The sequence below is a fragment of the Pantoea sp. PSNIH1 genome (assembly GCF_007680655.1).
Classification (GTDB): domain Bacteria; phylum Pseudomonadota; class Gammaproteobacteria; order Enterobacterales; family Enterobacteriaceae; genus Pantoea; species Pantoea eucrina.
On the sequence record NZ_VEIP01000008.1, the window covers coordinates 1 to 114,652 of the forward strand.

Here is a 114,652-nt window from a genome sequence, read left to right on the forward strand (position 1 = left end):
AGGTCGATAGCACGAACCGGATCCGGGATGTAGCTGTCCAGGTAGCCAGCCAGCTCGATGATTTTGCCTTCCCACTCTGCGTCGCCTTCCAGCGCTTTCAGCGCTGAACCGCGTACGATTGGCGTATCGTCGCCCGGGAAGTCGTACTGTGACAGCAGGTCACGTACTTCCATCTCAACCAGCTCCAGCAGCTCTTCATCATCAACCATGTCGCACTTGTTCAGGAACACGATGATGTAAGGAACGCCAACCTGACGACCCAGCAGGATGTGCTCACGGGTCTGTGGCATCGGGCCATCAGTCGCAGCAACAACCAGGATTGCACCGTCCATCTGCGCAGCACCGGTGATCATGTTTTTCACGTAGTCGGCGTGTCCCGGGCAGTCAACGTGTGCATAGTGACGGCTTGCGGTTTCGTACTCTACGTGTGCAGTGTTGATGGTGATACCACGCGCTTTTTCTTCAGGGGTGCTGTCGATCTGGTCGAATGCACGCGCCTGGCCGCCGTTGGTTTTAGCCAGAACGGTGGTGATTGCTGCAGTCAGGGTGGTTTTACCGTGGTCAACGTGACCGATGGTGCCCACGTTTACGTGCAGTTTGTTACGCTGAAATTGCTCTTTCGCCATGGCGATAATCCTTACGTTATGCCTTCATCATTGATGAAGGCATCAGTTAACAATTTTTAAACCGTAGCCTTATTTGCCACGAGCTTCAATAACGGCCTGAGCGACGTTGTTCGGCGCATCATCGTACTTCAGGAACTCCATGGAGTAAGAAGCACGGCCTTTTGTCAGTGAACGCAGCTGAGTTGCATAACCGAACATTTCGGAAAGCGGGACTTCAGCGTGAATCTGAACGCCGGTAGCGTTAGATTCCTGACCTTTAAGCATACCACGACGGCGGCTCAGGTCACCGATAACGTCACCGGTGTTCTCTTCTGGCGTTTCTACTTCAACCTTCATGATTGGCTCAAGCAGAACCGGGGTTGCTTTCTTAAAGCCGTCTTTAAACGCAAGAGAAGCAGCCAGTTTAAACGCCAGCTCTGAGGAGTCAACGTCATGGTAAGAACCGAAGTGCAGACGCACGCCCAGATCAACTACCGGGTAACCCGCCAGTGGACCAGACTTCAGCTGCTCCTGGATACCTTTATCAACGGCAGGGATGTATTCGCCAGGAATCACACCACCTTTAATGTCGTTAACAAATTCGTAGCCTTTCGGGTTTGAACCCGGCTCCAGTGGGTACATGTCGATAACAACATGACCATACTGACCACGACCACCAGACTGCTTGGCGTGTTTACCTTCAATACCGGTAACTTTAGAGCGGATCGCTTCGCGATACGCAACCTGAGGTTTACCGATGTTCGCTTCAACGTTGAATTCACGCTTCATGCGGTCAACGATGATGTCGAGGTGCAGCTCACCCATACCAGCGATGATGGTCTGGTTAGACTCTTCATCAGTCCATACGCGGAATGATGGGTCTTCTTTCGCCAGACGACCCAGAGCCAGACCCATTTTTTCCTGGTCAGCTTTGGTTTTCGGCTCAACGGCGATAGAGATTACCGGCTCCGGGAACTCCATGCGCTCAAGGATGATGACGTTATCCGGGTCACACAGGGTGTCACCGGTGGTCACATCTTTCAGGCCGATCGCAGCAGCGATGTCGCCCGCACGAACTTCTTTGATCTCTTCACGCTTGTTAGCGTGCATCTGAACGATACGGCCCAGACGCTCACGGTTTGACTTGACCGGGTTGAACACGGTATCACCGGTGTTAACCACGCCAGAGTAAACGCGGAAGAAGGTCAGGTTACCAACAAACGGGTCGGTTGCGATTTTGAACGCCAGCGCAGCAAACGGCTCGTTGTCGTCAGAGTGACGCTCAGCCGGTGTGTCTTTACCGTCGTCCAGCATACCGTTGATCGCGGTAACGTCAGTCGGTGCTGGCAGGTATTCAACTACCGCATCCAGCATCGCCTGAACACCTTTGTTCTTAAATGCAGAACCACAGGTTACCAGGATGATTTCGTTGTTCAGAACGCGCTTACGCAGAGACGTTTTGATCTCTTCTTCAGTCAGCTCTTCGCCGCCGAAGAATTTCTCCATCAGCTCGTCAGAACCTTCAGCTGCAGATTCAACCAGCTTCGCACGCCATTCATCAGCCAGATCCTGCATATCAGCCGGGATATCTTCGTAAACGAAGGTAACGCCCTGATCTTCATCGTTCCAGTTGATGGCTTTCATTTTCACCAGGTCAACAACACCGGTGAATTTCTCTTCTGCGCCGATTGCCAGCTGAAGTGGAACCGGGTTTGCACCCAGACGCACTTTCATCTGATCAACAACTTTCAGGAAGTTAGCACCCATGCGGTCCATTTTGTTAACGAACGCGATGCGTGGAACTTTATATTTGTTAGCCTGACGCCATACGGTTTCAGACTGTGGCTGAACACCACCAACCGCACAGTAAACCATAACTGCGCCATCAAGCACACGCATAGAGCGCTCTACTTCGATGGTGAAGTCAACGTGTCCCGGGGTGTCGATGATGTTGACGTGGTGTGGCTCAAACTGCTTAGCCATACCAGACCAGTAACAGGTGGTCGCAGCGGAAGTGATGGTAATACCACGTTCCTGTTCCTGCTCCATCCAGTCCATGGTTGCGGCGCCGTCATGTACTTCACCGATTTTATGGTTTACACCGGTGTAGAACAGAACACGTTCGGTAGTGGTAGTTTTACCGGCGTCGATGTGAGCACTGATACCGATGTTACGATAGCGCTCAATGGGTGTTTTACGAGCCATTTGATTCCTCTGATTCTGAGACGTTCATAGTTAAAAAAGCCCAGCAGGTAAGCCACTGGGACGCCCGCTGGGTTAATAACAACTACCTTGCTGTTACCAGCGGTAGTGTGCGAACGCCTTGTTGGCTTCAGCCATACGGTGAACGTCTTCACGTTTCTTAACTGCAGTACCTTTGTTCTCTGCAGCGTCAGAAAGTTCGTTCGCCAGGCGAAGAGCCATTGATTTATCACCGCGTTTACGAGCAGCTTCAACGATCCAACGCATTGCCAGAGCATTACGACGAACCGGACGGACTTCAACTGGAACCTGGTAAGTTGAACCACCAACGCGACGTGACTTCACTTCGACAGTCGGACGTACGTTTTCGAGTGCAACTTCGAAAGCTTCCAGACCGTCTTTACCAGCACGTTGAGCCAGGGTATCAAGTGCGGTATAGACGATTGATTCAGCAGTAGATTTTTTACCATCTACCATCAGGATATTTACAAATTTAGCCAGCAGCTCTGATCCGAACTTAGGATCCGGCAGAATTTTACGCTGACCAATGACGCGACGACGTGGCATGGAAATACTCCGTTGTTAATTCAGGATTGTCCAAAACTCTACGAGTTTATTTTGACATTAAAGTTAAAACGTTTGGCCTTACTTAACGGAGAACCATTAAGCCTTTGGCTTCTTCACGCCATACTTGGAGCGAGCCTGCTTACGGTCTTTAACACCTGAGCAGTCCAGCGCGCCACGAACGGTGTGGTAACGCACACCTGGCAGGTCTTTAACACGACCGCCACGGATCAGGATCACGGAGTGTTCCTGCAGGTTATGACCTTCACCACCGATGTAGGAGGTAACTTCAAAACCGTTAGTCAAACGCACACGGCAAACTTTACGCAGTGCTGAGTTTGGTTTTTTCGGGGTAGTGGTGTAGACACGAGTACAAACACCACGTTTTTGCGGGCAAGCTTCCAGCGCTGGCACGTTGCTTTTAGCAACCTGACGAACGCGTGGTTTGCGAACCAGCTGGTTAACTGTTGCCATTAAATAGCTCCTGGATTTAGCTTTTGCTTCGTAAACACGTAATAAATCACCTCGCATTTCTACGAGGAGGCAGAATTTTAGGGCTGTGCCTATAGGGTGTCAAGAAATAACCAGGTTTTCGCGTTTACCAGGCCACTTGCTGTTGATGCTTTATCGTCAGCGCAACGAATCCAGTATAGTCCAGACGGGCAACACTGGTCGAAATTTGAGCAGATAATCCGCGTGCGACAACATCCTCTTCCAGCACCCATAGCGTAGCCGGTGCCGCGCTGAGCCGGGCCAGCATTGTGCTGCCCTGCAGCGCGCCGGTGACCCCATCCTGCAGCAGCAGCAGGTCATCCTCCGGGCGCAGCAGCAGCAGCAGCGTTTCGATGTCGCACTGCCAGGGGGAGTTCATCAGCGTATAAAGCATGGCAGTTTCTCAAAAACAGATAATGCGATCGAAGGAGGCAAGCGTCTGGCGTAATGCGTCACTCTCCAGCACCTGGGCTGTTAACACGCGCTCTGCGCTCAGGCTCACTCCGCGCGCCAGTAGCGAATGCTGACAGATATAGCACTGCTCAATATCATAAAGCGCCAGCACACCAAAGGTGGCGATATAGTCGCGCGCCAGTATAGTTTTCGGCTGCTGCTGCTCAGTCAGCTGCAGCACACCGTCACCGATAAAAAAGAGGCCAACATCTTCGCTCAGGGCGCCGGTAGCCAGAACGGCATCCAGCCCTTCCCTGCCGGCACTGCTGCCGTGTGGCGCGCGGGTAAAGAGGAACGCAACGCGGTTCATCAGAATTGCACCAGACGATCGCAGCTGAGCGCCGCTTCAGCCAGTGCACCCAGACCGCTGAGTTCAAAACCCGGCTGCAGATTGCTGCCCGCCAGCTGCAAACGCGCGGCCTCCTGCCGATCGGTAATGCCACGCCGCAGCGCGGCAGCCACGCAGACGTTAAGCGCGACACCGCAGGCGTCGTGCAGCTGCTGCCAGCTGCGCACAATGTCAGCTTCGTCACTGGCAGGTGCGCTCAGCTCACTGGCGTTCAGCACACCTTCACGGTAAAAAAATATGCTCTCCAGCACGTGGCCTGCAGCAATCAGCGCGCGGGCAAACAGCAGCGCGCTGGTCGCGTTCTGGGTGCCGTAAGCCGGCCCGGTCACCAGCAGGGTATAGCGCATCAGCGATCCTGTCCCTGAAAATCGCCGTTCTTAAACTGACGTATGTAGAGATAGACCGTATGCCTCGAGATATTCAGACGGGCGGCAACCTGATTGATGGCATCCTTGATGTCAAAAATGCCTTTCTCATACAGATTAAGCACGATCTGCCGGTTCTTGGCGTTGTTAGAGACGTTGCGATCCGCGCTGACCTCTTCAATGGTGAACTCCAGCGTCTGCATCACCAGATCTTCTACCGAACTGGCAAAGTTTACGCTTGAGTCGACCTGCTGCATCTCTGGCGGCATAAAGGTTGACATGATTTGCGAGAACGGTACATCCAGATTCATATTGATGCAGAGCAAACCAATGACGCGCTGCTGGCGATTACGAATAGCAATGGTGACCGATTTCATCAGGACACCGCTTTTGGCGCGCGTAAAGTAGGCGCGGGAGACATTGCTGTCAGCGCCATGCATATCATGCAGCATGCGCAGCGCCAGATCGGTAATCGGCGATCCGACTTTGCGCCCCGTATGTTCGCCGTTAGCAATACGCACAGCTGAACATTTCAGATCTTCCAGCGAGTGCAGCACGATTTCGCAGTGCGAGCCAATCAGCATCGCCAGACCGTCGACCACTGCCTCGTAAGATTTGAGAATATCGTAATCTGCTTGCTCAAAAGGGCGCTGCTCCAGTAAATCGAAGTCAGTCAGTTCACCGGGATTAAATGGATTAGACATCGAAGACATTACCCTACGTGGCTGGAGCCTGTCGCGACAGCATTGGGGCAGACTCATCTTATGATCATTATGCAGGCGTTAGTCTGGCAAATGTCGTCCGCTTTAGCCAGAGCTTTGCACATATGCAGCAGGAATTGAACGTGCGGGGGAATGCAGAGGGAACTGCCGCCCGAAGGCGGCAGAACAGAGCGATTACTGTGCTTTTTTCTCAGCAGCGGCCGGAGCCTGTGCTTTTTCATCCGCTTTTGGTGCTGCTTTGATATCCAGCAGTTCAACATCAAACACCAGCGTGGAGTTAGCCGGAATACCCGGTACGCCATTTTTGCCGTAGGCGAGGTTCGGCGGGATCACCAGTTTGATCTTGCCACCTTTTTTCACGTGCTTCAGGCCTTCAGTCCAGCCCGGAATGACGCCATCCAGACGGAAAGAGAGCGGTTCGCCACGGGTGTAAGAGTTATCAAACTCGGTGCCGTCGATCAGCGTACCTTTGTAATTGACCACAACAGTGTCGCTATCTTTAGGTGCGGCGCCGCTGCCCTCTTTCTCAACCTGATAGAGCAGACCAGATTCGGTCTTCTTCACGCCCTTCTCTTTCGCGAATTTTTCAGCAAAAGCGCTGCCTTTGTCAGCATTCTCTTTTGCATCTTTTTCCAGCTTCGCCTGAGCAGCACCCTTCACGCGACCTTCAAAGGCCTGCAGAGTCTGTTCGATCTCCTGGTCAGAGAGTTTGCTTTTACCGCCAAACGCGTCCTGAACACCAGCAATCAGCTGATCTTTGTCCAGTTTGATGCCCAGTTTCTCCTGTTCCTTCAGAGAGTTGTCCATGTAGCGACCCAGCGAAGCACCCAGTGCATAGGCAGATTGCTGATCTTCGTTTTTGAAAGCAGCATTTTTTGGTGCCTGTGGCGCAGCCTGCGCCGCGTCAGCCGGAGCTGCAGCGGTTTCTGCTGCCATCGCCAGCGGTGCATTAAGTGCGACAGCCATAGTGGTAGCTAACAATGTGACTTTAAACAGTGATTTCATCCTTTCTCCAAAACCGAAGCTTCAAACCTCGGGAATCATTGCGGACAGTGGTCCACACTATAACTTTACGCGGCAGTAACGAACACTCCCGCAGTGTAATTACCCGGTTAACCTCCGACCTTTTTTGCTTCAGGAAGTTTCATCTGAGATGTAGGCGCTGCGGGTAAATTCAATGGCAGGAGATAAACGCCGGGTAAATATCAGGTGATTCTGACCGTAAAGGCCGTAGAATCACGCCGGTTCATATCAATGCGCAGTACGATGACAGGAGGAGTAACGATGCAACAGACAGACTGGGATCGGCGCCTTGAAGCGCTGGAGAGCAAGCTGGCTTTTCAGGAAGACACCATTGAGCAGCTTAATCAGACGGTGGTCGAACATGAACTGGAGATGAGCAGGCTGCGGGAACATGTTCGCTTGCTGGTCGACAAAGTTAAAGCGGCAGCGCCCTCGATGGTTGCTTCGCCGTCGGAAGAGACACCTCCGCCGCATTATTAATACCTGCCGGCAGCAGAAAACAGAAAGGCCACCCGCAGGTGGCCTTTTTGTACCGGCAACGCTTAGTGGTTGCAGCCGCAACCGCCGCCGTGACCATGGTCGTGGTCGTGGTCGTGGTCGTGGTCGTGATGATGACCATCTGCGCCATGCACGTGACCGTGCGCCAGCTCTTCTTCCGTGGCTTCGCGGATAGCAACCACTTCCACGTTGAAGTTCAGGTTCTGACCAGCCAGCATATGGTTACCATCAACCACAACGTGCTCATCTTCTACTTCAGTGATTTCAACCGGCACCGGGCCCTGGTCGGTTTCTGCCAGGAAGCGCATGCCAACCTGCAGCTCATCCACACCCATGAAGACATCTTTAGGTACGCGCTGTACCAGATTGTCATCATACTGGCCATAAGCGTCATTTGCCGGGATATGCACGTCAAACTTGTCGCCGACCGCGTGATTTTCCAGCGCTTTTTCCAGACCAGAAATCAGGGAACCATGACCGTGCAGATAGTCTAACGGTGCACTTACCGGTGACTCGTCAACCAACACGCCATCTTCGGTACGAACCTGATACGCCAGGCTCACCACCAGGTCTTTTGCTACTTTCATGATATCTCCTAACCGTTGAGAACTAAGGATCCCGTCTCATTGGTCTATTTTTGCGTGCAATAACCAACCAGAAAGGTTTAAAGCTGAACAGATTTTATCCTGCAGAATATGCAGACCATTCAGCATTAGTGGCGCCGATTGTAACGGAATTCAACACCACTGTAAGTCTAAGCGTAAAAAAAGCTGTGCCGGCACGCTACTCGGGATGAAAAATGCCGATCACCTGCTCATTACTGCGGATCTGATCGCGCGCCTGCTTATCGGCCTCGCGCATCTGATGTCCGCATTTTACGCATTCCACCACATCGACACTGTTTTCGCGCCACATGGCCAGGGTGTCTTTTTCCTGACAGTGCGGACAGACCGCACCGGCGATAAAACGTTTACGCATTTTTTCCTGCCCGCCTGTTGTTCACGGAAACCTTAAGTGTATACCCTGCACACCGCAAATTGCAGCGATGGCCCTGAATAGCCCAGGCTGCCGGCTTACTCATCATCCCAGCCATTTATCTGCCGCTTTTCATGCTGCATCTCGCGCTGGAAGATATCCTCCAGTTCGCGTCGCGCTTCACGCACGCGGGAGACCTGCACGCTGTCATCATGGCCTGGCATCAGCTCACGCAGCATGCGCATATCCAGCCGGCGGAAATGCTGCTGCGCACGCTGCGCCTGATGAGGATGCATGCCAAGAGAGATCAGCGCCTTGCGACCAAGCTCCAGCGCACTGGAGAACGTTTCACGGGAGAATAGCGTGACGCCTGCCTGCAGCAGTTCGTGCGCCTCGACGCGCCCGCGCGCCCGCGCCAGAATCTCCAGCTGCGGAAAATGGTGCTGGCAGAGGTGCACAATGGTCATGGCATCTTCGGGATCGCTGCAGGTAATAACAATAGATTGCGCATTCTCTGCGCCTGCGGCCCGCAACAGCTCCAGCTCGGTGGCGTCACCGTAGTAAACTTTATAGCCATACTTGCGCATCAGGCTGACCGCAGAGATATCCCGCTCCAGCACCGTAATGCGCTTGTTGTTAGCCATCAGCAGACGCCCTACCACCTGCCCAAAGCGGCCAAAACCCACCACAATAACCTGCGGCTGATCGTCCTCAACAAAGGGCTTCTCATCACTGTCGTCTTTGTCATTAAAGCGACGAGCCAGAATCTTATCCACGCCCTGCATCAGCAGCGGGGTTGTCATCATCGAGAGGGTCACCGTGACCAGCAGCAGCGGCAGCTGATCGCCGCTGAACAGATGGGCGGATGACGCGGCGGAGAACAGGACAAACGCAAATTCGCCGCCCTGGCTGAGCACACCGGCAAACTGCAGACGCTCTGAACTGCGCAGACCGTAAATGCGCGCCAGCACGTAGAGCACCAGCGCTTTTATCGCCACCAGCGCCAGTACGCCGATCAAAATAGCCACGATATGCGTATAGAGCACGCCAAGGTTCAGCGCCATACCAACAGAGATAAAGAACAGGCCCAGCAGCAACCCTTTGAACGGCTCGATAGCCACTTCAAGTTCGTGCCGGTACTCGCTCTCCGCCAGCAGGATCCCGGCGATAAAGGTGCCCAGCGCCATCGACAGGCCCAGCGCATCCATAAATAGCGCCGAGCCCAGTACCAGCAGCAGCGAGGCGGCGGTAAACACTTCTCTGACGCCGGAAGCGGCAATAAAGCGCAAAATAGGGCGCAGTAAATAACGGCCGCCCACCAGCATGCCGGCAAAGGCCAGCACTTTCATCGCAACTTTAAGCCAGTCAACGTGTCCGCTGTCGCCGCCGGAGAGTAACGGCACCAGCGCGAGCGCCGGGATCACCGCCAGATCCTGAAACAGCAGCACCGAAAAGCCCAGCTGTCCTGATTCGCTGCGGTTCATTCCTTTATCGCGCATCAGCTGCAGCGCCATAGCCGTAGAGGACATAGCCAGACCGATACCGCCTATCACGGCCGCCTGCCAGCTGAAGTCACTTAGCCAGAGCAGCACACCGAGGATCGCCGCAGAAAATATCACCTGCGCCGCGCCGACGCCGAAAATTGAGCGTCGCAGTGACCAAAGTTTGGCTGGATTCAGCTCCAGGCCAATGATAAACATCAGAAACACGACGCCCAGCTCGGAGAAGTGCAGGATCTCATCCACATCGCTGATAAAGCCCAGCCCCCACGGGCCGATCGCAATACCTGCGAGCAGATAACCCAGCACGGCACCAATTCCCAGCCGGGCAGCAACAGGCACCACCAGCACCGCCGCCACCAGATAGATGACGCCCGCTGTCAGTAACGTTTCACCTTGCATTACACTCCTCCCTGCGGCAGTGGTGACGCGAGCCAGTCGCCGTAGGCGCGGGCAAAATGACGCAGCGTTTCAGGCGTCTGCCGCCGCGCCCAGTGAATCACCATCGGTGTCATCCAGTGCATACGGCACATCTGCGCCGTCAGCTCAAATGGCCGCATAATATCGCTCATCGGATAGCGGTTCAGGCCGTCGTGATGGTAGGCCGCTTCAGGCTCACCGGTGGTCACTACGCTGCGCCAGTATTTCCCCTCCAGCGCGTTCCCATCCACGCCGCTGGCAAAACCACGCGACAGTACGCGATCCAGCCACTCTTTCAGCAGGGCAGGACAGCTGTAGGTATAGAGCGGATGCTGAAATACGACGATCTCATGGTCACGCAGCAGCTGCTGTTCATAGTGAATATCTATAAAAAAATCCGGATAGTGCGCATATAAATCGTGCACGGTGACGTGTTCAAGTTCCCTGGCCGACTGCAGCAAAACCCGATTGGCGATCGAATCCTGTGACTCCGGATGGGCGTAAAGCAGCAAAACTTTTGGTGGCTGCGACATCCTTCCCCTCCAAAGCGTCGTCACCGCAGCGGAATTCCGCTACCATGCTCAACGCAACTAAACATTATCGAATTATGTTGCCGATAAATTACCATATTCTGACGACACGGCGCCTATGATTGTCTTTTCCGCACTACAGATACGACGCGGCACCACTGTGCTGCTGGACAACGCAACCGCAACCATTAACCCCGGCCAGAAAGTGGGCCTGGTGGGTAAAAACGGCTGCGGCAAATCCACCCTGCTGTCGCTGCTTAAAGGTGAAATCAGCAGCGATGCCGGCAGCGTCACCTTCCCCGGCAGCTGGGCGCTGGCGTGGGTCAACCAGGAGACGCCAGCGCTGAGTAAAGCCGCGCTGGAATATGTTATCGACGGCGACCGCGAATATCGTCAGCTTGAATCTGAATTAGCGGATGCCAACGCGCGCGATGATGGCAACGCGATTGCGCTGCTGCACGGCAAGCTGGATGCGATTCAGGCGTGGAGTATACACGCGCGCGCGGCCAGTCTGCTGCACGGTCTGGGCTTTAGTCAGGAGCAGCTGATGCGGCCGGTCAGCGACTTCTCCGGCGGCTGGCGCATGCGTCTCAACCTGGCGCAGGCGCTGGTGTGCCGCTCCGATTTACTGCTGCTGGATGAGCCGACTAACCACCTCGATCTTGACGCCGTGATCTGGCTGGAGCGCTGGCTGAAAAGCTATGAAGGCACGCTGATTCTGATCTCACACGACCGCGACTTTCTCGATCCGGTGGTGGATAAAATTATTCATATTGAGCAGCAGACGCTGATTGAATATACCGGCAACTACAGCTCTTTTGAGCGGCAGCGCGTCGCTAAACTGGCGCAGCAGCAGGCGCTCTATCAAAGCCAGCAGGAAAAAGTGGCGCACCTGCAGAAGTATATTGATCGCTTCCGCGCCCAGGCGACCAAAGCCAAACAGGCGCAGAGCCGCATTAAGATGCTGGAGCGCATGGAGCTGATTGCGCCAGCGCACGTGGATAACCCGTTCAGCTTCAGCTTCCGCGCGCCGGAAAGCCTGCCCAACCCGCTGCTGAAAATGGAAAAGGTCACGGCAGGTTATGGCGATCGCATTATTCTTGACGCGATCAAGCTCAATCTGGTGCCGGGATCCCGTATTGGTCTGCTGGGCCGAAACGGTGCGGGTAAATCTACGCTAATCAAGCTGCTGGCGGGAGAAATCGATCCGCTGGAGGGCAAAGTGGGTCTGGCGAAAGGCATTAAGCTCGGCTATTTCGCGCAGCACCAGCTTGAGTATCTGCGCGCTGAGGAGTCACCGCTGCAGCATCTGGCGCGTATCGCGCCAGCCGTACTGGAGCAGCAGCTGCGCGATTACCTGGGCGGTTTTGGCTTTCAGGGCGATAAAGTCAGCGAAGCCACCGCGCGTTTTTCCGGCGGCGAAAAAGCGCGCCTGGTGCTGGCGCTCATCGTCTGGCAGCGCCCCAACCTGCTGCTGCTGGATGAGCCAACTAACCATCTCGATCTCGACATGCGTCAGGCGCTGACCGAAGCGCTTATCGACTTTGAAGGCGCGCTGGTGGTGGTGTCGCATGACCGGCATCTGCTGCGCTCCACCACTGACGATCTCTATCTGGTCCACGACCGCAAAGTGGACGTGTTTGCCGGCGATCTGGATGATTATCAGCAGTGGCTGAGCGACCTGCAAAAGCAGCAGGCGCAGCAGGATGCCGCACCAAAGCAGGATAATGCCAATAGCGCTCAGTCGCGCAAAGATCAGAAGCGTCGTGATGCTGAGCTGCGCGCGCAGACGCAGCCGCTGCGCAAAGAGATTGAGAAGCTGGAGAAGCAGATGGCTAAGTGGCAGAGTCAGCTGAGCGAGGCTGAAGCCCTGCTGGCCGACAGCGCGATTTACGATCAAAGCCGCAAAGCCGATTTAACCGCCGCCCTGCAGCGCCAGGCGGAGAGCAAATCGGCGCTGGAAGACGTCGAAATGGCGTGGCTGGATGCGCAGGAGCAGCTGGAACAGATGCTGGCGAATTAGCGGCCAGCATCTATGCCGACCCTGCAGCTTTTCTCTCTTCTGCAGGGTTGGCATTCATGCCGTCCAGCCCATCACCGCAATGAACGTCTCCATGACGGATCTGTCTCTTTTGTAGGGGCGGCATTTATGCCGACCTGGCTCATCACCGCAACGGGTTAAAACGGCACATCCCCCAGCACCGTCGCGCGATGCATAATCCTGCGCGCCGGATAGTAATCGGCATTAGCGTAATGCTGCGTCATGCGGTTATCCCAGATAGCGATATCGTTCTCCTGCCAGCGCCAGCGCACCTGAAACTCCGGCTTCGTGGCGTGCGCAAACAGATAGTTCAGCAGCGCGTCGCTCTCTTTTTCACTGACGCCCAGCAGACGCGTGGTAAACCCCTCGTTCACAAACAGCGCCTTACGCCCGCTGACCGGATGGGTGCGGATCGCCGGATGCCGGACCGGGGGATGCTTAGCCACCGCCTGCTGCCAGCGCTGATGCTCCTCCGGCGTGCGGCGATATTTATACTCCTGAAACGACTTCTTAAAATCGTGCTCCGCCTGTAACCCGCTCAGCAGCTGCTTAACCGGCTCAGAAAGGGTTTCATAAGCGGCAATTCCGCTGCTCCAGAGCGTATCGCCCCCGCTTTCCGGCAGCAGTTTCGCGGCCAGCAGAGCAATGGCCGGCGGCGTTTCAATAAAGGTGACATCGGTATGCCAGTTGTCGTTATCCGGCGGATTATCCTGATGGGTATCCAGCTCGATGATCTCTTCCACGCCAGCCGCATGCGGATAGACCGGATGAATATGCAGATCGCCAAAACGCACCGCCAGCGCCCGCTGCTGCTGCGGCGTAATCACCTGGTTGCGTAAAAACAGCACCTGATGGCGCAGCAGGCCGTGATAGAGCTGTTCAAACTGCGCATCGCTCAGCGGACGGCTGAGATCGACATCGCTGACCTGCGCACCGATCCAGGGGCCCAGCGCGGTAAAAGTAAGACGTTCGTTCATTGCTGCTCTCCATACCAGGGCGTCAGGCGGCGTTGCAGCGCGCGCAGACCCACTTCTAAACTAAATGCGATAACGGCAATGACGCCGATACCCGCCAGTACCACATCCGTAGCAAGAAACTCTCCTGCCGACTGCACCATAAACCCCAGGCCCCGCGTGGCAGCGATAAGCTCTGCAGCCACCAGCGTTGACCAGCCGACGCCCAGCCCGATACGCAGACCGGTCAGGATCTCCGGCAGCGCGCCCGGCAGGATCACAAAGCGCAGCAATTGCCAGCGGGATGCGCCAAGCGCCTGTGCCGCGCGCACGCGGACCTGCCGGCAGTTTTTCACGCCAGCCAGCGTGGCCAGCGTCACCGGCGCAAAAATCGCCAGATAGATAAGTAAAATCTTTGAGGTTTCACCAATACCAAACCAGATCACCATCAGCGGCAGGTAGGCCAGCGGCGGCACCGGCCGGTAAAGCTCAATCAGCGGATCGAGCAGCCCGCGCAGCGCCGGGCTCAGTCCCATCGCAATGCCGGTCGGGATACCAATCAGCGCGGCAAAAAACAGCGCCACCAACATGCGCGTCAGGCTTGCGGCCAGATGCTGCCACAGCGTGGCGTCCATAAAGCCCTGCGCACTGGCAATCAGCAGCAGTTTCTGCAGCACCTGCTGCGGCGCGGGCAGAAACAGCGGCGCAATCAGCCCCAGCGCCGTCACGCCCCACCACACCAGCAGTAGCAGCGCGATGCTCAGCAGGCTAAGCGACAGCTGGCGTGACAGCGGCCAGCGCAGGCCGCGGGTGCGCGCTGCACCGCGTTTCTCATCAATAACTGCACTCATACAAACGCCTCCCGCCGGGCAAACACCTGATTCAGCACATATTCACGACGTTCGATAAACGCCGGATCGGATTTGATGCTGCGGCACGGTTCGCCATCCGCGAAGCGCTGACCAAAATTGAGCCTGAGCCGTTCCACTATGCGCCCCGGTCCGGGCGACAGCAGCACCAGTTCGCTGGCCAGAAACACCGCTTCTTCTATGTCATGGGTAATCAGCAGGATCTGCTTGCCGGTGTCGCGCCACAGCGTCAGCAACAGGGTTTGCATCTGCTCGCGGGTAAACGCATCCAGCGCGCCAAAGGGCTCATCTAACAGCAGCAGCTGCGGATCGGCCGCCAGCGCACGCGCAATCCCCACGCGCTGACGCTGCCCCCCGGAGAGCTGCCAGATAAAACGCTTTTCTGCCCCCTCCAGTCCGACGTTGCGAATCAGCCGGCGGGCAACGGCATGGCGCTCCGCTTTTGCCATACCGGCCAGCTGCAGGCCAAATGCCACGTTATCGATCACATTGCGCCACGGCAGCAGCCCTTCGTTCTGAAACACCACGCCGCGGCTGGCGTCTGGCCCGGTCACCGCTTTGCCATCGAGCGTAATGCTGCCGGACTCCAGCGGCAGAAAACCGGCAATCAGGTTCAGCAGCGTGGTTTTGCCACAGCCGGATGGACCCAGCACCACCAGCAATTCACGGCTATCCAGCTGCAGGTTGATATCCTGCAGCGCGGGCTGACCGGCGTAACGTGCGTTGAGATGCGTGATGCTGAGCATATGGCCTCCGTTATTTCGCTAAAGGTGCAACAAAGCGGGTGGTCACAAAGCTGCTGTAGTCGCTGGCCGCTTCCGGCACCCGCCCCTGCTCTTTCAGGAAGTGCGCGGTATCAACAATGGCTTTATTCACCGGCTTGCCGAGTTGCTCAACCTGCTGTTGCGCCGTCAGATAGGTATTGCCTTTAACCAGACCCGGCACATCCCCTTCCGGTACGCCGCTCAGGCGCGACAGCTTGCTCAGGTTATCCGGCTGCTTCAGCCACTGTTCGGGCTGGGCGAGATAGGCCTGCTGTGCATCAATGGCGCTGCGGGCAAACGCAGTAACCACCTCCGGATGCTGCTGCGCAAAATCTTTACGCACCACCCAGACATCGAGCGTTGGTGAGCCCCACTGTCCCACCTGCGAGGAGTCGGTCAGCACGTGGCCCTCTTTTTCCAGCTCATTAACGGCCGGGGCCCAGACGTACGCGCCGTCAATATCGCCACGCTGCCAGGCGGCAACAATCGCAGGCGGTTGCAGGTTCACTAACTGCACCTGTGAGGGCTTAATGCCCCAGTGCTTCAGCGCCGCCAGCAGGCTGTAATGCGTGGTGGAGATGAAAGGTACGGCAATACGTTTGCCGATGAGCTGTTTCGGATCGCTGATCCCTTTTTTCACGACCAGCGCCTCGGAGTTACCCAGCTGTGATGCAAGCAGAAACGCTTCAATCGGCAGCTGCTGTGTGGCAGCGACCGCCAGCGGACTGGAGCCAATATTGCCAATCTGCACATCGCCGGACGCCAGCGCACGCAGCACGCTGGCGCCGCTGTCAAATTTGCGCCAGTCCACGGTTGCTCCGCTCTCACGGGCAAAGGTGTTATCCGCCTGAGCGACTTTGGCAGGCTCTGCGGAGGTCTGGTACGCCACGGTGACGTTGACTGCCCGTGCCTGAAACGCTATCAGTCCCAGTACTGCTGCCAGCGAGATTATTGTTTTTTGCATTGCCATCATCCTGTTCCCCGAAGTGAAGTTATGACGGCAGTGTCGCCAGCGGTGAAAGTTTCATAAAGGAATTAAAAATTATCCCTCATGCCAATCAGTTCTTAGATCAACATCAGGCAAGGCTATGCAAAAAAAGCAAATAGGCCGGACAGAAACGGTGACAAATTTGTCAGGCGCTCACATCGCTACTGTGTTATTGATCTCTACCTGATTTCATCACCTGAATAGCGGTTGTTATCTCCATGTCCATCGAAAAAGTCGCGCACCTGGCGGGCGTATCAAAAGCTACCGTTTCCCGGGTTCTGAACCAGCATCCCGGCGTGCGTCCCGATACGCGCAGTAAAGTGCTGGCAGCGATCAGCGCGTGTGACTACCAGCCTAATTTGCTGGCGCGCCAGCTGCGCACGGCGCAAAGCAACATGCTGCTGGTGCTGATTTCAGATATTACCAACCCCTTCTGTTCGCGCGTGGTGCAGGGGATTGAAGCGGAGGCGGAGGCGCAGGGCTATCACATTTTGCTCTGCAACAGCGCCTCTCAGCTGCGGCGCGAAACCGCCTATCTGGCGCTGCTGGCTGGCAAGGTCGTCGATGGCGTGATCACAATGGATGCCGCCGCCTGTCTGCAGGGGCTGAAAGATTTGATTGGTGATGCGCCGTGGGTGCAGTGTGCTGAATACGATCCCTCTATTAATGCATCCAGCGTGACTATTGATAACCGGCAGGCGGCCTTTGAGACGGTCCGCTACCTGGCCGGAAAGGGCCGAAAACAGATTGCGCTGGTCAACTGCGACATGCGCTATCTCTATTCACATCAGCGTGAGAGCGGCTACCGCGAGGCGCTGAAGGCGCTGAATATGACGTGGGATCGCGTGGCGTATGCGGAGAATATCTCCTGCGAAGCGGGCAGCGCCGCGCTGCATGCGCTGCTGGCACAGCCCTCTCCGCCCGATGCCATTTTTACCGTGTCAGATGTGCTGGCCGTTGGCGTTATTCACGCCGCGCTGGAAGCGGGACTGCGCGTTCCGGAGGATCTGGCCGTGGTAGGTTTTGACGGTATTCCGTTTACCAGCAGCCTGAATCCGCCGCTGACCACCATTGCGCAGCCGATGAATCAGATGGGCGCCCGCAGCGTACAGCTGCTGCTGAACCGCATTCGCCAGCCGCATGCTGCCATTGTGCATGAAGTCCTGCCCTGGCAGCGTCTGGAGCGCGCATCCAGCTAATCTAGCGCCAGATCAGCAGCACACAGGCAGCGGTCAGTGCGCCCATCGCGAGGTTGAACAGCTTCCAGGCACGCGGGCTATGCAGCAGGCGGCCAATCAGTGAACCAAATCCCATCCAGATCAGGCCGGATACCAGATTCACCAGCGCCATGCCCATGCTGATCGCAACCACAGAGTGCTGATAGGCAGCTCCTGCCAGGCTGAAACTCGCTATCGCCCCCAGCGCCATCAGCCAGGCTTTAGGATTGATCAGTTGCAGCAGTCCGCCCTGCCAGAACGGCATCTGCTTTACCGAACGGTCTTCGGTTTCCAGCGTCTCATAGGCGGCCGTCGCGATTTTCCACGCCAGCCAGAGCAGATAGAGACTGCCGGCAATCTTCAGTACCAGATGCAGCGACGGATAGAGCAGGATCAGTCCGCCAATGCCAAATGCCACCATCAGCAACATCACCTGCATACCCAGCATGATACCAATAAGCAGCGGTAGCGTGCGCAGAAAGCCAAAATTAGCACCTGAGGCCGTAAGTAACATATTATTGGGCCCCGGCGTGATGGCCGCGACCCAGAGAAACCCTAACATCGACAAAAAAAGACTGAGTTCCATGAGTATCCGGATGCTCCTCATCCTTAAAAGCAGACAACCCATCGAAGCTATCAGCGAGTTATGCATCAGACAAGCACTATCCCTGGTTATTTAGATTGCCCCACCGGCAATCCCTTTATTCCGCTGCGCGGCTTCGGCAATGCGCATTTGCAGACCCTGCTGCCGCGCCTGCTACGGCGTCGCGTCACGCTTAAACCACACTGGCAGCGGCTGGAGCTGCCGGATGGCGACTTTGTCGATCTCGCCTGGAGCGAAGATCCGGCCGGCGCGCGACACAAACCGCGCATGGTGATGTTCCACGGGCTCGAAGGCCATTTTCGCAGCCCTTATGCACACGGCCTGATGCAGGCGTGCAAAGCGCGCGGCTGGCTTGGCGTGGTGATGCACTTTCGCGGCTGCAGCGGCGAACCTAACCGGCTGCAGCGCATCTATCACTCCGGTGAAACGGAAGACGCGACCTATTTCCTGCACTGGCTGCGGCGTGAATGGGGCAGCGTGCCGACAGCTGCGGTAGGGGTGTCGCTGGGCGGTAACATGCTCGCCTGTTTACTGGGCCTGCAGGGCAATGAGGCACCGCTGGATGCGGCCGTGGCGATATCAGCGCCGCTGGCGCTCGCCCCCTGCAGTGAAAAGCTCGATATCGGCTTCTCCCGCTTCTACCAGCACTATCTGCTGACGCAGCTGAAAAAGAATGCGCTGCGCAAACTGCGCGCCTGGCCCGGCACGCTGCCGGTTGATGTACTGCAGCTGCGCGCGTTTCGCCGCCTGCGCGAGTTTGACGATGCGATCACCGCCCGGGCGCACGGCTTTCTTGACGCCAGCGATTATTATCAGCGCGCCAGCGCCCTGCCGCTGTTAACCGGCGTGCGCAAGCCGATGCTGATCATCCACGCCAAAGACGATCCCTTTATGACAGATGCGGTGATCCCGCAGCCGCAGCAATTGTCTGCCACAATTGAGTATCAGCTGACGCAGCAGGGTGGACACGTTGGCTTTGTCGGCGGCAGCCTGCTTCAACCGCATATGTGGCTGGAGCAGCGCGTGCCGGAGTGGCTCTCAACTTATCTGGATGGGCAATTGTGATTATTCCGTGGCAGGAACTGGATGTAACAACGCTGGAAAACCTGATTGAAAGTTTTGTTCTGCGCGAAGGCACTGACTACGGTGAGCAGGAGCGCAGCCTGGCGCAGAAGGTAGCCGACGTGCGCCGCCAGCTGCAGCAGGGCGAGGTGGTGCTGGTCTGGTCTGAGCTGCATGAAACGGTCAATATTATGCCGCGGCGCGAGTTTCGCGGCTGATGCACTGCCGGATAATTCATGGTAACAATGCTCATCGCCCGACCTCACAGGGAGCACCCGTATGTCAGCCAGACACCCCGTTATCGCCGTTACCGGCTCCAGCGGAGCCGGTACCACGACAACCAGCCTTGCGTTCCGTAAAATTTTTCAGCAGCTGGGGCTGCATGCAGCCGAAGTAGAAGGCGACAGTTTTCATCGCTATACCCGGCCGGAAATGGATATGGCGATCCGCAAAGCACGCGATCTGGGTCGTCACATCAGCTATTTTGGTCCGGACGCCAATGACTTTGGCCTGCTGGAGCAGACGTTCCGGCGCTATGGCGAAAGCGGCATCGGAGAGTCGCGCAAATATCTGCACACCTATGATGAGGCCGTGCCGTGGAATCAGGTGCCGGGCACCTTTACTCCCTGGCAGCCGCTGCCGGAGAATACTGATGTGCTGTTTTACGAGGGTCTGCACGGCGGAGTGGTTACGCAGCAGCATAACGTGGCGGAGCATGTTGATCTGCTGGTGGGCGTGGTGCCGATCGTCAATCTTGAGTGGATACAGAAACTGGTACGCGATACCAGCGAACGGGGCCATTCGCGCGAAGCGGTGATGGACTCCGTGGTACGGTCGATGGAAGATTATATCAACTACATCACGCCGCAGTTTTCGCGCACGCACATTAACTTTCAGCGGGTACCGACAGTTGATACCTCTAACCCGTTCGCGGCGCGCGAGATCCCCTCACTGGATGAGAGTTTTGTCGTGATCCATTTTCGCGGCCTGGAAGGTATCGCTTTCCCCTATCTGCTGGCGATGATTCAGGGATCGTTTATTTCGCATATGAATACGCTGGTGGTACCGGGCGGCAAAATGGGACTGGCGATGGAGCTGATCATGATGCCACTGGTGCAGCGGCTGATTGAAGGAAAACGGATAGAGTAGAGGCCATATCTGCCAGACTATGTGGCATCGGTCGCCATAAATGGCGACCCTGCAGGGTATAGTGCCATGTTTCACAAATGACAGCACCAGCCATCGTAGGGTGCGCATTTATGCGCACCGGCACCGATTACTGCGCGACCACTTCATAACTGTGGGTGATCTCCACCCCTTTGCCAAGCATGATTGCCACTGAGCAATATTTTTCTGCCGACAGATCAACCGCCCGTGCCACCGCTTTCTCGCTCAGCGCTTTGCCGCTGACGATAAAATGCAGGTTAATCTGTGTAAAAATACGTGGTGCTTCTTCGCGCCGCTCTGAAGTCAGTTTGACCTCACAGTCAGCCACGTCATTACGCCCTTTTTGCAGAATCGAGACCACATCAATCGCGCTGCAGCCGCCGGCGGCCATCAGTACCATCTCCATCGGACTTGGCGCTTTATCGCCTGAATTCCCGTCCATTAATAACTGATGTCCTGATGAGGATTCTCCGAGAAAGGTCAGCCCTTCCACCCATTTCACACGTGCCTGCATTATTCTTTCTCCTGAAGCGGCGTTTTGCGCCAGAGTACGCGTTCATCCGGCAAACAGCAATCGCCCGCCTGCTGAAGCGAGACAACACAAGACAGCCTGCAAAAGCTGTGCTACAAACAGAGCTGAAAATTTCTTCGTCGTGGCTGATGAGGACGGGCAGAATCAAAAGCAGAGCTTACACATCCGCCCGGATAATTTTTATTAACAGGACGCGCTGGACGATTTCATCGCCTGACAGGGAATGAATGCCCCTGTGTTTTGGGCACGATTACAATAGAGGATAATAGCGAATGGTTCTCGGCAAACCGCAAACAGACCCTACACTCGAATGGTTCCTGTCCCATTGCCATATTCACAAATATCCATCCAAAAGCACGCTGATCCATCAGGGTGAAAAAGCAGAAACGCTCTACTACATCGTTAAAGGTTCCGTTGCGGTACTGATTAAAGATGAAGAAGGCAAAGAGATGATCCTCTCCTATCTGAATCAGGGAGATTTCATCGGCGAACTCGGCCTGTTTGAAGAGGGCCAGGAGCGCAGTGCCTGGGTGCGTGCGAAAACAGCCTGTGAAGTTGCTGAAATTTCCTACAAAAAATTTCGTCAGCTGATTCAGGTTAACCCGGATATTTTGATGCGCCTGTCGGCGCAGATGGCACGTCGCCTGCAGGTGACATCAGAAAAGGTGGGTAACCTGGCTTTCCTGGATGTTACCGGCCGTATTGCGCAGACGCTGCTTAATCTGGCTAAACAGCCGGATGCCATGACCCACCCCGACGGTATGCAGATTAAAATTACCCGTCAGGAGATTGGTCAGATCGTGGGTTGCTCACGGGAAACCGTTGGTCGCATCCTGAAAATGCTGGAGGATCAGAACCTGATCTCCGCACACGGTAAAACCATCGTCGTTTACGGCACCCGCTAAGCTGTTTCACCCCCCACGGCGTGATGGCACCATCACGCCGTTTCTGTTTGCGATAAGCTGATGTGGCGCCGAATCATCTATCATCCCGAAGTCAATTACGCTCTGCGTCAGACGCTGGTATTGTGCCTGCCTGTCGCGCTGGGATGGCTGTGTGGCGATCTGCAAAAAGGCCTGCTGTTCTCGCTGGTCCCCGCATGCTGCAATATTGCCGGCCTTGATACGCCGCATAAACGCTTTTTCAAACGCCTGATCGTGGGCGGTACGCTTTTCGCCACCGGCAGTTTTCTGATCCAGTACCTCACCAACGCCGCGGTTCCGCTGCCGCTTATTATGCTGGCGCTGCCGCTGCTGATTGGCGTGACGGGCGAAATCAGTCCGCTGCACGGGCGTCTGCTGCCCGGCACGCTGATTGCAGCGATCTTTACGCTGAGTCTGGTAGGGCGCATGCCGATCTGGGTGCCGCCGCTGCTCTATATCGGCGGCACGTTCTGGTATGGCCTGTTTAACTGGTTCTGGTACTGGCTGTGGAAAGAGCAGCCCATGCGTGAAACGCTGAGCCTGCTCTATCGTGAGCTGGCTGACTACTGCGATGCCAAATATACCCTGCTGACGCAGCTGACCGATCCGGAAAAAGCGCTGCCGCCGCTGCTGGCGCGCCAGCAGAAAGCGGTTGACCTGATCACCACCTGCTATCAGCAGATGCATATGCTTTCTGCCAGCCGCGATAACAGCCATAAGCGGCTGACGCGCGCTTTTCAGGTGGCGCTGGATCTGCAGGAGCATATCGCTGTCAGCCTGCATCAGCCGGAGAAAGTGCAAAAGCTGGTAGAACAGAGTCATGCGGAAGCGGTTATCCGCTGGAATGCAAAAACCATTTCGGCACAGCTCAGGCTGCTGGCCGATGCCATTCTCTATCACCAGCTGCCCGCCCGCTTTCAGATGGAAAAGCCGCTCGGCGCGCTGGAAAAAATTGCGCGGCAGCATCCGGATAATCCGGTTGGCCACTTCTGCCTTTACCATTTCAGCCGCATCGCCCGCGTGCTGCGCACCCAGAAACCGCTCTATACGCGCGACCTGATGGCCGATCGCCAGCGGCGCCTGCCGCTGCTGCCCGCTCTGCGCAGCTATCTGTCCTTCAGGTCCGGCGCGCTGCGCAGCGCGGCCCGCTTTGCCGTTATGCTGATGTTTGGCAGCTCGGTTGCGCTGTTTTTTAATATTCCCAAGCCCTACTGGATCCTGATGACCATTATGTTTGTCAGCCAGAACGGCTACAGCGCCACGCGCGTGCGCATTCAGCACCGGGCGCTCGGCACCTTTGCCGGGCTGCTGATTGCCGCCGCATCGCTGCGCTTCGCCGTACCGGAATCGATCGCGCTGCTGTTTATGCTGGCAATCACGCTGGCCAGTTATCTGGTGACGCGCAAATATTATGGCTGGTCGATGATTGGCTTCACCGTGACGGCGGTCTACTCGCTGCAGCTGCTGTCGCTGAATGGTGCTCAGTTCCTGCTGCCGCGGATGATGGATACGCTGATGGGCTGTCTGATCGCCTTCGCCGGTATGATCTGGCTATGGCCGCAGTGGCAGAGTGGTCTGCTGCGCCAGAATGCGCACGATGCGCTGGAAGCGTATCAGGAGGCGCTGCGCATGCTGCTGGGGCCGGATCACGCGCCGGAAAAACTGGCTTACCAGCGGGTAAAGGTTAACCAGGCGCATAACGCGCTGTTTAATGCGCTGAATCAGGCGACCAGCGAGCCCGGTTTTAACGCGCAGTATCTGAAGGATATGCGGCTGTGGGTCACGCACAGTCAGTTTATCGTAGAGCATATTAACGCCATGACTATTCTGGCGCGTGAGCACACCATGCTGACCCCGGCTCTGGCAGAGCGCTATCTGCAGTCGTGCGAAATTGCCCTGCAGCGCTGTCAGCAGCGGCTGACCTACGACGGACCGGGCAGTGAGAGCAACGTTATGGAGGCGCCGGAAAACCTGCATGAGGGGCCGGTGACGATTGTCGAGCAGCATGTTAAACGCATTTTGCAGCATCTCAGCGTCATGCACACCATCTCGTCTCTGGCGTGGAGCCAGCGACCGCATCATGGCCGCTGGCTGCGGGCTATTCGTCCGAAAGGATAGTCAGGCGGCAATAACCCTGCGCAGCGCGGCCGCAAAGCGCGTCATTCCGGCGTCGATCTCCTCCGGAGTGATAACCAGCGACGGCACAAAGCGGATCACATCGCTGCCGGCGGTCAGAATCATTACGCCTTCTGCCGCTGCCGCATTGAGAATATCGCGGGCTTTACTGGCATGTTCCGGTTTCAGTACCGCGCCCATCAGCAGACCCTTTCCGCGAATTTCGCTAAAGATATCCAGCTCACTATCCAGCGCCCTCAGCGCGTCGGTAAACTGCTGCCGCCGCGCCTCCACCCCAGCCAGCACCGCCGGCGTGTTAATGATATCCAGCGCGGTTTCTGCAATCGCGCAGGCGAGCGGATTGCCGCCGTAGGTAGTGCCATGTACGCCGGGCGCCATGACGGAAGCGATCTCATGCGTGGTCAGCATCGCGCTCACCGGGAAGCCGCCGCCCAGCGCTTTCGCCGTCGTAAGAATGTCAGGCTGAATACCGTAGTGTTCATAGCTGAACAGCTTGCCGCTGCGCCCCATGCCGCTCTGTACTTCATCCAGCACCAGCAGCGCGTTATGCTCATCGCACAGCGCACGCAGTCCCTGCATAAATTCCGGCGTTGCCGGCATCACGCCGCCCTCACCCTGAATCGGTTCAACAACGATCGCGCAGGTATGATCATCAATCACGGCTTTTACCGCCGCCAGATCGTTAAACGGGACGTGGACGATATCGGCCGGTTTGGGGCCGAAGCCGTCAGAGTATTTAGGCTGTCCGCCAACGGAGACGGTAAACAGCGTGCGGCCGTGGAAAGCGTTGTGAAACGCGATGATCTTACTTTTGAACGGCGAGTGCTTTTTACAGGCGTAGTAGCGCGCCAGCTTGAACGCCGCTTCGTTAGCTTCTGCACCGGAATTGCCAAAAAATACGCGGTCGGCGAAGGTAGCAGCAATCAGCTTCGTCGCCAGACGCAGCGCCGGCTCGTTGGTAAAAACATTACTGGTGTGCCACAGCGTTTCGCCCTGGCGCTTCAGCGTCTCAACCAGCGCCGGATGGCAGTGACCCAGCGCGGTGACCGCTATACCGCCGGAGAAGTCGATATACTCTTTACCCTGCTGATCCCAGACGCGGCTGCCTTTGCCCTTTACGGGCACAAACTGCGCAGGTGCATAAACAGGCAAAATGACGTTATCAAACGTCTCCCGGGTTACCGCTATGTTTTCCGCTGCCATTGCTGACCTCATCCGGCTATTGAGTGATCTTAAATGAAATTATAATCACGGAATATGCATAAAAAATCACGGAATGGCAAACGGAAGTTAGCGTTCAAGGAAATTTTTCAGCAGCTGATGGCCCTGCTCGCTGAGCACGCTTTCGGGGTGAAACTGCACGCCTTCCAGCGGCAGCGTGCGGTGACGAAAGCCCATGATTTCATCGGGCTGATTATCACGCAGGCTCCAGGCGGTGATCTCAAACGCGTCAGGCAGCGATCCATCCGCCACAATCAGTGAGTGATAGCGCGTTACAGTGAGTGGATTAGCGAGGTTGCGAAACACGCCTTCGCCAGTGTGGCGTACCGGCGAGGTTTTCCCGTGCATGACCTGACGCGCACGTACCACCTTTCCGCCAAAGGCCTGAGCGATGGCCTGATGTCCGAGGCACACCCCCAGCACCGGCAGCCGCCCGGCAAAATAGCGAATGGCATCCAGAGAAATACCCGCCTGGTCGGGCGTGCAGGGCCCAGGGGAGATAACCAGATGGCTTAGCGGCAATGCCGCCATCTCAGCCAGCGAGATAGCGTCATTACGCACCACGCGCACCTGCGCGCCCAGCTCGCAAAAATACTGGTAAAGGTTCCAGGTAAAAGAGTCGTAGTTATCAAGCAGCAGCAGCATCATGACCTCAGGTCGATCAAACCGCCGCTATTCTACGCACTTTATCGCGCCGGGCTTACCACTTTTGTCAGCTGCGCGGTCAGCGCGGCGAGATCGCCCGCGACCGCTTCGCGAATTGCCTTCTGCCACGGCTCCGGCTCCAGCCGATCCCACTCCAGCAGATAGCCGGCGTGCAGCGCCAGCTGCTCAAAAAAGATGCGCTGAGCGCGTCCGTTGCCCGCCCGGAACGGATGCAGTACATAGAGTTCACAGTAGTAATGTGCCAGACGGGCCACAAAGGCGTCTGTATCAAGTTCGGTCAGCCCCTGCTCCTCCTCCAGCGCGCTCATCAGCGCATTGCCCTCTTTCTCAATGTATTCGCAGTGGCAGTAAGGGGTCTCGTCGCGCCAGATATCGATGGTGCGGAGTTCGCCCGCCCAGCTGTAGAGATCCTGAAACAGCGTGCGATGAATATGGCGTAAACGCGGCAGACCCGGTGTACGCGGACCTGGATCCAGCGTCGCCAGCCGCGCGGCACTGAACGCCAGCTCCGCCTTGCGCAGCTGCGCGGCATCATGAATTTCCAGCCGGTTTTTCAGCACATCATCGTTGTGCCACAGGTAGGGATCGCGTACCGCCAGTGAATTATCCGCCATACTGCCTCCTCAGCGAAGCAAGCCGATCTTCCGCCTGCTCAGCGGTGACCGCAGGCTCAGTCAGGGTATAACCAGACAGCCTGCAGCTGGCCTGATAGCTGGCAGCACGACGCTGCAGCCACAAAGTGGCTTTCTGTTTTTCAGTGAGTTTTTGCGGCATAGCGCCTCCGGCTGACAAGATTTGCCCTAAGTATAAGAGCAAATTCTGGCTTTGCCGGAGCGCGGTCAGCGACGTCACGCTACAGGTGACGCGGAAACAGATTAAGGCAGGATTTTCGCGGAGGTAATAACAACCGGTTTTGCCGGGACATTCTGGTACGGGCCCACATCTTTAGTCGGGACCTGGGCGATTTTGTCGATCACATCCATCCCTTTCACAACTTTACCAAATACCGCATAACCGAAGTCGCGCTGTCCGTGATCCAGGAAAGCGTTATCTGCCACATTCAGGAAGAACTGGCTGGTTGCGCTGTCTTTCTCAGCGGTACGCGCCATAGAGATGGTACCGCGCAGATTACGCAGTCCGTTGTCAGCTTCGTTTTTGACTGGCGCGCTGGTCTGCTTCTGCTGCATATCCGTGGTAAAACCGCCGCCCTGGATCATAAAACCCGGGATCACGCGATGAAAAATGGTGTTGTTGTAAAAGCCGTTATTAACGTAATCCACAAAGTTTTTTACTGAAACCGGCGCTTTCTGGTTATCCAGTTCAAGTTCAATGTTGCCTGCTGACGTGGTGAGCAGGACATGTGTATCACCTTTTGCAGCCAGTGCAGAAGCAGATACGGAAGAGAGTGCTAACAGGGCGATCGCCGCTGTCAAAGTACGTTTAAGCATGAAAGAGTCCTTACCCTGGAGATCGGCTTAAAAAACAGAATTGATTGTAAAGAGCATGTAATACAAGAGCCAGCGTTTTACCTATATTTACCGGAATGTTGCAAACGTCATACTTTTGCCGCCGCGCAATCATTTGCGTGACTGAAATCACACATATCATGAAATTTGCGTAGCTTATTTCACTGCTTGTTTATTAAGATCACAGTTCCATTTACAATTCATGACACTTTTGCCTCATCGTCCCCCCACAGGTTATGAACATGACAAACCGTAATCGCATCGGCCTTACCTGGATCAGCTTTTTCTCTTATGCGCTCACTGGCGCACTGGTGATTGTGACCGGTATGGTGCTGGATAATATCGCGCAATATTTCCAGCTACCCATCTCAGAGATGAGTAACACTTTTACTTTCCTTAACGCCGGCATTCTGGTTGCCGTTTTCCTGAACGCCTGGCTGATGGTGATTGTGCCGCTGAAACGCCAGCTGATTTTCGGCTTTGTGCTGATGATTCTGGCGGTAGCGGGCCTGATGACCAGCCATAACCTGCAGGTCTTTTCACTCTGCATGTTTATTCTGGGCGTGGTCAGCGGCATTACCATGTCAATTGGTACCTTCCTGATCACCCATATCTATGACGGTCGCCAGCGCGGTTCGCGCCTGCTGTTTACTGATTCATTTTTCAGCATGGCCGGCACGATTTTCCCGATTATTGCTGGCGTACTGCTGGCGCGTGCGCTGCCGTGGTACTGGGTATATGCCTGCATCGGCGTTATCTACCTGGCTATTTTTGTTCTGACGCTGATGGTGGAGTTTCCGGTTCTCAAAAGTGAAGCGGCCGTTCAGGGTGGAGAAAAAGAGAAATGGGGCGTGGGGGTGCTGTTCCTCTCCATCGCTGCGCTCTGTTATATCCTGGGCCAGCTGGGCTTTATCTCCTGGGTGCCGGAGTATGCAACCAAATCGATGGGCATGGATATCGCCTCTGCCGGGCAGCTGGTCGGCAACTTCTGGACCGCTTACATGGTCGGTATGTGGGCGTTTAGCTTCCTGCTGCGCTTCTTTGACCTGCAGCGCATCCTGATGGTGCTGGCTGCGCTGGCCACCGGCCTGATGTACTGGTTTGTCTCCTCTCAGGAGGCGGGCATACTGCACTGGATCATTATGGCACTGGGCTTCTTCTCCAGCGCGATTTATACCACCATCATTACGCTGGGATCGCTGCAGACCAAAGCGGCCTCGCCTAAGCTGGTTAACTTTATTCTGACCTGCGGCACCGTGGGCACCATGCTGACCTTTGTGGTTACCGGACCGATAGTGGCTAAAGGTGGCGCGCATGCGGCGCTCTCTACTGCCAACGGCCTTTATGCCGTGGTGTTTATCATGTGCGTGCTGCTCGGCTTTGTCACTAAGCACCGTCAGCACGGTCATGTGACCCACTGATGATACCGGCACTGCCGCCTTGCGCGGCAGATGCGACCCAATAAAAAGGCGAGCCGGAAGGCTCGCCTTTTTTTACGTCATCCGCGCCGGTTTACGGCTGTGCGACGAACCCGACGGCGTCGTACACTTTCTTCAGCGTTTCCTGCGCGTGCGCGCGCGCTTTAGCTGCGCCGTCACGCATTACCTGGTTGAGCAGCGCTTCATCATTGCGGAAGTGGTGATAGCGCGCCTGCAGCTCGGTCAGCATGCCGGATACCGCCTCGGCAACGTCGCCCTTGAGGTGCCCGTACATTTTGCCCTCAAACTGCTGTTCAAGCTCCGGAATCGATTTGCCGGTAACGCCTGAGAGAATATCCAGCAGGTTGGAGACGCCCGCCTTCTCTTTGACATCATAGCGCACCACCGGCGGCTCTTCGGAGTCAGTAACCGCACGCTTGATCTTCTTCACGACCGATTTGGTATCTTCCAGCAGGCCGATAACGTTGTTGCGGTTGTCATCCGACTTGGACATCTTTTTCGTCGGCTCCAGCAGCGACATTACGCGCGCGCCCGATTTCGGAATAAACGGCTCCGGAACCTTAAACACGTCACCATAAAGCGCGTTGAAACGGGCAGCGATATCGCGGCTCAGCTCCAGATGCTGCTTCTGATCTTCGCCTACCGGAACCTGATTGGTCTGATACAGCAGAATATCGGCCGCCATCAGCACCGGGTAGTCAAACAGACCGGCGTTGATATTCTCTTCATAGCGGGCAGATTTATCCTTGAACTGTGTCATACGGCTCAGCTCGCCAAAGTAGGCGTAGCAGTTCAGGATCCAGCTCAGCTGCGTATGCTCCGGCACGTGCGACTGAACAAAAATGGTGCTTTTTTCCGGGTCAATGCCGCAGGCCAGATAGAGCGCCAGCGTATCCAGCGTCGCTTTACGCAGCGTGGCCGGGTCCTGACGCACGGTGATCGCGTGCAGATCGACGATGCAGTAAATGCAGTGATAGTCATCCTGCATCTGCACCCACTGACGCAGCGCACCCATATAGTTGCCAATGGTCAGTTCACCTGAAGGCTGGGCGCCGCTGAAAACGATGGGTTTGCTCATGTTATATCCTGATAATCACAGCCCGAGTGCGGGCAGAAGTTCGCCAAAAGTGTCGAGAGTTAAATCGGGCCGGCTGGTGGTAATAGACTCACCGTAGTTGTAGCCAAACGTCATACCGACATTCGGTACACCGGCAGCCTGTGCCGCGAGGATATCATTGCGTGAATCCCCGACAAACAGCAATTGTTCCGGCAGTACGCCGAAATGGCCCAGCACCAGGAAGATGCCGGCCGGATGCGGTTTTTTCACCGCTACGTCATCGCCGCCGATAATCAGTGAAAAAGAGTCGCTGATGCCGAGAGAGGCCAGCAGCGGAGCGACAAACGGCGTTGGTTTATTGGTAACGATAGCGAGAGGTAATCCCTGGTCGCGCAGCGCGAGCAGCGTCTCTTTTACCTGCGGAAACAGCGTGCTGCCTGACTCAACCGTGTCAGCGTAGTGCCGGTCAAAACAGGCGCGTGCGTCACGCTGCTCTTCCGCATGAGGCTCGCGGCCCAGCGCCCAGGTCAGGGCGCGCGCCATCATAATATCGGCACCGTTACCTATCCAGGTTGATGCCCGCTCAATGCCCGGCGCCGGCAGCTGCAGATCGCCCAGCGCCCGATCGATCGCCTGTGACAGGCCCGGTGCGCTATGCACCAGCGTTCCGTCAAGGTCAAAGGCCAGCGCGCGGATATCAGTGAAATGAGCCATTAACTTTCTCCAGTTCCGTGCGCATTTCATCGATAACTTTTTTGTAATCGGGATGACCGAAGATGGCCGAACCGGCGACAAACATATCTGCGCCGGCGGCAGCAATCTGTCCGATATTGTCGATTTTTACACCGCCATCCACTTCGAGCCGGATGTCATAGCCGCTCTGATCGATCAGCCGGCGCGCTTCGCGCAGTTTATCCAGCGTGCCCGGTATGAATGACTGGCCGCCAAAGCCGGGATTGACCGACATCAGCAGAATGATATCCAGCTTATCCATCACGTAATCAAGGTAGCTCAGCGGCGTTGCCGGATTAAACACCAGGCCCGCCTTACAGCCATGCTCTTTGATGAGCTGCAGCGTGCGATCCACGTGGTCACTGGCTTCCGGGTGGAATGTGATATAGCTGGCACCCGCTTTCGCAAACTCCGGGATAAGCGCATCCACTGGCTTGACCATCAGGTGCACATCAATCGGTGCCGTAATGCCGTAGTCACGCAGCGCTTTCAGCACCATAGGTCCCATCGTCAGATTGGGCACATAGTGATTATCCATCACATCGAAATGCACGACATCGCCGCCTGCCGCCAGTGCTTTGGCGGTATCTTCACCCAGACGGGCAAAGTCAGCGGCAAGAATTGAAGGGGCCAGTAAAAATTGTTTCATCCGATTCTCCCAATGTTGTGCGCCAGTCTCAGCTGACGTAATGCGTTGGTCGCGGACGAAACAGGCTAGCGGAAAAGCGCCAGCAGTTCGTCCACCTGCGTACGACCACTTATGCTTCGGCTGATAGAACGCCGGGCTTTTACTACATGTAAATCCGCGTTCTGATACCACTCCCGGGTCAGCAGCGTATCGTGATTGGAAATCAGGACCGGTATCTGGCTCTTAGCCAGCTTCCCGGCCAGCTCCGCGAGATGCTGCTGCTCGCGCAGGCTGAAACTGTTGGTGTGATAGGCCGTGAAGTTGGCCGTTGCCGACAGCGGTGCATAGGGCGGATCGCAATAGACCACCGAGCCTGCAGCAGCGCTGTTCAGGGTAACATCGTACGATTCGCAGACAAAGGTCGCTTTCTGCGCGCGCTCTGCAAACCAGAGTAGTTCAGCTTCCGGAAAGTAGGGTTTGCGGTAGCGGCCAAAAGGCACGTTAAATTCACCGCGCAGGTTGTAGCGACACAGGCCGTTATAGCCGTGACGATTCAGATAGAGGAACAGCACGGCGCGCTGGTAGGGATCGCGGCTGGCGTTAAATGCCAGCCGCTGCGCATAATAGTGCTCAGCGCTGTTTCCTTCCGGCGTAAACAGCTGACGCGCATCCGCAATAAATGTCTGCGTACGCGTTTTGACAATGTTGTAGAGGTTAATGAGATCGCCGTTGATGTCCGCCAGATGGTAGCGGTCATAATCGGTATTGAGAAATACGGAACCGGCGCCCACAAAAGGCTCAACTAAGCAGTCGCCTTGTGGCAGGTGACGACGAATATCGTCAAGCAGTGGGTATTTCCCACCGGCCCATTTCAGGAAAGCGCGATTTTTTTTCATGCTGTCGTGGTTATTACATCTTCATTGTAGCTGTGGTGAAACCGACAGCAGATCTGCGCTTAAACGGGGCCGCAGCAGCCGGCCCCACATCAATTTACTGACTCTCTTTCTTAACCTGGCTCAGCGGTTTTACCCACGGATTAACCGCACGTACTTCTGCAGGCAGCGCAGCCGCAGCCCGTTTCGCTTCGGCAGGCGTCGCGTAAGCGCCACTGACCAGCACGTACCAGGGCTGACCGTTACGTGTGGTTTTATACACGTGATAGCCGCTCAGATTCTGTTTTTTTGCCCACGCCGTCAGGCTCTCCTGCTTCGACGCTCCGCTCAGCTGCAGCGTATAGTTACCCCCTGAAGGCAGAGACTTGCTGGCGCTGCTGGCAGGCGGGTTGTGCGCCGCCGTGGTGTGGGTCTGGCTCTCGCGGGTCGCAGACGGTTTTGCCGCAGCCGCTGGTTTATGGCTGGTCCCGGATGCGGTGGAGCGTGAATTATTGCTGCTGGCACGCGGCGCATTATCCGCCCGCACAGCTGGCGGCGTAACCGCTTTTCCTGCTGTGCTGCCAGCATTACCGCTTACGGTAGCGGGCGCGGTGGGCAGAGAAGAGCCGCCCTGCGCACCCTGTGCGGCAGCATCTACCGAGCCCTGCTGATTACTCAGCGCACTGTTGAGATCGCCTGGCAGCGTGACGCGCTGCTGATTCGCAGGCGCCTCTGTTACCTGCGCCTGCGTTGGCGTGGATGAGACGGAAGGCATTGAGATCGCCTGCCCTTCACTGCCGGCTGCCGGCTGCGTCGTATCCTGTGGCGCGCTGCCTTCAGCCGTTGGGGCCGCTGCCTGCTGGCCGCTCATGGAGGTGGAGTCAGAGAGATCGATATGTTTTTCACTGCCGCCAGATGTCGACGCACTGCCGCTGCTGCGGTTAGCCGCGGGTTTATCATCCGGCCCGGTCAGCGCTGAACCAATGCCCAGCACCAGAACCAGCAACACCAGAATGCCAATCCCCATCATCATATGCTGACGGGAGACCGGCGCTTTGGCCTTTGGCGCAGAAGACGCTTTACGGGATCGCGCGGGACGGCGATCGCTGGCATCAGGTTTTAACTCATCTTCCGGTTTGAACTCATCCATCTCGCCTCCTCCGTAAAACGGTGCGTCTCCGACACACCGTATCACAACGTTCTTCTTCAGCCTGAACTTGCCTGCCGCAGCGTTATATGACGGTCTGCTGTCAGAACGCTACATTCGCGCTCAGTTACTGCGACAATCGTTAATTGCAGCCAGCACCATATCATGTGCAACACCGGCACGCACTTCAGAGCGACCAATAGCGAGAGGCAGCACCAGACGCAGCTCGCCCCCGATCACTTTTTTGTCGCGCATCATGTGCGGCAGATACGCTTCAGCTGTCATCTCAGCGGGACCGGTTACCGGCAAGCCAGCACGCTGCAGCAGCGCAATCACGCGTTCGCTCTCTGCTGCGGTAAATTGCCCCAGCCGTTGCGCCGTACGCGCGGCCATCACCATACCTGCGGCCACGGCTTCGCCATGCAGCCAGTTGCCATAGCCCATATGCGCTTCAATCGCATGACCAAACGTATGGCCCAGATTGAGCAGCGCACGCTGGCCGTTTTCACGCTCGTCGGCAGCAACCACTTCCGCTTTCAGCTCGCAGCAGCGGCGAATACACCAGGCGATTGCGCGCGCATCCAGCGCCAGCAGCGCATCAAGATTTTGCTCCAGCCAGTGGAAGAATTCACCGTCCAGAATAATGCCGTATTTGATCACCTCTGCCAGGCCAGACGCCAGTTCGCGCGGCGGTAGCGTGGAGAGGCAATCCGTGTCAATGACCACCGAGGCGGGCTGATAAAACGCGCCAATCATGTTTTTACCGAGCGGATGATTGACGGCGGTTTTTCCGCCTACTGACGAGTCAACCTGCGCCAGCAGCGTGGTGGGCACCTGAATAAATCGGACGCCGCGCTGATAGCTGGCAGCGGCAAATCCGGTGAGATCGCCAATCACGCCGCCACCCAGCGCAATCAGCGTGGTGTCGCGGCCATGCGGCTTCTGCAGCAGCGCGGTAAAGACCTCATCCATGACGGTCAGCGTTTTATACTGCTCACCGTCAGGCAAAATCACCTGATCAACATGGATGCCCGCCTGGGTCAGCAGCGTTGCGACTTTCCCGAGATAGAGCGGGGCCAGCGTCTGGTTGGTTACCAGCATGGCGCGATCGCCTGCCTTCAGCGGCCAAAAAGAAGCCGGATCCTTAAACAATCCGGCAGCAATGGTAATGGGGTAACTACGATCCCCCAGTGAGACAGTGATCTTCTCCATGATGACCGATACCTGTTGCTGAGCCCTCAGGATGCTGGATTAATTTTTTTCCAGCATGTTGATGATCTGATTGGCGACCACTTTGGCACTTTGATCATCAGTGCGAATAGTGACGTCAGCGATCTCTTCATAAAGCGGATTGCGTTCATCTGCCAGTGCTTCGAGCACTTCACGAGGCGGTTCATCAACCTGCAGCAGCGGGCGCTTTTTATCGCGCTGCGTGCGGGCAAGCTGCTTTTCGATGGTGGTTTCCAGATAGACAACCACGCCGCGGGCGGAGAGACGATTGCGCGTTTCACGGGATTTGACGGAACCGCCGCCGGTCGCCAGTACGATGCCTTGTTTCTCGGTCAGCTCGTTAATGATTTTTTCTTCGCGATCGCGGAAACCAGCTTCGCCTTCCACATCAAATACCCAGCCTACATCCGCTCCGGTACGTCGCTCAATTTCCTGATCGGAATCGAAAAATTCCATATTGAGTTGCTGAGCTAACTGACGACCAATAGTGCTTTTGCCGGCACCCATCGGCCCAACCAGAAAGATATTGCGTTTCTCTGCCATTTTGTCGGTATTACTAAGAATTCGTTGATGATACCCCGCGTTCAGCGCGTTGCTGGCGGGACAGGAACTGAGACCTCATAAGCATTAGCAAGAGTCAGATAGAAAATTATCTCAACACTCATGGCCGTTTGGCAACCGAATAAATCGCCTCCGGCAACCTGCACACAGGTATGGTCTTTGGTTCGCGAGACGGTAACGCTCTTCCTTACGTGCCTTCATTAAACGGGCTACAGCTGCGCAGGCCGGGGGTTGCCGGTGCTTATCATCGGCTGATATTAGCGCTGAAAACGGCCCTTTATCTGCTTGCTGCTGCCCACTTTATGCTGGCATATTTCTTTTTTGACGCCAGTATCGCTTGTGACTGACGCCCGTCGGAAGATTATCCTGCCGCGTACCGCTACACCGTTTTAAAATCGCTAAACCTTGTAAGCTAATTCCTCTCTGGCGTCAACGCGCACGGCACTACAGAACGAATTTTCCGCTTTATCCGGCAGAAAGCGCTGCTTCCCTGACCAGTCTGGGGGTAATAAAGATAACCAGCTCACGTTTTTTCTGCTCGTGCAGCTGCTGCCGGAACAGCGCGCCCAGCAGGGGCACTTCTCCCAGCCACGGCACGCGCTTTTCACTCTGCGTGCGCTGCTGCTGAAAAATGCCGCCCAGCGCCAGCGTTTCGCCATCACGCAGCGTCACCTGCGTCTCAATTTCCTGCTTTTCAATGCTCAGCACCTGGTTCTCTCCCAGCGTCAGGCTGCGGCCAGGCATGTTCTGGCTCAGCCGCAGCCGCAGCTGAATGCGACCGTTGCCCAGAACCGTGGGAGTGACCTCCATACCCAGCACCGCCTCTTTGAACTCGATTGCCGTCGCACCGCTGTTGCCTGACTTCACCTCGTACGGAATTTCGGTGCCCTGTTTGATGGTGGCCGTCTGCTGATGCGCAGTAAAGAGCCGCGGGCTGGCGATGATATCGATCTGATTCTCCTGCTCCAGCGCGCTCAGCTCAAGATTCAGCAATTCACCGCTCATTTTACCCAGCGTCACCCCGGCGCGCAGTGCTGGCGTACTGACCGCCAGCGGCAGGCTAAGCTGCGGATTGCGCAGCGTCGCCGCTACCGCATCTGCCGGAGAGAGCTGCCAGCTGACGCCCAGTTCACGCAGATGCTCTTCGTTAAGCGTCACGATATGCGCCTGCAGCTCCACCTGCTCCAGCGGCCGGTCGAGGGCTTTGATCCAGCGCGTCGTGCTTTCCAGAGCCGGTGCCGTGTCGCGCAGCAGCAGTGAGTTAGTACGGCTATCGACCGTGACGCTCCCGCGTGCTGACATCAGTGAAGGCTCTCCCTGCAGGCTGCGGTGAATATCGCTGGCGCTGGCATAATGAAGCGTAACGGTGCGCTGCTCCAGCGTCCGCTGCGCCTGTTTATCTTCCTGCTCCTGCCGGACCCGCTGCATCTGACGCTGCTGCCAGCTTTGCGGATAGACCAGCAGCACCCCCTCCTCTTCTATCAGAACAAGATCGGTCAGGCGGGAAATCAGCGACAGGGCATGCTCTGCGCTTACCTTCTCCAGGCGCAGCGACAGTCGTCCCTCAACCCCGGGCGCAATCAGCAGATTAGTCTGCTGATAATCCGCCAGCGCCTGCAGAATGCGCTCTACCGGCGCATCGTCAAATACCAGGCTCAGCGTGCTGGTCTGCGCCTGCAGCGGGGTGCTTAACATAAGCCCCAGCAGCATCACGATCCGTTTCATAAAAGCCTCCTTTAATTACCCAAACGATCTGTTGCTTCACACAGCGGCGTGGCGCGGTTAACGTCAGCGTGCGCGCGGTTATCCCCGCGACCTGCCAGGGATAAACCGGAAAAGGAATGGATGGCTCCAGCCGGTAGCTTTTCCCCTCGGGCGATATTACCCAGGCGACAAAGTGGGGTGCGCGACCTGCCACGCCCTGCAGACGCCAGTTCTGCGGCGTGGCGGCAGGCGGTTCGCAGGCGCGGGTGGTCAGAGGGACGAAAGGATTGCGTGCTGCGACGGCACCGACCCAGAGCAGCAGGCACAGCAGCGCGCTACTCCGCATCGGATTGCTCCAGCCACAGCTCTGCCGTCAGCAGACGCGCGCCGGACCGCAGTGAAAAACGCTGCGGTACCGGCTGAGCGGTTCCGGCCAGCTCACTGAACAGCGGCATAAATTCACGCCACTCCAGCTGCAGCACCAGTTCTGATGGCTGAGCCTGCGGCTGCCAGTTTTGCAGCTGCGCGCCACGCGTGTTCACCAGCTGCTCCAGCGATGCGCTGGCCGCGCTGCCGCGCTGCGGCATCTGTAACATAGCGATCTCCAGCGAAAGCATGGCGACTGACGGCTGCAGCGCCTGCTGCAGCTGGCTTTGCTGCGCGGTAAGCGCTGTCAGCGCTGTCCGCTGCTGTGCCAGCGCCTGCTGCTGGGGTTGCAGCAGCAGCAGCCAGAGCAGCAGCAGCACGGCTGCGGCAACCAGCGTGCTGCAACCGGCACGCCAGGCAAAAGGCCACAGCGCATAGCGCCACATCAGCTCATTCATTGCGCGGCTCCCGCATCCGCGCCTGCAGCGTGAAGCGGTATCGGCCATCGGACTGCCGGGTTATCGCCCTCTGCCTGACGGCGGCAAACAGCGGCTGTGCCAGCAACCGATGGCGCAGCTCGCTCACCGCAGCCACACTTTCACTCCACCCTTCGACGCGCAGCAGCTGCTGCTGACGATCGATACGCTCCAGCCACAATGCATCCGGCAGCAGCCCCGGCAGCTGCTGCCAGAAACGTTGCCAGTGCTGATACTGCAGCGCCACCTGCTGACGCTGCTGCTGTAAGTCCAGCAGCCTGTCGCGCGCCTGCAGCAGTGATTGCTGTTGCGTGCGCAGGTGCCGCAGCGCGAGCAGTCGCTGCCGGGCCTGTTCTGTCGCGCTTTCAGCCTGAGTCAGCTGCTGTCTGCTATATCCTCCCAGCACCAGCGCAACGAGCAGCGGCAGTGTTAACGCGGTAATCAGCAGATATTTCGTCTGCCGGCAGCACTTCTGCCACTGCCGCTCACGCCACGGCAGCAGATTAACCCTTAGCATGAGCTGTCTCCGGGACGCAGCGCCAGTCCCAGCGCCAGCGTAAAGTCGCCCTGCTGTGCGGGCAGAGGCGGCTGCTGGTAGCGTAATAATGAGAGCGGCAGGCACAGCTTCGCCTGTAGTGTGGTCAGGGCTGACGAAGAGGTACAAAGCGAGTCCGATACCTGCGGAAAGAGCTGTGTAACAGTGTCTGCATCGAGCGCGCCTGTGACGCTCCCGCAGCGCAGCGCGCCATCATTAAACACCCAGAACCCGTGCTCGCCTGCCGGGTGGATCAGTAGCGTATGGGGGGCAAGCGGCAGCTGCTGTGCGACCTGCATCAGGGCCTGCGTGCTCAGTTCAAAGATGTCAGGCTCCAGACCCGCCTGCTGCAGCGGCTGCAGCCATTGCGCCATTACGTCCCGCCGTGCCGCCGTAACCTGCAGCCTGTTTTCAGCCGCGTCACACTGATAGTCAAACGCCAGCAGCGCGGTTTCCACCGGAAAGAGGGTACGGGCGGCGGCAGTGACATAACGATTTAAAGCGGGTTCGCGCAGCGAGGTGTCGGGCAGCGGCAAGGTCCGCTGCAGAACCAGCTGTGGCGGCAGGCCAACGCGCAGGGAAAACTGCGCCGGCAGCTGCCGCCGCCACGACGCTAACATCTCCTGTAACAGCGGCGAGCTTTGCAACACGCCGTTGCGTAACGTATCGTGCGGCAGCGCTTGCTGCCACCAGTGTCGCAGCTGCCAGCCATGACGACGGCGTTCAATACCCAGCGCACACAGGTGCCTGTTCTGAATATCCAGTCCAATTTGCCAGCGCTGAAAAGCCATACGCGCGATCTCCTTATCATCAAAGGTAAACGCTAAACCCGGCTATGCTGAATGACAGGCAAATGACGGGTATATCAAAGCGTCAGGCTTGCCTTTATACTACCGCGCGATTGTTTATAAACTGCCCAAACGCCAACAGATGGGAATTCTCAGGTGAAGTTCGTAAAGTATTTATTGATTCTTGCAGTGTGTTGCATTTTGCTGGGAGCCGGTACGGTTTATGGCTTGTACAAGTATATAGAGCCGCAGCTGCCCGATGTGAACACATTGAAAGATGTGCGTTTGCAGACGCCGATGCAGGTTTACAGCGCCGATGGCGAGCTGATCGCCCAGTATGGTGAAAAACGCCGCGTACCGCTGACGCTGAAGCAGATGCCGCCAGAGCTGATCAAAGCATTTATCGCGACCGAAGATAGCCGCTTTTATGAGCATCACGGCGTCGATCCGGTGGGGATTTTCCGTGCCGCCAGCATCGCGCTGATGTCAGGCCATGCGTCGCAGGGTGCCAGTACGATTACTCAGCAGCTGGCGCGCAACTTCTTTCTGAGCCCTGAACGTACGCTGATGCGTAAAATCAAGGAAGCGTTCCTGGCCATCCGCATTGAGCAGCTGCTGAGCAAAGATGAGATCCTTGAGCTTTACCTCAATAAAATCTATCTCGGCTATCGCGCGTATGGCGTTGGCGCGGCGGCGCAGGTCTATTTCGGTAAAACGGTCGATCAGCTGTCGCTGAGTGAAATGGCGATGATCGCTGGCCTGCCGAAAGCGCCCTCAACCTTCAACCCGCTCTATTCGCACAGCCGGGCGCTGGCGCGTCGTAATGTGGTGCTGGCGCGCATGCTGGATCAGAACGACATCACACAGCAGCAGTATGAAGAGGCCCGTAATACGCCGCTGACCGCCAGCTATCACGGTCCTGAGATCGCCTTTTCTGCCCCTTATCTCAGTGAAATGGTGCGTCAGGAGATGGTGAAACGTTACGGCGATCGCGCCTATGACGACGGCTACAAGGTGTATACCACCGTAACCCGTCGCCTGCAGGAGGCGGCGCAGCAGGCGGTGCGTAATAACGTTATGGCTTATGATATGCGCCACGGCTATCGCGGCCCGACCGCCGTGTTATGGAAAGTGGGCGAGACCAGCTGGGATCAGCTGCGTATTCTTAAAACGCTGAAAACACTGCCCGCCTACGGACCGCTGAATGCCGCAGTGGTGACCAGCGCCAGCGCTCAGGAGGCCACGGCCTTACTGAAAGATGGCAGCACGGTCGCGCTGAAACTCTCCGGCGTGCGCTGGGCGCGCCCTTATAAATCAGACACGCTGCAGGGCCCGACGCCGCGCAGTATCACGCAGGTGCTGCAGGCTGGTCAGCAGATCTGGGTACGTAAAGTGGGCGATGAGTGGTGGCTGGGTCAGGTACCGCTGGTGAACTCTGCGCTGGTGTCGCTGAATCCGGAAGATGGCGCAGTGCGCGCGCTGGTGGGCGGATTCGATTTCAATCAGAGCATGTTTAACCGTGCCACCCAGGCGCTGCGCCAGGTGGGATCGAACATCAAGCCTTTCCTCTATACCGCCGCTATGGATCGTGGTCTGACGCTGGCTTCTATCCTCAACGATGTGCCGATTTCCCGCTGGGACGCCGGCGCAGGCGCAGACTGGCGGCCTAAAAACTCGCCGCCAACCTATGCTGGTCCTATCCGTTTACGGCAGGGGCTGGGAGAGTCTAAAAACGTGGTGATGGTACGCGCCATGCGCGCGATGGGCGTCGATTATGCTGCGGAATATCTGCAGCGCTTTGGCTTCCCGGCGCAAAATATTATTCATACCGAGTCGCTGGCGCTGGGTGCGGCTTCATTCACCCCACTGCAAGTGGCGCGTGGCTATGCGGTCATGGCAAACGGCGGTTTCCTGGTTGACCCCTATTTCATCACCCGCATTGAGGATGAGCAGGGAGGCGTGATTTTTGAAACAAAGCCTAAGATTGCCTGTCCGCAGTGTAATCTGCCGGTGATCTATGGTGATACGAAGAAGTCAGTTGCCCTGAATGAAGAGAGCGTGGAGAACGTCGCCACCTCTGATGAGTCGAAGAATCAGACGGTGCCACAGCCAGCGCTGGAGCAGGTTCCGGCACAGCCGCAGCCAGCAGGCGATCAGCAGTATGCGCCGCACGTGATTAATACCCCGCTCTCTTTCCTGATCAAAAGCGCGCTTAACTCCAATATCTTTGGCGAGCCGGGCTGGATGGGTACCGGCTGGCGTGCCGGACGCGATCTGAAGCGAAATGATATTGGCGGAAAAACCGGTACGACAAACAGCTCTAAAGATGCCTGGTTCTCCGGCTATGGCCCGGGTGTGGTGACGTCGGTCTGGATTGGCTTTGATGATTCACGCGCGCTGGGACGTTCAACCGTATCAGGTGCGATTCCGGATCAGATTTCCGGTTACGAGGGCGGAGCCAAGAGCGCGCAGCCGGCGTGGGATGACTATATGAAATCTGCGCTGGAGGGCGTACCGGTGCAGCCGCTGACGCCGCCGGAAGGCGTGGTCACCGTGACTATTGACCGGGCAACCGGCAAACTGGCTAACGGTGGTGGCAATACGCGTCAGGAGTATTTCATTGACGGCACGCAGCCGGTGGAATATAGCGTGCACGACGTCGGCACAACCATTATGGACAATGGCGAAAGCCACGAACTGTTCTGATAAACAGGCGCCTGCGGGCGCCTTTTTTATTCAGTAATCAAGCCGGCCCTGTTTTACCAGCCATTCGCGCACCAGAAACAGCGCACTGACGTTACGCGCTTCGCTGAAGTCGGGTTCTTCCAGCAGCGCCAGCAAATTCTTCAGCGGCCAGCGTCGTACCACCAGCGGTTCCGGCTCATCCCCTTCCAGCTTCTCTTCATAGAGGCCTTCAGCCACAACGATATTCATTTTGCTGGAGAAGTAAGAGGGTGCCATGGTGAGCTTGCCGAGGGCTTCAAGACGCGTCGCGCCGTAGCCAGCCTCTTCTTTGAGTTCCCGGTCAGCCGCTTCAAAGGCGCTTTCGCCCGGATCGATTAGCCCTTTTGGAAAACCAAGCTCATAGCTTTCCAGCCCCACCCCATATTCCTGAATCAGGATAACGTCGTCGCCGAGAATCGGCACAATCATTACCGCTTCGCGTTCAGAAGGCTTCATGCGCTCATAAACGCGGCGTGCACCATTGCTGAAAGCGAGATCGACGGCTTCAATGGTAAACAGGCGGGAGCGGGCCACCGCTTCTACCTTGAGGATGTCAGGTTTTTTCAATGGAGTGGTCATATCAGCCTCAGACGTTGCACAACCTTGTGAAATGCGATAGCGCCAGCATACCGAAGGCCGCGCAAATGTGCGACAGGCAACGCAGGCTAAGCCGCTGCCGGATTGCGCGGCACGCCGTATGGCGCGCTATGCGCTCGCTCGCTTTAAGCATAAGTCAACGCCTCAGCGCGAAATTCAGAAAATACCGATATTTAATTGAGTATTGCCTGGTTAACATCCTATTAGGGATTAATCTAATAATTTATAATCCGATGATTTAGCGCATTATTTTATCTGTGTTTCTTCTTGTCAGAACCTCTTCTGCTCGCCAGAATTGACACATCTTACGATTTTCGCCGGGAGTAGAACGTTAACGTGAAGGCATTTCGTTGGCTGGAATGAGCTGAGCATGAGCACTTTTATTGTCATCCTGACAGTGATGCTGATCGGCTCATCATTAGCAGGTATCACTTACTGGTACGCTATGCGGCATCGTCCGCCGTTAGCGCGACCTCTGCCGTTTATCAGTCCGCCCTGCCGCAAACTCTCTGATGATGAGCGCATCGCAGTAGAAAAGTATCTGGCTGCGCTGGCAAAACGTCAGCCGCCGCGCACCCGCGCCCGCTTTGCTACGGAAGCGGAAGCGCTGACGCTGACGGCTCAGAGCAATCATGTCTACCCGGTTACCCGTTCCATCACCCGCTACGGTCTCTCAACCGACGATCCGCACAAATGGCGCTACTATCTCGATGAAGTGGAAGTGCATCTGCCACCGCTCTGGGAACAGTATATTGCCGATGAAAATTACGTTGAGCTGATCCGCACGCAGACGCTGCCGCTGGTCATCTCTCTGAATGGTCACTCGCTGGTTAACTACGCCATTGAGCAACCCGCCCTGCCGCCGCTGATCCAGCCTGCCAGTACCAACGCCTCTATCCGTAAAGCAGAGAGTGAAAACGTTGAGTTACTGCGGGTGCGCAAAGAGTCGCACGAGGAGTACCAGCTTTCGCGGCCTGACGGTACGCGTGAAGCGGTCGTTATCAGCTGCGCTTTTTTGCTGTTTTTTCTCGGTCTGGTGCTGCCGGGCAATCTCCTGCTCTGGCTGGTGGTGCCTGGCTGCGTAATGATCGCCGTCAGCCTCTGGTTCCTCTGTCGTTTTCCCGGTGAGAAAAGACTGCGTGATATTCACTGCCTGCGCGGTGCGCCGAAACGCTGGGGCCTGTTTGGTGAATCGAACCAGGAGCAGAGCAACATTTCGCTGGGCATTATCGATCTCATCTACCCGCCGCACTGGCAGCCTTATATCGCTCACGATCTGGGACAGATCACCGAAGTGGATATCTATCTGAACCGCCAGGTTGTGCGTCAGGGGCGTTTTTTGTCGCTGCAGGATGAAGTCAGGAATTTCCCGGTCCAGCGGTGGCGCAAGAATCTGGTACTGGCCTGCGGTTCACTGCTGGTACTGGCAATGCTGCTGACCTGGATCCCGCTCAGTATGCCGCTCAAGCTGAGCCTGGCCTGGGTCAAAGGCACGGAAAGTCTTGAGGTCGACAGCGTGGATAAGCTCTCTGCCCTGCCGCTGCACGTCGGCGATGTGCTCAGGGTGACGGGAACCGGTATGTGCTCGGTGCCAGGCAATTACCAGAGCAATCGCACCTACGCTTACATGCCTTTTGACTGCTCTGCTATCTACTGGAACAAAGCTGCTCCGCTGCCTCAGCCGCAGTCTGACATTATTGACAAGGCCGCTGCGCTGCTGGATACCACCCTGCGCCAGCTGCATCCGGAAACCAGTACCGATCCCAAGCTTAATCCGCAGCTCGCCTCAGCAATTCAGAAGTCAGGCATGATTTTGCTGGATGATTTTTCCGAGCTGGTGCTAAGGACGCAGGATCTCTGCAGCCAGCAGCAGGATTGCGTCCGGCTGAAAAATGCGCTGGTTAACCTGGGCAATGCAAAAGACTGGGATTCGCTGATCCACCGCGCGGACACCGGCAAACTCAGCGGCATGAATGTGCTGTTAAGGCCTGTCAGTGCCGAAGCGCTGGAGAATCTGGTGAATACCGCGACGTCAACCTTCTTTTCCCGTGAAACCCGTCGTGCGGCGGAAACGCTTAACAGCCCGCCGCCGGGCGGCTTTCTTATCATCAGCGATGAAGGCCGGCAGCTGGTGACGCAGCCGCAGCCTGCCGTCTCCCTGTTTGATCTGGACGCGCCTTCACAGTGGCGCGAGCTGCAGCGTATCGCGGGCATGCTGCTGCATACGCCGTTCAGCGCCAGCGGCATCATTACCAGTATGAGTACCGACGCTAACGGGACACGCCATATCATGCTGCATAACGAACCGGATGCCATGGCGCAATGGCGCTACATCGGCAGCGTTGTGCTGATGCTGATACTGCTGATTTCCGCGCTGGTGAACGGGTTACTGACGCTGCGTCGCATCCATCGTAACCGGCTGCGCATGGCTGAAATTCAGCAATATTACGATAAATGCTTTAACCACAATCTCAGCACTATGCAGAGTGTGCGCTCGCTGTTCTGACCCTCCGCCCTTCTGTGCTACCCTGACGCGCATTTTTTTGCGACGGCTGTCGGGGCCGGCATTTACGCTAAACTGATAGGGTGCGGCATCGCGTCGCACCTTGATTTATCACTTTCTGCCCATATCTCCGGGTATCTGCAGCTTTTCCTCTGCGAAGTTCGCGTCAGAGCCGGTTGCATATAGCGCGACGCGGTGATGAGAGCCCGGCCAGCGTCTGGTGCAGAGGCCCGGGCGTCAGCCGCTTCCGACGCCGACTGGCCGCCACCCTTTTTCAGCGCCGCCCTGCCGGACCCGTTTACCGGTAAAGGTGAAACGCTGCGTTAAAGCAGGAGCCACAATGAAAGAGAAAATCAGCGACGGCGTACGCCTTGATAAATGGCTGTGGGCCGCGCGCTTCTATAAAACCCGCGCGCTGGCACGTGAAATGATCGAAGGCGGCAAGGTTCACTATAACGGTCAGCGCAGCAAACCCAGCAAGCTGGTTGAATCCGGCGCGGAGTTAACGCTGCGACAGGGAAACGATGAGCGGACGGTGATCGTTAACGCCATCAGCGATCAGCGCCGCCCCGCCAGCGAAGCGCAACTGATGTATAGCGAAACCGCCGCCAGCGTGGAAAAACGGGAAAAAACGGCGCTGGCGCGCAAACTGAACGCGCTGACTATGCCACATCCGGATCGCCGGCCTGATAAAAAAGAGCGCCGCGATCTGATGAAATTTAAACTGTCGGGTGATGAATAGTTTCCACCCCTGCGAGAGAAAACTTATGTCTGTTCAAGATCAATTACACCGTTACCTGTTCGAAAACGTTGCCGTGCGCGGCGAGCTGGTCAATGTCTCCCATACCTGGCAGGACATTATCCGCAATCATGACTACGCAGAGCCGGTAAAAACGCTGCTGGGCGAGCTGCTGGTTGCGACCAGTCTGCTGACCGCCACGCTGAAATTTGACGGTGATATCACGGTGCAGCTGCAGGGTGACGGTCCGCTGACGCTGGCAGTGATCAACGGTAATAACCGTCAGGAGCTGCGTGGCGTGGCGCGCGTGAAAGAAGGTGCAGAGATTGCGCCCGGCAGCACGCTGAAAGAGATGACAGGTAACGGCTATCTGGTTATCACCATTACACCAGAAAAAGGCGAACGTTATCAGGGCGTGGTGGGTCTTGAGGCGGATACGCTGGCAGGCTGTCTGGAAGACTATTTCATGCGTTCTGAGCAGCTGCCTACCCGCCTGTTTATCCGTACTACTGAGCAGGGCGCAGCCGGTATTTTACTGCAGGTGCTGCCCGCGCAGGAGACCAGTCAGGATGATTTCAATCATCTGGCTATGCTGACGGAAACGGTGAAAGCGGAAGAGCTGATCACGCTGCCGGCAAACGATGTGCTGTGGCGTCTCTACCATCAGGAAGAAGCCACCGTTTACGATCCGCTGCCCGTTATGTTTAAGTGCACCTGCTCGCGCCAGCGCTGCGGTGAAGTGCTTAAAACGCTGCCAGAGAGCGAAGTGGATGAGATCCTCGAAGAAGATGGCAAAATCGATATGCACTGCGACTATTGCGGCACGCACTATGTCTATGACGCAGTTGATATTGCTGCCATCCGGAACGAATCTGTCAGCGACAGCGACCAGCTGCACTGATTCCGCTGCGGGCGGCCACGCCGCCCGTTTCGCGTAAAACTATACCCCCATGTTTTTTCACGGAAATTAACTAATTTTCACTAACTTTACTTTTATAAGTAGCCGATTTCTCCGCTTGTCACGTTCCAGTTCGCATTTTTAACTATCTTCACTTTCCGCTTCTGCTCAGATGTGTACACTGCGCGCGATCTGTCCTGCGCAACCGAGTGCGCCACGCGGCAGACACCCCCTAAAAATGCAATGAAGTACCGATTTAAGGAGCAGTCACATGCGCGTTAACGGCCTGACATCGCAAGACCTCGCCGACCTGGGCATCAGCGGCACTACCGAAGTGGTGTATAACCCTGACTATGACACGCTGTTTCAGGAAGAAACCCGCCCGGAGCTGGAGGGTTATGCGCGAGGCACCCTGACGCAGAGCGGCGCAATCGCCGTGGATACCGGCATTTTTACCGGCCGCTCACCGAAAGATAAATATATTGTCCGCGATGACACGACGCGCGATACGCTGTGGTGGAATGGCACCGGCAACGGTAAAAACGATAATCAGCCGCTTTCGCAGGAGACCTGGCAGGCGCTGAAGGATCGCTGTACCCAGCAGCTTTCAGGCAAACGCCTGTTTGTGGTGGATGCCTTTTGCGGTGCCAATCCTGACTCCCGCCTGAGCGTACGCTTTGTGATGGAAGTGGCCTGGCAGGCACACTTTGTGAAAAACATGTTTATCCGCCCGAGCGATGAAGAGCTGGCCAGCTTCACGCCTGATTTTGTGGTGATGAACGCGGCGCAGTGTACCAATCCGGACTGGCAGGCGCAGGGGCTGAACTCAGAAAATTTTGTTGCATTTAACCTGACAGAACGCATGCAGCTGATTGGCGGTACCTGGTACGGCGGCGAAATGAAGAAGGGCCTCTTCGCCATCATGAACTATCTGCTGCCGCTGAAAGGCATCGCCTCCATGCACTGCTCCGCGAACGTGGGTAAAGCGGGCGACGTGGCCGTGTTCTTTGGCCTCTCCGGCACCGGTAAGACCACGCTCTCCACCGATCCTGAGCGGCAGCTGATTGGCGATGATGAGCACGGCTGGGATGATGACGGCGTCTTCAATTTTGAAGGCGGCTGCTATGCAAAAACCATCAACCTGTCTGAACAGGCAGAGCCGGAAATCTATCGCGCTATCCGCCGCGATGCGCTGCTGGAAAACGTGGTGGTGCGTGCTGACGGCAGCGTGGATTACGCCGATGGCAGCAAAACAGAAAACACCCGCGTCTCCTATCCGATCAATCACATTGAAAACATTGTGCAGCCGGTTTCCAAAGCGGGTCACGCGAAAAAGGTCATTTTCCTTACGGCGGATGCGTTTGGCGTGCTGCCGCCGGTTTCACGGCTGACGCCAGAACAGACGCAGTATCACTTCCTTTCCGGCTTCACGGCCAAGCTGGCCGGCACTGAACGCGGCGTCACGCAGCCAACGCCAACCTTCTCTGCCTGCTTTGGCGCCGCATTTCTGACCCTGCATCCGACGCAATATGCTGAAGTGCTGGTTAAGCGCATGGAAGCGGCGGGCGCGCAGGCTTATCTGGTTAACACTGGCTGGAACGGCAGCGGCAAGCGCAACTCACTGAAAGATACGCGGGCGATTATCAACGCGATTCTGGCAGGCGAGCTGGATAACGCCGCGACCGAGACCCTGCCGGTGTTCAATCTGCAGATCCCGACGCAGCTGGCCGGGGTGGACGCCGCCACGCTGGATCCGCGCCGCAGCTGGCAGAGCGAAGCGGAGTGGCAGCAGGCCGCGCAGGATCTGGCACAGCGTTTTATCACTAACTTTGAGAAGTATACCGACAACGACGCGGGTAAAGCGCTGGTACAGGCGGGTCCGCAGCTGTAAGCACGGCTGAACCACTGCAGCGGGCGGCACTACTGCCGCCCTTTTTTCTGTCTGCTCAGGTGCTGTGCGCGACGCTGACCAGCGCGGTGCTGTTTTCCGGCATCGGCAGCCAGGCGCGGATACGTAATCCGCCACGTTCGCTGGCACCAATCTCCAGCGAGCCTTCATGCGCATCGATTATGCGCTGCACAATCGCCAGCCCCAGCCCGGTGCCGCTGGTACTGCGGGCGCTGTCGCCGCGCACAAACGGCTGAAACAGATGCTGCAGCTGATCGGGTTTAATACCGGGACCATCATCATCAACCTGGAACCAGGCGCGGTTAAGCTCCTGGCCGCTGCTGACTTTGATCCAGCCGTTACCATATCGCGCAGCGTTGACCACCAGATTTGCTACCGCGCGTTTAATCGAGAGCGGATTGATATTCAGCATCAGCTCATCGGTCATCACCGCATTCTCAATCTCGCGTTCATAGCCGCTCTCAGCCGCGACCACTTCTCCCAGCACGCTATTGAGATCGGCCCGCTCGGTCTGCATCTCCTGACCCGTACGCAGATAATCGATGAACTGCTCGATGATGGCGTTGCACTCTTCGATATCTTTATTAATCGACTCCGCCAGGTAGCCATCCTGCTCACCCATCATCTCGGTCGCCAGACGGATGCGCGTCAGCGGCGTGCGCAGATCGTGACTGACGCCCGCCATCAGCAGGGTGCGATCGTCAGCCAGCTGCTTGACGCCAGCCGCCATCTGATTGAAGGCGCGCGTCACCGAACGCACTTCAGAGGCTCCATATTCACGCAGCGGCGGCGGAATAATGCCTTTGCCCACCTGCAGTGCCGCGTGCTCCAGATCCACCAGCGGCCGGTTTTGCATCCGGATAAACAGCCAGGCTCCGCCAATCGCCAGCAGCATAATCGCCAGCGTGTAGCGGAACAGCGGCGAGAAGTCACCCTGATGAATTTCCGTCAGCGGCACCCGCACCCAGATATCGGGCGAAAGCCAGGTTTTCAGCCAGACAACCGGCGAGTTTTTGTTGACCTCGACGCGCACATCGGTCGGGCCGCCCAGCTGCTGCGCCATCTGCTCACTCAGAAACTCATAGTGCTGCGCCCAGCGCAGCCCGCTCTCTTCTGCCGCCGCGTTGGTATAAAGCGAAATCCCCAGCTCGCGGTAAATTTCGCGCCGGAAGGCGGGTGGCACTTCCAGCTGTGTCCCATCTTCCAGCTGCAGCCGATCGGTCATCAGCATACGCACTTCGTAGGCCAGCACCTTATTAAACTGCTGCAGGCTGGGAAGAATAGCGAAGTTCAGCACCACCAGATACGTCGTTACCAGGCTGACAAACAGCAGGGTAACGATCAGCAACAGGGTGCGGGCAAAGGAGCTGCGGGGCGAGAAGCGCAGTCGCCTCATGCTTTACTGCCGTCCGGCACAAAAACGTAGCCCAGACCCCAGACGGTCTGGATATAGCGCGGATGCGCAGGATCTTCTTCCACCATGCGGCGCAGGCGCGAAATCTGCACGTCGATTGAGCGTTCCATGGCGCTGTATTCACGCCCGCGCGCCAGGTTCATCAGCTTGTCACGCGAAAGCGGCTCACGCGGATGACTTACCAGCGCTTTCAGCACGGCAAATTCACCGCTGGTGAGCGGCATAGGCTCATCTTCACGGAACATTTCACGCGTGCCGAGGTTCAGTTTGAATTTGCCGAAGGCGATAACCGCTTCTTCCTGTGAAGGCGCACCCGGCAGCTCGTTGGCCTGACGACGCAGCACCGCGCGGATCCGCGCCAGCAGTTCACGCGGGTTAAACGGCTTGGGAATATAGTCATCCGCCCCGATTTCCAGCCCGACAATGCGGTCAACCTCTTCACCCTTAGCTGTCACCATGATAATCGGCATCGGGTTACTCTGGCTGCGCAGACGGCGACAGATAGAGAGGCCATCTTCGCCTGGCAGCATTAAATCCAGCACCATCAGATGAAACGATTCACGCGTCAGCAGGCGATCCATCTGTTCAGCATTAGCGACACTGCGCACCTGAAAGCCCTGTTCGGTGAGATAGCGTTCCAGCAGCGCGCGCAGACGCATATCGTCATCAACGACCAGAATTTTGTAGTTCTCTTGCATGTTCAACTCCCAAAGGCGCCATTGCCTGAAGCAATATTGTGAGGATAAGGGACCTGTCTGTGACAGATATTTATGGTTTATATTCTAAGCGAAATTGTTACAAAGCATATTAAACAGGAGCTTATATTTAATTTCTTGCCTGAAATGCGGCTCCGCTCCCGCTTTTGCCACTCGATTTTACCCCGATTAGCGCTTGTCTGAAAAAACGGCACTTTTTCTCACTGCGCGTGGCTCGACCGCACTTTTCCCGCTCTGCCAGAGCCTGCCCTGCGCTTTCACATCAATTCAGCGGGATAGCAGACCACCGGCAGCACAAAACTGCGCAGATTCTGGTTAGCGCCTGATAACGCTCTCGGAAGAGTGCCAGCGGCGGCACAATCCAAGACCATTCATAAATAAAGACAGTTAAATCAGCGAGTAAACACCACTTTCGCCCGGCCCGATGATCTCCGACACTTCTGCTGTATCGACCCGATCGGTGTCATGTGGAGAAGAAAAATGAAAAAAGTTGTTCTGCTGAGCGCGCTGGTTCTTTCCAGCCTTACCCAGGTTCAGGCGGCAACGTCAGTCGGTGAAGCCGCCGGTGCGCAGGCGTCAACGACGGCAAAAGGCAACTCGGATGCGATTGGCGTGGGCGCAGTAGCAGCACTGCTGGGCGTGGCGCTGGCTACCATGGGCGGTGGCGGTGGCGATGGTAATGGCAGCAGCACCTCAACCACTACCGCAACGGTGCCGGGCAAGTAAGCGCTATACCGGGACTGCGCTGCCTGTGGCTCACCACGCGCAGTGCAGTTCACTTACGCCTTGTCGTGATAGGTAATCTGATTCACAAACCAGATCTTTTGTCCTTCAGGCGTGTTAACGGTGACCTCATCATCGACCTCTTTTTTGATCAGCGCCCGCGCCATAGGTGAATCGATCGAAATGTACTCTTTCACATTATCGCCATAGATTTCATCCGGTCCGACGATGCGAAAACGCTTTTGTTCCCCCTGCTCATTCTCCACCTCTACCCACGCACCGAAAAAGACTTTGCCCTCCTGCTGCGGAGCGTAATCAACAATTTTCAGCTCAGCGAGGCATTTGCGCAGGTAGCGTACCCGCCGGTCAATCTGCCGCAGCAGCCGTTTGTTGTAGGTATAGTCCGCGTTTTCTGACCGATCGCCGAGGCTGGCGGCCCAGGAGACGATACGGGTGATCTCCGGACGCTTCTCATTCCACAGATGATCGTGCTCGGCACGCAGCTTGTTGTAGCCTTCGCGGGTAATCAGTTGAGTTTTCATTACATCGGCTCATTTATGTCAGTTTTGCAGGTCGCCAGCTGCGTACATTGACTGCTCCCCGCCCTAAAGGGCGAGGATTCCCACTTCAACGCAACCTGCCTAAGCCGCATTACGCGGCTTCAGGGTTTACAGTCGCTCCGTGGGCTAACGCGGTCAGCCCGACCGCTTTTATATTCTTCGCGGCGTTTACGTCACGATCATGGTTAGCCCCGCACTCAGGGCAGATCCACGAACGAACGTTAAGCGCCATCTCTGGCATGGTATAGCCGCAACCGCTACAGCGTTTTGAGGACGGGAAAAACTGGTCAATGGCGACCACGGATCGCCCCGACCATTCGCCCTTATATTCAAGCTGGCGCACTAATTCACCCCAGCCCGCGTCTGCTATCGCTCTGGATAGTTTCGGGTTGCGGATCATATTCTTCACTTTCAGGGATTCAACGCAAACAACTTGATTCTCGTTAATGAGTTTGCGGGATAGCTTGTGCAGGTTATCCAGGCGGCAATCAGCAATTTTCGCGTGAATGCGGGCGACTCTGGCGCGGGCTTTGGCGCGGTTCTTTGAGCCTTTTTGTTTCCTGCTCAGACGTCGCTGTAGCAGGGCTAATCGCTTCGCATATTTAGCGGTATGGCGGGGATTGCCGGTTTTAAATCCGGTATCGGTGACGAACAAATCTTTTAAACCAACATCAATGCCGACCGTTTTAGCGGTGATCGGCAGTGATACAGGTTCAAACCTGCAGAGGCACGAAACAAAGTAGCGTCCCGCTGAATCTTTGGACACGGTAACGGTAGACGGCACGGACGGCAAAGGGCGACTCCAGCGCACGTCTAATGGCGCTTTGCTCTTTGCCATGTACAACCTGCCGTCGCGGTATTTAAACGCGGCATCCGTCAGCGTAGCGGCCTGTTTATGGCGCTTGCTTTTGAATGTCGGATACTTTGCCCGACCTGCAAAGAAGTTAGAAAAGGCGGCTTGTTGGTGGCGCAGGGCTTGCTGTAGTGGCACGCTGGAAACGTCATTGAGCCAGGCAAAATCTGGCTCTTTTTTCAGTGCGGTTAATCGTGCGCTGGCTTGTGTATAGCCGATCTTCTCTTGCCGTTCGTAATAAGCATCGGTGCGCCAGCGAAGAATGCTGTTATAGACAAAACGCACACAACCGAACGTTTGAGCCAGTAACTCAACCTGATCGGGTGTTGGGTAGAATCTGTAGTTATATGCGCGCTTCATGCTTTACATATTACGGCGCATTATGTAAGAAAATCAAGGAGTGTTACGCAGTTACCGCGCTTATATCCCCGCCCGATTGGGCGAGGTCTTACGCGCAAATTGATGAGCGACGCTGCCGCAGGCAGCAAGATGCGGGCGCGATTCAGAAAAAGATGGATTGCCGCCCGGCTGGCTGGCAATTTACGCCCTCAGTCCGTATAACTGTCCCCTGTTTTTAACCCCGGATAAGCAAGATCGTTACTGATGATGAAAGATTCGCTGAGCCAGATTATCGCAGGTGAGCTGCAGGCACGCGCCGAACAGGTTGATGCCGCCGTACGCCTGCTGGATGAAGGGAATACCGTCCCCTTTATTGCACGTTACCGTAAGGAAGTCACCGGCGGGCTGGATGATACCCAGCTGCGCGCGCTGGAGAGCCGCCTGAGCTATCTGCGCGAGCTGGACGATCGCCGCCAGTCGATTCTGAAATCGATTGACGATCAGGGCAAACTCTCGCCGGAACTGGCGCAGGCTATCAACAGCACGCTGAGTAAAACCGAGCTGGAAGATCTCTATCTGCCTTACAAGCAGAAGCGCCGTACGCGTGGCCAGATCGCCATTGAAGCGGGCCTCGAACCGCTGGCTGACACATTGTGGAACGATCCCTCGCAGCAGCCGGAAGCGGTAGCTGCAGGCTTTGTGGATGCGGATAAAGGCGTGGCGGATACGCGCGCCGCGCTCGATGGCGCACGCTATATCCTGATGGAGCGGTTTGCCGAAGACGCCGCGCTGCTGGCAAAAGTGCGCGACTATCTGTGGAAAAACGCCCATCTGGTAGCACGTGTCGTTGAGGGCAAAGAAGAGGCGGGCGCTAAATTCCGCGACTATTTTGATCATCACGAAGCGCTGAGCAGCGTGCCTTCGCACCGCGCACTGGCGATGTTTCGCGGCCGCAACGAAGGCGTACTGCAGCTGTCGCTGAATGCCGATCCGCAGTCTGAAGAGGCGCCGCGTGAAAGCTATGGCGAAACGCTGATTGCCGATCACCTGGGTCTGCGCCTGAATAATGCGCCGGCTGACAGCTGGCGTAAAGCGGTGGTGAGCTGGACATGGCGCATCAAGGTGTTGCTGCATCTCGAAACCGAACTGATGGGCACCATCCGTGAACGGGCCGAAGATGAAGCGATCAACGTCTTTGCCCGCAATCTGCACGATCTGCTGATGGCCGCTCCGGCCGGTATGCGCGCCACAATGGGGCTTGACCCTGGCCTGCGCACCGGTGTGAAGGTTGCCGTAGTCGATGCGACCGGCAAACTGGTGGCCACCGATACAGTCTACCCGCACACCGGTCAGGCGGCGAAAGCGGCGGCGGCCGTCGCGGCGCTCTGTATAAAGCATCAGGTTGAGCTGGTGGCGATTGGTAACGGCACCGCCTCGCGCGAAACCGAGCGCTTTTTCCTCGATGTGCAGAAACAGTTTCCGCAGGTCAGCGCACAAAAAGTGATCGTCAGTGAAGCGGGCGCCTCCGTCTACTCCGCTTCGGAACTGGCGGCGCTGGAGTTTCCTGACCTCGACGTATCGTTGCGCGGTGCGGTCTCTATTGCCCGTCGCCTGCAGGATCCGCTGGCCGAGCTGGTCAAAATTGACCCTAAATCGATTGGTGTGGGCCAGTATCAGCATGATGTCAGTCAGAGTCAGCTGGCGAAAAAGCTGGATGCCGTGGTTGAAGATTGCGTTAACGCCGTTGGCGTCGATCTCAACACCGCCTCGGTCGCCCTGCTTACGCGCGTAGCGGGTCTGACGCGCATGATGGCGCAGAATATTGTGGGCTGGCGTGATGAAAACGGACGTTTTCAGAACCGTCAGCAGCTGCTGAAAGTGAGCCGCCTCGGACCAAAAGCGTTTGAACAGTGCGCCGGCTTTCTGCGCATCAATCACGGTGACAATCCGCTGGATGCCTCTACGGTGCATCCGGAAGCGTATCCGCTGGTGGAGCGTATTCTCTCTGCCACTGAGCAGGCGCTGGATGCGCTGATGGGAAATCCCGGCAGCCTGCGCAATCTGAACGCGCGCGACTTTACCGATGAACGCTTTGGTCTGCCTACCGTGACCGATATCATCAAAGAGCTGGAAAAGCCGGGCCGCGATCCGCGTCCTGAGTTCAAAACCGCGCAGTTTGCCGAAGGCGTGGAAACCATGAACGATCTGCTGCCCGGCATGATTCTGGAAGGCGCCGTGACCAACGTGACTAACTTTGGTGCCTTTGTGGATATCGGCGTGCATCAGGATGGGCTGGTGCATATCTCCTCTCTCTCCGATCGCTTCGTGGAAGATCCGCATCAGGTGGTGAAAGCAGGCGATATCGTGAAGGTCAAAGTCATGGAAGTGGATCTGCAGCGTAAACGTATTGCGCTCACTATGCGTCTGGATGAACAGCCGGGTGAGAGCAATGCACGCAGCGGTAGCCGACCTGCTGCCAGAGAACCGGCGCGCGCCGCAAATCCGGCCAAAGGGCGCGGCAAGCCTGCGCCTGCAGGCAACAGTGCCATGGGTGATGCGCTGGCTGCGGCTTTTGGTAAAAAGCGCTGATTTTAGCCTGCTAATCTGCCTGCAGCCGGCAAATGGCTGCAGGTAACAGGTTGCGAAATTGTCCCGTCAGGCTACGCTGAAAAAATCTGTGTGATCCACTGACCTTCCGCGTGGCCTGACAATCTGATGGATAAAATCAACGCCCTGCTCGATGAGATCTATGAAGGAGACCTGCCCGCCATCGCGCGCGAGCGTCTGCTGTCACATATTCGCGCCGCGCGCGACAGCGTGAAAATGCCACGCAAAGCGCACTGGGATGAGAAAGATGTGGTGCTCATCACCTACGCCGATCAGTTTCGTGAGCCGGAGCAGCCCACCCTCGCCAGCTTTACACGCTTTTATCAGCAGCACCTGCAGTCTGCTTTTAACCTGGTGCACCTGCTGCCATTCTTTCCCTACTCGTCCGATGATGGCTTTTCGGTTATCGACTACCACAAAGTCAATCCGATCTGCGGTGACTGGCAGCAGATTGCGGCGCTGCACAGCCAGACGCGGCTGATGTTCGACTTTGTCTGCAACCATATCTCGGCGCACAGCGCCTGGTTTCGTCACTATCTGGCGCAGGACCCGGGCTGGGATGATTTTTTTATCAGTATGCCGCCGGCCACCGATCTCAGCGCCGTGACCCGCCCGCGCACTTCGCCGCTGCTTACGCCTTTTACCCTGGCCGACGGCAGCACGCGCTATATCTGGACCACCTTCAGCGCCGATCAGATCGATCTTAACTTCGCCAGCCCGGATGTGCTGATCCGTATGATCGGCGTGCTGCTCGACTACCTGAAAAAAGGTGCGGATTATGTGCGGCTGGATGCGGTTGGCTATATGTGGAAAACGCCGGGCACGCGCTGCATTCACCTGCATAAAACCCATTTGCTGGTGAAGCTGTTCCGCGCCGTCGCCGATGTTGTTGCGCCGGGCACGGTGATCATCACGGAAACCAACGTGCCGCACCAGGATAACATCAGCTATTTTGGCCGCGGGGATGATGAAGCGCAGATGGTATATCAGTTTTCTCTGCCGCCGCTGGTGCTGCAGGCGATCCATGCCGGTTCAGCGCGCGCGCTGCGTCAGTGGGCCGCCTCGCTGACGCCCGGCAGCGGCAGCACCACCTTTTTTAACTTTCTCGCCTCGCATGACGGTATCGGCCTGAATCCGGCGCGTGGCATTCTGTCAGAGCCTGAAATTGTTGCCCTGGTGCGTGAGCTGGCGCTGGAAGGCGCGCTGGTGTCATATAAAAACAACCCCGACGGCACCACCAGCCCCTATGAAATCAACGTTACCTATCTCGATGCGCTTAACCATCAGACCGATGATGATGAGACGCGCCTGCGCCGTTTCCTGCTGGCGCACGCCATTCTGCTGGCGTTTCCGGGCGTGCCCGCGATTTATATTCAGAGCATCCTCGGCTCGCGTAACGATAACGAAGGGGTGCGCGCTGCCGGCCACAACCGCGCCATCAATCGCGAAAAATATAGCCTGCGTGAAATGGAGCAGTGGATCAGCGGCGGCGACTGGCTGCGTCAGCAGGTGTTTGAACGGCTGAGTGCGCTGATCCAGCTGCGCACCCGCCAGCCCGCTTTTCATCCCGATAACGCCATGACTCTGCTGGAGAGCGACAATGCAGTCCTGCTGTTTCGCCGCCACGCGCCAGATGAAGAAGGGCTGCTGTGCCTGTTTAACCTGAGCAGCCGTGAAATTACCGCCACGCTGCCGCAGGCGCGCCACTACCAGGATATCGTCAGCGGGCAAAAGGTGGACGGCAGCGCGCCGGTGACGCTCGCTGCCTGGCAGTTTATGTGGCTGCGTGGATAAACTGCGTCACGTGCCCGCAGAACGCCTCAGGATGTGAGATAAACGGCGCATGCGCTGCCTTTTCCATGACCACTGACGGGGAGCCGGGCCAGCGCGCATCCAGCTCGGCGGCAATACGTCGCGGTACCAGCCCATCCAGCGCCCCATAGAGGCGCAGAAACGGCACGCTAAGAGTGTCCAGCGTCGGGCGCAAATCGCTCTGCCGCAGAATCTCCAGCCCGCTCTGCAGCGCCGCAACTGACGGCATCGGCTGCGACAGCACCACCTCTTTCAGCTGACGCGCATCCTGACGCGCATTTTCTGTCCCCATGGTCTGTAATGCCAGAAAGCGCTCAACAGTGCGCCGGAAATCGTCACTGAGCTGCTGCTGAAAACCGGTCAGGGTGTCGGGCTTAATCCCCGGCCACTCCGCCTGCGCGGTAAAACAGGGCGAGGAGGCTACGCTGATCAATGCAGAAACGCGCGCCGGCTGCAGCAGCGCCAGCTGGCTGGCAACCAGCCCGCCCAGTGACCAGCCCAGCAGCGTGGCGCGTTCAGGCAGCTGCGGCAGCAGCTGTTGCGCCATCTGTATCAGCGTCAGCGGACCGGCCGCTGCGCTGCGGCCAAATCCGGGCAGATCCACCAGATGCAGGCGAAAATGGGGACTGAGTCGCGGAACAATGTGTTGCCACACTTCGGCATTCAGTCCCCAGCCGTGCAGCAGCACAAGATCGCGATCGCCCGCGCCCGTGGTGTGCCAGTAAAGCGAACTCATCGGTTACACTCCCGAAAAGTGAAAAAGAGGTCGCTATGCTATCAACCCCGGCCCGCTGCTGGCTATGCCATCTTCCGCTGCAGATTGCACACCACGGCTTGTGCACTCTCTGTCTGCATCAGCTGCCGCTCCTGCCGGCGCTCTGCCCCTGCTGCGGCCTGCCAGCCACTGCAGCGCAGCGCTGCGGTCGCTGCCTGCGTCAGCCGCCGCCGTGGCATCGCTTAACCTGCGTCAGCGATTACACTCCGCCGCTGAGTGACTGGGTACAGCAGCTGAAATTTTCCGGCGCGATCGCACTCAGGGTGATGCTGGCGCGGCTGCTTTTGTTAAAATTGTTAACAACGCGCCGGAATGAACCCGCTACAGCGTTCGATCTGGTGCTGAGCGTGCCGCTGCATCATCAGCGCGCCTGGCAGCGCGGCTTTAATCAGTCAGCGCTGCTTGCGCAGCCGCTCGCACGCTGGCTGAGGTGTGAGTATCGTGAAGGTGTCAGCCGGATACGTCGCGGCAGCACCCAGCATCAGCTTAATGCCCGCGCGCGCCGTCATAATCTGCGCAGCGCGTTCCGCCTTGAAATGCCGGTGCAGGATCGCCATATCCTGCTGATTGATGATGTGGTCACCACCGGCAGCACCGTAGCGGAGATCAGCCGCCTGCTGCAGGCTGAGGGCGCCGCCAGCATCCATATTGGCTGCCTGTGCCGTACCTTGTAGAGCGTCGGTGTTGGGCGTATTATAACCAGGTAATTTAGTCAACTATTGAGCAATCGCCATGATCCGTATTACTGATACTGCGCAAGAGCATTTCGCAAAACTGCTGTCAAAACAGGAAGATGGCACCCAGATCCGCGTATTCGTTATTAACCCGGGTACGCCAACCGCCGAGTGCGGCGTCTCCTACTGCCCGCCTGACGCGGTAGAAGCAACGGATACCGAACTGAAGTTTGATAAACTCTCTGCCTATGTGGATGAGCTGAGCGCACCCTATCTTGAAGATGCAGAGATTGACTTCGTTACGGATAATCTCGGCTCTCAGCTGACCCTGAAAGCGCCAAACGCGAAAATGCGTAAAGTTTCTGACGATGCGCCGATGGCAGAGCGGGTCGAATATCTGCTGCAGGCGCAGATCAATCCGCAGCTGGCCAGCCACGGCGGCCGCGTGTCGCTGATGGAGATCACCGATGACGGCATCGCCGTGCTGCAGTTTGGCGGCGGCTGTAACGGCTGCTCGATGATTGATGTCACGCTGAAAGATGGCATTGAGAAAGAGCTGCTGGCTGCCTTCCCGGAGCTGAAAGGGGTTCGCGATCTCACTGAACACCAGCGCGGCGAACACTCCTACTACTGATAGTTTATGCGGCAGCGCCCTGCGCTGCCGCGGTTTTACTACGCTTTACGCGCCTCGCTTACCGTTTTCAGCAGTTTCTTCACGCCCTTATCCGCAAACGCCTCTTCCAGCGTAAAGCTCCACTTGCGTCGCCAGTTAGGATACTCATCTGTTGTGCCCGGCACGTTAACCGGCGTTGTCATGCCCATCCAGTCCTCCGGCTGCAGGCCCAGCAGCGTGCTGCGGGTAAGCGCCAGAAAGCGATGGATAGCCTGATTAAAGGCTGGCGTCAGCGCCTGTTTTTCCGCCTGCTTTGCACTGCGCGCCGGCATGGCCCCGGCCTGATGCAGCGCATCCAGCAGCGCCTGTTTCTGTTCCACGCGCTGCGCCTGCAGCGACTGCAGCGTACTGCCTTTATACATACCCAGCTTCTCGCCCAGTGCCAGATCCTCCGCCTGCCAGAAGCCGCTCAGCGTCGGCAGATCGTGCGTGCTGGCACTGGCGATGGACTGCGGCGGATAGCTGTCGGGCAGGCGATAGCGCCCCTCTTTTTCCTGCTCGAAGAACAGTACTTTCCAGGAGAAAACCCCGCTGTCGCGCAGCAGTTTGACAATTTCCTGCGGCACGGTGCCGAGATCTTCGCCAATCACCATGCAGCGCATCCGCTGGCTCTCCAGCGCCAGAACCGCCAGCAGATCCTCTACCGGATAGGAGACGTAGGCGCCTTTATCCGCACCTTCCCCATGCGGGATCCACCACAGTCGCAGCAGCGACATCACATGGTCGATGCGCAGCGCGCCGCAGTCGCGCATATTCGCGCGCAGCAGGTCGATAAACGGCTGATAGCCACGCGCGCGCAGCACGTGCGGATCGAGCGGCGGCAGCCCCCAGTTTTGTCCCAGCGGTCCCAGCGGATCGGGCGGCGCGCCGACCGAAGCGCCAAGTTTATATAGCTGCGGATCCTGCCAGGTTTCGGCACTATGTTCAGCCACACCTACCGCCAGGTCGCGGTAAAGCCCCACCGCCATACCCAGCTCCTGACTGCGCTGCCAGCAGTCACTGAACTGCTGATGCGCCAGCCACTGCAGCCAGCTCCAGAAGCCAATCTCCTCTTCATGCTGCGCGCACCAGGCCTGGACTTCCGGCTGCGCGGCACTGCGTAAACCCTCCGGCCAGGTTTCCCAGCCCCACCCCTGCTCATCCTGCCCGCTGCGCTCAGCCAGAATGCCATCAAACGCGGCCTGATAACGCAACGCGTCGCCGCCCGCCGTCAGAAACGCCTGGTAATCCGCTTCCTCTGCCGCCTGCGGCTGATACTGCTGCCAGGCCAGACGCAGCGCCTCCAGCTTGAGTGCCGCCACTGCCGCATAGTCAACTGCCTCCACCGCGCGCGCCTTCTCCAGCGCCTTGCGGGTTTTCGCACTCTTCCACCAGCGCTGTGCCGCGGCGCTCTGCTGAAATGCTGCCACCTGGCTGACGTCAATATAGAGAATATTCAGCCAGCGGCGCGACGCCGGGCTGTAGGGGCTGGCGAGATCGGGCTGAGCCGGATAGAGCGCATGCAGCGGGTTAAGGCCAATAAAGTCGCCGCCGTGCGCCGCTACCTGCTCCAGCATCCGTTTTAAATCGCCAAAGTCACCGATACCCCAGTTCTGCTCTGAGCGCAGCGTATAGAGCTGCACCAGCGCACCCCAGCGTTTTTCTCCCTGTGCCAGCGGTTCAGGCAGGTAGCAGCGACGCGGCGCAATAATCAGGCGCGACTGCCACTCCTGACGCCCTTTACGCAGGCTGAGCTGATGATAGCCCTGCGTCAGACGCGGCGGCAGCGTCAGCATCTCGCCACCCTGTACCGTGCCGCTGTGGCTTTTGCCCTGCTCAGTGGTCAGCTGCCAGGTAAATTCACCTTTGCCACCCACCGCAAGCTCGCGCCGGGCGCGTGCCACAAAGACCTGCACCGGCGGCACCGGCGGCGCTTTACCTGCCGGCGCCTCCATTACCGCCAGCAGCGCCTCTTTGGTCTCATCGCTGATGGTTTCCTTTTCCCCTCTGGCATTCACAAAACGCAAGGCAATTCCCGCCGCTTCTGCGGCCTGATCCAGTTTATTGAGAGACATCAACGCTCCTTTCGCGTCCGGGCTGGCGGATAGAGATCAAAAGGATAAGTAAAGTCGCGCCTGGTGAAAAAAGCGACCGGATCGGAAGGGAGAGGGAAAAAATAGCTGCCGGGCGCGTGGCCCGGCGCAGGATCAGCAGAGTTCGAGATGGACCTCATGCTGCTCAATTACTTTAAGCACGCTGGCGGGAGGCTTCTGATCGGTAAACATGTAATCAATCAGTCCCATATTGCCCAGATTGACCATAGCGTTACGCCCGAACTTTGAGTGATCCACAACCAGCATTACGCAGCGCGAATTGTCGATGATGGCTCGTTTGGTCCGGACTTCATGGTAGTCAAACTCCAGCAGCGAGCCATCCATATCGATGCCGCTGATACCGAGAATGCCGTAGTCGAGGCGGAACTGCGAGATAAAGTCGAGCGTGGCTTCGCCCATGATCCCGCCGTCACGCGTGCGCACTTCTCCGCCGGCGATGATCACCCGGAAATCGGGCTTGCCCATCAGCAGAATGGCAACGTTAAGGTTGTTCGTGACAATCCGCAGATCGTTATGGTTCAGCAGCGCATGGGCAACCGCTTCGGGTGTAGTACCGATATCAATAAACAGCGTTGCGCCATCCGGGATCTGACTGGCCACGCGCGCGGCGATGCGTGCCTTTTCTGCCGACCACATCATTTTACGATCCTGCCAGGCGGTATTTTCCGAACTGGAGGGCAGCGCCGCGCCGCCGTGATGGCGCTGAATTTTATTCTGATCGGCCAGATCGTTTAAATCCCGGCGGATGGTCTGCGGACTGACCGCAAAATGCTCAACCAGCTCTTCCGTACTGACATACCCCTGACGCCGGACCAGATCGATAATGGCGTCATGACGTTGCGTCTGCTTCACATCTCTCTCCTCGGCTTGCAGCCGTGTTCTTTTTATCTCTGATGACGGGCAGCGTGGCGCGTATCCACAAACGCCATAGCCAGCCCGACCAGCAGGCCGGTCACGTGCGCGGCATTAGCAATTGCCAGACCAAATGCGCCGTACCAGCCAATCACCAGCCATACAATAGCGAAACCAATCAGTCCGCGCTCCAGATAAATACCGCTTTCGGGATCGCGCTCGCCGCGCAGCCAGCAATAACCCATCAGCGCATAGACCACACCCGAGAGACCGCCAAACAGCACGCCGCTGAATTTGGCCTGCATCCAGCCGCTGAGCAGCGCAGAGATCAGCATAATCACAAACAGCTTGCCGCTGCCGAGTCGCTTCTCGACCGCTCCGCCGAGATACCACCACCACATCAGATTAAACAGGATATGCAGCAGCGAAAAGTGCAGCAGCGCATGGCTGAACCAGCGCCAGACCTGAAAATATTGCGAGGCGTCAGCCGGCCAGCCCAGCCAGGCCAGCGCGACATCATCACCCGCAATCTGCATCAGAATAAACACCGCGACGCAGAGCGCCATCACCGAAAGCGTCAGCGGTCCGGCGCGTTCGCGAATCGTGGCCCAGACGTTGCTGCGCTCATAGTGCAGCCCGCTGCGGGTACTGCCGCTGCGCCAGCTGGCCGCCTGATAGCGCGGGTGATTAGGGTCGCGAACGAATTGCGCAAGTTCGTTTTCGACCATCTGCAGCTGGCTCTCATCATCCAGCACGATCACGAAGTGACTTTCCTGCTCTATGCGCAGCGTCACACCGCGCGTCGCCATATAATCCACAAACGCCTGCGCGGTGCGGGCGTGGCTGAACCGGGTAATACGCATCATGCTGCGCTCTCCTTAAGGTGGCGGGTCAGAGACTACCGGTCGCGGTCTGCGCAGGAAACGCTGCACGCCAGGCGTCAAACCCGCCATCAATGCTGTACACCTCACTGAAACCCTGCCCCAGCAGAAACTGCGCGGCGCCTTTGCTGCTGTTGCCGTGATAACACATCACCAGCACCGGCAGATCGCGGCGCGCCTGCGCGATAAAGTCCGCCAGGTTGTCATTGGAGAGATGCTGCGCGCCAGCGGCATGTCCCAGGGCGAAACTCTGTGGATCGCGAATATCGACTAACTGCGCGCCCTGCGCCAGCTGCGTGTTTGCCTGCTGAACGTTAATACACTCGAAGGTTTCCATCGTTATCTCTCATTTCGCTGTTCTGTTTGCGCCTAGTTTACCCTGAGAAACAGGTGCCATAACCTGATAAAGAAAAGGGTTATCTGTTTTTTTTCCTGCCGGAATGTTAGCTGCATCACGCAGGAATGTTTTTATTGCGTTAAAGACTGGCGAAAATGTTGGTTTCCGATTATTATTACGCTCGAAAACGAACATTTTAGAACTATTCCGAACATCGGAGGAGATGACGTGGAAACCAAAGACCTGATCGTGATCGGCGGCGGCATCAACGGAGCCGGCATTGCAGTGGACGCTGCAGGACGCGGACTGTCTGTGCTGATGCTGGAGGCGCGGGATCTGGCGTGTGCCACCTCCTCCGCCAGTTCCAAACTGATTCACGGCGGCCTGCGCTACCTTGAACACTACGAGTTTCGTCTGGTTGGCGAAGCGCTGGCCGAGCGTGAAGTGCTGTTAAAAATGGCGCCGCATATCGCTTTCCCGATGCGCTTCCGCCTGCCGCACCGCCCGCACCTGCGTCCGGCGTGGATGATCCGTATGGGTCTGTTTATGTATGACCGCCTCGGCAAGCGCACTACGCTGCCGGGCAGTAAAGGTCTGCGCTTTGGCGCGGAGTCGGCGCTGAAGCCGGAAATTACGCGCGGTTTTGAATATTCCGACTGCTGGGTGGATGATGCCCGCATGGTGGTGCTGAACGCGCAGGAAGTTGAGCGTAAAGGTGGCGAAGTGCGCACCCGCACCCGCGTTAACCGCGCATGGCGTGAAGGCGGCATGTGGATGGTTGAGGCAGAAGAGGTCGATACCGGCAAAATCCTGACCTGGCGCGCTAAAGGCCTGGTTAATGCGGCCGGCCCGTGGGTTAAACAGCTGTTTGACGACGGCCTGAAGCTGAAATCCCCTTATGGCATTCGCCTTATTAAAGGCAGCCATATCGTGGTGCCGCGCGTGCACACTGAAAAGCAGGCTTATATTCTGCAGAACGAAGATAACCGTATCGTGTTTGTTATTCCGTGGATGGATGAGTTCTCTATCATCGGTACCACCGACGTTGAGTACAAAGGCGATCCGAAAAACGTTAAAATTGATGAGGAAGAGACGCGCTATCTGCTGAAGGTGTTTAACGCGCACTTCAAAAAGCAGCTGACCTCAGATGATATCGTCTGGAGCTACTCCGGCGTGCGTCCGCTGTGTGATGATGAGTCAGATTCACCGCAGGCGATCACCCGTGACTATACGCTGGACGTGCGTGATGATAACGGCGGGGCGCCGCTGCTGTCGGTGTTTGGCGGCAAGCTGACTACCTATCGCAAGCTGGCAGAGCATGCGATGGAGAAACTGGCGAAGTACTACCCGAACGCCGGCCCGGCCTGGACAAAAAATGCCGTGCTGCCGGGTGGTGATTTCTCCGGTACGCGTGAGGACTACGCTGCCGGTCTGCGTCGCCGCTATCCCTTTATCAGCGAAAACATGGCGCGGCACTATGCCCGCACCTACGGCAGTCGCACCGAAATGCTGCTTGAGGGTGCCACCAGCCTGACCGATCTGGGCGAGAATTTTGGTCATGAGTTCTATGAAGCTGAACTGCGTTATCTGGTCAAAAACGAGTGGGTACGTGAACTGGATGATGCTATCTGGCGCCGTACCAAGCAGGGTATGTGGCTGAACACGGCCCAGCAGGCGCGCATCAGCGAGTGGCTGGCGCGCAACAGCCAGAAGCCGGCGCTTTCGCTCGCATCGTAAGGCCTGTTATCCGCTTTACCGACCCCGCACCCGCTGCGGGGTTTTTTATGTCGCCGGATAACCGATTCAGGAAGAGCGTGCAGGGATAACAGAACAGCGCCGCTGCCCCACAGAAGCGGCAGCGGCGCTGGCACAGAGCAGCAATCAGAGTCCGGCGTGTTCGCGGATATATTTGCGCGCTTTTACCGCATATTCAAACGGGTTGGCGATAGCCGGATCCTGCTCCGCCTCTACCACCATCCAGCCTTTATAGCCTGCCTCGTCGAGAATTTTAAACACCGGCGCGAAATCGATCGCACCATCTCCCGGCACGGTGAAGGTGCCTTTCTTCACGCCATCAAGAAACGACAGGGATTTCCCGCGCACTTCAGCCACCACTTCGTCGCGCACATCTTTCAGATGCACGTGGAAAATACGCGGCAGATGCGTGGTCAGTACGTCCAGCATCGCCTGCTGCGATCCTTCAGAGTAGTAAATATGGCCGGTATCATAGAGCAGGCCTACGCTGTCGTGGGTCAGCGCCATAAAACGGTCAATCTCTTCCGGCGTCTGGATCCCGGTTCCCATATGGTGGTGCAGCGTCACGCGCATGCCCTTTTCTGCGGCAAGCTGCGCCAGTTCGTTATAGCCTTCCGCCGTCAGGCGCCACTCTTCGTCACTGAACACCGGTTTCTGCTCAAACACGGCCAGCGTGGTACCCTGAATACTTTTGCTCTGCTCTGAACAGCCGATAACGCGCGCGCCCATCGCATGCAGGAAGTTCATATGGTTGATGAACTCATCGATGGTCTTCGCCTTATCGCCGTTAGCAAAAAAGGTGCTGAACCACGCGTTGCAGATCTCAATGCCGCGGATATCGAGCATCGGTTTCAGAATCGCCGGATCGCGCGGGTATTTACTGCCGACTTCGCTGCCGGTAAAACCGGCCAGCGCCATTTCACTGACCGTCTGCTGGAATGTGTTCTCTTTGCCCAGATCGGGCATGTCGTCATTGGTCCAGCCGATCGGCGCTATCGCCAGCTTTACATTCTCTTTGTTCATCTTCAGATCCCGGAATCAGGGCGGCGGAGCAGCCGCGCCGCCGCAAAAAAAGTAGCAGGTTATTTGCTGTAGAATGCCGGACGCGGTGGCATTTCAACCGGCTCAATCGCGCCGCTGTTCTGCGCCTTCAGGCAGGCGTCAGCTGCTACTGAAGCGGCAAAGCCATCCCATGCGGAAGGTCCGGTAAGCTCACCGGCTTTAACATCGTTGATAAACGCCTGCAGCTCGACGTCATAGGCGTCGATAAAGCGATCTTTCCAGTCGGTCAGCAGCGGCGTACCGAGGCGCGCATTTTTACGCGTCTGGATCGCCGACGGTTCTGGCAGACGGGCGATGCCCTCTTCTCCCACCACTTCACACTGGATATCGTAGCCATAGGCGCAGTTCACGAAGATCTCCACATCGATGCGGATCCCTTTCTGCGTTTCAAACAGCACAATCTGCGGATCTTTCAGCTGCGCATGCGATTTTGACGTGACGCGCGGAAAGACCACCTGCACCGATTTATAGTCATCCTCCGTCAGCCAGCGCAGCACATCCAGCTCGTGGATCAGCGTGTTGGTGATGGCCATGTCGGTGGTGTAGTTCTCACCCACGCTCTGATTACGGTGCGCACAGTGCAGCATCAGCGGTTCGCCAATTTCACCTTCAGTAATCACTTTTTTCAGGGCGCGGTAGCCCGCGTCATACGGGCGCATAAAGCCCACCTGCACCAGCCGTTTGCCATGCTGAATTTCCGCATCCACAATACGGCGGCAGCCTTCCGCACTCATCGCCAGCGGCTTTTCACAGAATACCGGCTTGCCGGCAGCGATAGCCGCCAGGGTAAACTCTTCATGCGTCGGGTCCCAGGAGGTCACCAGAATGGCGTCAACCTCCGGCGAGGCGATCACCTGATGACCATCCTGATAAACCTCCGCGCTGATATTCAGCCGCTGCAGCGCCGCCCGGGCCCCCTCAACGTTGATGTCGGAAACCGCCACCACTTTTGCGCCCTGCAGTACGTTGTTACAGCGACGGATATGCTCCTGACCAATTGCACCGGTCCCGATTACCCCGAGTTTGAGCGTCATGATTACACCTGTAGAGTCAGATAAGAGATAAGACGGCCGATCTGCGCCGGCCAGAAGCGTTAATATTTACGTGCCTGCTGAATGTGCTGATTCAGCTTGTCAGCGACCTGCTGCGTACGCTCAGATTCAGAGGTTTGCGCCACGCCAACGTTCCACCAGCTGAAATATTTGTGCACCATGGTTTTTGGCAGCACTTTGATATCAATCAGGGTGGAGACGCTTTGCTGCTGTGCGTCGGCCAGCGCCGCCTTCAGCTGCTCAAGCGTGGTGACGCGGTAGGTTTTGCAGCCGTACCCGGCGGCAATGGCCGCAAAGTCCACCGGCACAAAGCCGCCATCGAGCCGCCCCCCTTCCGGATTACGGAAGCGGAATTCGGTCGTAAAGCTGTCCATACCGTGTTCCATCTGCAGGTTGTTAATGCAGCCGTTGGTCATGTTATCCAGCAGGATGACGTTGATCTTCGCGCCCTCCTGAATCGACGTCACCAGCTCTGAGTGCAGCATCATGAAAGAGCCATCACCGACCATGGCATAGACCTCACGCTGCGGCTGGGCCAGCTTTGCCCCCAGCGCGGCGTTGACTTCATAACCCATGCAGGAGTAGCCATACTCCACGTGATAGTCGTTGTAACTGCGGGTGCGCCAGACGCGCTGCAGGTCGCCCGGCAGGCTGCCCGCTGCGGCCACAATGACCGCGTCATCCGGCAGCTGCTCGTTCAGCGTGCCGAGCACGCTACTCTGCGTCAGCACGGATTGAGTAAGACGCTGAAATTCGGCAAACAGCGCGTCGCGATCGATATGGTCAGCAATTTCCGGAACGAAATCATCGCTGTTCCAGGTAGCAGCATAGACGCGCTGCGTCTCCTGCCGCAGCTGACGCTGCGCCTCTTCTATCTGATCGCCCCAGTGGCTTTCAAAGCCCTGCAGCTGCTGCGCCAGCGCGGTCAGCCCTTCGCGCGCATCGGCGAGCAGCTGCACGCCATCGAGCTTGTAGCTGTCGAAGTTGCTGACGTTAAGATTAAGGAAGCTGACCTCCGGATGGCGGAAAATCCATTTTGACGCGGTGGTGAAGTCGGTATAGCGGGTGCCGATACCGATAACCAGATCGGCCTCTTTCGCCAGCAGGTTAGCGGCCAGAGAGCCGGTTTCCCCCACGCCCCCCAGGTTCAGCGGATGTTCGGAACTCAGCGTGCCTTTGCCCGCCTGCGTTTCCGCGAACGGAATCGCGAAGCGCTCAGCAAATTTCAGCAGCGCCTCGCCCGCTCCGGAGTATTTGACGCCACCGCCCACGACAATCAGCGGCTTGTGCTTGCGCGCAATCAGCGCCAGCGCAGCCTCAAGCTGCGCAGGAGAAGGAAGGCGGCGATCGAGCCGATGCACGCGCTTCTGAAAGAAGTAGTCCGGGAAATCCCACGCTTCGCCCTGTACATCCTGCGGCAGGGCGAGCGTCACTGCACCGGTTTCGGCGGGATCGGTCAGCACGCGCATGGCGTTAATACAGGCGGACATCAGCTGCTCCGGGCGGCTGATGCGATCCCAGTATTTGCTGACGGCGCGGAAAGCATCATTGGTACTGATACTTAAATCGTGGCTCTGCTCAATCTGCTGCAGCACCGGATCGGGCTGACGGGTCGCAAACACATCGCCGGGGAGCAGCAGCAGCGGAATACGGTTGGCCGTGGCGGTTGCCGCAGCGGTAATCATGTTGGCCGCGCCCGGGCCTACCGACGAGGTACAGGCGATAATCTGACGGCGCAGCGACTGTTTGGCAAAGCCGGTCGCAGCATGCGCCATACCCTGCTCGTTGCGTCCCTGATACACAATCAGATCGCCGCTATCCTGCTCCAGCGCCTGACCCATACCGAGTACGTTACCGTGGCCGAAAATGGCGAACACGCCTTTCACAAACTTGCTCTCTGCGCCATCGACATTCAGATATTGATTATCGAGAAACTTCACCAGCGCCTGTGCCGTTGTCAGTCTGATCGTGCCCATATCTCTTTTCCTTTACTTGCCGGCATCCGCAGAGGAGCCTCGCGACCCGGAGCAGGCTGTCTGGCTGCCCCGCGCATAAGTGAAACATGCGGCGATTATAAACAAATATTTTTTCCATAAAATACAATTACAGAAGAAACATTTCATTTTGCGATGGAGATCAAATTCAGCACAGTAAAGTGGCTGAGCAGCCGTTTCTGCGTGGCTAAAGTGGAACGAAGCCAGAAAGCGTGGCGCGGTTGTGAACTTTTGTTTCACCCAAAGAGCTTCTGCTATTTACCTGATATTTCCTGCGATCGGCTTCACAGCCCGGAGATGCCGCGCCTGTTTACGACGTTACCCCTGCTCTGTTGCGCAGAGCGGTAATTTTACCTGGCTCACAAAATAAAGATGTATGTTTCATTTTATGTTGTTTATGAAATATTCATTCCTCATACTGATTTTCCAGCCAGTCAGGCATTCTGAGAACCCGACAGCAGCGCACCCGACACGGGTGATGATGTTCGTGCCTGCTTATCACAGAAGGAAACTATAGGTATGAGTACACAACAGAAGCGGCTTGATGTGATTTGTATCGGACGCATCGCCGTTGATCTCTATGGTCAGCAAATCGGTTCGCGCTTAGAGGATATGACCAGCTTTAATAAATATCTGGGTGGATCCTCAGGCAACGTGGCGTATGGCACAGCCATCCAGGGGCTGAAATCTGCGATGCTGGCGCGCGTCGGCGATGAACATAACGGCCGTTTTTTACGTGAAGAGCTGCAGCGCGTCGGCTGTAACACTGACGGCCTGATCACCGATAAAACGCGTCTGACCGGACTGGTGATCCTCGGCATTAAAGATGAAGAGACCTTTCCGCTGATCTTCTATCGCGATAACTGCGCGGATATGGGACTGGTGCCGGATGATATTGAGGAGGCGTTCATTACCTCTTCACGCGCGGTCGCGATTACCGGCACGCACCTTTCCCATCCGGATACCCGCGCCGCCGTGCTGAAAGCGCTGGATATTGCCCGCCGCAACGGGCTGCGTACCGCGCTGGATATCGACTATCGGCCGGTATTGTGGGGCCTGACCTCACTGGGCGACGGTGAGACGCGCTTTATTGAATCGGGCCAGGTAACCCGCCAGCTGCAGGAAGTGCTGCACTATTTTGATCTTATCGTCGGCACCGAAGAGGAGTTTCACATTGCCGGCGGCAGTACCGATACGCTGACGGCGCTGAAAAATGTGCGCCAGGCAAGCCAGGCCACGCTGGTGTGCAAGCGCGGGCCGCTGGGCTGCGTGGTGTTTGAGGGCGATATTCCGGACAGCTGGGAACAGACCCGGCTGCAGAGCGGCGTGCAGGTTGAAGTGCTGAACGTACTGGGTGCGGGCGATGCATTTATGTCCGGTCTGCTGCGCGGCTGGCTGAACGATGAGAGCTGGGAGCAGGCGTGTCGCTACGCGAATGCCTGTGGTGCGCTGGTGGTGTCGCGGCACGGCTGCGCGCCGGCAATGCCTACTAAAGCGGAGCTGGATGATTTCCTCAGCCGCGACCGTGAGGTTAAACGACCAGATCGCGATACGCGCCTTACTCACCTGCACCGGGTCACCACGCGCCGGCAGCAGTGGCCGGAGCTGAATGTGTTCGCCTTTGACCACCGTAAACAGCTGGCCGATATGGCGCAGGAAGCAGGCGTCAGCGAGACGCGCATTCCGCAGTTGAAACTGCTGCTGCTGCAGGCGGCGCAGGAGGCGGCGGCAGAAGCAGGCCTGAATGAAAAGAGCGGCATTCTGGCCGATACCACCTACGGGCAGAAAGCGCTGAACGCCATCACCGGCAAAAAGTGGTGGATTGGTCGTCCGATTGAGCAGCCCGGATCGCGGCCGCTGCGCCTGGAGCATGGCAATATCGGCTCGCAGCTGATCGACTGGCCGGCGGAGCACGTGGTGAAGTGCCTGGTGTTTTACCATCCGCACGACAGCGCTGAGCTGCGCGATGAGCAGGATGCGCTGCTGCTGGATGTCTGGCGCGGTTGTAACAAGAGCGGGCATGAGCTGCTGGTAGAGGTGATCCTGCCGGAGAGCAATCCGGATCACAACGAGTCTTACTATCATGAGATGCTGAGCCACTTCTACAGCCTCGGCATTCAGCCCGACTGGTGGAAACTGCCGCCGCTCTCTGCAGAGAGCTGGCAGGCGATAGGTGCGCTGATTGAACAGCAGGATCCGTACTGTCGCGGCATACTGCTGCTTGGCCTGGACGCGCCGGAAGATAAGCTCAAGGCGGGCTTTGCCGCGGCGGCGCAGGCGGAGTGGGTAAAAGGATTTGCCGTCGGGCGCACCATCTTTGGTCAGCCTTCACGTCAGTGGCTGAAAGGCGAGCTGGATGACCAGACGCTGATTGAGACGGTAAAAGGCAACTATCTGCGCCTGATTGGCTACTGGCGCGCGGCGCGCGGTTAGGTCCGGCGGGCATTGTTTCCGCACACCCTCTCCCCTGGCGGAGAGGGTGCAACCCTCTGCTTTAGCTCTTTCCCCTGCCTCTCTCTTTCCGGCCTCCGATAACTTCACCGCAAACCGTACTGCCGCCACGCGGTTTTGTGAGGTATTGCATAATCCAATGAAATAGATGCGCTGCTGATGACAATTGAATGAAATTTTCCATCCATCTGGTACTATAGCGCTCATTATCCAGCCATTTTTCTTTTGTTAACGGGCCGAAGCAATGACCAATAATCCAACCCAGCTCACTCTGCTACAGGACGATATCCGTCGTCGCTACGAGACGCTGAGCAAGCGTCTGAAGCAGGTGGCTCGTTATATTCTCGATAACAGCAACAGCATCGCTTTTGATACCGTCGCCTCTATCGCTCAGCAGGCTGATGTACCGCCCTCCACGCTGATCCGTTTTGCCAACGCTTTTGGCTTCAGCGGCTTCAATGAAATGAAACAGGTGTTTCGTCAGCATCTGATGGAAGAGACCGTTAATTATACCGAGCGCGCGCGCCTGTTTCGCCAGACGGCCACCGATGACAGCGCCAGCTCGCCGGAAAGCCCGATGGAGATCCTCAACGTCTTCACCATGGTTAACAGTCAGGCGCTGCAGCAGCTGGCGATGCAGATAAACCCTGAACAGCTCAACAAAGCGGTACAGATGCTGAATGAGGCGGAGAATATCTACATTATTGGCCTGCGCCGCTCCTTCAGTGTGGCTTCTTATCTGGTGTATGCGCTGCGTCACCTTGAGCGCCGCGCGTTCCTGATTGACGGTCTCGGCGGCATGTTTGCCGAGCAGCTGAGCATGGTGAATCCCAAAGATGTGGTGATCGCTATCAGCTACTCGCCCTACGCCCGCGAAGCCGTTGAGCTGGTCGAGCTGGGCGCCCGACGCGGCGCGCATCAGATCGCTATCACCGACAGTCAGGTCAGCCCGCTGGCCGCCTTCAGCGACGTCTGTTTTGTGGTTCGTGAAGCGCAGGTCGATGGATTCCGTTCTCAGGTTGCTTCACTCTGCCTGGCGCAGACGCTGGCCGTGTCGCTGGCGCTGACTAACAGCAGCGAGCCGGAATAACTGCACCCATAAAAAAGGGCAGCGCACTGGCTGCCCTTTTACCCTCCATACCGCGACTCAGCGGCTGCGTGGATAGCTATCGCTGTTTACCCAGGCGTGATCTTTCTCCCAGGTAAATTTCCACTGCCGTACCGGTCCCGCCATCACGTTGAGATAGTAGTTGTCATAGCCCGCCAGCGTGGCGACCGGGTGGTAACCGCGTGGCACCATGACCACATCGCGATTGCCGGGCGCCATACAAACATCCAGCGAGCGATCGTCGGTATAGACCCGCTGCATAGCAAAACCGGGTTCCGGATCAAAGCGATGGTAATAGGTCTCCTCCAGATAGGTCTCATCCGGGCTCGCTTTATCATCATGCTTATGGCTTGGCCAGGAGCTGGTCGCTCCTTCACCGGTATAAACCTCCACCACCAGCAGGCTGTCCGCCGCTTTGTTATCCGGCAGAATATTATGCACCAGACGCTGGTTACGTCCTTTGCCGCGATGCTCAATGCCCACGTCTTCCGGCGGGATGAGCCGGGCCGGCAGGTCGCCATGTCCCGGCGCGCTGCATACGGCCAGCTCAAGATCGGTTTCTGCGGTGATCTCCGCCTGATCGTGGTGCGGCACATAGACTGACCACGGGGGAGTCCGCTCAAACGGCGACATGCGCTTGCCAATACCGGCAAAGGCAGCGTGACGGGTTTTAACCGACGCCCGCCCGGCGACCAGCACCAGGCAGAGCTCTTTCTCACCGCTCTGCAGCGTCAGCGTCTCGCCCTGCTTTAGCAGGTAAGCCGCAAAGCCAACATATTCCCAGCCTGCGCTCTGCGGCGTGACGTGCTGAATACGACCGCTGCTGTCAGGCTGCTGTGCTTTTGAAATCAGGGACATGCTTTCCTCCTGTGACCGCCTCAACCCAGCGTAGGCATACTGAATTCCGATACGGTCTGCTGGCCGCTGGGCCAGCGTACGGTGGCAGTTTTCATCCGCGTATAGAAACGTACGCCATCCGGGCCGTGCACATTCAGCGCACCAAACACGGAACGTTTCCAGCCGCCAAAGCTGTGGAACGCCATAGGAACCGGCACCGGAACGTTTACGCCCACCATGCCCGCCTCGACGTTCTGAATAAACTCGCGCGCGGTGTGGCCATTGCTGGTAAAGATGGCGCTGCCGTTACCAAACTCATGGCTGTTAACCAGCTGCAGCGCGCTGCTGAAGTCGCTGGCGCGCATAATGCTCAGCACCGGGCCAAAGATCTCCTCACGCCAGATCACCATATCGGAGGTGACATTATCGAACAGCGTGCCGCCTACATAGTAGCCCTCTTCATGGCCCGCGACCCGGATAGTGCGGCCATCGACCACCAGCTTCGCTCCCTCCTGCTCACCTTTATCGATGTAGCCGAGCACTTTTTTCTGATGAGCGGCAGAGACCACCGGACCCATCTCATTCTCTTCCGCGCCCTGCTGCATGCCTGGCCCCACGCGCAGCGCTTTGATCAGCGGCGTCAGGCGGGCGATCAGTTTGTCCGCAGTATCATCGCCGACGGCAACCACTACCGGCAGCGCCATGCAGCGCTCGCCCGCTGAGCCAAACGCACCACCCATGATAGCATTGACGGTGGCATCCAGATCGGCATCCGGCATGACGATAGCGTGGTTTTTCGCCGCGCCAAACGCCTGTACGCGTTTGCCGTGCGCGCTGGCCGTTTTATAGATGTGCTCCGCAACGCCGGACGAGCCGACAAAGCTGACGGCCGCGATGCGCGGATCTTTATACAGCTGTTCTGCATCATCATTAGATGAGTGCACAACGTTAAATACGCCATCCGGCAGGCCCGCTTCTTTCAGCAGCTCCGCCATACGCACCGATGCGGACGGATCCAGAGCCGGTGGTTTGAGAATAAAGGTATTTCCGCACGCCAGTGCGATCGGGAACATCCAGAGCGGCACCATCGCCGGGAAGTTAAATGGCGTAATGCCTGCCACCACGCCCACCGGTTGCATCAATGAGTAGCTGTCAACGCCGGTGCCTACGCCCGGCGAGTTTTCGCCTTTCAGCAGGTGCGGAATGCCGCAGGCAAACTCAATCACCTCAATACCGCGCGTCAGCTCACCGAGCGCATCTGACCAGACCTTGCCATGTTCTGAGACGATCAGGGCTGCCAGCTCATCACGGTGCTTTTCCATCAGCGCTTTGAAATTAAACATGACGCGCGCACGACGCAGCGGCGCGGTTTTCGACCATTCCGGAAAGGCAGCGTGCGCTACCGCAATCGCCTGCTCTACTTCTGCAGCGGTGCTTTGCGTCAGCTCACGCACCACTTTGCCGGTTGCCGGATCGTAAACCGGAATGGTTTCATTACTGGCGCTGTGCGTGATGCTGCCACCGATAAAGTTTCCAATAATAGTCATGTCGATGCCTCATTGATGTAAAGGGCCCTGCAGGCAGCAAAGGGTTAGCGTCAGGCTACCCGGGCAGGTGAGATGAAAAGCGTGCTATGAAGCTATTACAATGAAATAAATTTTTCAAATAATCTTTTTTGGAAGATTTTCTTTTAGCGGGCTGGATCGCATTTTTTCTGGCTGACGGGGCGCTGATCACTCTCATCAGCCAACGTTTTGGTTACTGCAGATAATGTTAACGGCGCATTTTTGCGAAGCGGATCTACTGTTTTACATTTCATTATTTACTTATTTTGAAACAAATGTTCTCCTGCTTTCCATCAGTATCTCTGCCTGCACGAGGTGCTCAGCGATCCTTATCTGTGTCCCTCAGGGATACTTTTGCCGTTGCTGGCCCCGGTCGGGGCCTTTTTTTTATGGCGTCTCCGCGCTGTCCGGCTGGCGGGATTTCAGCATATAGAGCGTGCAGCCCAGCGCGACGCAGACCAGCAGCGCCGTCAGCAGATAGACCTGCGACACGCCGGCATAGCTCATGATCAGGCCAGCAAGGGGTCCCGTAATGCCCAGCGCCAGATCCATAAAAGCGGTATAGGTTGCCAGCGCACTGCCCTGATTCTGCTGCGGCACCGCTTTGACCGCGACGACGCCGATAGCCGGAAATACCAGAGAAAAGCCGGCGCCGGTCAGAAAAGCCCCCAGCTTCGCCATCCACGGATCGGCCGCACCTGCGACCAGAAACAGGCCCGCTGCCTCAATGGCAAAGCAGACGCTGGCGACGCGCAGCCCGCCCCATTTGTTAATCGCATCCGGAAACAGCAGGCGCATGCCCACGAACGCACTGCTGAACAGCGTCAGGGCAAACGCCGCCCCTTCCCAGCCACGTTCGCGGTAGAACAGGGTAATAAAGGTCGCAATCACGCCAAATCCGGCCGACCCCATCGCCAGCAGCACGCCATAGCCATATATTTTTCCCAGGACCGCACGGAACGGCAGCGGGCGCGCTTTACTGCCTTTAACCGCCGCACGCGGCAGCGCCAGCACCATCGCCAGCAGGCTGATGGCCACAATTACCCCTGAGAGCTGCAGCAGCCCGCCGCTGCGAAACAGCGCAACGCCCAGCGGCGCACCCAGCGCCATGGCGCCGTAGGTGACAATGCCGTTCCAGGAGATAACGCGCCCGATATGCAGAGAACCCGCTTTCGCCACGCCCCACAGCGACGTCCCGGTGCCGCAAAAGCTCTGACCGACGCCGAGAATAATGCGCCCCAGGCAGAGCAGCGTCAGGCTGAGTAGCGCCTGCTGCTGTGTCAGGGCGGAGAAGAGCATACAGAGTCCGCTCAGCAGGCTGCCTGCCAGCCCCAGCACCACCACGCGCTTGGGTCCCCAGCTATCGGCAAAGCGTCCGGCATAGGGCCGGCTGAGAAGCGTAGCGATATACTGCAGGCTGATCACCACCCCGGCCCAGAACGCGCTATACCCCAGATTGTCATGGACGAACCCCGGCAGCACCGCCAGCGGCAGCCCGATAGTCAGATAGGTGGCGAAATTAAACTTCACAATAGAGAGAATCTGCAGATTCAGCCGGAGACGGCTCTGTTCCGCAGCAGCAGGCAGGTCAGGCATAGATAAACGCGCTCACGACAGGCATTTGATAACAGAAAATTAACTATACGCCTTTTCAGAGGGTATGCATCTGCTGAACGCCCTGGATCGCGCTCCTGTTTCTGGCGCTGTGCCCTGGCGTCTGCCCTGCCTGCGCGTGTATAAACAATCTCTTACCCGCCTTCAGCTACACTTGGATCAGAAAAATTCCCCGCAGGAGCAGCAATGAACGAAAAGCCACAGGAGAGAATTGGCCAGAACATTCTGGTCAAGCTGGCGATGTTAGTCATTATTCTGGCAGGCATCCGCGCCGCGTCAGACATACTCGTCCCCTTTCTGCTCGCCAGTTTTCTGGCCATCGTGCTGAACCCGCTGGTCAGCACGCTGATGCGTCGCGGGCTACGCCGCGGCGTCGCTATCTCACTGGTGATTACCGTGATCTTTATTATGATGCTGCTGCTGGTCGCCGTGCTGGCAAGCTCAGTCGGTGAATTCAGCGATACCTATCCGCAGATCCGCACCATGCTGGAGCAGAAGCTGATGGTCATCCAGCATCTGGCGGCGGGTTTTCATATTAATATTTCAACCGAAACGCTGGCGCAGCACTTTGACCCGAATCTGATCATGAACATGGCAACCACGGTACTGGCGCAGTTTTCCGGCGCGATGACCAATATTGTGCTGCTGATCCTGACGGTGGTGTTTATGCTGTTTGAAGTGCACCACCTGCCTTATAAAATGCGCAACGCCCTGACAAACCCGCAGATCCGTATTGCGGGCCTGCATAAAGCGCTAAAAGGCGTCACCCACTATCTGGCTCTGAAAACGCTGGTAAGCCTGATAACCGGATTTTCTGTATGGCTGGTTCTGCTGCTGCTGGACGTGAAGTTTGCGCTCTTCTGGGGCGTGGTGGCGTTTATACTCAATTTTATCCCTAATATCGGCCCGATTATCGCCGGTATCCCGCCGTTTATTCAGGCGCTGGTGCTGAATGATATTTACGATGCGATGCTGGTCGCGTTTTTGTTCAGCGCAATCCATATGGTATTTGGCAATATGCTGGAACCGCGTCTTATGGGCCGCGGGCTGGGCCTCTCTACGCTGGTGGTTTTTCTGTCGCTGATTTTCTGGGGCTGGCTGCTGGGGCCGGTCGGCATGCTGCTGTCGGTGCCGCTGACCAGCGTCACAAAAATTCTGATGGAAACCACGCCGGGCGGCAGCCGGCTGGCGATCATGCTTGGCACCGGCAGGCCGCGCCTGAAGCGACGCGAGCCGCAGCGGCAGATCAAATAGCATCCGGCCTCGTCACCGTTTTGCTTTTAGCGATTAATACCTCTTTATCGCTGCTTTTAACCGCAAAACCACGATTTATCCGCTGGATAAACGCAAATTGAGCGGGAAAAAGCGGGCGATAAGCGCAACGGGCAGCGATCGTTAACGCCAGCGGGTGGCATCGCAGACGATTCACAGCCCTGCAGAGCGTAAAGAAGATGCTATGCTGCTGGCGCGGCTGATGAATGCCTAACCCCACCGAGGAGAGTCTGGTGCCTCTGCGTAAAAAACGTCGTGATTTTGGCTGGCTCTATATTGTCTGCGCCGGACTGCTGCCGCTGGTGCTGGGCATCGTCTGTACGGCGATTGAAGCGCGCCATATGGTCAGGCAGCAGCAGGTGGCAACAGCTAATATTCTGCTGGCTCAGGCGGAGAAAATGAGCGACAACGCCTGGGGTATGATCGCCGAACTGCAGCAATACCAGCATCAGACCTGCAGCGATATCGAAAAGCATCTGCAGCGCATCGGCACGCTTAACGCCTACTTTCGTTCGGTGGGGATGCTGCAGGGCGATAACATCACCTGCTCCTCCGCTTACGGCGTTAATCACGGCGCGCTTGAATCGATGATAATGCGTCCGCTGCCGGTGACGGATAAAGCCGTCTGGAGCCTCTCACTGCCCGGCACCTCGGGCGTACCGCATCGTCCGGCGGTGATTTTCGTGCGTCAGCTACCGGACAGCAGCGGCTTCTGGGCCGTTATTGATGGCCAGTATCTGATGGACTTTATGCATGCCATGGGAGAGTCCCGCGGCTATCAGATGAGCCTGCAGTTCAGCGAAGGCGCAATTATCGCCAGCGGCAACTCTAAAACGCCAGCTGAACACTATATGCAGAGCACTCTGTTTCAGAGTGAATCGCCGCGTTACCCTATTCGCGTCAGCGTAACCGTGCCGCCGGCAGAGCTGATCGCCGCCTGGCGACAGGCGCTGTTTATCTTCCTGCCGATGGCCTCAATCTTCTCAATCATGCTGATGATACTGACGGCAAACTGGCTGCGCCGGCGTATCTCCTGGGCCGATGAAATCCGCCGCGCCATGCGTAATCGTCAGTTCTCGGTTCACTATCAGCCGGTGTACAGCAACACCCTGGCGCGCTGCTCAGGCGCAGAAGCGCTGCTGCGCTGGCAGCTCCCCGATGGGGAGATGGTACGACCCGATATTTTTATTACGCATGCGGAGTCAGAGGGGATGATTGTCGATCTCACCCGCCATCTGCTGGAACTGATGAGTGAAGATATCGCCCGCTGGCCGGTGATGCCAGGTTTTCACCTCGGGTTTAATCTGGCGGCAGATCATCTGCAACATGCAGAATTTACTGAGGATATCATGCAATTTGCGCACGCTATCCGCGACAAGCAGATGCTGCTCACGCTTGAACTTACCGAGCGCAGCCTGATTCAGGATGGCGAAGCGGTGGCGCGCAAGCTGCGCTTTCTGCAGGCGCAGGGCATGAAAGTCGCCATCGACGATTTCGGCACCGGCCACTGCTCCCTCTCCTATTTGATGACCTTCCCGCTCGACTACCTGAAGATCGATCGCGGCTTTATCAACGCTATTGAGGGGCTGGAGATCGAAACGCCGGTGCTGGATGCGATTATCACTCTCTGCCATAAGCTGAAGCTGGAGGTGCTGGGCGAAGGGGTGGAAACCGCGCTGCAGCTCGCCTATCTGCAGCAGCGTCAGGTCACGTTTATTCAGGGCTATTATTATGCCCGTCCTGTCGCCAGTCAGACCTTTCTGCGCTGGCTGGAAGAGCATGGCAGCCAGCCGCTGAGCGGTATTGTCTCTGCATCGCACTGACCTCATCACAGCCCGCATGACATGCGGGTTATGTCAAAAAAGTAAAATATTTTTACCCCTCTGACACCGCTTTACGACCATATAATTAGCTAAAAAGTAACCACTTACTGGCTAAAACATGACAAATATCACATAAAAACGGTATACTCTGTCGCGGTTCGCAATAATTACCCGGGTAATAATTGCTATGGCTGGCCAGGGAAAAACCCGTTTTCACGGCTATGCTTTAATTTTCTCAACGCCGCGGACTGAGTTGATAGCAGACAGCCGGCGGCGTTGAGGATTTTTCGAATTCCAATACAGGGTAACATCATGAAATTACGTAGGAAGCGTGTAAAACCTATCGGGCTGGATGACGTCACCATTATCGATGACGCCCGCTTACGCAAGGCTATTACTGCGGCATCGCTGGGTAATGCGATGGAGTGGTTCGACTTTGGTGTCTATGGCTTTGTTGCCTATGCGCTGGGTAAAGTCTTTTTCCCGGATGCATCTCCAGGCGTACAGATGATCGCGGCGCTGGGTACCTTTTCGGTTCCGTTCCTGATCCGTCCGCTGGGTGGTCTGTTCTTCGGCATGCTGGGCGATAAGTATGGCCGCCAGAAAATTCTCTCTATCACCATTGTTATTATGTCGGTCAGTACCTTCTGTATCGGCCTGATCCCCTCTTACGCCTCTATCGGCATCTGGGCACCGATTCTGCTGCTGCTGGCCAAAATGGCCCAGGGCTTCTCGGTCGGCGGTGAGTATACCGGCGCATCGATTTTTGTCGCAGAGTACTCCCCGGACCGTAAACGCGGCTTTATGGGCAGCTGGCTCGACTTTGGTTCTATTGCCGGCTTTGTGCTGGGTGCAGGCGTTGTGGTGCTGCTCTCGACCATCGTCGGGGAAGATAACTTCCTTGAGTGGGGCTGGCGCGTGCCGTTCTTCCTGGCGCTGCCGCTGGGCCTGATTGGCCTCTATCTGCGCCATGCGCTGGAAGAGACCCCGGCTTTCCAGCAGCACGTTGATGGTCTGGAGCAGGGCGATCGTGACGGCCTGCGCGATGGCCCGAAAGTGTCGTTTAAAGAGATCGCCACCAAACACTGGAAAAGCCTGCTGGCCTGTATCGGTCTGGTGCTTGCCACCAACGTGACCTACTACATGCTGCTGACTTACATGCCGAGCTACCTGTCGCACAACCTGCACTACTCAGAAGATCATGGGGTGCTGATTATCATCGCCATCATGATGGGTATGCTGTTTGTACAGCCGATCATGGGCATGCTGAGCGACCGCTTCGGCCGTCGTCCGTTTGTTATCCTCGGCAGTATTGCGCTGTTCTTCTGTGCGATCCCGGCGTTTACGCTGATTAACAGTAACGTGCTGGGCCTGATTTTTGCCGGCCTGCTGCTGCTGGCGGTGATCCTCAACGCCTTTACCGGCGTGATGGCCTCGTCGCTGCCCGCGATGTTCCCGACGCATATTCGCTACAGCGCGCTGGCCAGCGCATTCAACATCTCGATTCTGGTTGCCGGTCTGACGCCGACCGTGACCGCCTGGGCAGTAGAAGCCAGCAATAACCTCTATATGCCTGCCTACTATCTGATGGTGGTTGCTGTCGTGGGTCTGATCACCGGTCTCTATATGAAAGAGACGGCGAACAAACCGCTGCGTGGCGCCACGCCTGCGGCATCTGACCTGGATGAAGCCCGTGAGATCCTGCAGGAGCATCACGACAACATCGAACAGAAGATTGAAGATATTGATGCCGAGATCGCACGCCTTGAGGCTAAACGCCGCAACCTGGTCGATCAGCATCCGGTTATTAAAGAGTAATATTCACCAGTCCCGCCGCCCGGCGGGACTTTTTTATCTCCCGTCTCCGCCTCTCAGCAGCACACATTCTTCATTACCCGACGTGAAAAAGAGTAAACTGTAGTCACTATTTTCATCCAAAAAAGTTGTGTGAACATGTCTGAATTTAATCTGATCCAGCGCCCGAGAAGGCTGCGTAAAAGCGCCTCTATGCGCGCAATGTTCCAGGAATCCGGCCTTAGCATCAACGATCTGGCGCTGCCGATCTTTGTTGAAGAAGAGGTGGATGACTATGTGCCGATCAACGCTATGCCAGGCGTGATGCGAATTCCGGAAAAACGTCTCGCGTATGAAATTGAGCGTATTGCCAAAGCGGGTATCCGCTCGGTAATGACCTTCGGTATTTCGCATCATACCGACGCCACCGGCAGCGATGCATGGCAGGAGAATGGCCTGGTCGCGCGTATGGCGCGTATCTGTAAAGATACCGTGCCGGAGATGATCGTGATGTCCGACACCTGCTTCTGTGAATACACCAGCCACGGCCACTGCGGTGTGCTGTGCGATCACGGCGTGGATAATGACCAGACGCTGATCAATCTGGGCAGGCAGGCGGTAGTAGCCGCGCAGGCGGGTGCTGACTTCATTGCCCCTTCAGCGGCAATGGATGGTCAGGTTAAGGCGATTCGTCAGGCGCTGGATGGGTCGGGCTTTACGGATACGGCGATTATGTCCTACTCCACTAAGTTTGCCTCTTCGTTCTACGGCCCGTTCCGTGAGGCCGCTGGCACGGCGCTGAAAGGCGATCGCAAGACCTATCAGATGAACCCGATGAACCGGCGTGAAGCGATCCGCGAATCCCTGCTGGATGAAGCCGAAGGGGCGGATTCGCTGATGGTTAAACCTGCCGGCGCCTATCTCGACATTCTGCGTGATATTCGCGAACGCACCACGCTGCCGCTGGCTGCCTACCAGGTGAGCGGTGAATATGCGATGATCAAGTTCGCCGCGCAGGCGGGTGCAATTGACGAGCGTAATGTCGTACTGGAAAGCCTGGGCGCCATTAAGCGTGCCGGTGCCGACCTGATATTCAGCTACTTTGCGCTGGATCTCGCCGAGCAGAAAGTGCTCTGATAAGCACTCTTCAGCCTGGCGGTCGCTATCGCCGGGCTGCTGATTTACACAATAATCGTGAGCACGTGAACCGCTTTTTCTGATCGAAATTTAAATAAATAACGCTGCTTTTATTCTGTTATTTCCAGAAATAACGGTAAAGTATTTATATAAAAACAAGACCATTCTTGATATGAGAATATATTAATCAAAAGCAGAAAAATAATTTAGCATGCCGCTATTTTATGCCGTTTAATTAACCTTCATAATAACGAGTGAAGGGAAAACATCGGCATGAAGCAGAAATATAATCAGCAAGTTATCGCCATAATAAAAGAGTGGATCACCGATAATCTGGAGCAGCGCCTGAGCATCGACGATATTGCACAGAAATCAGGATATTCGAAATGGTATCTGCAGAAATTATTTGCCCGCTATTATAGTGAAACGCTGGCGCGTTATATTCGCCGGAAAAAACTGACCCACTGTATTGCGGATCTTAAATACAGCGACACGCCGATTATTCGCCTGGCGCTGAAATACCATTTTGAAAGCCAGCAGTCGCTGACCCGTTCGTTTAAGCAGACGCTGGGTTGCACGCCGCTGCAGTGCCGCAGGCGCAGGTTGAGTCACGAAGCGGAAGCGCATATCCGCAACAGTGACGACCCCTGTGCGATTTGCCGGCGTATGGAGGGTAAACCGGGCTCTCCGGATGAAGACCCGCTGTGATCGGCCGGCAACACGCTTCGCGCCGGCCGCAGAGAAGCGCAATCGCTTTTATGCCACTGGCTTACCCGGCAGCATCACGGCTGACATGATCTGCCGGCAGCGCAGCGCCTCCTGACGCGCCTGCTGCTGCTGCGGCAAGGCCAGATCCTGCCACACCTGCTGCAGATGGGTTGCCAGGCCAGGCTGGAAGCGGATTTTCTGCAGCGCGTAATCGGAGTTACCGCCTTCAATAATCTGTTGCATCGCCTGCGGGCTGTTATCGCGCCCGTCGTGGGTCAGCGTACAGAATACAGCAATATAATAAGCTTTATCTTCATCATCATAATGTGGCATCAGCCACCATACGGTTGCGCTCAGCAAAATCAGCACCGGCAGCAGAAATTTCATTTTTAACATAGTGTCACAGGATCGGCGGAGTAAAAAACCTGGCGATAATAGCAGATTAGCGGCCCGGCTACCCGCCCGCGTGAGCCATCCGCGCCGGTTTCTGCGGATTCTCTTAAAGTTGTTGTTTTACGGTTTATTGATTGAGCAACTTCCCGCCCTTTGTTAATTTTAAAACTTCATTTCGCGCCGCTCAGGGTGCATTCAGGACGTTGCCACAGGGCCAGTTTTTTTGCCTGCATAAAAACTGCGATAGCTGACGGCCTGCGACAGGAAAAAGCATGAACAAAAATAACGTTAAAACGCATCTGGTCTCGCTGGGTCTGCGGGCAGAGAAGATGCTGACGCGGCGTAAACAGCTGGCAAGCTATAATCCGCGCGATGAGCAGGATATCGATATGTGCAGCCAGCCCGCCACCGGCACGCCGATCCCGCAGCAGATCTGGATGTACTGGGAGAGCGAAACGCTGCCCGCTGAAGTGCAGATTTTTGTGGATAAAATCGTCCGGGAAAACCCGGGTTACCAGATGACGGTGATTAACAATCGCAATCTCGCCCACTATCTGCCGGACCTGCAGTTTACGCATCCCGATATGCGTCCGTCGCACAAAAGCGATGTTATCCGCCTGGAGCTGCTTTACCGCTATGGCGGCATCTGGATGGATGCCACCATTATCCTCAACCGTACGCTGGATACGCTGCTGGCCGTTAACGCCGATGCGCGTTACGACCTGATTGCGTTTTATCGTGCCGGTTCAACGCACGATATGGCTTATCCGGTGATTGAGTCGTGGTTTCTTGCGGCTCCGGCGAACAATGCCTTTATTGGCCGCTGGCTGCACTATTTCCGCCCGATTGTGACGCTGGGGGCGGAGGCTTTCTTCCGGCAGCTGCTGGCGCAGCCTGACTATGACACCCTGGTGCAGGGGATTACGCCACCCGACTATCTGGTAGTCTATCTGGCGCAGCAGCAGGCGCTGCGCGAAAGCAATCATTACAATCTTTATCTGCGCAAGTGCGAAGCCAGCGCGCTGCTTTATCAAAGCCTGAGCGAGTGGCGTCCGGTCCGGCTGAGCCGCATGCTGATGGTCGATCGTCTGCCTGAGGTGCTGCCGCCGTTAACCAAACTCACCGGCTTCGATCGCAAATATCTCGCCACCAACCTGAAATATGGCGTGGTCAACCGCGACAGCCTGCTGGGACAGCTGCTGCTGAGCCGCCGGTAATGCTCAGAGCGCCTGGGCGCAGGCCCAGGCGGAACTCCACGCCCACTGGAAATTGTAGCCCCCCAGCCAGCCGGTCACGTCCGCAACTTCACCAATGAAATAGAGGCCCGGCACATCGCGCGCCTCCATGGTTTTTGAAGAGAGCTGGGTGGTATCGACGCCTCCCAGCGTGACCTCTGCGGTGCGATAACCTTCGGTGCCGTTTGGCTGTACCCGCCACTGGTGCAGTAACTGCGCCAGTTCAGCCTGCTGTTTGCTGTTGAGCTGCTTCAGGGTGACATCCGGAATCGAATTCATCGCCTGCAGAACCTCCACCAGCCGCTTCGGCAGGATCTTCGCCAGGCTGTTTTTCAGGCTGAGATTGGGATGTGCGCTGCGCTGCTCATCAAGGTAGTCGTTCAGCGCCAGCGCCGGCAGCAGGTTGACGCTGATAAACTCGCCTGGCTGCCAGTAGCTGGAGATCTGCAGCACTGCCGGACCAGAGAGACCGCGATGGGTAAACAGCATCGCCTCCTTAAACAGCGTGCCATCCTGCGCTTCGATGGTGGCCGGCAGCGCAACGCCCGACAGGGTGCTGAGCTGCTCCAGCAGCGGCTTATGCAGCGTAAACGGCACCAGTCCGGCGCGGGTCGGATAGACGCGCAGACCAAACTGCTCCGCCACTTTGTAACCAAACGGCGACGCGCCCAGTCCCGGCATCGACAGCCCGCCGCTGGCGATCACCAGCTTCTCTGCCCATACCTCTGCGCCATTAAGCTGCAGCCGGTATCCCCCGTTGTCACGCTCCGTGCTCAGCACTTCGCTGCGCAGCCGCAGCGTCACCGCACCCGCTTCACACTCTTTCAGCAGCATATCGACAATCTGCTGCGCGGAGTCATCACAGAACAGCTGACCCAGCGTTTTTTCATGCCAGGCGATGCCGTACCGGCTGACCAGATCGATAAAATCCCACTGGGTGTAACGCGCCAGTGCAGATTTGCAGAAGTGCGGATTGTGCGACAGGTAGGCCGCCGGCTCGGTATACAGATTGGTAAAGTTGCAGCGGCCGCCGCCTGACATCAGAATCTTACGGCCCGCTTTTTTGCCGTTATCCAGCAGCAGTACGCGGCGCCCGCGCTGTCCCGCCTGCGCTGCACAGAACATCCCGGCAGCACCTGCCCCTATTACGATAACGTCAAACTTTTCCACTGCGATGTCCACCTGATTACGAAAGGCGCTGATTGTAGTGATCTGCGGCTTTTTGCGCCACCTTCAAAAAAATGCCGTAAATATGTCATAATGTAACTGTTTCATTTTTCGGCTCTTTTACCTTGTTTTGTCCTCTGAGTTACCAATTTAAGACAAAAAAAGGCTATATTTCTCTTTCCCATACAGTGCGTTGTCGCAGATAATGCGCCGCGTTCATGTCCTCCAAAATGGCGTAACGTTTATGCTACATCTGTTTGCTGGTCTTGACCTGAGTACCGGCCTGTTATTGGTTCTTGCCCTGCTGTTTGTATTGTTTTATGAGGCAATCAACGGCTTCCACGACACCGCCAACGCGGTCGCTACCGTCATCTACACCCGTGCGATGCGGGCGCAGCTGGCAGTGGTGATGGCAGGTGTGTTCAACTTTTTTGGCGTGCTACTCGGCGGTCTGAGCGTGGCCTACGCCATCGTACATATGCTTCCTACCGACCTGCTCCTGAATGTCGGTTCGGCGCACGGCCTCGCCATGGTCTTTTCCATGCTGCTGGCTGCCATTATCTGGAACCTCGGCACCTGGTATCTGGGCCTGCCGGCCTCCAGCTCCCATACGCTGATTGGCGCCATTATCGGTATTGGTCTCACCAATGCGCTGATGACCGGCACCTCTGTAGTGGATGCGCTTAATCTGCCAAAAGTGATCAATATCTTTCTGTCGCTGATCCTGTCACCGATTATCGGATTGATCATCGCCGGCGGCCTGATTTTCCTGCTGCGCCGCTACTGGAGCAGTACGAAGAAACGTGCGCGTATTCATATGACCCCCGCTGACCGTGAAAAGATCGATGGCAAGAAAAAGCCGCCGTTCTGGACGCGCATCGCGCTGATTGTTTCGGCCATCGGTGTCAGCTATTCACACGGCGCTAACGACGGACAGAAAGGCATTGGTCTGATCATGCTGGTGCTGATTGGCGTGGCTCCGGCAGGTTTTGTCGTGAATATGAACGCTTCCGGTTATGACATCACCCGCACGCGCGATGCGGTTAATCATCTGGAGCAGTATTACCGCCAGCACGGCGATTCGCTGACGCACATTGTGCAGATGGCACCGCCTGCGCTGCCGACGCCGGAAGAAGTTCCGAGCGGCCCGCAGGAGTTCCACTGTGACAGCGCCCGTGCGCTGCAGGCTATCGGCCGGGCCCAGGGCCTGCTGAACAATCTGCAGAGCTACGATCAGCTCTCTGTCGATCAGCGCAGCCAGATGCGTCGTCTGCTGCTGTGCATCTCTGACACTGCAGATAAGGCGGCCAAGCTGCCGGAAACCGGTGCGGATGATAAGCGCTTCCTCAGCAAGCTGAAGGGCGATCTGCTTGGCACCATCGAGTATGCTCCGGTCTGGATTATCGTGGCCGTGGCGCTGGCGCTGGGTATCGGTACCATGATTGGCTGGCGACGTGTGGCAACCACCATCGGTGAAAAAATCGGTAAGAAAGGCATGACCTATGCGCAGGGTATGTCAGCGCAGGTGACCGCCGCCGTATCGATTGGCGTGGCAAGCTATACCGGTATGCCGGTTTCAACCACGCATATCCTCTCCTCCTCTGTGGCCGGCACCATGCTGGTTGACGGTGGCGGACTGCAGAGTCGCACCATTAAAAATATCGCCATGGCGTGGATCTTCACGCTGCCGGTCTGTATTTTGCTCTCGGGCGGACTCTACTGGATTGCGCTGCATCTGATTTGATACCGCACTATTCCGGTAAAAGGGCGACAGCAGTGTCGCCCTTTTTTATTGCCTGCGCGCGGAATAACGGTGTCGCTTTACTGCCAGATCGCCATCGCCACCAAACTCACCACGACCAGAAAACAGAGTCCGCTGGTCAGTACAAACTGACTGCGCACCCGTTCACAGCGGCGGATAAACTCATCGTCATGATGGTCAAGATAGCGCTTTAACCAGATATAGCGCACCAGCCGCACCTGTTTACCCGGCTGGCCGTGAGACGTAAAAAAGCCGGCACCATCAACATACTGGTACAACAGCGGATCGCAGCCGCGCAATACGTAGAGCAGCGCACGCAGGGAAGAGAAGTAGCGCGCCATATTCACCAGACAAACCACACAAAGAGCCCAAAAAAGCGCGATAGTGCTGATCATATTTCCCCCTTCTGGCTGGTACCGCAATGACGTGATATGCAGCGGGGAAGTGCTGCAGACGCCCTGTGGAAAATAAGCCAGCCATCGATAAGCAGATTGGCGTTGTTGTTTTACAGATCTGCGCCTCGCCACCAGAGAAAAGTGGCACGCAATTTCAGTGTAGAATATCTGCTCAAACTTTTTCCAGCGACGCGCTTCGTCAATATATGCATAACCTCCTGCTCAGTGGATCGTTATCACGCTCAGGCGCAGCGGTGCAGCATTTGCCGGTGACACTGGCTATACTCAGCAGATAACAACAGATCCTGCAGTTTCATTGAGTCACCGGCGCATCATCGCCGCTTCGCGCTAAGGAAAACGCCCGCCCTGGTTTGCGGGAGGGTAGCCCCCCAGAATATTGAGAAAGGAGTTTTATCATGGCCTATAAACATATCCTGATTGCAGTCGATCTCTCTCCGGAAAGCCAGCTGCTGGTGGATAAAGCGGTATCGCTGGCGCGTCCTTATGATGCCAAAATCTCGCTGATCCACGTTGACGTTAACTATTCCGATCTCTATACCGGCCTGATTGACGTAAATCTCGGCGATATGCAGAAGCGCATTTCAGAGGAGACGCACAGCGCCCTGAAAGCTCTCTCCGTCAGCGCAGGCTATCCGGTTGGCGAAACGCTGAGCGGCAGCGGCGATCTGGGCCAGGTGCTGGTGGATGCTATCCGGAAATATGATGTGGATCTGGTGGTCTGCGGACATCACCAGGATTTCTGGAGCAAGCTGATGTCATCCGCGCGTCAGCTGATCAATACCGTGCATATCGATATGCTGATTGTGCCGCTGCGCGACGCAGAAGAAGAATAAAAAAACAGGCCGGGATAACCGGCCTGTTTTATATCTGACGCCCTGCTCTGCCGCTTCAGGTTAGCGGCGGATAGATATCAAAACGGTGACTTTTTGTCACCACGGCAGACTGTGTCACCACGCCTGCCAGCGGCGGTGCGTAATCAGGACGCTTGACCACGATACGCTTTTTCGCCAGACGCCGCGCAGGCTCCAGCAGCGCATCGGCATCCTCATCAGCCCCCACCAGCGACTGAAATACGCGCATCTCTTTTTTTACCATCGCACTTTTCTGCCGGTGCGGATACATGGGGTCGAGATAGACCACATCCGGCGCGGGCGCGATATCGCTCAGCGCCTGCTGGCTCGCCACGTGCAGCAGCGTCAGCCGCTCGCGCAGCCAGCCGCCGATTTCGCTGTCGGCGTAGCCACGCTGCAGGCCATCCTCAAGCAGCGCGGCGACCACCGGGTGGCGCTCCAGCATCCGCACCCGGCACCCCAGCGCGGCAAGCACAAACGCATCGCGTCCGAGACCGGCCGTTGCGTCGACCACATCCGGCAGATAGCCGCCTTTGATGCCCACGGCTTTGGCCACCGCTTCGCCGCGTCCGCCGCCAAATTTGCGCCGGTGCGCCATGGCACCGGAGACAAAATCGACAAAAATACCGCCCAGCTTAGGCTCATCGCGCTTGCGCAGCTCAAGATGCGCAGACGTGAGCACCAGCGCCAGCGGCGCGTTCTCATCCTGCTCAAGGCCCCAGCGCGTTGTCAGCTGTAATAAGGCGCCGTCTCCGGCGCCTGTTTCATCCACTAAACCGATTTTCACAAGCCGGTTTATCCCTGGATGCCGTAGCTTTTCAGCATGGCATCAAGCTGCGGCTCGCGGCCGCGGAAGCGTTTGAACAGCTCCATTGGCTCTTCAGCACCGCCGCGCGTCAGGATATTGTCAAGGAAAGCCTGGCCGGTTTCGCGATTGAAAATGCCCTCATCGCTGAGGCGCGCCCACGCATCTGCTGCCAGCACATCGGCCCATAAATAGCTGTAGTAACCGGCGGCATATCCGCCTGCAAAGATATGGCTGAACGCATGCGGGAAGCGTCCCCACTGCGGCGATTCCACAACGGCAACCTGCTTCTTGACGGCATGCAGGGTATCCATAACCTTCGGCCCCTGCTGCGGGTCAAAACCTGTGTGAAGCTGCAGATCGAACAGGCCGAATTCAAGCTGACGCAGGATAAACAGCGCCGCATGGTAATTCTTCGCTTTCAGCATTTTTTCCAGCAGCTCGTCCGGCAGGGATGAACCGGTTTGGTAGTGACCGGAGATAAAATCCAGCGCATCCGGTTCCCAGCACCAGTTTTCCATAAACTGGCTCGGCAGTTCGACCGCATCCCACGGTACGCCGTTGATACCCGATATTCCCGGGACTTCAACCTGCGTCAGCATGTGGTGCAGACCATGGCCAAATTCGTGGAACAGCGTGATAACTTCGTCGTGCGTAAACAGGGCAGGCTTATCCGACAGCGGCTGGCTGAAATTACAGGTCAGATAGGCGATAGGCTTCTGCAGGCTGCCGTCCGCCTTGCGCATTTTATCAACGCAATTATCCATCCAGGCACCACCGCGCTTATGCTCGCGCGCGTAGAGATCGAGATAGAAACTGCCGCGCAGTTCGCCGCTTTCATCAAACAGGTCGAAGAAGCGGACATCATGATGGTAGATCTCAACGCCCTTGCGCTCTTTAACGTTGATGCCGTAGATACGTTTTACGACTTCAAACAGGCCTTTTAATACGCGGGCTTCCGGAAAATAGGGACGCAGCTGTTCATCACTGATCGCGAAGAGATGCTGCTTCTGCTTTTCACTAAAATAGGTGATATCCCAGGGCTGCATGTTATCAACCCCGTACACCTCTTTAGCGAACTCACGCAGCTGCGCCAGCTCCTGCTCAGCCTGTGGACGGGCGCGTTTTGCCAGATCGCCCAGGAAGTCGATGACCTGAGACGGGCTGTCGGCCATTTTGGTTACCAGCGACTTATCCGCGTAGGAGTCGTAGCCAAGCAGCTGGGCCAGCTCGTGGCGCAGCGCCAGCTGCTCTTCCATTATCGGGCCATTATCCCATTTGCCTGCGTTGGGTCCCTGATCGGAAGCGCGCGTAGCGTACGCGCGGTACATCTCTTCACGCAGGGCGGCGTTGTCGCAATAGGTGATAATTGGCAGATAGCTCGGGATATCCAGCGTCAGCAGCCAGCCTTCCTGCTTGCGTAGCTTAGCCTGCGCCTCGGCAGCGGCAAGCGCATCTTCAGGTACACCCGCCAGCTCCGCTTTATCGGTGACAAGTTTGGTCCAGCCCATGGTCGCATCCAGCACATTGTTGCTGTAGGCTGAGCCCAGCTCTGACAGGCGCGCCATAATTTTGCCATAGCGCCGCTGTTTGTCTCTTTCCAGCCCGATGCCTGACAGCTCGAAATCACGCAGGCTGTTATCAATAGCACGCTGCTGCTCCGGGCTGAGTGCAGCAAAGCCTTCGCTTTGCTTCAGGCTGCGATACGCCTTGTAGAGGCCCTCATGCTGTCCAACCCAGGTAGAATATTCAGAAAGCAGCGGCAGCACTTTGTCGAAGGCGTCGCGCAGATCGGGGTTATTTTTTACCGCATTCAGATGGCTGACAGGTGAAAATACGCGGCTCAGACGATCGTCTGCTTCTGCAATAGGCTGAACCAGGCTCTCCCAAGTGTAAGGCGCTCCCCGCGTTACCGCACGATCTACCGTATCACGGCACTCTTCAAGAACCTGAGTCACGGCAGGCACCACATGCTCGGGTTTAATGGCGGTAAAAGGGGGCAGGGTAAAAGGGGTAAGTAATGGGTTAGTCATAAGCGCGATCCTTTCATCATGGAATTATGGGCGCGAATACTCGCGCTACGCAATTTTACTAAAATGCGGGCGCCGGACATTAAAATCAATGCCGTAAAATGGAATAGAAGTAGGAAAAAACGCTCAAAATTGCATTTCCAGGCGCGATCTGGCAGCAAATTAAGCGTGAGCCTGAATCGGCCTGTCACTATTTTGCCGTGCCCTGCCCGCTTTCCCGCGGCTGGCCCGATGCGTACTGCGCTGCCGCAGCGCCGGGGCGGAGGCCGCAAAAGCCCAGCAATTTCTGTACGGTCCGGCTATAATCGCGCCATATTCAATCGTCAACTCCTTTGATCCAACTGCGGACCCCCATCTTTTATGCTGAGTTATCGCCACAGTTTTCACGCCGGCAACCACGCCGACGTGCTGAAACACACCGTTGAAAGCCTGATCCTCACCGCGCTCATGGAGAAGGATAAGCCCTTTCTCTATCTGGATACGCACGCGGGTGCCGGACGCTACCAGCTGAGCAGCGCGCACGCCGAGCGCACGGGTGAATATCTGGAAGGCATCGCCCGCATCTGGCAGCAGCCTGACGCGCCTGCGCTGCTGAAACCCTATCTAAACGCGGTGCGTAACCTGAATCCCGGTGGCACCCTGCGCTACTATCCAGGTTCACCGCTGATCGCCCGTTACCTGCTGCGCGAAGAGGATAAGCTGCAGCTGACCGAACTGCACCCCAGCGACTATCCGCTACTACGCACCGAGTTCAGCAAAGATGCGCGCGCGCGCGTGGAACGCGGCGATGGCTATCAGCAGCTGAAGGCGAAACTGCCACCGCCGGCGCGGCGCGGCCTGATCCTGATCGATCCCCCTTATGAGATGAAAAGCGACTACCAGGATGTGGTGAAAGGGATTCAGGAAGGCTATAAGCGCTTTGCTACCGGTATCTATGCGCTCTGGTATCCGGTGGTAATGCGCCAGCAAATCAAACATATGCTGCGCGATATGGAAGCTACCGGTATCCGCAATATTCTGCAGATTGAGCTGGCGGTGCGTCCGGACAGCGACCAGCGCGGCATGACCGCTTCCGGCATGATCGTCATTAATCCGCCGTGGAAACTCAAAGCGCAGATGGAAGAGCTGCTGCCGTGGCTGCATAAAACGCTGGTCCCTGCCGGCACCGGGCACTATAGCGTGACGCAGGTAGTACCAGAGTAACCGTCCGGCGCGTTAAATCTCCACAACAGCAAAATCGTGTGCCAGTTCGGTTGCCGCAAACACCGACTGGCACTCCGCCAGCAGCTTGTCCCGATCTGCAGAGAGATAGCGCGAGCTGAAGTGCGTCGCGATCATACGCTTAACCCCCGCCTGCTGCGCCACGGCTGCCGCCTGCACCGTCGTTGAGTGACCGCGCCCGTTGGCCTTCTCCGCCATTGCTGCCTCAAGCGTGGTTTCATGCACCATGACATCGGCGTTGGCCGCCAGCGCCAGCGCGGCGTCGGTCGGCGCGGTATCGCCAAATATTGCCAGCACCTTACCTGGCGTCGCGGGCCCCAGATAGTCTGCGCCGTTAATTTCGCGCCCATCCTCCAGCCGGATAACTTTTCCCTGCTTTAGATCCTGATACCAGGGGCCGCGCGGCACGCCCTCTGCTTTAAGCCGTGCGGCATCCAGAAATCCGGGCTTATCATGCTGCTCAATGCGGTAGCCGTAGCACTCTACGACATGATTCATCGGATAAGCGGTCACCCGGAACTCGCCGTTATCCAGTACCAGACCCGCCTCAATCTCCACGATTTCCAGCGGATAAGTGGTCCATGAACTGCTCAGGCTCAGCGCGTTTTCAACAAATGCCTTCAGCCCCTCAGGGCCATACAGCGTCAGCGGATCGAGCATGCCCGCCATCGAGCGGCTGGTAAGCAGGCCCGGCAGGCCAAAAATGTGATCGCCATGCAGGTGCGTAATGAAAATCTTCTCCAGTTTGCCAGGGCGAAGCGCCGAGCGCATAAACTGATGCTGCGTCGCCTCACCGCAGTCAAACAGCCAGGTGTCGCCACGCTTTGAGAGCGTCAGGGCGATCGCGCTGACATTGCGCTGTAAACTGGGCGCGCCCGCGCCGGTGCCTAAAAAAGTCAGATGCATAATAGCCTTACCTGTAAGCGAAACCTGGATTTCACTCTATCATAATCATAGGCGGAACCTTTGCGCCGCTCCGCCAGGTAGCGGTAAACTTTACGCCATATTTTCTCAACAGACGGAAACAACGGATGACCAGACATTTTGACTACCTCGCTATCGGCGGCGGCAGCGGCGGCATCGCCTCCATTAATCGTGCAGCCATGCACGGCCAGACGTGTGCGCTGATCGAAGCGAAAGAGCTGGGTGGCACCTGCGTTAACGTCGGTTGCGTGCCCAAAAAAGTGATGTGGCATGCGGCACAGATCGCCGAAGCCATTCATCTGTATGGACCCGATTACGGCTTTGATACTACGGTGAACCGCTTTGACTGGGCCACGCTGGTAAAGAACCGCAGCGCCTATATCGATCGCATTCACACCTCTTATGACAACGTGCTGGGCAAAAACAAAGTCGAAGTCATCAAAGGCTTTGCCCGCTTTGTGGATGCGCACACGGTGGAAGTTAATGGTGAAACGATCACCGCCGATCATATTCTGATCGCCACCGGCGGACGCCCGGTGCGCCCTGCTGTGCCAGGTGCCGAATATGGTATCGATTCTGACGGTTTCTTTGAGCTGGGATCCCTGCCGCGGCGCGTGGCCGTAGTGGGTGCAGGCTATATCGCCGTCGAGCTGGCAGGCGTGGTCAACGCGCTGGGCGCGGAAACGCATCTGTTCGTGCGTAAACACGCTCCGCTGCGCAGTTTTGATCCGCTCCTGAGCGAAACGCTGGTGGAGGTGATGCAGGCGGAAGGCCCGCAGCTGCATACCGAAGCGACGCCAAAAGCCGTGGTTAAAAATGCTGACGGCAGCCTGACGCTGCAGCTGGAAAATGGCAGCGAACAGACGGTGGATTGCCTGGTCTGGGCTGTGGGTCGCGAACCGGCAACCGATAATCTTAACCTTGACGTGACCGGCGTTGCGCTCGATGAGAAAGGCTATATCCGCGTCGATAAGTTTCAGAATACCAGCGTCGCAGGTATTTATGCGGTAGGAGATAACACCGGTGCCGTCGAGCTGACGCCGGTAGCGGTGGCGGCAGGCCGTCGTCTCTCTGAGCGTCTGTTTAACAACAAACCGGATGAGCATCTCGACTACAGCAATATTCCGACAGTGGTGTTCAGCCATCCGCCGATTGGCACGGTGGGCCTGACCGAACCGCAGGCGCGCGAGCAGTATGGTGATGACCAGGTGAAAGTCTATAAATCCTCTTTTACCGCCATGTACACCGCGGTCACGCAGCATCGCCAGCCGTGCCGCATGAAGCTGGTCTGCGTCGGCCCGGAAGAGAAGATTGTCGGTATTCACGGCATTGGCAGCGGCATGGATGAGATGCTGCAGGGCTTTGCCGTGGCGCTGAAGATGGGTGCCACGAAAAAAGATTTCGACAATACCGTGGCGATTCACCCCACCGCAGCGGAAGAGTTTGTGACGATGCGTTAACAAAAAGGCGCCCGGACGGGCGCCTTTTTTGATCGCCGTAGCCGGTTACCAGGAGACGGTAATTTTGCCAAAGTGGCTGGCGCCCTGCTGATGGCGGAACGCCGCCGGCAGATCGTCAAGCGCCGCAAAATGCTCACCAATCACCGGCCGCACCGCAATCTGCTCCAGCGCCCGCACAAACTCCTGCTGCTGCCGGCGATGGCCCACTATCAGCCCCTGGATCCGCGCCTGCTTCGCCATCAACAGCGAGGTCGGGATCACGCCTTCATGGCCGGTCAGTACGCCAATCAGCGCGATATGTCCGCCGATACGCACCGCTTTGATCGACTCTGCCATGGTGCCCGGTCCGCCCAGCTCAATCACCACGTCCGCACCGATCCCATCCGTCAGCTGCTGTACTTCGCTGCCCCACCCGGGCGTGGTGCGGTAGTTAATGCCGGCATCGGCGCCCAGCTCGCGCGCACGCGCCAGCTTCTCATCAGAGGATGAGGTGACAATCACCCGCGCGCCCATCGCTTTAGCGATCTGCAGTGCGGTAATGGAGACGCCGCCGGTGCCGATCGTAACGATAGTATCGCCCGCCTTGATCTGCGCATCGCCTGCCAGCGCCCGCCACGCCGTCAGCCCGGAGGTGGTGATAGTGGCCGCTTCAGCATGGCTCCAGCCGCGCGGCGCCAGGGTGAAGTGATGCGCCGGGCGCACCACGCTTTCCGCGGCAAAGCCCTGCGCGCCATCTCCCGGCGTGCGGGTGAAGTCGCCCACGCGGGCGTAAGGCAGGCCATCCTGCCACTGCGGGAAAAAGCAGGAAACCACGTGGTCGCCGGGGCGGAATTCGCTGACGCTGCTGCCCACCGCCTCCACGACGCCGGCGCCGTCCGCCATCATAATGCGCCCCGCTTCGGTCGGGATCGATCCGTCGGCAACCAGCAGATCGTGATAATTAAGTGAGGTGGCGTGGATACGGACGCGGATCTCGTCAGCGGCGGGCTTGCCGGGATCGGGCAGATCCACCAGCCGCAGATTATCCAGCCCGCCGGGCTGGTTAAGAATCATCGCTTTCATTCGCTTTTCTCCTGTCAGGACACAATAACGCGTTATCGGTTACTGAGTGTGGCAGTGCAACAGCATTTCCGCCTGGTAGGGTGTGCGGCAGGGGCGCCGCAGCGATCAGCTCAGTTTATCGAGCCAGCGCACATACGCCTGGTCCCAGAGCGCAGCAGGCGTGCCCGCTTTACCCAGGCCAAATCCGTGCCCGCCGCTGCTGAGCTCAATCAGCTCAACCGGTACGCGCATGCGCCGGCAGACGTCGCGCATCAGTTCGGTGTTGTAAGGATTAGAGGTGCGATCGTCCTCTGCCTGGGCGAGAAACGTCGGCGGATAGGCGCGGGTAACATAGTTTTGCACGGACCAGTTCGCCGCCTGGGTCGCGGTGGCGTGCGCCCCCACCATCATCAGGCGGGTCTGCGTATGCTGAAACGGCGCTTCCAGCGTGATCACCGGGTAGATAAGCCCCACGCTGCTGGCTGAAGGCACGATCTCATCCAGCGCGTCCTGCTGCGGATAAGTGCGAAAGTCAGGTCGCGCGGCGGCCATGCCCAGCAGATGGCCGCCGGCCGAAAAGCCGAGCAGGTGCACTTTCGACTCCATCGCGCGCGCCATGCGAATGGCGCGCTGTGCATCCTGCAGCGGTGCCAGATTGCCCGCCTGCCACTTTTCACCGGGCAGGCGATAGCTCAGCACATAGGCGGTATAGCCATTGGCATTCAGCCAGCGCGCCACCGGCCACGCCTCCCGGCCCATGCCGATGAAGCGATAGCCACCGCCCGCGGCAATCAGTACCGCCTCGCCGTTGGGGTTTTCCGGACGAAAGCGCTGGATAGCGGGTGAAACGATATTGGTCCATGAGCCTTTGGTATTGACCCTTAACAGGCCCGACGGGCCGCCTCCACCCGGCGGCTCATCCGGCCAGAGCGGAATGATGTCATCACGGGCAAACAGCTTGCCGGTGGTCATCGCGAGAACGGTTGCCCCGCTCGCCTGTAAAAAACGACGACGTGTCATCATGTTGCGTGCCAGCCACTCTCAGGAAACACCCGGCCACGGGTCAGATTATTGGTGTGACGAAAGTCTGATTTCTGTCCGGCGATAATGTACGCATTCCGCACCAAAAAGCCATAAAAAAACGCGCCATAAAAGGCGCGTATAAAACGTGATGGCTGCCGCTGCCGCGGCGACACACGCCGCAAAGCGGCGGCTTAATCCTGCTGCTGAAACTGTGTCATGACGGTCTGCTCGCACTGCTGCTGATCGTGGCGCAGCTTACCGCGCTCCTCTTCGCCGAGTTCCAGCCAGCCGTTGATCACTTCCTGCGCGATCTCTTCATCAAATTCAGTCTTGTTCATGGCAGAAGGTGACTGGCTGGCGGCCATTTGCGCTTTCAGCTTCGCGGTATAGCTCTCCATATCACCGGTTTTCTGTTCGCTGCTGACCAGATGGCAGAGCTGGCCGGCGTAGACATTTTCCTGCGCATCCGCATCTGCCGCCAGCGCGCTGGCGGAAAGGGTTAAGCCCGTCAGGGCAATCAATAAGCGTTTCATAAAGGCTCCTGTTGTTTCCGGAAACTCAGGTTTCATCCTGTTGCGTGCGTGCCGCCTGGCGGGCAGCACGCCAGTTTAAAAGCGGTGTCACCGTAATACCGTGCAGCACCACGCTGCATACTACAATGGTCAGGGCCATATCCACCATCTGCTGCGCTTCAGCGCCCTGCAGGCCGTGCACCCAGGCAAAAGCGATATAGTTGATACTGCCAATTCCGCGAATGCCGAGCCAGCCAATCAGCAGCCGGCGTGCGCGCGGCATTTCGCAGCGCCAGGTGGTGAGCCAGACCGCCAGCGGTCGCACCACGACAAACAGCAACAGCGCCAGGCCGATGCCCATCGGATTCCAGTGGTGCGCCAGCGTAATGCCCAGCACCACCATCAGCGCGGCGGCCAGCAGGCGCTCTACCGTATCGCCAAATGAGAGCGCATCGCCAATGACCAGACCCACAGACTTAACCATGCCGCCGCCGCTCTGCCGTACGCGCTGGTTAGGATTCACCATGACTTCAGCCGGCAGATGCTGCTTCTCTTCCGGCAGATCTTCCAGCGGAAAACAGCGCGTGACGCGCAGTTCAGCGCGCCGCAGGCCGACGCCTGCCGCAAACGTTGCCAGGAAGCCGGAGGCATCCAGCGCCTGCGAGGCGGCATAGCTGAACGCAATAAGCGCCAGCGCGAGAAAATCGTTTGGCGCCACATCGTCGTGCGCGCTGCGCAGCCGCGCCGCGAGCTGGCCGATAACGCGCCCCAGCAGATAGCCAATTGCAATACCCCCGCCAATAGACCAGAGCACATCCAGCGTCACCCACTCCCCCAGGCTGGCGAGATCGAAGCCTTCCGGGCGCATCAGCAGCAGCGCCAGGATCAGCAGCGGCAGCGCCGAGCCATCGTTCATCCCCGCCTCGCTGGAGAGCGCAACGCGCAGCGCATCATCATCGCGCGCATCGTTGACTGAAATCAGGCTGGCCAGCACCGGATCGGTTGGCGCAACAATGGCGCCAAACGCCAGCGACAGCGGCCAGTTAAAGCCGGTGATCCAGTGCACCAGACACGCCATGCCGCCTACCGTCAGCAGCATCGCCGGAAACGCCAGCCGCAGTCCGACCCGCCACGCGTGCGCTTTCAGCGGCAGGCGCAGCTTCAGGCCGGTGATAAACAGCGACGCGGCCATGGTGATTTCGGTGATATGCGCCACCAGCTCAGAGTGGCCAACAATATCGATACGCAGCAGATCCAGCACCCAGGGACCGCAGATAATCCCGGCGATAAGATAGAGGCCAAATGAAGTCACCGGCCCGCGGTGGATCCAGCCGGAGGCCAGTGACATGATCAGTAACAGACCGCCGACAACGGCGGTCCAGGCAAGGAAATTCATAACGCTCCGCTTTTCAAAAACATAACTCCCTTAAGCCTGGCACAGGATTGGAGATTAGTGTCTGAGATGCGCACTGCCCAGGCGTACCAGCAGCGCCAGCAGCGCCGCCGTCGTTGCCAGCGTGACCACGCCGTTCCAGCCAAAATGCGCCAGCGCCAGGCTGCCGAGGGCCGCGCCGGCGGCCATGCCGACAAATATCACGGTAAACATCAGGGCATTCAGGCGGCTGCGCGCCTCAGGTGCCAGGCTGTAGACCAGCGTCTGATGCGCCACCAGCGTCGCCTGCACCCCCAGATCAAATCCCACCGTACTCAGGATAATCACGCCCGGCTGCGCCGGCAGCGGCAGCAGCGGCAGCAGAAACATCAGCGCGAATGACACCATTACCAGCGCAGAGCCATACTGTGTCACCCGCGCCGGACCGATGCGATCGGCTACGCCGCCGGCCAGCGGAGCAGCCAGCGCCCCTGCCGCGCCCGCCAGGCCAAACGCACCCGCGATGGCACTGTCGAAATGAAAGCGCTCGCTCAGCATCAGCGCCAGCGTTGACCAGAAGGCGCTGAATCCCACCGATAGCAGCCCCTGTGCCAGCGCGGCGCGGCGCAGCGTCTGATGCTGACGCCACAGCTGCGCCAGCGACAGCAGCAGGCGCGGATAGCTGACGGCGGTACCGGGTGTGAAGCGCGGCAGCACGCGCCAGAGCGCCAGCGTCATCAGCAGCATGGCACCCGCAGCGATAAAATAGAGCGTACGCCAGCCGGCATACTCCGCCACCAGGCCGCTGATCACGCGCGACAGCAGAATGCCCGCCAGCAGCCCGGTCATTACCACGCCAACCGTCTTGCCCCGGCGATGCTCCGGTGCCAGCGCGGCAGAGGCGGGCACAATATCCTGCGCGACGGTAGCGGTCAGCCCGGTGACAAAGCTGGCGATCAGCAGCGCGCCGATTCCGCCGGCAAAGCCACACAGCAGCAGCGAGGCCACCAGCAGAAGCCCCTTAATCAGAATAATGGTCCGCCGGTCGTGGCGATCGCCCAGCGGGGCCAGCAGCAGGATCCCCAGCGCATAGCCCGCCTGCGTCAGCATCGGCACCATACCGGTGCTGCTGATGCCGGTATTAAACGTTTTACTGATGATATCCAGCATGGGCTGACTGTAGTAGATAGAGGCGACGCTCAGGCCGGCACCGGCGGCAAGCGTAAACAGCAGCGGAGCGGGAAGCGTTTCTGCGCGACGGGCAGATGACAATAAAACAGACATAGGTGGCTCTCCTGAAAAGTTGCGCCTATTAAAGCGCGCGGCAGCCATACGCGGTAGAGTGTGACAGGACACAACCGTTATGCGTGGTACGTATGAATAACCTGACCAGCACCGATCGTATTGCCCTGATGCAGACCTTTATCCGTATCGTTGAGAGTGGCTCCCTCTCCGCCGCCGCGCGGCAGCTTAATACCACCCAGCCTACCGTCAGCCGCCGGCTGCAGGCGCTGGAGCACTATCTCGGCCTGAAGCTGATACTGCGCACCACCCATGCGCTCAAGCTGACCGATGACGGAGAGCGCTGCTATACGCAGGCGCGCCAGCTGCTGGCAACGTGGTATGCGCTGGAGGATGAACTGACCGGCTCACATGACGAACCAGCGGGCACGCTGCGGGTGCGCGCACCGCACGCTTTCGGGCAGGATCAGCTGATTACGCCGCTGGTCGCCTGGCTGGAGCGCTATCCGCGTCTGAATGTAGAGTGGATGCTTAACGATCGCACGCCGGACTTTATCAGTGAAAACGTGGACTGTGCGATTCAGGTTGGTGCGCCGGACGATCCGGGCATTGTGGCCGTGCTGCTGGCGGAAGTGCCGCGTATTGTAGTGGCGGCGCCGGCGCTGCTGGCCGCCCATCCGCCCGTGACGCAGGCAGAAGAACTGACACAGCTGCCGTGGCTGGCGCTGACCAGCTTTTATCGCAATGAGATTGCGCTGCAGCGCGTCAGCGATAGCGCAATGGTGAACCTGGCGATCGCGCCGCGGCTCGCCAGCGACAGCCTTTATGCGGTGCGCAAGGCCGCGCTGGCCGGAATGGGCGTGGCGCTGGTTTCATCGTGGGTGGTACAGGACGATCTGGAGAGCGGCGCGCTGGTGCAGCTGCTGCCGGCGTGGCAGGCGCCGCCGCTGCCGGTCTGGCTGACCTACCCGTGGGCCAGCTACTATCCGGCAAGGCTGCGCCATTTTTTTACGCTGATTAAAACGGTCATGCCGCAGCTGCTCGGCACCCGCCCCCCGGCACGCTGAGCAGATCAGCCAGCGTGCTTTTTCTCCATTTTTGACATGTTATCCAGCCAGCCCATAACAAACGCGGAGAGCACAAAGGTCAGATGGATGATCACGTACCACATCAGCTTGTCGTTGGCGACGTTGCGCGCATCCATAAAGATACGCAGCAGATGGATAGAGGAGATCGCCACAATGGAGGCGGCGACTTTATTCTTAAGCGAGCCGGAGTCCATCTTGCCCAGCCAGCTCAGCTTCTCTTTGTGTTCGGCGATATCGAGCTTCGAGACAAAGTTTTCATAGCCTGAGAGCATCACCATCACCAGCAGCCCTCCGACCAGTGTCATGTCAACCAGCGACAGCAGCAGCAGGATCAGATCGTTTTCCGCAATGCTGAGGATGTTCGGCAGCAGATGGAAAATTTCCTGAAAAAATTTAACGGTCAGCGCCAGCAGGCCCAGCGAAAGTCCAATGTAAACCGGTGCCAGCAGCCAGCGGGATGAATACATCAGGTTTTCGGTAAAACGTTCCATAAGTTTCCATAAGTTAGCAGCGAAGCTGCCGAGTATACCCGAACTTGTGTGAAGTTATTTAAGTGCGGCCTCGGAAATTTCCGGCGGCGCCGGGAGCGGGAGCGACAGACGAAACTCAGCGCCGCCGCTGGCACGGTTTTCCGCCCAGATGCGTCCGCGATGCGCTTCAGTGATGGTCTTGCTGATCGCCAGCCCCAGTCCGACCCCCGGTACGGCAGACTCTTTATCACCCCGGGCAAACTTTTCAAAAATCTGCGTCAGGCTGTCGCCCGCGATGCCCGGCCCGCTGTCCCAGACGCCAATCTCCAGCCTGCTGCCGTCGCGCCAGGCGCGAATACCGTGCTGCGCCGCGTTACCGGCATACTTCAGGCTGTTCTCAATCAGATTGGAAAATACCCGCTCCAGCATCGCGCTGTCGCCTTTAATCAGTACCAGCTCGGACGGCAGCGCCAGCTCAAACGCGTGACCTTTAAGCATCGGCCCCATGCTGCGCAGCGCGCCATCGATCACCTCATCCAGCGCCACCCACTCTTCGCGCAGCTGCAGGCCGCCGGACTGAATGCGCGCCATATCCAGCATATTGCTGACCAGACGAATCGTGCTCAGCGTCTGTTCACGGATCTGGCCGGCCTGCGCGACAAACGGCGACTGCGCATGCGCCAGATCGAGCATCAGCATCTCTGCCTGACCAAAAAGCACCGTCAGCGGCGTGCGTAAATCGTGTGACAGTGCCGATAGCAGCGCATTGCGCAGCTGCTCGCGCTCTGCTGCGAGGCGCGAAGCCGCTTCGCTCTGCGTCAGCGCCATGCGCTCCAGCGCGTTGGCGATCAGCACGGTAAACGTCTCCACCAGCCGCTGCTGCTCCGGGATCATCAGCTGGCGCAGGTTCTCCGGCTCAACCACCAGCAGACCCCGGCACTGCTGGCCGCTCTTCAGCGGAACAATCTGGTAGGGCACGGCCGGCAGCGTATCGGTGCCGGCGCCGGCAGGCTGACCTTTGCTGTAGCTCCATTTTGCGATTCCGGCATCGGGCGGCGTGCCGCGTAAGTCCGGTCCGGTTGCCTGCAGCTCCCCCTGCTCATCGGGCAGCAGCAGCTGACTGCGCGCCTGCAGCGTCACCTCAATCACTCGCTGTGCGGTAGCGGCAATATCCTGCGGCGTCAGCGCGCTGCCGAGCGATTTCGCCATTTCATAGAGATAGCGGGCGCGCTGCTCGCGATAGCGCGCCACCCTGGCCTGGTAGCGCACGCCGGCGGTGAGATTTCCTACGATCACGCCGACCGCCAGCATCACGCCAAAGGTGACCAGATACTGCAGGTCAGAGACGGCGACGGTGCCGGTGGGCGCGACAAACATCAGATCAAACGCGACGATATTGATCACGGTGGCAAACACCGAGGGCCAGCGCCCGTAGCGCAGTGCCACCAGCACGACCGACAGCAGATAGATCATGACGGCGTTGGCGCTATCGAACTCTGCAAGCAGGCCGCGTCCGATAAACGTCACCGCAAGGCAGAGCAGCAGCGCCATGATGCAGCCGCGCAGCCGCAGCCGCCACTTATCGCTGCTGACCGGTTTGCTGCTGGCCGCATGCAGCGCCGGGCGCAGCGGCTCATCCAGCGCCACGACCAGCAGATCGAGATCCGGCCCCAGCTCGCCGAGACGCTGGGCGAAGCTGTCGCGGCGGAAGCGCCGGTGCGGCTGGCGTCCGGCGACAATTTTGCCCAGATTATGCTCCCGCGCGTAGCGCAGCACCGCGCGCACCTCATCGGGATCGGCGAGCGTGGCCGTTTCCGCGCCCAGCTCCTGCGCCAGCTGCAGCGTACGCAGGATCGCGCGCCGCTGCGCCTCCGGCAGGCGATGCAGGCGCGGGGTTTCCACATAAACGGCGTGCCAGACGCTGCCGAGCCGCGCGGCCAGACGTGCGGCGGTTCGCACCAGCTTCTCGCTGCCGGTATCATCACCAATACAGAGCAGAATCGCATCCCGCGTATGCCAGACCCGATCGCGTCCCTGCTGGTCACGCCAGGCGCGCATCTGATCGTCCACGCGATCGGCGGTGCGGCGCAGCGCCAGTTCACGCAGCGCAAAGAGATTGCCTTTGCGGAAAAAGTTTTCAATCGCGCGCTCGGCCCGGTCGCCGACGTAGACTTTGCCCTCTTTCAGCCGCTGACGCAGATCGTCCGGCGGCAGGTCCACCAGCACCACCTCATCTGCGCTGTCAAAAAAGGGATCGGGCACGGTTTCGCGCACCTGAATTCCGGTGATACCGGCTACTACGTCGTTAAGGCTTTCGAGGTGCTGCACGTTTACCGTGGTGATGACATCGATGCCGGCATCAAGCAGCTCGTCAATATCCTGCCAGCGTTTGGGATGGCGCGCGCCCTGAACGTTGGTATGCGCCAGCTCATCCATCAGGATCACCGCCGGATGACGCGCCAGCGCCGCATCCAGATCGAACTCCGTGTGGTGCGAGCGACCGGTGGTGCGACGCGGTAGCAGCGTCAGGCCATTCAGCAGCGCGGCCGTTTCTGCGCGATTATGGGTTTCCACGATACCGGCCAGCACATCCAGCCCCTGCGCACGCAGCCGCTGCGCCTCCTGCAGCATCGCAAAGGTTTTGCCCACGCCGGCACAGGCGCCAAAATAGATTTTCAGCTTGCCGCGATGGCTGTCGCTATGGCTGAGCAGCAGCGCATCGGGGTCCGGACGAGGCAGTTCATCATTCATGTCGTTCAAATAGTGAATTCCGTACGATCGGTGAAAGGGTCGCCATACATGGCGTTACGCTGTGATCCGCGCATCGAAACGGTCGCCATTAATGGCGACCCTACAATGTAGGGTGCGCATTTATGCGCACCGGATGCACCTCATCACTACAAATTATCCAGCGCCATATTGAGCCGTGGCCCGCACATCAAAACGGTCGCCATAAATGGCGACCCTACGTTGTAGGGTGCGCATTTATGCGCACCGGATGCACCTCATCCCTGCAAATCATCCAGCGCCATATTGAGCCGCAGCACGTGCATCAAAACGGTCGCCATAAATGGCGACCCTACGTTGTAGGGGCGCATTTATGCGCACCGGATGCACCACATCACTACAAATTATCCAGCGCCATATTGAGCCGCAGCACGTGCATCGAAACGGTCGCCATTAATGGCGACCCTACAACGTAGGGGGCGCATTTATGCGCACCGGATGCACCTTATCCCTGCTAATCATCCAGCGCCATATTGAGCCGTGGCCCGCGCATCAAAACGGTCGCCATTAATGGCGACCCTACAACGTAGGGGGCGCATTTATGCGCACCGAATGTGCCTCATCCCTGCAAATTATCCAGCGCCATATTGAGCCGCAGCACGTTCACCGTCTCTTCGCCGATAAACGGCAGCAGCGGACGCCCGGTGTTACGCGCAATCAGCGCCTCAACGTCTTTCAGCGTCATATTGCGCGCTGCCGCAATGCGCGGTGCCTGCCACAGCGCGGCTTCAGGAGAGATATCCGGATCCAGGCCGCTGCCTGAAGCGGTGACCAGCTCCACCGGCACCGCTGACGGCGCCTGCGGATTCGCCGCCCGCAGCGCGGCCACGCGCGCGGCGACGGCGCTGTCCAGCGCCGGGTTACTCCCGGCCAGGTTGCTGCCACCGGAAGCCTGCGCGTTATAAGGCCGCTCCGCCGTGGCCGATGGCCGACCCTGGAAATAGCCGGGCTGAGTGAACTGCTGCCCAATCAGCGCTGAGCCGCGCACGCTGCCCGCCTGCCTCAGCAGCGAACCGCTCGCCTGCTGCGGAAACCACCACTGTGCCAGCCCGGTGGTCAGCAGCGGATAGAGAACACCGGTAAACAGCATCAGCACCATAAACAATACAACAGCCGGACGTAACTGACTCATCTCTCTTCTCCTTACACCAGGCCTGACAGCGTGAGCAGCAGGTCAATCGCTTTAATACCGATAAAAGGCACCACCAGCCCGCCCGCACCGTAAATCCACAGATTGCGTCGCAGCAGCGCTGCCGCGCTCACCGGCCGGTAATTCACCCCTTTCAGCGCCAGCGGAATAAGAAACACAATCACCAGTGCGTTGAAGATCACCGCCGACAGGATCGCGGAGGCGGGAGAGTGCAGCGCCATGATATTGAGCATGCTGAGCTGCGGGTAGGTCACGGCAAACGCCGCCGGAATGATGGCAAAATATTTCGCCACGTCGTTGGCGATGCTAAAGGTGGTCAGCGACCCCCGCGTCATCAGCATCTGCTTACCGATATGCACCACCTCCAGCAGCTTGGTCGGATTCGAGTCGAGATCGACCATGTTCCCCGCCTCTTTCGCCGCCTGGGTGCCGGAGTTCATCGCCACCGCGACATCCGCCTGCGCCAGCGCAGGCGCATCGTTGGTGCCGTCGCCGGTCATCGCGACCAGCCGTCCTTCTGACTGATACTGACGGATCAGCGCCAGTTTAGCCTCCGGCGTCGCTTCTGACAGAAAGTCATCCACGCCCGCCTCTGCGGCGATAGCCGCTGCGGTCAGCGGGTTGTCGCCGGTGATCATCACGGTTTTAATGCCCATCCGGCGCAGTTCAGCAAAACGCTCTTTGATGCCGCCTTTGACAATGTCTTTCAACGCCACCACGCCCAGAACCTGCGCGCCTTCGGCTACCACCAGCGGCGTGCCGCCCGCGCGCGCGACCTCCTCAACCCGGGCGTTGACCTCCGCCGGAAAGCGTCCATTGCCGGCGTCGATATAGCGGCGCACGGCGTCCACGGCGCCTTTACGGATCAGCCGATCCTGCACGTTCACGCCGCTCATGCGGGTCTGAGCGGAAAAAGGGATAAAGCTGGCGCCCATTGCGCTGAGATCGCGTTCGCGCAGGTTAAACCGCTGCTTCGCCAGCACCACAATGCTGCGTCCTTCCGGCGTTTCATCTGCCAGAGAGGCGAGCTGTGCCGCATCCGCCAGCTGCTCTTCGCTGACGCCTGGCGCGGGCAGAAACTGCGTCGCCTGGCGATTACCGAGCGTGATGGTGCCGGTTTTATCCAGCAGCAGCACGTCAACGTCCCCTGCCGCCTCCACCGCGCGTCCGCTGGTGGCGATCACGTTTGCCCCCAGCATGCGGCTCATGCCCGCCACGCCAATGGCCGACAGCAGGCCACCAATCGTGGTGGGAATAAGACAGACCAGCAGCGCCACCAGTACCGTGACGCTGACCGGTGTACCGCCGTACGCGGAAAATGGCCACAGCGTGGCGGTCACCAGCAGAAATACGATGGTCAGTGAAACCAGCAGAATGGTCAGCGCGACCTCATTCGGGGTTTTACGACGTTTTGCGCCCTCCACCATGGCGATCATCCGATCGAGAAAGGTTTCGCCCGGATTGACGCTGCACCGGATCACCAGCCAGTCAGACAGAATGCGCGTGCCGCCGGTAACGGAAGCAAAATCACCGCCGGACTCGCGTATCACCGGCGCTGATTCGCCGGTAATGGCGCTCTCATCTACCGACGCGCCGCCCTCCAGTACATCGCCGTCGCACGGGATCACATCGCCCGCCTCAACCAGGACCACGTCACCTTTGCGCAGCGTATCCGCAGAGACTGGCTGCCATGCAGCACCATAGTGCGCTGCCGCAAGCTTCTTCGCCTCGCTGGTTTTCTTAATGCCTTTCAGGCTGTTGGCCTGCGCCTTGCTGCGCCCTTCCGCCAGCGCTTCTGCAAAGCTGGCGAACAGCACGGTTATCCAGAGCCAGAAGGCAATGGCGCCGGTAAAGCCGGCGCTGCCGCTCAGCCAGCCCGCCAGCATGCCGCCGGCCAGCAGCGACGTCAGCACGCTGCCCAGCCATACCAGAAACATCACCGGGTTCCGAAACTGCACGCGCGGATCGAGTTTTTTTACCGCATCCAGCAGCGCGGTGCGGGTCAGCTGCGCATCAAACAGCGCCAGTTGTTGACGACTCATGATTGCGTTATTCCTGAATCAGTTGCAGATGTTCCGCGACCGGCCCAAGCGCCAGCGCGGGAATAAAGGTCAGCGCACCCACCAGCAGCACGGTGCCTGTGAGCAGGCCGATAAACAGCGGGCCGTGCGTCGGCAGCGTACCGTTACCCGCGGGCTGAACGTTTTTCGCCGCCAGCGATCCGGCAATCGCCATGACCGGAACAATGATGCCGAAGCGGCCAGCCAGCATGCAGACGCCGAGCAGCAGGTTCCAGAACGGCGTGTTGGCGCTGAGTCCGGCAAAAGCGCTGCCGTTGTTATTTGCCGCAGATGAGACCGCATAGAGTATTTCGCTGAATCCGTGAATGCCGGGGTTGGCCATCGCCGCGCGACCGGCATCGGTCATCAGCGCCAGTGCGGTACCCAGCAGCACCAGCGCGGGCGTGACCAGAATCGCCAGCGCGGTCATTTTCATCTCCCACACGTCGATTTTTTTACCGCGATACTCCGGCGTGCGCCCGATCATCAGCCCGGCGATAAACACCGCCAGCAGAACGAACAGCAGCATGCCGTACAGCCCTGCGCCCACGCCGCCGAATACCACTTCGCCCAGCTGCATCAGCCACATCGGCACCATACCGCCCAGCGCGGTAAAGGAGTCATGCATTGCATTAACCGCGCCGCAGGAGGCTGCCGTGGTAATTACCGCGAACAGGCCCGAGTTGAGTATGCCGAAGCGCGTCTCTTTGCCCTCCATGTTGAGCGCGCTGTCAGCGCCCAGCGCCAGGAAATGCGGGTTGCCCCGTACCTCTGCCCACATCACCGCCGAGGCCGCGAGGACAAACAGAATACTCATGCTCCACAGCAGCATATGGCCCTGCCGGCGATCGTTTAGGTGCTGCCCGAACGTAAAGCAGAGCGACGCCGGGATCAGGAAAATGCTCAGCATCTGAACAAAGTTGGTCAGGGCGGTCGGATTCTCAAACGGGTGGGCAGAGTTCGCGTTAAAGAACCCACCGCCGTTGGTGCCGAGCATCTTGATGGCTTCCTGTGAGGCTACCGGACCGAGCGGCAGCGTCTGCTGTGCGCCCTCCAGCGTGGTGAGGGTATGATACGCCGCAAAGCTCTGGATGGTGCCCTGGCTGACATAAAACAGCGCAATCACCAGGCTGAGCGGCAGCAGGACGTAGAGCGTGATGCGCGTCAGGTCACGCCAGGCGTTGCCGAGCGTCGCCAGCGAGCGGTTAGCAAACCCGCGCATCAGGGCAAACGCTACGGCGATACCGGTTGCCGCAGAGAGAAAGTTTTGTACCGTCAGCCCCGCCATCTGGCTGAAGTAGCTCAGGCTGCTCTCACCGCCATACGCCTGCCAGTTGGTATTGGTGACAAAGCTTACCGCAGTGTTAAACGCCAGATCCCAGCTCAGGCCCGGCATCTGCTGCGGATTAAGCGGCAGCGCCCCCTGCAGCATCAGTATCGCCAGCAGCACCACGAAGCCCACGGCGTTAAACAGCAGCAGCGCCAGCAGATAGTGCTGCCAGCGCATCGCCGCTGTGCCGCTGCCCGTCAGCTGCCACAGCAGGTGCTCGGTGCGCGGCAGCAGCGGTTTATCCGCCACCAGCCGCGCCAGAAACCGACCCAGCGGCTGCGCCAGCGCCATCAGCACCAGCAGAAACAGCGCGATCAGTAAGAATGCATTCGCCGCCATCAGAATGCCTCCGCATTAAGCAGGGCATAAACCAGATAGCCCAGTAACAAAATCAGCAGCACAATGCCCGCTATTACGCCCACGCTCACAGCAACCTCCGGAGTAGTCAGTAGTGTGACAAGCATGCGCGGCGCGGCATAAAGAAGGGATAAAAAGGCGGAGGACGGGCGTAAAGAAAGTATAAATATGGCGTAAAATTAAGCGCTTTCCAGCGCCCAGACGCGGTTAAGGTCGATGTTCTGCCACAGCGCCCCCTCTTCAGCACCGGTAATGCTATCGGTACAGAAGCTGTCGCCTAAATCGACAATTTCCGGTTTCACTTCGCGCCGGGCATGCAGCGACCAGAAGACGTGCAGTTTAGGCTTCAGCAGCGATTTTTCACCCGCCTGCACCACCAGCGCGACCCGTCCCGACGCCAGACGTACCAGCGATCCGACCGGATAGATGCCAATCGACCGTACAAAACTGTGCAGCAGCGCGGGATCGAAATGGCCGCGCCAGCTCAGCATATTGTGCATCGCTTCTGCAGGCGTCCAGCCTTTACGGTAGGGACGATGTGAGGTGAGCGCGTCATAGACATCACAGACGGAGGCCATGCGGGCATAGAGCGTGATCTCCTCGCCGCGCAGGCCGTGCGGGTAGCCGCTGCCGTCAAATTTTTCGTGATGATGCAGCGCCACATCCAGCAGATCGTAGCCCGCATCCGCCTCCATCAGCATCTGCGCGCCAACAATCGGGTGTTCACGCATGACCGCGAACTCATCGTCGCTCAGCTTGCCGGGCTTATTGAGGATCGCCAGCGGCACGGCCGCTTTGCCGACGTCGTGCAGCAGGCCAGCCATGCCTGCGCGACGCAGCCGGTCGGCCTCCAGCCCCAGTTTCTTCCCGAGCGAGATCATCAGCCCGCACACCGCCATGGAGTGCAGATAGGTGTAGTCATCGTGATTTTTCAGGCGCGCCACGCTGAGCAGCGCTGAAGGCTCACGCGCAATCGATCCCGCTATCTGATCAACCAGATCGAGCGTGAAGCTGAGATCGAGGCGCTGCCCCATACGGGCCTCATTAAACATCGCCAGCACGCGCGGCTTGCCCTGGGCGAAAATCTGCTGCGCCTGATCCAGCTCGCGGAAAAAGGCACTCTCCGCAACCGGCGCTCTGACGGGCTGGCTGTGCGGGATCGGCACCGACTTATCGAGATCGATCCAGACCTGGCGGATCCCTTCACTGCGGATCATGGCGATCTGGCGGCGGTCAGTGATCAGCATAAGGTTGCGAATGCGCCGATCTTTCAGCCACCAGACCTCAAGTTTGTGGATAAACATGCCCTCTTGCAGTTCGTCCACGGAAATCAGCTTTATCACACGTACTCTCCTGACTCGCTGTGGATGGTCAGGAGGGGTATCGGCAGCTGATCAAAAAATCTTCAGAGGCGTTTTGTGCGGCTGTGAGCCCGCCGGTAAAGCGCACATTTTCCCGCGGGTGCCCTTTACCGGTGGCGGTGAACAGACTACCGGCTCAGAGCGCCTTCGCCCTGCTCACGGCGCGGCGTGCGCGTCTGGCCCGCAGGCGTCTGGCTCTCTGCGCGCTGAATCGGCCCCATCACCAGCAGAAACAGCAGGGCCGCGATAATACAGTGCGCGCCAACAAACAGCAGGCCGACGCTGTAGCTGCCGGTCAGGCCGACGATAATGCCAAACAGCAGCGGCGTGATGAAGCCAGCCATATTGCCGATACCGTTGAAGATGGCACCCGCCAGCCCTACCGCCTCTTTTGGCGCGGTATCGCTGACAATGGTCCAGGTGCCCGCCCCCGCCGCCACGCCCTTGCCGAAGAACGCGAAAGACATGATAGCGATAATACCGGCGTTGCTCGGGATCACCGCGGCCAGCGTCAGCGAAGCCGCCATCACCATACCGGCGATAAACGGCCCCTTGCGCGCCCAGGAGAGGCTCCAGCCGCGCGCCAGCAGCCTGTCAGAGAGGAAACCGCCGCTGATGCCGCCAAGAAATCCAAACAGCGCCGGCGCAATGGTGGCAAAACCGGCATCCATGATATTCATGCCGCGCGCCTGAACCAGATAGATAGGGAACCAGGTAATGAAGAAGTAGCTGAGTGCAATCGTGCAGTACTGCCCCAGATAGGCGCACCACAGCATGCGGCTGCTGAGCAGCAGTTTAAACATGCGTTTATCGACCGGAGGACGGGCTTTCAGCGTCTCTGCGGCATCAATATCCACCAGCGCACCGCCCTGCTCAATGTACTCCAGCTCGCTTTTTGTCACGCGCGGATGCTGACGCGGCGTGTGCATCCACGCCATCCAGCCAAACACGGCCAGAATGCCGATGGTGCCCAGCACGAAGAACGGCCACTCCCAGCCAAACCGCATGACCAGCCAGCCTGAGATGGGCGAAAAAATGGCGACGGCAAAATATTGCGCCGAGGCAAACAGCGATGAGGCGCGGCCGCGTTCGGCTCCGGGAAACCACATAATGACCGCGCGGGCGTTGGCGGGAAAGCTCGGCGCTTCTATCAGCCCCAGCGCAAAACGCAGCGCAAACATCAGCGTCAGCGTCATGGTTACGCCGGCGGAGAACTCACCGACAAAGCCCATCAGCAGCGTGGAGACCGACCAGAGCACCAGCGTCGCGCCGTAGACTTTTTTGGTGCCAAAGCGGTCGAGCAGCAGGCCGCCGGGGATCTGACCAATCACGTAAGCCCAGCTGAAGGCGGAGAGGATCAGGCCAAGCTGGATCGCTGAAAGACCAAACTCCTCTTTGATTGCGGAACCGGAGATCGACAGGATCGAACGGTCAGCATAGGCCACCACCGACAGAAACAGGATCAGACACAGGATCCAGAGGCGCACACGGCTGGTTTCACTGCGGGTTTGACGTTGCAACATAGGCTCAGTTCCTTGAAAGGGGAAGCGTCCTGTCGCGATGCGACAGGGATCAGCAATACCGCGCAATCTTTACTGTTCAGCAACTATAGAAAGCGGGCTGGTGCGCGGTCATTGTGCGGTTGCAGGGATCGGCAGGTTAAAAACGGTCCCGCTTTCAGCGTTTGGCACAATGCCGCGTGCTGTGCCGCACAGATTGTCGATCTTTCTCCGGTGACCGCCGCAGAGTGTGCGCCAGGCGAAAGAAAAGGCGGCTGGCGCTGGCTATGTGGGAGCCGATCTGTGCTCCCGGCAGCAAAACGCGCACCGGCAGATTGTCAGGCTTGCGCGCCGATCGTAGTCTCAAATGGTTGCAAAAGGTCATTTTTAATTTTACTGAAACATTTGTTCCACCCTCTCTTCTCTCATGCTCTGGAGTACGCAATGAAAACAGTAAAAGCGGTGCTGCTGGTGGGATTGCTTTCGGCTTCTGCGTCGTCGCTGGCGGATAAAATCGGCGTGTCGATGGCCTACTTTGATCAGAACTTTTTAACCATCATCCGCCAGTCGATCGATAAAGAGGCGAAAGCGCGCGGGCTGGCGGTGCAGTTTGAAGATGCACGCGGCGATGTCGGCCGTCAGACCGATCAGGTACAGAGTTTTATCGGCGCGGGCGTGGATGCCATCATTGTCGATCCGGTGGACTCGGCCAGCACGCCGCAGCTGACCCGTCTGGCACAGCAGGCAAAAATTCCGCTGGTGTATGTGAACCGTACGCCGGGCGATAAAACGCTGCCGCCGGGAGTGGTGTTCGTGGGCTCGGATGAGCGTGAGTCGGGCACGCTGCAGATGGAAGCGCTGGCTAAAATAGCTGATTACAAAGGCAATGTGGCGATTATGATCGGCAATCTCACTGATGCCGGTGCCCTGCAGCGCACGAAAGATGTGGAGCAGGTGGTAGCAAAATATCCCGGCATGAAAGTGGTGCAGAAACAGCCGGCTAACTATGCGCGCAACGAAGGCATGGATTTAATGCTTAACTGGCTTGGCAACGGCGAGGCGATTGATATTGTCGCGGCGAACAACGATGAGATGGCGATTGGCGCAGCCATGGCGCTGGCAAAAAGCAACAAAAAGCTGCTGATTGGCGGCATTGACGCCACGCCGGATGGTCTGCAGGCGCTGGCGCAGGATAAAATTCAGGTCACCGTATTTCAGGACGCCATCGGCCAGGGCAAAACGTCCGTTGAGGTCGCGCAAAAGCTGATTGCCGGTGAAAAAGTCGCTTCTCACGTCTGGATCCCGTTTGAGCTGGTCACCAAAGAGAATATGCAGAACTACGTTAAAAAGAGCCAGTAGCCCCGCCTGAGAACGCAGCAGAGCCGCACGGTGCGGCGGCTCTGC

General features: G+C 57.6%; 105 protein-coding genes. 34 read left to right on the forward strand and 71 right to left on the reverse strand.

Features of this window, described 5'->3' with window-relative positions; all coding sequences use genetic code 11:
* The 9 genes from FS690_RS15700 to fkpA form a co-directional block, all read right to left on the reverse strand.
* Positions 1–626, reverse strand: a 626-nt coding sequence (locus FS690_RS15700) for a GTP-binding protein (protein WP_145339883.1), incomplete at its 3' end; no start/stop codon positions are given.
* 69 nt (positions 627–695) lie between these two features.
* Positions 696–2,810 (reverse strand): elongation factor G, encoded by a 2,115-nt coding sequence (gene fusA / locus FS690_RS15705; protein WP_039380834.1) that lies wholly within the window; start codon positions 2,808–2,810, stop codon positions 696–698.
* Positions 2,811–2,903: 93 nt separating this feature from the next.
* Positions 2,904–3,374: a 30S ribosomal protein S7 gene (rpsG, locus tag FS690_RS15710; RefSeq protein WP_007886246.1), complete on the reverse strand. Its 471-nt coding sequence runs from the start codon at positions 3,372–3,374 to the stop codon at positions 2,904–2,906.
* A 96-nt stretch (positions 3,375–3,470) separates the two neighbouring features.
* Positions 3,471–3,845 carry a 30S ribosomal protein S12 gene (rpsL, locus tag FS690_RS15715; RefSeq protein WP_010616440.1) on the reverse strand — a complete coding sequence of 125 codons (375 nt, stop codon included), beginning with the start codon at positions 3,843–3,845 and terminating at the stop codon, positions 3,471–3,473.
* A 124-nt stretch (positions 3,846–3,969) separates the two neighbouring features.
* Entirely contained in the window at positions 3,970–4,257 is a 288-nt protein-coding gene (gene tusB, locus FS690_RS15720; protein ID WP_039380837.1) for a sulfurtransferase complex subunit TusB, read from the reverse strand.
* Between the two features lie 9 nt (positions 4,258–4,266).
* Entirely contained in the window at positions 4,267–4,626 is a 360-nt protein-coding gene (gene tusC, locus FS690_RS15725) for a sulfurtransferase complex subunit TusC (protein ID WP_039380838.1), read from the reverse strand.
* Entirely contained in the window at positions 4,626–5,012 is a 387-nt protein-coding gene (tusD, locus tag FS690_RS15730) for a sulfurtransferase complex subunit TusD (RefSeq protein ID WP_108570293.1), read from the reverse strand. The genes tusC and tusD overlap by 1 nt, the downstream gene beginning before the upstream one ends.
* Positions 5,012–5,734, reverse strand: coding sequence for a transcriptional regulator (locus FS690_RS15735; RefSeq protein WP_065648594.1), 723 nt, complete (start codon positions 5,732–5,734; stop codon positions 5,012–5,014). Before FS690_RS15735 ends, tusD begins: the two co-directional genes overlap by 1 nt.
* Before the next feature lie 192 nt (positions 5,735–5,926).
* Positions 5,927–6,757, reverse strand: a complete 831-nt coding sequence (gene fkpA / locus FS690_RS15740) for an FKBP-type peptidyl-prolyl cis-trans isomerase (RefSeq protein WP_104086027.1) — start codon at positions 6,755–6,757, stop codon at positions 5,927–5,929.
* 279 nt (positions 6,758–7,036) lie between these two features.
* Here fkpA and FS690_RS15745 point away from each other — a divergent pair, with 279 nt between their 5' ends.
* Positions 7,037–7,255, forward strand: a complete 219-nt coding sequence (locus tag FS690_RS15745) for a protein SlyX (protein WP_039380849.1) — start codon at positions 7,037–7,039, stop codon at positions 7,253–7,255.
* Positions 7,256–7,317: 62 nt separating this feature from the next.
* Here FS690_RS15745 and slyD read toward each other — a convergent pair whose 3' ends face one another.
* The 4 genes from slyD to kefG all read right to left on the reverse strand — a co-directional run bounded on the left by slyD (position 7,318) and on the right by kefG (position 10,700).
* Entirely contained in the window at positions 7,318–7,860 is a 543-nt protein-coding gene (gene slyD / locus FS690_RS15750; RefSeq protein ID WP_104086026.1) for a peptidylprolyl isomerase, read from the reverse strand.
* 196 nt (positions 7,861–8,056) lie between these two features.
* A complete protein-coding gene (locus FS690_RS15755) occupies positions 8,057–8,251 on the reverse strand; it encodes a YheV family putative zinc ribbon protein (RefSeq protein ID WP_039380854.1) in 195 nt (64 codons plus the stop codon).
* Between the two features lie 95 nt (positions 8,252–8,346).
* Positions 8,347–10,149, reverse strand: coding sequence for a glutathione-regulated potassium-efflux system protein KefB (kefB, locus tag FS690_RS15760; RefSeq protein ID WP_094111211.1), 1,803 nt, complete (start codon positions 10,147–10,149; stop codon positions 8,347–8,349).
* A complete protein-coding gene (kefG, locus tag FS690_RS15765; protein ID WP_039380859.1) occupies positions 10,149–10,700 on the reverse strand; it encodes a glutathione-regulated potassium-efflux system ancillary protein KefG in 552 nt (183 codons plus the stop codon). Before kefG ends, kefB begins: the two co-directional genes overlap by 1 nt.
* A gap of 115 nt (positions 10,701–10,815) precedes the next feature.
* On the opposite strand from kefG, the gene FS690_RS15770 reads away from it, so the two are divergent.
* Complete coding sequence (locus tag FS690_RS15770) at positions 10,816–12,720, forward strand: ABC transporter ATP-binding protein (protein WP_145339884.1); 1,905 nt, start codon at positions 10,816–10,818, stop codon at positions 12,718–12,720.
* 155 nt (positions 12,721–12,875) lie between these two features.
* On the opposite strand, the gene tauD is transcribed toward FS690_RS15770, so the two are convergent.
* From tauD to tauA, 4 genes are read right to left on the reverse strand one after another with little or no spacing between them, the layout of a single operon-like run.
* Positions 12,876–13,715 carry a taurine dioxygenase gene (tauD, locus tag FS690_RS15775; RefSeq protein WP_145339885.1) on the reverse strand — a complete coding sequence of 280 codons (840 nt, stop codon included), beginning with the start codon at positions 13,713–13,715 and terminating at the stop codon, positions 12,876–12,878.
* Positions 13,712–14,542 carry a taurine ABC transporter permease TauC gene (gene tauC, locus FS690_RS15780; protein WP_145339886.1) on the reverse strand — a complete coding sequence of 277 codons (831 nt, stop codon included), beginning with the start codon at positions 14,540–14,542 and terminating at the stop codon, positions 13,712–13,714. Before tauC ends, tauD begins: the two co-directional genes overlap by 4 nt.
* Positions 14,539–15,306: a taurine ABC transporter ATP-binding subunit gene (gene tauB / locus FS690_RS15785; RefSeq protein ID WP_145339887.1), complete on the reverse strand. Its 768-nt coding sequence runs from the start codon at positions 15,304–15,306 to the stop codon at positions 14,539–14,541. Before tauB ends, tauC begins: the two co-directional genes overlap by 4 nt.
* A gap of 10 nt (positions 15,307–15,316) precedes the next feature.
* Positions 15,317–16,297: a taurine ABC transporter substrate-binding protein gene (gene tauA / locus FS690_RS15790; protein WP_108570291.1), complete on the reverse strand. Its 981-nt coding sequence runs from the start codon at positions 16,295–16,297 to the stop codon at positions 15,317–15,319.
* Positions 16,298–16,530: 233 nt separating this feature from the next.
* Between tauA and FS690_RS15795 the strand changes: the two genes are divergently transcribed.
* Complete coding sequence (locus FS690_RS15795; RefSeq protein WP_094111207.1) at positions 16,531–17,511, forward strand: LacI family DNA-binding transcriptional regulator; 981 nt, start codon at positions 16,531–16,533, stop codon at positions 17,509–17,511.
* A gap of 1 nt (position 17,512) precedes the next feature.
* Here FS690_RS15795 and FS690_RS15800 read toward each other — a convergent pair whose 3' ends face one another.
* Entirely contained in the window at positions 17,513–18,115 is a 603-nt protein-coding gene (locus FS690_RS15800) for a LysE family translocator (protein WP_039380881.1), read from the reverse strand.
* A 60-nt stretch (positions 18,116–18,175) separates the two neighbouring features.
* Between FS690_RS15800 and FS690_RS15805 the strand changes: the two genes are divergently transcribed.
* From FS690_RS15805 to FS690_RS15815, 3 genes are all read left to right on the forward strand, one after another.
* Positions 18,176–19,198 (forward strand): hydrolase, encoded by a 1,023-nt coding sequence (locus FS690_RS15805; RefSeq protein ID WP_039380883.1) that lies wholly within the window; start codon positions 18,176–18,178, stop codon positions 19,196–19,198.
* Complete coding sequence (locus FS690_RS15810; RefSeq protein WP_039380886.1) at positions 19,195–19,413, forward strand: YheU family protein; 219 nt, start codon at positions 19,195–19,197, stop codon at positions 19,411–19,413. Before FS690_RS15805 ends, FS690_RS15810 begins: the two co-directional genes overlap by 4 nt.
* A 61-nt stretch (positions 19,414–19,474) precedes the next feature.
* Positions 19,475–20,344 carry a phosphoribulokinase gene (locus FS690_RS15815; protein WP_145339888.1) on the forward strand — a complete coding sequence of 290 codons (870 nt, stop codon included), beginning with the start codon at positions 19,475–19,477 and terminating at the stop codon, positions 20,342–20,344.
* A gap of 127 nt (positions 20,345–20,471) precedes the next feature.
* On the opposite strand, the gene FS690_RS15820 is transcribed toward FS690_RS15815, so the two are convergent.
* Complete coding sequence (locus FS690_RS15820) at positions 20,472–20,876, reverse strand: OsmC family protein (protein WP_108570290.1); 405 nt, start codon at positions 20,874–20,876, stop codon at positions 20,472–20,474.
* 290 nt (positions 20,877–21,166) lie between these two features.
* On the opposite strand from FS690_RS15820, the gene crp reads away from it, so the two are divergent.
* Both crp and FS690_RS15830 read left to right on the forward strand, forming a co-directional pair.
* Positions 21,167–21,799 (forward strand): cAMP-activated global transcriptional regulator CRP, encoded by a 633-nt coding sequence (gene crp, locus FS690_RS15825; RefSeq protein WP_000242755.1) that lies wholly within the window; start codon positions 21,167–21,169, stop codon positions 21,797–21,799.
* A 60-nt stretch (positions 21,800–21,859) separates the two neighbouring features.
* Positions 21,860–23,935 (forward strand): YccS/YhfK family putative transporter, encoded by a 2,076-nt coding sequence (locus tag FS690_RS15830; RefSeq protein WP_108570289.1) that lies wholly within the window; start codon positions 21,860–21,862, stop codon positions 23,933–23,935.
* Here the strand turns inward: FS690_RS15830 and FS690_RS15835 are convergent, their stop codons facing one another.
* The 5 genes from FS690_RS15835 to ppiA all read right to left on the reverse strand — a co-directional run bounded on the left by FS690_RS15835 (position 23,936) and on the right by ppiA (position 27,288).
* Positions 23,936–25,156: an aspartate aminotransferase family protein gene (locus tag FS690_RS15835; protein WP_039380899.1), complete on the reverse strand. Its 1,221-nt coding sequence runs from the start codon at positions 25,154–25,156 to the stop codon at positions 23,936–23,938.
* A gap of 87 nt (positions 25,157–25,243) precedes the next feature.
* Complete coding sequence (pabA, locus tag FS690_RS15840; RefSeq protein WP_039380901.1) at positions 25,244–25,819, reverse strand: aminodeoxychorismate synthase component 2; 576 nt, start codon at positions 25,817–25,819, stop codon at positions 25,244–25,246.
* A 41-nt stretch (positions 25,820–25,860) separates the two neighbouring features.
* Positions 25,861–26,454, reverse strand: a complete 594-nt coding sequence (locus tag FS690_RS15845; RefSeq protein ID WP_039380904.1) for a putative adenosine monophosphate-protein transferase Fic — start codon at positions 26,452–26,454, stop codon at positions 25,861–25,863.
* On the reverse strand, positions 26,444–26,614 hold the full coding sequence (locus FS690_RS15850; protein WP_071669295.1) for a YhfG family protein: 171 nt from the start codon (positions 26,612–26,614) through the stop codon (positions 26,444–26,446). The genes FS690_RS15845 and FS690_RS15850 overlap by 11 nt, the downstream gene beginning before the upstream one ends.
* A gap of 101 nt (positions 26,615–26,715) precedes the next feature.
* On the reverse strand, positions 26,716–27,288 hold the full coding sequence (gene ppiA / locus FS690_RS15855; RefSeq protein ID WP_039380907.1) for a peptidylprolyl isomerase A: 573 nt from the start codon (positions 27,286–27,288) through the stop codon (positions 26,716–26,718).
* Between the two features lie 260 nt (positions 27,289–27,548).
* Here ppiA and tsgA point away from each other — a divergent pair, with 260 nt between their 5' ends.
* Positions 27,549–28,727, forward strand: coding sequence for an MFS transporter TsgA (gene tsgA, locus FS690_RS15860; RefSeq protein WP_145339889.1), 1,179 nt, complete (start codon positions 27,549–27,551; stop codon positions 28,725–28,727).
* A 91-nt stretch (positions 28,728–28,818) separates the two neighbouring features.
* Here the strand turns inward: tsgA and trpS are convergent, their stop codons facing one another.
* The 12 genes from trpS to pilM all read right to left on the reverse strand — a co-directional run bounded on the left by trpS (position 28,819) and on the right by pilM (position 38,844).
* Positions 28,819–29,823: a tryptophan--tRNA ligase gene (gene trpS, locus FS690_RS15865; RefSeq protein ID WP_094111202.1), complete on the reverse strand. Its 1,005-nt coding sequence runs from the start codon at positions 29,821–29,823 to the stop codon at positions 28,819–28,821.
* A gap of 15 nt (positions 29,824–29,838) precedes the next feature.
* On the reverse strand, positions 29,839–30,516 hold the full coding sequence (locus FS690_RS15870; RefSeq protein ID WP_094111201.1) for a phosphoglycolate phosphatase: 678 nt from the start codon (positions 30,514–30,516) through the stop codon (positions 29,839–29,841).
* Complete coding sequence (gene rpe / locus FS690_RS15875) at positions 30,500–31,183, reverse strand: ribulose-phosphate 3-epimerase (RefSeq protein ID WP_039380919.1); 684 nt, start codon at positions 31,181–31,183, stop codon at positions 30,500–30,502. The genes FS690_RS15870 and rpe overlap by 17 nt, the downstream gene beginning before the upstream one ends.
* A gap of 65 nt (positions 31,184–31,248) precedes the next feature.
* Positions 31,249–32,058 (reverse strand): adenine-specific DNA-methyltransferase, encoded by an 810-nt coding sequence (gene dam / locus FS690_RS15880; protein WP_039380921.1) that lies wholly within the window; start codon positions 32,056–32,058, stop codon positions 31,249–31,251.
* A gap of 94 nt (positions 32,059–32,152) precedes the next feature.
* The gene (locus tag FS690_RS15885; RefSeq protein ID WP_039380924.1) at positions 32,153–33,184 is read right to left on the reverse strand and encodes an SPOR domain-containing protein; all 1,032 of its coding nucleotides are present in this window, start codon (positions 33,182–33,184) and stop codon (positions 32,153–32,155) included.
* A 120-nt stretch (positions 33,185–33,304) separates the two neighbouring features.
* On the reverse strand, positions 33,305–34,393 hold the full coding sequence (aroB, locus tag FS690_RS15890) for a 3-dehydroquinate synthase (RefSeq protein ID WP_039380926.1): 1,089 nt from the start codon (positions 34,391–34,393) through the stop codon (positions 33,305–33,307).
* Positions 34,394–34,432: 39 nt separating this feature from the next.
* The gene (gene aroK, locus FS690_RS15895) at positions 34,433–34,954 is read right to left on the reverse strand and encodes a shikimate kinase AroK (protein ID WP_039380929.1); all 522 of its coding nucleotides are present in this window, start codon (positions 34,952–34,954) and stop codon (positions 34,433–34,435) included.
* A 483-nt stretch (positions 34,955–35,437) separates the two neighbouring features.
* Positions 35,438–36,697: a DNA uptake porin HofQ gene (hofQ, locus tag FS690_RS15900; RefSeq protein ID WP_108570286.1), complete on the reverse strand. Its 1,260-nt coding sequence runs from the start codon at positions 36,695–36,697 to the stop codon at positions 35,438–35,440.
* Positions 36,615–37,022 (reverse strand): HofP DNA utilization family protein, encoded by a 408-nt coding sequence (locus FS690_RS15905; RefSeq protein ID WP_039380932.1) that lies wholly within the window; start codon positions 37,020–37,022, stop codon positions 36,615–36,617. Before FS690_RS15905 ends, hofQ begins: the two co-directional genes overlap by 83 nt.
* A complete protein-coding gene (locus FS690_RS15910; protein WP_233207461.1) occupies positions 37,012–37,500 on the reverse strand; it encodes a hypothetical protein in 489 nt (162 codons plus the stop codon). Before FS690_RS15910 ends, FS690_RS15905 begins: the two co-directional genes overlap by 11 nt.
* Positions 37,493–38,035, reverse strand: coding sequence for a PilN domain-containing protein (locus FS690_RS15915; protein WP_145339890.1), 543 nt, complete (start codon positions 38,033–38,035; stop codon positions 37,493–37,495). The genes FS690_RS15910 and FS690_RS15915 overlap by 8 nt, the downstream gene beginning before the upstream one ends.
* Positions 38,029–38,844, reverse strand: coding sequence for a pilus assembly protein PilM (gene pilM / locus FS690_RS15920; RefSeq protein WP_039380938.1), 816 nt, complete (start codon positions 38,842–38,844; stop codon positions 38,029–38,031). Before pilM ends, FS690_RS15915 begins: the two co-directional genes overlap by 7 nt.
* Before the next feature lie 153 nt (positions 38,845–38,997).
* Between pilM and mrcA the strand changes: the two genes are divergently transcribed.
* Positions 38,998–41,547 (forward strand): peptidoglycan glycosyltransferase/peptidoglycan DD-transpeptidase MrcA, encoded by a 2,550-nt coding sequence (gene mrcA / locus FS690_RS15925; RefSeq protein ID WP_145339891.1) that lies wholly within the window; start codon positions 38,998–39,000, stop codon positions 41,545–41,547.
* Between the two features lie 30 nt (positions 41,548–41,577).
* On the opposite strand, the gene nudE is transcribed toward mrcA, so the two are convergent.
* On the reverse strand, positions 41,578–42,144 hold the full coding sequence (nudE, locus tag FS690_RS15930) for an ADP compounds hydrolase NudE (RefSeq protein ID WP_039380943.1): 567 nt from the start codon (positions 42,142–42,144) through the stop codon (positions 41,578–41,580).
* 388 nt (positions 42,145–42,532) lie between these two features.
* Here nudE and FS690_RS15935 point away from each other — a divergent pair, with 388 nt between their 5' ends.
* From FS690_RS15935 to pckA, 4 genes are all read left to right on the forward strand, one after another.
* On the forward strand, positions 42,533–44,668 hold the full coding sequence (locus FS690_RS15935; RefSeq protein ID WP_071669286.1) for an intracellular growth attenuator family protein: 2,136 nt from the start codon (positions 42,533–42,535) through the stop codon (positions 44,666–44,668).
* Positions 44,669–45,005: 337 nt separating this feature from the next.
* A complete protein-coding gene (hslR, locus tag FS690_RS15940; protein ID WP_039380949.1) occupies positions 45,006–45,407 on the forward strand; it encodes a ribosome-associated heat shock protein Hsp15 in 402 nt (133 codons plus the stop codon).
* Positions 45,408–45,432: 25 nt separating this feature from the next.
* The gene (gene hslO, locus FS690_RS15945; RefSeq protein WP_039380951.1) at positions 45,433–46,305 is read left to right on the forward strand and encodes an Hsp33 family molecular chaperone HslO; all 873 of its coding nucleotides are present in this window, start codon (positions 45,433–45,435) and stop codon (positions 46,303–46,305) included.
* A 268-nt stretch (positions 46,306–46,573) separates the two neighbouring features.
* Positions 46,574–48,193, forward strand: a complete 1,620-nt coding sequence (gene pckA / locus FS690_RS15950) for a phosphoenolpyruvate carboxykinase (ATP) (RefSeq protein WP_145339892.1) — start codon at positions 46,574–46,576, stop codon at positions 48,191–48,193.
* Positions 48,194–48,248: 55 nt separating this feature from the next.
* On the opposite strand, the gene envZ is transcribed toward pckA, so the two are convergent.
* Both envZ and ompR read right to left on the reverse strand, forming a co-directional pair.
* Positions 48,249–49,607, reverse strand: a complete 1,359-nt coding sequence (gene envZ / locus FS690_RS15955) for a two-component system sensor histidine kinase EnvZ (protein ID WP_145339893.1) — start codon at positions 49,605–49,607, stop codon at positions 48,249–48,251.
* Complete coding sequence (gene ompR / locus FS690_RS15960) at positions 49,604–50,323, reverse strand: two-component system response regulator OmpR (RefSeq protein WP_001157751.1); 720 nt, start codon at positions 50,321–50,323, stop codon at positions 49,604–49,606. The genes envZ and ompR overlap by 4 nt, the downstream gene beginning before the upstream one ends.
* A 498-nt stretch (positions 50,324–50,821) precedes the next feature.
* Here ompR and yjbE point away from each other — a divergent pair, with 498 nt between their 5' ends.
* Complete coding sequence (gene yjbE / locus FS690_RS15965; protein WP_039380960.1) at positions 50,822–51,067, forward strand: exopolysaccharide production protein YjbE; 246 nt, start codon at positions 50,822–50,824, stop codon at positions 51,065–51,067.
* Between the two features lie 53 nt (positions 51,068–51,120).
* Here yjbE and greB read toward each other — a convergent pair whose 3' ends face one another.
* Positions 51,121–51,606, reverse strand: coding sequence for a transcription elongation factor GreB (gene greB, locus FS690_RS15970; RefSeq protein ID WP_039380962.1), 486 nt, complete (start codon positions 51,604–51,606; stop codon positions 51,121–51,123).
* Between the two features lie 109 nt (positions 51,607–51,715).
* Positions 51,716–52,837 carry an RNA-guided endonuclease TnpB family protein gene (locus tag FS690_RS15975; protein WP_145339894.1) on the reverse strand — a complete coding sequence of 374 codons (1,122 nt, stop codon included), beginning with the start codon at positions 52,835–52,837 and terminating at the stop codon, positions 51,716–51,718.
* 246 nt (positions 52,838–53,083) lie between these two features.
* Between FS690_RS15975 and FS690_RS15980 the strand changes: the two genes are divergently transcribed.
* Together FS690_RS15980 and FS690_RS15985 are read left to right on the forward strand one after the other, a co-directional pair.
* Complete coding sequence (locus FS690_RS15980) at positions 53,084–55,405, forward strand: Tex family protein (RefSeq protein ID WP_039385659.1); 2,322 nt, start codon at positions 53,084–53,086, stop codon at positions 55,403–55,405.
* A gap of 126 nt (positions 55,406–55,531) precedes the next feature.
* Entirely contained in the window at positions 55,532–57,217 is a 1,686-nt protein-coding gene (locus tag FS690_RS15985; RefSeq protein WP_039380965.1) for an alpha-amylase family glycosyl hydrolase, read from the forward strand.
* Here the strand turns inward: FS690_RS15985 and bioH are convergent.
* Positions 57,198–57,971 (reverse strand): pimeloyl-ACP methyl ester esterase BioH, encoded by a 774-nt coding sequence (gene bioH / locus FS690_RS15990; RefSeq protein ID WP_039380968.1) that lies wholly within the window; start codon positions 57,969–57,971, stop codon positions 57,198–57,200. The genes FS690_RS15985 and bioH overlap by 20 nt on opposite strands.
* A 35-nt stretch (positions 57,972–58,006) precedes the next feature.
* Between bioH and gntX the strand changes: the two genes are divergently transcribed.
* Positions 58,007–58,684 (forward strand): DNA utilization protein GntX, encoded by a 678-nt coding sequence (gene gntX / locus FS690_RS15995; protein WP_039380970.1) that lies wholly within the window; start codon positions 58,007–58,009, stop codon positions 58,682–58,684.
* A gap of 58 nt (positions 58,685–58,742) precedes the next feature.
* Positions 58,743–59,318, forward strand: coding sequence for a Fe-S biogenesis protein NfuA (nfuA, locus tag FS690_RS16000; RefSeq protein WP_039380973.1), 576 nt, complete (start codon positions 58,743–58,745; stop codon positions 59,316–59,318).
* 38 nt (positions 59,319–59,356) lie between these two features.
* Here the strand turns inward: nfuA and malQ are convergent, their stop codons facing one another.
* From malQ to glpE, 4 genes are all read right to left on the reverse strand, one after another.
* Positions 59,357–61,411, reverse strand: a complete 2,055-nt coding sequence (gene malQ, locus FS690_RS16005; RefSeq protein WP_039380975.1) for a 4-alpha-glucanotransferase — start codon at positions 61,409–61,411, stop codon at positions 59,357–59,359.
* Positions 61,412–61,543: 132 nt separating this feature from the next.
* Complete coding sequence (locus FS690_RS16010) at positions 61,544–62,302, reverse strand: DeoR/GlpR family transcriptional regulator (protein WP_039380978.1); 759 nt, start codon at positions 62,300–62,302, stop codon at positions 61,544–61,546.
* Positions 62,303–62,334: 32 nt separating this feature from the next.
* Positions 62,335–63,165, reverse strand: a complete 831-nt coding sequence (gene glpG / locus FS690_RS16015) for a rhomboid family intramembrane serine protease GlpG (protein WP_039385660.1) — start codon at positions 63,163–63,165, stop codon at positions 62,335–62,337.
* 28 nt (positions 63,166–63,193) lie between these two features.
* A complete protein-coding gene (glpE, locus tag FS690_RS16020) occupies positions 63,194–63,520 on the reverse strand; it encodes a thiosulfate sulfurtransferase GlpE (RefSeq protein ID WP_039380980.1) in 327 nt (108 codons plus the stop codon).
* A 228-nt stretch (positions 63,521–63,748) separates the two neighbouring features.
* Here glpE and glpD point away from each other — a divergent pair, with 228 nt between their 5' ends.
* Positions 63,749–65,257: a glycerol-3-phosphate dehydrogenase gene (gene glpD, locus FS690_RS16030; protein ID WP_039380983.1), complete on the forward strand. Its 1,509-nt coding sequence runs from the start codon at positions 63,749–63,751 to the stop codon at positions 65,255–65,257.
* A gap of 144 nt (positions 65,258–65,401) precedes the next feature.
* Here glpD and iolE read toward each other — a convergent pair whose 3' ends face one another.
* From iolE to iolD, 3 genes are read right to left on the reverse strand one after another with little or no spacing between them, the layout of a single operon-like run.
* Complete coding sequence (iolE, locus tag FS690_RS16035; protein ID WP_094111187.1) at positions 65,402–66,298, reverse strand: myo-inosose-2 dehydratase; 897 nt, start codon at positions 66,296–66,298, stop codon at positions 65,402–65,404.
* Positions 66,299–66,357: 59 nt separating this feature from the next.
* Positions 66,358–67,371, reverse strand: coding sequence for a Gfo/Idh/MocA family protein (locus FS690_RS16040; protein WP_039380988.1), 1,014 nt, complete (start codon positions 67,369–67,371; stop codon positions 66,358–66,360).
* A gap of 59 nt (positions 67,372–67,430) precedes the next feature.
* Positions 67,431–69,365 carry a 3D-(3,5/4)-trihydroxycyclohexane-1,2-dione acylhydrolase (decyclizing) gene (gene iolD / locus FS690_RS16045; protein ID WP_039380990.1) on the reverse strand — a complete coding sequence of 645 codons (1,935 nt, stop codon included), beginning with the start codon at positions 69,363–69,365 and terminating at the stop codon, positions 67,431–67,433.
* Between the two features lie 537 nt (positions 69,366–69,902).
* Between iolD and iolC the strand changes: the two genes are divergently transcribed.
* Positions 69,903–71,816, forward strand: a complete 1,914-nt coding sequence (gene iolC, locus FS690_RS16050) for a 5-dehydro-2-deoxygluconokinase (RefSeq protein ID WP_071669278.1) — start codon at positions 69,903–69,905, stop codon at positions 71,814–71,816.
* Between the two features lie 262 nt (positions 71,817–72,078).
* Positions 72,079–72,924, forward strand: coding sequence for a MurR/RpiR family transcriptional regulator (locus tag FS690_RS16055; RefSeq protein ID WP_039380996.1), 846 nt, complete (start codon positions 72,079–72,081; stop codon positions 72,922–72,924).
* Between the two features lie 57 nt (positions 72,925–72,981).
* Here the strand turns inward: FS690_RS16055 and iolB are convergent, their stop codons facing one another.
* From iolB to FS690_RS16070, 3 genes are all read right to left on the reverse strand, one after another.
* Positions 72,982–73,800 carry a 5-deoxy-glucuronate isomerase gene (iolB, locus tag FS690_RS16060; protein ID WP_108570177.1) on the reverse strand — a complete coding sequence of 273 codons (819 nt, stop codon included), beginning with the start codon at positions 73,798–73,800 and terminating at the stop codon, positions 72,982–72,984.
* Between the two features lie 20 nt (positions 73,801–73,820).
* Positions 73,821–75,326, reverse strand: coding sequence for a CoA-acylating methylmalonate-semialdehyde dehydrogenase (locus FS690_RS16065; protein WP_104086009.1), 1,506 nt, complete (start codon positions 75,324–75,326; stop codon positions 73,821–73,823).
* A 405-nt stretch (positions 75,327–75,731) separates the two neighbouring features.
* Positions 75,732–76,940, reverse strand: a complete 1,209-nt coding sequence (locus FS690_RS16070) for an MFS transporter (RefSeq protein WP_108570176.1) — start codon at positions 76,938–76,940, stop codon at positions 75,732–75,734.
* 204 nt (positions 76,941–77,144) lie between these two features.
* On the opposite strand from FS690_RS16070, the gene FS690_RS16075 reads away from it, so the two are divergent.
* From FS690_RS16075 to FS690_RS16095, 5 genes are all read left to right on the forward strand, one after another.
* The gene (locus FS690_RS16075; protein ID WP_104086007.1) at positions 77,145–78,212 is read left to right on the forward strand and encodes an AI-2E family transporter; all 1,068 of its coding nucleotides are present in this window, start codon (positions 77,145–77,147) and stop codon (positions 78,210–78,212) included.
* A gap of 251 nt (positions 78,213–78,463) precedes the next feature.
* Positions 78,464–80,053, forward strand: a complete 1,590-nt coding sequence (locus FS690_RS16080; protein ID WP_104086030.1) for an EAL domain-containing protein — start codon at positions 78,464–78,466, stop codon at positions 80,051–80,053.
* Positions 80,054–80,365: 312 nt separating this feature from the next.
* Positions 80,366–81,871, forward strand: coding sequence for a glycine betaine/L-proline transporter ProP (gene proP, locus FS690_RS16085; protein WP_104086006.1), 1,506 nt, complete (start codon positions 80,366–80,368; stop codon positions 81,869–81,871).
* 135 nt (positions 81,872–82,006) lie between these two features.
* On the forward strand, positions 82,007–82,984 hold the full coding sequence (gene hemB / locus FS690_RS16090) for a porphobilinogen synthase (protein ID WP_108570175.1): 978 nt from the start codon (positions 82,007–82,009) through the stop codon (positions 82,982–82,984).
* Between the two features lie 273 nt (positions 82,985–83,257).
* The gene (locus FS690_RS16095) at positions 83,258–83,692 is read left to right on the forward strand and encodes a helix-turn-helix domain-containing protein (RefSeq protein ID WP_052246457.1); all 435 of its coding nucleotides are present in this window, start codon (positions 83,258–83,260) and stop codon (positions 83,690–83,692) included.
* A 48-nt stretch (positions 83,693–83,740) separates the two neighbouring features.
* On the opposite strand, the gene FS690_RS16100 is transcribed toward FS690_RS16095, so the two are convergent.
* Positions 83,741–84,088 carry a hypothetical protein gene (locus FS690_RS16100; protein ID WP_145339895.1) on the reverse strand — a complete coding sequence of 116 codons (348 nt, stop codon included), beginning with the start codon at positions 84,086–84,088 and terminating at the stop codon, positions 83,741–83,743.
* Between the two features lie 269 nt (positions 84,089–84,357).
* On the opposite strand from FS690_RS16100, the gene FS690_RS16105 reads away from it, so the two are divergent.
* The gene (locus FS690_RS16105) at positions 84,358–85,302 is read left to right on the forward strand and encodes a glycosyltransferase family 32 protein (RefSeq protein ID WP_108570173.1); all 945 of its coding nucleotides are present in this window, start codon (positions 84,358–84,360) and stop codon (positions 85,300–85,302) included.
* Positions 85,303–85,305: 3 nt separating this feature from the next.
* Here FS690_RS16105 and FS690_RS16110 read toward each other — a convergent pair whose 3' ends face one another.
* Positions 85,306–86,490, reverse strand: coding sequence for an NAD(P)/FAD-dependent oxidoreductase (locus FS690_RS16110; protein WP_071669272.1), 1,185 nt, complete (start codon positions 86,488–86,490; stop codon positions 85,306–85,308).
* Positions 86,491–86,731: 241 nt separating this feature from the next.
* On the opposite strand from FS690_RS16110, the gene pitA reads away from it, so the two are divergent.
* Positions 86,732–88,231 carry an inorganic phosphate transporter PitA gene (pitA, locus tag FS690_RS16115; RefSeq protein WP_039381015.1) on the forward strand — a complete coding sequence of 500 codons (1,500 nt, stop codon included), beginning with the start codon at positions 86,732–86,734 and terminating at the stop codon, positions 88,229–88,231.
* Between the two features lie 77 nt (positions 88,232–88,308).
* On the opposite strand, the gene uspB is transcribed toward pitA, so the two are convergent.
* Positions 88,309–88,644 carry a universal stress protein UspB gene (gene uspB, locus FS690_RS16120; RefSeq protein WP_039381017.1) on the reverse strand — a complete coding sequence of 112 codons (336 nt, stop codon included), beginning with the start codon at positions 88,642–88,644 and terminating at the stop codon, positions 88,309–88,311.
* 416 nt (positions 88,645–89,060) lie between these two features.
* Between uspB and uspA the strand changes: the two genes are divergently transcribed.
* Positions 89,061–89,498, forward strand: coding sequence for a universal stress protein UspA (gene uspA, locus FS690_RS16125; RefSeq protein ID WP_039381019.1), 438 nt, complete (start codon positions 89,061–89,063; stop codon positions 89,496–89,498).
* 55 nt (positions 89,499–89,553) lie between these two features.
* Here uspA and rsmJ read toward each other — a convergent pair whose 3' ends face one another.
* Together rsmJ and prlC are read right to left on the reverse strand one after the other, a co-directional pair.
* The gene (rsmJ, locus tag FS690_RS16130) at positions 89,554–90,303 is read right to left on the reverse strand and encodes a 16S rRNA (guanine(1516)-N(2))-methyltransferase RsmJ (RefSeq protein ID WP_145339896.1); all 750 of its coding nucleotides are present in this window, start codon (positions 90,301–90,303) and stop codon (positions 89,554–89,556) included.
* Positions 90,304–90,311: 8 nt separating this feature from the next.
* Positions 90,312–92,354: an oligopeptidase A gene (gene prlC, locus FS690_RS16135; protein WP_039381023.1), complete on the reverse strand. Its 2,043-nt coding sequence runs from the start codon at positions 92,352–92,354 to the stop codon at positions 90,312–90,314.
* Positions 92,355–92,711: 357 nt separating this feature from the next.
* Here prlC and FS690_RS16140 point away from each other — a divergent pair, with 357 nt between their 5' ends.
* Positions 92,712–93,554 (forward strand): 23S rRNA (adenine(2030)-N(6))-methyltransferase RlmJ, encoded by an 843-nt coding sequence (locus tag FS690_RS16140; protein ID WP_145339897.1) that lies wholly within the window; start codon positions 92,712–92,714, stop codon positions 93,552–93,554.
* Between the two features lie 12 nt (positions 93,555–93,566).
* Here FS690_RS16140 and rnz read toward each other — a convergent pair whose 3' ends face one another.
* On the reverse strand, positions 93,567–94,478 hold the full coding sequence (gene rnz / locus FS690_RS16145; RefSeq protein ID WP_094112214.1) for a ribonuclease Z: 912 nt from the start codon (positions 94,476–94,478) through the stop codon (positions 93,567–93,569).
* Positions 94,479–94,603: 125 nt separating this feature from the next.
* On the opposite strand from rnz, the gene gorA reads away from it, so the two are divergent.
* Positions 94,604–95,956: a glutathione-disulfide reductase gene (gene gorA / locus FS690_RS16150; RefSeq protein ID WP_094112215.1), complete on the forward strand. Its 1,353-nt coding sequence runs from the start codon at positions 94,604–94,606 to the stop codon at positions 95,954–95,956.
* Between the two features lie 45 nt (positions 95,957–96,001).
* Here gorA and FS690_RS16155 read toward each other — a convergent pair whose 3' ends face one another.
* From FS690_RS16155 to FS690_RS16175, 5 genes are all read right to left on the reverse strand, one after another.
* Complete coding sequence (locus tag FS690_RS16155) at positions 96,002–97,018, reverse strand: NAD(P)-dependent alcohol dehydrogenase (protein WP_145339898.1); 1,017 nt, start codon at positions 97,016–97,018, stop codon at positions 96,002–96,004.
* A 105-nt stretch (positions 97,019–97,123) separates the two neighbouring features.
* Positions 97,124–98,020, reverse strand: coding sequence for an alpha/beta hydrolase (locus FS690_RS16160; RefSeq protein WP_145339899.1), 897 nt, complete (start codon positions 98,018–98,020; stop codon positions 97,124–97,126).
* A 191-nt stretch (positions 98,021–98,211) separates the two neighbouring features.
* Positions 98,212–98,553: a hypothetical protein gene (locus FS690_RS16165; RefSeq protein WP_039381035.1), complete on the reverse strand. Its 342-nt coding sequence runs from the start codon at positions 98,551–98,553 to the stop codon at positions 98,212–98,214.
* 25 nt (positions 98,554–98,578) lie between these two features.
* Positions 98,579–99,928, reverse strand: a complete 1,350-nt coding sequence (locus FS690_RS16170) for a sodium:proton antiporter (RefSeq protein ID WP_145339900.1) — start codon at positions 99,926–99,928, stop codon at positions 98,579–98,581.
* Positions 99,929–99,982: 54 nt separating this feature from the next.
* Positions 99,983–101,188, reverse strand: a complete 1,206-nt coding sequence (locus FS690_RS16175; protein ID WP_145339901.1) for an MFS transporter — start codon at positions 101,186–101,188, stop codon at positions 99,983–99,985.
* 92 nt (positions 101,189–101,280) lie between these two features.
* Between FS690_RS16175 and FS690_RS16180 the strand changes: the two genes are divergently transcribed.
* On the forward strand, positions 101,281–102,213 hold the full coding sequence (locus tag FS690_RS16180; RefSeq protein ID WP_039381040.1) for a LysR family transcriptional regulator: 933 nt from the start codon (positions 101,281–101,283) through the stop codon (positions 102,211–102,213).
* Positions 102,214–102,218: 5 nt separating this feature from the next.
* On the opposite strand, the gene FS690_RS16185 is transcribed toward FS690_RS16180, so the two are convergent.
* The 8 genes from FS690_RS16185 to FS690_RS16220 all read right to left on the reverse strand — a co-directional run bounded on the left by FS690_RS16185 (position 102,219) and on the right by FS690_RS16220 (position 113,272).
* A complete protein-coding gene (locus tag FS690_RS16185; RefSeq protein WP_039381043.1) occupies positions 102,219–102,725 on the reverse strand; it encodes a TIGR00645 family protein in 507 nt (168 codons plus the stop codon).
* Positions 102,726–102,779: 54 nt separating this feature from the next.
* Entirely contained in the window at positions 102,780–105,455 is a 2,676-nt protein-coding gene (kdpD, locus tag FS690_RS16190; RefSeq protein ID WP_145339913.1) for a two-component system sensor histidine kinase KdpD, read from the reverse strand.
* 595 nt (positions 105,456–106,050) lie between these two features.
* Positions 106,051–106,623, reverse strand: a complete 573-nt coding sequence (kdpC, locus tag FS690_RS16195; RefSeq protein ID WP_039381048.1) for a potassium-transporting ATPase subunit KdpC — start codon at positions 106,621–106,623, stop codon at positions 106,051–106,053.
* An 11-nt stretch (positions 106,624–106,634) separates the two neighbouring features.
* Positions 106,635–108,683, reverse strand: a complete 2,049-nt coding sequence (gene kdpB / locus FS690_RS16200) for a potassium-transporting ATPase subunit KdpB (protein ID WP_145339902.1) — start codon at positions 108,681–108,683, stop codon at positions 106,635–106,637.
* 7 nt (positions 108,684–108,690) lie between these two features.
* Entirely contained in the window at positions 108,691–110,370 is a 1,680-nt protein-coding gene (gene kdpA / locus FS690_RS16205; protein ID WP_145339903.1) for a potassium-transporting ATPase subunit KdpA, read from the reverse strand.
* Positions 110,370–110,459 (reverse strand): K(+)-transporting ATPase subunit F, encoded by a 90-nt coding sequence (gene kdpF, locus FS690_RS16210; RefSeq protein WP_071669265.1) that lies wholly within the window; start codon positions 110,457–110,459, stop codon positions 110,370–110,372. The genes kdpA and kdpF overlap by 1 nt, the downstream gene beginning before the upstream one ends.
* A 108-nt stretch (positions 110,460–110,567) precedes the next feature.
* Positions 110,568–111,731 (reverse strand): HD-GYP domain-containing protein, encoded by a 1,164-nt coding sequence (locus FS690_RS16215; RefSeq protein ID WP_145339904.1) that lies wholly within the window; start codon positions 111,729–111,731, stop codon positions 110,568–110,570.
* A 146-nt stretch (positions 111,732–111,877) separates the two neighbouring features.
* Positions 111,878–113,272: an MFS transporter gene (locus tag FS690_RS16220; RefSeq protein ID WP_145339905.1), complete on the reverse strand. Its 1,395-nt coding sequence runs from the start codon at positions 113,270–113,272 to the stop codon at positions 111,878–111,880.
* 420 nt (positions 113,273–113,692) lie between these two features.
* Between FS690_RS16220 and FS690_RS16225 the strand changes: the two genes are divergently transcribed.
* Entirely contained in the window at positions 113,693–114,607 is a 915-nt protein-coding gene (locus FS690_RS16225) for a sugar ABC transporter substrate-binding protein (RefSeq protein ID WP_145339906.1), read from the forward strand.
* Positions 114,608–114,652 lie beyond the last annotated feature (45 nt).

What these genes read in the sequence shown, in the direction of transcription:
- tusD (WP_108570293.1), bottom strand. Translation starts at nt 5,012, where the DNA reads ATGCGCTATACCCTGCTGGTGACCGGGCCGGCTTACGGCACCCAGAAC.
- FS690_RS15830 (WP_108570289.1), top strand. Translation starts at nt 21,860, where the DNA reads ATGTGGCGCCGAATCATCTATCATCCCGAAGTCAATTACGCTCTGCGT.
- kdpD (WP_145339913.1), bottom strand. Translation starts at nt 105,455, where the DNA reads ATGAATGATGAACTGCCTCGTCCGGACCCCGATGCGCTGCTGCTCAGC.
- hofQ (WP_108570286.1), bottom strand. Translation starts at nt 36,697, where the DNA reads ATGAAACGGATCGTGATGCTGCTGGGGCTTATGTTAAGCACCCCGCTG.
- FS690_RS15850 (WP_071669295.1), bottom strand. Translation starts at nt 26,614, where the DNA reads ATGCCGCAAAAACTCACTGAAAAACAGAAAGCCACTTTGTGGCTGCAG.
- greB (WP_039380962.1), bottom strand. Translation starts at nt 51,606, where the DNA reads ATGAAAACTCAACTGATTACCCGCGAAGGCTACAACAAGCTGCGTGCC.
- ompR (WP_001157751.1), bottom strand. Translation starts at nt 50,323, where the DNA reads ATGCAAGAGAACTACAAAATTCTGGTCGTTGATGACGATATGCGTCTG.
- trpS (WP_094111202.1), bottom strand. Translation starts at nt 29,823, where the DNA reads ATGAGCAAACCCATCGTTTTCAGCGGCGCCCAGCCTTCAGGTGAACTG.
- FS690_RS16170 (WP_145339900.1), bottom strand. Translation starts at nt 99,928, where the DNA reads ATGAATTTCCTTGCCTGGACCGCCGTTGTCGGCGGTCTGTTACTGATC.
- pabA (WP_039380901.1), bottom strand. Translation starts at nt 25,819, where the DNA reads ATGCTGCTGCTGCTTGATAACTACGACTCTTTTACCTGGAACCTTTAC.
- tsgA (WP_145339889.1), top strand. Translation starts at nt 27,549, where the DNA reads ATGACAAACCGTAATCGCATCGGCCTTACCTGGATCAGCTTTTTCTCT.
- FS690_RS16175 (WP_145339901.1), bottom strand. Translation starts at nt 101,188, where the DNA reads ATGTCTGTTTTATTGTCATCTGCCCGTCGCGCAGAAACGCTTCCCGCT.
- FS690_RS16065 (WP_104086009.1), bottom strand. Translation starts at nt 75,326, where the DNA reads ATGACTATTATTGGAAACTTTATCGGTGGCAGCATCACGCACAGCGCC.
- rpsG (WP_007886246.1), bottom strand. Translation starts at nt 3,374, where the DNA reads ATGCCACGTCGTCGCGTCATTGGTCAGCGTAAAATTCTGCCGGATCCT.
- malQ (WP_039380975.1), bottom strand. Translation starts at nt 61,411, where the DNA reads ATGTCTCTCAATAAACTGGATCAGGCCGCAGAAGCGGCGGGAATTGCC.
- FS690_RS15985 (WP_039380965.1), top strand. Translation starts at nt 55,532, where the DNA reads ATGGATAAAATCAACGCCCTGCTCGATGAGATCTATGAAGGAGACCTG.
- hslR (WP_039380949.1), top strand. Translation starts at nt 45,006, where the DNA reads ATGAAAGAGAAAATCAGCGACGGCGTACGCCTTGATAAATGGCTGTGG.
- uspB (WP_039381017.1), bottom strand. Translation starts at nt 88,644, where the DNA reads ATGATCAGCACTATCGCGCTTTTTTGGGCTCTTTGTGTGGTTTGTCTG.
- kdpA (WP_145339903.1), bottom strand. Translation starts at nt 110,370, where the DNA reads ATGGCGGCGAATGCATTCTTACTGATCGCGCTGTTTCTGCTGGTGCTG.
- FS690_RS16185 (WP_039381043.1), bottom strand. Translation starts at nt 102,725, where the DNA reads ATGGAACGTTTTACCGAAAACCTGATGTATTCATCCCGCTGGCTGCTG.
- FS690_RS15820 (WP_108570290.1), bottom strand. Translation starts at nt 20,876, where the DNA reads ATGCAGGCACGTGTGAAATGGGTGGAAGGGCTGACCTTTCTCGGAGAA.
- FS690_RS16040 (WP_039380988.1), bottom strand. Translation starts at nt 67,371, where the DNA reads ATGACGCTCAAACTCGGGGTAATCGGGACCGGTGCAATTGGTCAGGAG.
- FS690_RS15795 (WP_094111207.1), top strand. Translation starts at nt 16,531, where the DNA reads ATGTCCATCGAAAAAGTCGCGCACCTGGCGGGCGTATCAAAAGCTACC.
- aroB (WP_039380926.1), bottom strand. Translation starts at nt 34,393, where the DNA reads ATGGAGAAGATCACTGTCTCACTGGGGGATCGTAGTTACCCCATTACC.
- FS690_RS16140 (WP_145339897.1), top strand. Translation starts at nt 92,712, where the DNA reads ATGCTGAGTTATCGCCACAGTTTTCACGCCGGCAACCACGCCGACGTG.
- FS690_RS16070 (WP_108570176.1), bottom strand. Translation starts at nt 76,940, where the DNA reads ATGCCTGACCTGCCTGCTGCTGCGGAACAGAGCCGTCTCCGGCTGAAT.
- FS690_RS15910 (WP_233207461.1), bottom strand. Translation starts at nt 37,500, where the DNA reads ATGAATGAGCTGATGTGGCGCTATGCGCTGTGGCCTTTTGCCTGGCGT.
- rpe (WP_039380919.1), bottom strand. Translation starts at nt 31,183, where the DNA reads ATGAAACAATTTTTACTGGCCCCTTCAATTCTTGCCGCTGACTTTGCC.
- yjbE (WP_039380960.1), top strand. Translation starts at nt 50,822, where the DNA reads ATGAAAAAAGTTGTTCTGCTGAGCGCGCTGGTTCTTTCCAGCCTTACC.
- iolE (WP_094111187.1), bottom strand. Translation starts at nt 66,298, where the DNA reads ATGAACAAAGAGAATGTAAAGCTGGCGATAGCGCCGATCGGCTGGACC.
- FS690_RS15745 (WP_039380849.1), top strand. Translation starts at nt 7,037, where the DNA reads ATGCAACAGACAGACTGGGATCGGCGCCTTGAAGCGCTGGAGAGCAAG.
- FS690_RS15885 (WP_039380924.1), bottom strand. Translation starts at nt 33,184, where the DNA reads ATGGATGAGTTCAAACCGGAAGATGAGTTAAAACCTGATGCCAGCGAT.
- nudE (WP_039380943.1), bottom strand. Translation starts at nt 42,144, where the DNA reads ATGACCACTCCATTGAAAAAACCTGACATCCTCAAGGTAGAAGCGGTG.
- FS690_RS16180 (WP_039381040.1), top strand. Translation starts at nt 101,281, where the DNA reads ATGAATAACCTGACCAGCACCGATCGTATTGCCCTGATGCAGACCTTT.
- FS690_RS16225 (WP_145339906.1), top strand. Translation starts at nt 113,693, where the DNA reads ATGAAAACAGTAAAAGCGGTGCTGCTGGTGGGATTGCTTTCGGCTTCT.
- glpG (WP_039385660.1), bottom strand. Translation starts at nt 63,165, where the DNA reads ATGCGTATTACCCGGTTCAGCCACGCCCGCACCGCGCAGGCGTTTGTG.
- FS690_RS15935 (WP_071669286.1), top strand. Translation starts at nt 42,533, where the DNA reads ATGAGCACTTTTATTGTCATCCTGACAGTGATGCTGATCGGCTCATCA.
- FS690_RS16155 (WP_145339898.1), bottom strand. Translation starts at nt 97,018, where the DNA reads ATGAAAGCGATGATTCTTAACCAGCCCGGCGGGCTGGATAATCTGCGG.
- iolC (WP_071669278.1), top strand. Translation starts at nt 69,903, where the DNA reads ATGAGTACACAACAGAAGCGGCTTGATGTGATTTGTATCGGACGCATC.
- FS690_RS16165 (WP_039381035.1), bottom strand. Translation starts at nt 98,553, where the DNA reads ATGAAACGCTTATTGATTGCCCTGACGGGCTTAACCCTTTCCGCCAGC.
- tauB (WP_145339887.1), bottom strand. Translation starts at nt 15,306, where the DNA reads ATGCTCAGCATCACGCATCTCAACGCACGTTACGCCGGTCAGCCCGCG.
- FS690_RS15815 (WP_145339888.1), top strand. Translation starts at nt 19,475, where the DNA reads ATGTCAGCCAGACACCCCGTTATCGCCGTTACCGGCTCCAGCGGAGCC.
- uspA (WP_039381019.1), top strand. Translation starts at nt 89,061, where the DNA reads ATGGCCTATAAACATATCCTGATTGCAGTCGATCTCTCTCCGGAAAGC.
- gorA (WP_094112215.1), top strand. Translation starts at nt 94,604, where the DNA reads ATGACCAGACATTTTGACTACCTCGCTATCGGCGGCGGCAGCGGCGGC.
- hemB (WP_108570175.1), top strand. Translation starts at nt 82,007, where the DNA reads ATGTCTGAATTTAATCTGATCCAGCGCCCGAGAAGGCTGCGTAAAAGC.
- bioH (WP_039380968.1), bottom strand. Translation starts at nt 57,971, where the DNA reads ATGAGTTCGCTTTACTGGCACACCACGGGCGCGGGCGATCGCGATCTT.
- FS690_RS15905 (WP_039380932.1), bottom strand. Translation starts at nt 37,022, where the DNA reads ATGCGGAGTAGCGCGCTGCTGTGCCTGCTGCTCTGGGTCGGTGCCGTC.
- FS690_RS15800 (WP_039380881.1), bottom strand. Translation starts at nt 18,115, where the DNA reads ATGGAACTCAGTCTTTTTTTGTCGATGTTAGGGTTTCTCTGGGTCGCG.
- FS690_RS15870 (WP_094111201.1), bottom strand. Translation starts at nt 30,516, where the DNA reads ATGGCTCATTTCACTGATATCCGCGCGCTGGCCTTTGACCTTGACGGA.
- iolB (WP_108570177.1), bottom strand. Translation starts at nt 73,800, where the DNA reads ATGTCCCTGATTTCAAAAGCACAGCAGCCTGACAGCAGCGGTCGTATT.
- FS690_RS16055 (WP_039380996.1), top strand. Translation starts at nt 72,079, where the DNA reads ATGACCAATAATCCAACCCAGCTCACTCTGCTACAGGACGATATCCGT.
- tauD (WP_145339885.1), bottom strand. Translation starts at nt 13,715, where the DNA reads ATGAACGAACGTCTTACTTTTACCGCGCTGGGCCCCTGGATCGGTGCG.
- pitA (WP_039381015.1), top strand. Translation starts at nt 86,732, where the DNA reads ATGCTACATCTGTTTGCTGGTCTTGACCTGAGTACCGGCCTGTTATTG.
- pilM (WP_039380938.1), bottom strand. Translation starts at nt 38,844, where the DNA reads ATGGCTTTTCAGCGCTGGCAAATTGGACTGGATATTCAGAACAGGCAC.
- FS690_RS16220 (WP_145339905.1), bottom strand. Translation starts at nt 113,272, where the DNA reads ATGTTGCAACGTCAAACCCGCAGTGAAACCAGCCGTGTGCGCCTCTGG.
- FS690_RS15835 (WP_039380899.1), bottom strand. Translation starts at nt 25,156, where the DNA reads ATGGCAGCGGAAAACATAGCGGTAACCCGGGAGACGTTTGATAACGTC.
- gntX (WP_039380970.1), top strand. Translation starts at nt 58,007, where the DNA reads ATGCTATCAACCCCGGCCCGCTGCTGGCTATGCCATCTTCCGCTGCAG.
- dam (WP_039380921.1), bottom strand. Translation starts at nt 32,058, where the DNA reads ATGAAAAAAAATCGCGCTTTCCTGAAATGGGCCGGTGGGAAATACCCA.
- FS690_RS15805 (WP_039380883.1), top strand. Translation starts at nt 18,176, where the DNA reads ATGCATCAGACAAGCACTATCCCTGGTTATTTAGATTGCCCCACCGGC.
- FS690_RS15770 (WP_145339884.1), top strand. Translation starts at nt 10,816, where the DNA reads ATGATTGTCTTTTCCGCACTACAGATACGACGCGGCACCACTGTGCTG.
- slyD (WP_104086026.1), bottom strand. Translation starts at nt 7,860, where the DNA reads ATGAAAGTAGCAAAAGACCTGGTGGTGAGCCTGGCGTATCAGGTTCGT.
- hslO (WP_039380951.1), top strand. Translation starts at nt 45,433, where the DNA reads ATGTCTGTTCAAGATCAATTACACCGTTACCTGTTCGAAAACGTTGCC.
- fusA (WP_039380834.1), bottom strand. Translation starts at nt 2,810, where the DNA reads ATGGCTCGTAAAACACCCATTGAGCGCTATCGTAACATCGGTATCAGT.
- iolD (WP_039380990.1), bottom strand. Translation starts at nt 69,365, where the DNA reads ATGGGCACGATCAGACTGACAACGGCACAGGCGCTGGTGAAGTTTCTC.
- FS690_RS15735 (WP_065648594.1), bottom strand. Translation starts at nt 5,734, where the DNA reads ATGTCTAATCCATTTAATCCCGGTGAACTGACTGACTTCGATTTACTG.
- ppiA (WP_039380907.1), bottom strand. Translation starts at nt 27,288, where the DNA reads ATGCTTAAACGTACTTTGACAGCGGCGATCGCCCTGTTAGCACTCTCT.
- FS690_RS16100 (WP_145339895.1), bottom strand. Translation starts at nt 84,088, where the DNA reads ATGTTAAAAATGAAATTTCTGCTGCCGGTGCTGATTTTGCTGAGCGCA.
- FS690_RS15980 (WP_039385659.1), top strand. Translation starts at nt 53,084, where the DNA reads ATGAAAGATTCGCTGAGCCAGATTATCGCAGGTGAGCTGCAGGCACGC.
- tauA (WP_108570291.1), bottom strand. Translation starts at nt 16,297, where the DNA reads ATGATGGCAATGCAAAAAACAATAATCTCGCTGGCAGCAGTACTGGGA.
- FS690_RS16105 (WP_108570173.1), top strand. Translation starts at nt 84,358, where the DNA reads ATGAACAAAAATAACGTTAAAACGCATCTGGTCTCGCTGGGTCTGCGG.
- fkpA (WP_104086027.1), bottom strand. Translation starts at nt 6,757, where the DNA reads ATGAAATCACTGTTTAAAGTCACATTGTTAGCTACCACTATGGCTGTC.
- glpE (WP_039380980.1), bottom strand. Translation starts at nt 63,520, where the DNA reads ATGGAAACCTTCGAGTGTATTAACGTTCAGCAGGCAAACACGCAGCTG.
- nfuA (WP_039380973.1), top strand. Translation starts at nt 58,743, where the DNA reads ATGATCCGTATTACTGATACTGCGCAAGAGCATTTCGCAAAACTGCTG.
- FS690_RS15975 (WP_145339894.1), bottom strand. Translation starts at nt 52,837, where the DNA reads ATGAAGCGCGCATATAACTACAGATTCTACCCAACACCCGATCAGGTT.
- envZ (WP_145339893.1), bottom strand. Translation starts at nt 49,607, where the DNA reads ATGAGGCGACTGCGCTTCTCGCCCCGCAGCTCCTTTGCCCGCACCCTG.
- pckA (WP_145339892.1), top strand. Translation starts at nt 46,574, where the DNA reads ATGCGCGTTAACGGCCTGACATCGCAAGACCTCGCCGACCTGGGCATC.
- rpsL (WP_010616440.1), bottom strand. Translation starts at nt 3,845, where the DNA reads ATGGCAACAGTTAACCAGCTGGTTCGCAAACCACGCGTTCGTCAGGTT.
- proP (WP_104086006.1), top strand. Translation starts at nt 80,366, where the DNA reads ATGAAATTACGTAGGAAGCGTGTAAAACCTATCGGGCTGGATGACGTC.
- FS690_RS16160 (WP_145339899.1), bottom strand. Translation starts at nt 98,020, where the DNA reads ATGATGACACGTCGTCGTTTTTTACAGGCGAGCGGGGCAACCGTTCTC.
- kdpB (WP_145339902.1), bottom strand. Translation starts at nt 108,683, where the DNA reads ATGAGTCGTCAACAACTGGCGCTGTTTGATGCGCAGCTGACCCGCACC.
- FS690_RS15845 (WP_039380904.1), bottom strand. Translation starts at nt 26,454, where the DNA reads ATGGCGGATAATTCACTGGCGGTACGCGATCCCTACCTGTGGCACAAC.
- FS690_RS15755 (WP_039380854.1), bottom strand. Translation starts at nt 8,251, where the DNA reads ATGCGTAAACGTTTTATCGCCGGTGCGGTCTGTCCGCACTGTCAGGAA.
- tusC (WP_039380838.1), bottom strand. Translation starts at nt 4,626, where the DNA reads ATGAACCGCGTTGCGTTCCTCTTTACCCGCGCGCCACACGGCAGCAGT.
- FS690_RS15915 (WP_145339890.1), bottom strand. Translation starts at nt 38,035, where the DNA reads ATGCTAAGGGTTAATCTGCTGCCGTGGCGTGAGCGGCAGTGGCAGAAG.
- kdpC (WP_039381048.1), bottom strand. Translation starts at nt 106,623, where the DNA reads ATGAGTCAGTTACGTCCGGCTGTTGTATTGTTTATGGTGCTGATGCTG.
- prlC (WP_039381023.1), bottom strand. Translation starts at nt 92,354, where the DNA reads ATGACTAACCCATTACTTACCCCTTTTACCCTGCCCCCTTTTACCGCC.
- tusB (WP_039380837.1), bottom strand. Translation starts at nt 4,257, where the DNA reads ATGCTTTATACGCTGATGAACTCCCCCTGGCAGTGCGACATCGAAACG.
- tauC (WP_145339886.1), bottom strand. Translation starts at nt 14,542, where the DNA reads ATGAGTGCAGTTATTGATGAGAAACGCGGTGCAGCGCGCACCCGCGGC.
- aroK (WP_039380929.1), bottom strand. Translation starts at nt 34,954, where the DNA reads ATGGCAGAGAAACGCAATATCTTTCTGGTTGGGCCGATGGGTGCCGGC.
- FS690_RS16075 (WP_104086007.1), top strand. Translation starts at nt 77,145, where the DNA reads ATGAACGAAAAGCCACAGGAGAGAATTGGCCAGAACATTCTGGTCAAG.
- kefB (WP_094111211.1), bottom strand. Translation starts at nt 10,149, where the DNA reads ATGCAAGGTGAAACGTTACTGACAGCGGGCGTCATCTATCTGGTGGCG.
- rnz (WP_094112214.1), bottom strand. Translation starts at nt 94,478, where the DNA reads ATGCATCTGACTTTTTTAGGCACCGGCGCGGGCGCGCCCAGTTTACAG.
- FS690_RS16095 (WP_052246457.1), top strand. Translation starts at nt 83,258, where the DNA reads ATGAAGCAGAAATATAATCAGCAAGTTATCGCCATAATAAAAGAGTGG.
- crp (WP_000242755.1), top strand. Translation starts at nt 21,167, where the DNA reads ATGGTTCTCGGCAAACCGCAAACAGACCCTACACTCGAATGGTTCCTG.
- kefG (WP_039380859.1), bottom strand. Translation starts at nt 10,700, where the DNA reads ATGTCGCAGCCACCAAAAGTTTTGCTGCTTTACGCCCATCCGGAGTCA.